The sequence below is a fragment of the Sphingomonas glacialis genome (assembly GCF_006439055.1).
GTDB classification, from domain to species: domain Bacteria; phylum Pseudomonadota; class Alphaproteobacteria; order Sphingomonadales; family Sphingomonadaceae; genus Sphingomonas; species Sphingomonas glacialis_A.
The window spans coordinates 285,270-376,619 of sequence record NZ_RCZC01000004.1 but is presented as its reverse complement, the minus strand read 5'-3'; the positions used below and the strand labels follow the sequence as shown (position 1 = coordinate 376,619).

96 protein-coding genes and 5 pseudogenes (1 of these 101 cut by a window edge) are annotated in these 91,350 nt (G+C 61.8%); 59 read left to right on the top strand and 42 right to left on the bottom strand.

Going from position 1 to position 91,350, the window contains the following annotated elements:
• Positions 1-459 precede the first annotated feature (459 nt).
• Complete coding sequence (locus tag EAH76_RS16295) at positions 460-1,356, top strand: HEPN domain-containing protein (RefSeq protein ID WP_140851312.1); 897 nt, start codon at positions 460-462, stop codon at positions 1,354-1,356.
• Positions 1,357-1,562: 206 nt separating this feature from the next.
• On the opposite strand, the gene EAH76_RS16290 is transcribed toward EAH76_RS16295, so the two are convergent.
• Together EAH76_RS16290 and EAH76_RS16285 are read right to left on the bottom strand one after the other, a co-directional pair.
• Positions 1,563-1,949, bottom strand: a complete 387-nt coding sequence (locus EAH76_RS16290; RefSeq protein WP_140851311.1) for a LysR family transcriptional regulator — start codon at positions 1,947-1,949, stop codon at positions 1,563-1,565.
• A 9-nt stretch (positions 1,950-1,958) separates the two neighbouring features.
• Entirely contained in the window at positions 1,959-2,723 is a 765-nt protein-coding gene (locus tag EAH76_RS16285) for a Fic family protein (protein WP_140851310.1), read from the bottom strand.
• Positions 2,724-3,081: 358 nt separating this feature from the next.
• Between EAH76_RS16285 and EAH76_RS23990 the strand changes: the two genes are divergently transcribed.
• The 4 genes from EAH76_RS23990 (at position 3,082) to EAH76_RS16265 (ending at position 9,739) form a co-directional block, all read left to right on the top strand.
• Complete coding sequence (locus EAH76_RS23990; protein ID WP_161989069.1) at positions 3,082-3,636, top strand: RNA polymerase sigma factor; 555 nt, start codon at positions 3,082-3,084, stop codon at positions 3,634-3,636.
• On the top strand, positions 3,636-4,631 hold the full coding sequence (locus tag EAH76_RS16275) for a FecR family protein (RefSeq protein ID WP_140851308.1): 996 nt from the start codon (positions 3,636-3,638) through the stop codon (positions 4,629-4,631). Before EAH76_RS23990 ends, EAH76_RS16275 begins: the two co-directional genes overlap by 1 nt.
• A gap of 99 nt (positions 4,632-4,730) precedes the next feature.
• Complete coding sequence (locus EAH76_RS16270; RefSeq protein WP_161989068.1) at positions 4,731-7,649, top strand: TonB-dependent receptor; 2,919 nt, start codon at positions 4,731-4,733, stop codon at positions 7,647-7,649.
• The gene (locus EAH76_RS16265; RefSeq protein ID WP_140851306.1) at positions 7,643-9,739 is read left to right on the top strand and encodes an Atxe2 family lasso peptide isopeptidase; all 2,097 of its coding nucleotides are present in this window, start codon (positions 7,643-7,645) and stop codon (positions 9,737-9,739) included. Before EAH76_RS16270 ends, EAH76_RS16265 begins: the two co-directional genes overlap by 7 nt.
• Here EAH76_RS16265 and EAH76_RS16260 read toward each other — a convergent pair.
• From EAH76_RS16260 to EAH76_RS24550, 8 genes are all read right to left on the bottom strand, one after another.
• Positions 9,708-11,465, bottom strand: a complete 1,758-nt coding sequence (locus EAH76_RS16260) for an asparagine synthase-related protein (RefSeq protein WP_140851305.1) — start codon at positions 11,463-11,465, stop codon at positions 9,708-9,710. The genes EAH76_RS16265 and EAH76_RS16260 overlap by 32 nt on opposite strands.
• Entirely contained in the window at positions 11,462-12,118 is a 657-nt protein-coding gene (locus EAH76_RS16255) for a lasso peptide biosynthesis B2 protein (RefSeq protein ID WP_140851304.1), read from the bottom strand. The genes EAH76_RS16260 and EAH76_RS16255 overlap by 4 nt, the downstream gene beginning before the upstream one ends.
• Positions 12,119-12,169: 51 nt before the next feature.
• Positions 12,170-12,307, bottom strand: coding sequence for a benenodin family lasso peptide (locus EAH76_RS16250; protein ID WP_140851303.1), 138 nt, complete (start codon positions 12,305-12,307; stop codon positions 12,170-12,172).
• Between the two features lie 89 nt (positions 12,308-12,396).
• Positions 12,397-12,984 carry a GntR family transcriptional regulator gene (locus EAH76_RS16245; protein ID WP_140851302.1) on the bottom strand — a complete coding sequence of 196 codons (588 nt, stop codon included), beginning with the start codon at positions 12,982-12,984 and terminating at the stop codon, positions 12,397-12,399.
• Positions 12,981-13,880 carry a phytanoyl-CoA dioxygenase family protein gene (locus tag EAH76_RS16240; RefSeq protein ID WP_140851301.1) on the bottom strand — a complete coding sequence of 300 codons (900 nt, stop codon included), beginning with the start codon at positions 13,878-13,880 and terminating at the stop codon, positions 12,981-12,983. Before EAH76_RS16240 ends, EAH76_RS16245 begins: the two co-directional genes overlap by 4 nt.
• Before the next feature lie 11 nt (positions 13,881-13,891).
• Positions 13,892-14,515, bottom strand: a complete 624-nt coding sequence (locus EAH76_RS16235; protein ID WP_140851300.1) for an acyl-homoserine-lactone synthase — start codon at positions 14,513-14,515, stop codon at positions 13,892-13,894.
• Positions 14,516-14,592: 77 nt separating this feature from the next.
• A complete protein-coding gene (locus tag EAH76_RS16230) occupies positions 14,593-15,342 on the bottom strand; it encodes a LuxR family transcriptional regulator (RefSeq protein ID WP_140851299.1) in 750 nt (249 codons plus the stop codon).
• A gap of 1,174 nt (positions 15,343-16,516) precedes the next feature.
• A complete protein-coding gene (locus EAH76_RS24550; protein ID WP_241659741.1) occupies positions 16,517-16,693 on the bottom strand; it encodes a hypothetical protein in 177 nt (58 codons plus the stop codon).
• Between the two features lie 204 nt (positions 16,694-16,897).
• Here EAH76_RS24550 and EAH76_RS16215 point away from each other — a divergent pair, with 204 nt between their 5' ends.
• The 5 genes from EAH76_RS16215 (at position 16,898) to EAH76_RS24540 (ending at position 21,266) form a co-directional block, all read left to right on the top strand.
• Entirely contained in the window at positions 16,898-17,368 is a 471-nt protein-coding gene (locus EAH76_RS16215; RefSeq protein ID WP_140851297.1) for a winged helix DNA-binding protein, read from the top strand.
• 683 nt (positions 17,369-18,051) lie between these two features.
• The gene (gene repC, locus EAH76_RS16210) at positions 18,052-19,386 is read left to right on the top strand and encodes a plasmid replication protein RepC (protein ID WP_140851296.1); all 1,335 of its coding nucleotides are present in this window, start codon (positions 18,052-18,054) and stop codon (positions 19,384-19,386) included.
• A 258-nt stretch (positions 19,387-19,644) separates the two neighbouring features.
• Positions 19,645-20,544, top strand: a complete 900-nt coding sequence (locus EAH76_RS16205; RefSeq protein ID WP_140851295.1) for a replication initiator protein A — start codon at positions 19,645-19,647, stop codon at positions 20,542-20,544.
• Between the two features lie 180 nt (positions 20,545-20,724).
• Positions 20,725-21,036, top strand: coding sequence for a hypothetical protein (locus EAH76_RS24545; RefSeq protein WP_241659740.1), 312 nt, complete (start codon positions 20,725-20,727; stop codon positions 21,034-21,036).
• Positions 21,037-21,107: 71 nt separating this feature from the next.
• Positions 21,108-21,266 (top strand): hypothetical protein, encoded by a 159-nt coding sequence (locus EAH76_RS24540; RefSeq protein WP_241659739.1) that lies wholly within the window; start codon positions 21,108-21,110, stop codon positions 21,264-21,266.
• Between the two features lie 345 nt (positions 21,267-21,611).
• Here the strand turns inward: EAH76_RS24540 and EAH76_RS16195 are convergent, their stop codons facing one another.
• Positions 21,612-22,094 (bottom strand): DUF4142 domain-containing protein, encoded by a 483-nt coding sequence (locus EAH76_RS16195; protein WP_140851294.1) that lies wholly within the window; start codon positions 22,092-22,094, stop codon positions 21,612-21,614.
• 202 nt (positions 22,095-22,296) lie between these two features.
• Between EAH76_RS16195 and EAH76_RS24535 the strand changes: the two are divergent.
• From EAH76_RS24535 to EAH76_RS16185, 3 genes and pseudogenes are all read left to right on the top strand, one after another.
• Positions 22,297-22,533: pseudogene (locus tag EAH76_RS24535) on the top strand (ParB/Srx family N-terminal domain-containing protein); the annotation flags it as partial.
• Positions 22,534-22,819: 286 nt separating this feature from the next.
• Entirely contained in the window at positions 22,820-23,038 is a 219-nt protein-coding gene (locus tag EAH76_RS24255) for a zincin-like metallopeptidase domain-containing protein (protein ID WP_241659738.1), read from the top strand.
• Between the two features lie 113 nt (positions 23,039-23,151).
• Positions 23,152-23,589, top strand: coding sequence for an HIRAN domain-containing protein (locus EAH76_RS16185; RefSeq protein WP_140851348.1), 438 nt, complete (start codon positions 23,152-23,154; stop codon positions 23,587-23,589).
• A gap of 412 nt (positions 23,590-24,001) precedes the next feature.
• Here the strand turns inward: EAH76_RS16185 and EAH76_RS16180 are convergent, their stop codons facing one another.
• On the bottom strand, positions 24,002-24,385 hold the full coding sequence (locus EAH76_RS16180) for a hypothetical protein (RefSeq protein ID WP_140851293.1): 384 nt from the start codon (positions 24,383-24,385) through the stop codon (positions 24,002-24,004).
• Positions 24,386-25,099: 714 nt separating this feature from the next.
• Between EAH76_RS16180 and EAH76_RS16175 the strand changes: the two genes are divergently transcribed.
• From EAH76_RS16175 to EAH76_RS24530, 4 genes are all read left to right on the top strand, one after another.
• Positions 25,100-25,510, top strand: coding sequence for a single-stranded DNA-binding protein (locus EAH76_RS16175; RefSeq protein ID WP_140851292.1), 411 nt, complete (start codon positions 25,100-25,102; stop codon positions 25,508-25,510).
• A gap of 132 nt (positions 25,511-25,642) precedes the next feature.
• Positions 25,643-25,816 carry a hypothetical protein gene (locus EAH76_RS23985; RefSeq protein WP_161989067.1) on the top strand — a complete coding sequence of 58 codons (174 nt, stop codon included), beginning with the start codon at positions 25,643-25,645 and terminating at the stop codon, positions 25,814-25,816.
• 410 nt (positions 25,817-26,226) lie between these two features.
• Complete coding sequence (locus tag EAH76_RS16170) at positions 26,227-26,718, top strand: DUF3768 domain-containing protein (protein ID WP_347233109.1); 492 nt, start codon at positions 26,227-26,229, stop codon at positions 26,716-26,718.
• 60 nt (positions 26,719-26,778) lie between these two features.
• A complete protein-coding gene (locus EAH76_RS24530) occupies positions 26,779-26,889 on the top strand; it encodes a hypothetical protein (RefSeq protein WP_347233110.1) in 111 nt (36 codons plus the stop codon).
• Between the two features lie 413 nt (positions 26,890-27,302).
• On the opposite strand, the gene EAH76_RS16160 is transcribed toward EAH76_RS24530, so the two are convergent.
• Positions 27,303-27,635 (bottom strand): hypothetical protein, encoded by a 333-nt coding sequence (locus EAH76_RS16160; protein WP_140851291.1) that lies wholly within the window; start codon positions 27,633-27,635, stop codon positions 27,303-27,305.
• 445 nt (positions 27,636-28,080) lie between these two features.
• Between EAH76_RS16160 and EAH76_RS16155 the strand changes: the two genes are divergently transcribed.
• From EAH76_RS16155 to EAH76_RS16130, 6 genes are all read left to right on the top strand, one after another.
• Entirely contained in the window at positions 28,081-28,767 is a 687-nt protein-coding gene (locus tag EAH76_RS16155) for a ParA family protein (RefSeq protein ID WP_140851290.1), read from the top strand.
• An 844-nt stretch (positions 28,768-29,611) separates the two neighbouring features.
• Complete coding sequence (locus EAH76_RS16150; RefSeq protein WP_140851289.1) at positions 29,612-29,902, top strand: PAS domain-containing protein; 291 nt, start codon at positions 29,612-29,614, stop codon at positions 29,900-29,902.
• A gap of 214 nt (positions 29,903-30,116) precedes the next feature.
• Positions 30,117-30,368 (top strand): hypothetical protein, encoded by a 252-nt coding sequence (locus EAH76_RS16145; protein WP_140851288.1) that lies wholly within the window; start codon positions 30,117-30,119, stop codon positions 30,366-30,368.
• A gap of 377 nt (positions 30,369-30,745) precedes the next feature.
• Complete coding sequence (locus tag EAH76_RS16140; protein ID WP_140851287.1) at positions 30,746-31,639, top strand: ArdC family protein; 894 nt, start codon at positions 30,746-30,748, stop codon at positions 31,637-31,639.
• Complete coding sequence (locus tag EAH76_RS16135) at positions 31,639-31,911, top strand: sigma factor-like helix-turn-helix DNA-binding protein (protein WP_140851286.1); 273 nt, start codon at positions 31,639-31,641, stop codon at positions 31,909-31,911. The genes EAH76_RS16140 and EAH76_RS16135 overlap by 1 nt, the downstream gene beginning before the upstream one ends.
• Positions 31,912-31,980: 69 nt before the next feature.
• Positions 31,981-32,904 (top strand): HEPN domain-containing protein, encoded by a 924-nt coding sequence (locus EAH76_RS16130; protein WP_140851285.1) that lies wholly within the window; start codon positions 31,981-31,983, stop codon positions 32,902-32,904.
• Positions 32,905-32,909: 5 nt separating this feature from the next.
• On the opposite strand, the gene EAH76_RS24185 is transcribed toward EAH76_RS16130, so the two are convergent.
• Genes EAH76_RS24185 through EAH76_RS16115 form a run of 4 tightly spaced genes read right to left on the bottom strand, consistent with a single transcriptional unit; the run spans position 32,910 to position 33,850 of the window.
• On the bottom strand, positions 32,910-33,071 hold the full coding sequence (locus EAH76_RS24185) for a DUF6771 family protein (protein ID WP_170208034.1): 162 nt from the start codon (positions 33,069-33,071) through the stop codon (positions 32,910-32,912).
• Positions 33,068-33,292, bottom strand: coding sequence for a hypothetical protein (locus EAH76_RS16125; protein WP_140851284.1), 225 nt, complete (start codon positions 33,290-33,292; stop codon positions 33,068-33,070). The genes EAH76_RS24185 and EAH76_RS16125 overlap by 4 nt, the downstream gene beginning before the upstream one ends.
• The gene (locus tag EAH76_RS16120; protein ID WP_140851283.1) at positions 33,289-33,507 is read right to left on the bottom strand and encodes a conjugal transfer protein TraD; all 219 of its coding nucleotides are present in this window, start codon (positions 33,505-33,507) and stop codon (positions 33,289-33,291) included. The genes EAH76_RS16125 and EAH76_RS16120 overlap by 4 nt, the downstream gene beginning before the upstream one ends.
• A 13-nt stretch (positions 33,508-33,520) precedes the next feature.
• A complete protein-coding gene (locus tag EAH76_RS16115) occupies positions 33,521-33,850 on the bottom strand; it encodes a conjugal transfer protein TraD (protein ID WP_140851282.1) in 330 nt (109 codons plus the stop codon).
• A 175-nt stretch (positions 33,851-34,025) separates the two neighbouring features.
• Here EAH76_RS16115 and traA point away from each other — a divergent pair, with 175 nt between their 5' ends.
• From traA to EAH76_RS16095, 4 genes are all read left to right on the top strand, one after another.
• Positions 34,026-36,917, top strand: a complete 2,892-nt coding sequence (gene traA / locus EAH76_RS16110; RefSeq protein ID WP_140851347.1) for a Ti-type conjugative transfer relaxase TraA — start codon at positions 34,026-34,028, stop codon at positions 36,915-36,917.
• 209 nt (positions 36,918-37,126) lie between these two features.
• Complete coding sequence (locus EAH76_RS16105; protein ID WP_140851281.1) at positions 37,127-37,804, top strand: DUF6118 family protein; 678 nt, start codon at positions 37,127-37,129, stop codon at positions 37,802-37,804.
• Position 37,805: 1 nt separating this feature from the next.
• Positions 37,806-38,144, top strand: coding sequence for a hypothetical protein (locus EAH76_RS16100; protein ID WP_161989066.1), 339 nt, complete (start codon positions 37,806-37,808; stop codon positions 38,142-38,144).
• Positions 38,145-38,148: 4 nt separating this feature from the next.
• Positions 38,149-39,750, top strand: a complete 1,602-nt coding sequence (locus tag EAH76_RS16095; RefSeq protein ID WP_140851279.1) for a type IV secretion system DNA-binding domain-containing protein — start codon at positions 38,149-38,151, stop codon at positions 39,748-39,750.
• 98 nt (positions 39,751-39,848) lie between these two features.
• On the opposite strand, the pseudogene EAH76_RS16090 reads toward EAH76_RS16095, so the two are convergent.
• The 3 genes and pseudogenes from EAH76_RS16090 to EAH76_RS16085 form a co-directional block, all read right to left on the bottom strand.
• Positions 39,849-40,748, bottom strand: a pseudogene (locus tag EAH76_RS16090) (nucleotidyl transferase AbiEii/AbiGii toxin family protein); the annotation flags it as partial.
• 15 nt (positions 40,749-40,763) lie between these two features.
• Positions 40,764-40,913, bottom strand: coding sequence for a hypothetical protein (locus EAH76_RS24525; RefSeq protein ID WP_241659737.1), 150 nt, complete (start codon positions 40,911-40,913; stop codon positions 40,764-40,766).
• Positions 40,906-41,505, bottom strand: coding sequence for a DUF6088 family protein (locus EAH76_RS16085; RefSeq protein ID WP_140851346.1), 600 nt, complete (start codon positions 41,503-41,505; stop codon positions 40,906-40,908). The genes EAH76_RS24525 and EAH76_RS16085 overlap by 8 nt, the downstream gene beginning before the upstream one ends.
• Before the next feature lie 243 nt (positions 41,506-41,748).
• Between EAH76_RS16085 and EAH76_RS16080 the strand changes: the two genes are divergently transcribed.
• From EAH76_RS16080 to EAH76_RS16070, 3 genes are all read left to right on the top strand, one after another.
• Entirely contained in the window at positions 41,749-42,510 is a 762-nt protein-coding gene (locus EAH76_RS16080; RefSeq protein WP_194151019.1) for an ImuA family protein, read from the top strand.
• 163 nt (positions 42,511-42,673) lie between these two features.
• Complete coding sequence (locus EAH76_RS16075; RefSeq protein ID WP_140851278.1) at positions 42,674-44,215, top strand: Y-family DNA polymerase; 1,542 nt, start codon at positions 42,674-42,676, stop codon at positions 44,213-44,215.
• Positions 44,212-47,475, top strand: a complete 3,264-nt coding sequence (locus tag EAH76_RS16070) for an error-prone DNA polymerase (RefSeq protein ID WP_140851277.1) — start codon at positions 44,212-44,214, stop codon at positions 47,473-47,475. The genes EAH76_RS16075 and EAH76_RS16070 overlap by 4 nt, the downstream gene beginning before the upstream one ends.
• Positions 47,476-48,493: 1,018 nt before the next feature.
• Here the strand turns inward: EAH76_RS16070 and EAH76_RS16060 are convergent.
• The gene (locus EAH76_RS16060; protein WP_140851275.1) at positions 48,494-49,999 is read right to left on the bottom strand and encodes an MFS transporter; all 1,506 of its coding nucleotides are present in this window, start codon (positions 49,997-49,999) and stop codon (positions 48,494-48,496) included.
• 99 nt (positions 50,000-50,098) lie between these two features.
• Here EAH76_RS16060 and EAH76_RS16055 point away from each other — a divergent pair, with 99 nt between their 5' ends.
• The 4 genes from EAH76_RS16055 (at position 50,099) to EAH76_RS16040 (ending at position 54,198) form a co-directional block, all read left to right on the top strand.
• Entirely contained in the window at positions 50,099-50,995 is an 897-nt protein-coding gene (locus EAH76_RS16055; RefSeq protein ID WP_140851274.1) for a LysR substrate-binding domain-containing protein, read from the top strand.
• Positions 50,996-51,994: 999 nt separating this feature from the next.
• Positions 51,995-52,444: an energy transducer TonB gene (locus EAH76_RS16050; RefSeq protein WP_140851273.1), complete on the top strand. Its 450-nt coding sequence runs from the start codon at positions 51,995-51,997 to the stop codon at positions 52,442-52,444.
• A gap of 286 nt (positions 52,445-52,730) precedes the next feature.
• The gene (locus EAH76_RS16045; protein WP_140851272.1) at positions 52,731-53,204 is read left to right on the top strand and encodes a hypothetical protein; all 474 of its coding nucleotides are present in this window, start codon (positions 52,731-52,733) and stop codon (positions 53,202-53,204) included.
• A 352-nt stretch (positions 53,205-53,556) separates the two neighbouring features.
• Entirely contained in the window at positions 53,557-54,198 is a 642-nt protein-coding gene (locus EAH76_RS16040; protein ID WP_140851271.1) for a hypothetical protein, read from the top strand.
• Positions 54,199-54,350: 152 nt separating this feature from the next.
• Here EAH76_RS16040 and EAH76_RS16035 read toward each other — a convergent pair whose 3' ends face one another.
• The 3 genes from EAH76_RS16035 to EAH76_RS16025 form a co-directional block, all read right to left on the bottom strand.
• The gene (locus tag EAH76_RS16035) at positions 54,351-54,905 is read right to left on the bottom strand and encodes a recombinase family protein (RefSeq protein WP_140851270.1); all 555 of its coding nucleotides are present in this window, start codon (positions 54,903-54,905) and stop codon (positions 54,351-54,353) included.
• Positions 54,906-55,007: 102 nt separating this feature from the next.
• Positions 55,008-55,457, bottom strand: a complete 450-nt coding sequence (locus EAH76_RS16030; protein ID WP_140851269.1) for an EF-hand domain-containing protein — start codon at positions 55,455-55,457, stop codon at positions 55,008-55,010.
• A gap of 122 nt (positions 55,458-55,579) precedes the next feature.
• Entirely contained in the window at positions 55,580-56,356 is a 777-nt protein-coding gene (locus tag EAH76_RS16025) for a hypothetical protein (RefSeq protein ID WP_140851268.1), read from the bottom strand.
• A 1,583-nt stretch (positions 56,357-57,939) separates the two neighbouring features.
• Between EAH76_RS16025 and EAH76_RS16020 the strand changes: the two genes are divergently transcribed.
• The 11 genes from EAH76_RS16020 to tnpB all read left to right on the top strand — a co-directional run bounded on the left by EAH76_RS16020 (position 57,940) and on the right by tnpB (position 67,331).
• Entirely contained in the window at positions 57,940-58,473 is a 534-nt protein-coding gene (locus EAH76_RS16020; RefSeq protein ID WP_140851267.1) for a hypothetical protein, read from the top strand.
• Positions 58,474-58,631: 158 nt separating this feature from the next.
• Entirely contained in the window at positions 58,632-59,072 is a 441-nt protein-coding gene (locus tag EAH76_RS16015; RefSeq protein ID WP_140851266.1) for an META domain-containing protein, read from the top strand.
• 160 nt (positions 59,073-59,232) lie between these two features.
• Positions 59,233-59,706: a hypothetical protein gene (locus EAH76_RS16010; protein WP_140851265.1), complete on the top strand. Its 474-nt coding sequence runs from the start codon at positions 59,233-59,235 to the stop codon at positions 59,704-59,706.
• A 233-nt stretch (positions 59,707-59,939) separates the two neighbouring features.
• Positions 59,940-60,545 carry a hypothetical protein gene (locus tag EAH76_RS16005; RefSeq protein ID WP_140851264.1) on the top strand — a complete coding sequence of 202 codons (606 nt, stop codon included), beginning with the start codon at positions 59,940-59,942 and terminating at the stop codon, positions 60,543-60,545.
• Positions 60,546-61,058: 513 nt separating this feature from the next.
• Positions 61,059-61,391, top strand: coding sequence for a hypothetical protein (locus EAH76_RS16000; RefSeq protein WP_140851263.1), 333 nt, complete (start codon positions 61,059-61,061; stop codon positions 61,389-61,391).
• A 123-nt stretch (positions 61,392-61,514) separates the two neighbouring features.
• Positions 61,515-62,099 carry a hypothetical protein gene (locus EAH76_RS24520; RefSeq protein WP_140851262.1) on the top strand — a complete coding sequence of 195 codons (585 nt, stop codon included), beginning with the start codon at positions 61,515-61,517 and terminating at the stop codon, positions 62,097-62,099.
• A gap of 12 nt (positions 62,100-62,111) precedes the next feature.
• Complete coding sequence (locus EAH76_RS15990) at positions 62,112-63,047, top strand: nucleotidyl transferase AbiEii/AbiGii toxin family protein (RefSeq protein WP_140851261.1); 936 nt, start codon at positions 62,112-62,114, stop codon at positions 63,045-63,047.
• A gap of 108 nt (positions 63,048-63,155) precedes the next feature.
• The gene (locus EAH76_RS15985; RefSeq protein ID WP_140851260.1) at positions 63,156-64,271 is read left to right on the top strand and encodes a metallophosphoesterase family protein; all 1,116 of its coding nucleotides are present in this window, start codon (positions 63,156-63,158) and stop codon (positions 64,269-64,271) included.
• Positions 64,268-65,239, top strand: a complete 972-nt coding sequence (locus tag EAH76_RS24515) for an AAA family ATPase (protein ID WP_241659735.1) — start codon at positions 64,268-64,270, stop codon at positions 65,237-65,239. The genes EAH76_RS15985 and EAH76_RS24515 overlap by 4 nt, the downstream gene beginning before the upstream one ends.
• A gap of 50 nt (positions 65,240-65,289) precedes the next feature.
• Positions 65,290-66,840 (top strand): ATP-binding protein, encoded by a 1,551-nt coding sequence (locus tag EAH76_RS24510; protein ID WP_241659734.1) that lies wholly within the window; start codon positions 65,290-65,292, stop codon positions 66,838-66,840.
• 35 nt (positions 66,841-66,875) lie between these two features.
• On the top strand, positions 66,876-67,331 hold the full coding sequence (gene tnpB / locus EAH76_RS15975) for an IS66 family insertion sequence element accessory protein TnpB (protein WP_140851259.1): 456 nt from the start codon (positions 66,876-66,878) through the stop codon (positions 67,329-67,331).
• 91 nt (positions 67,332-67,422) lie between these two features.
• On the opposite strand, the pseudogene EAH76_RS15970 reads toward tnpB, so the two are convergent.
• A pseudogene (locus tag EAH76_RS15970) lies at positions 67,423-67,704 on the bottom strand (transposase); the annotation flags it as partial.
• A 301-nt stretch (positions 67,705-68,005) separates the two neighbouring features.
• On the opposite strand from EAH76_RS15970, the gene EAH76_RS15965 reads away from it, so the two are divergent.
• The 6 genes from EAH76_RS15965 to EAH76_RS15940 all read left to right on the top strand — a co-directional run bounded on the left by EAH76_RS15965 (position 68,006) and on the right by EAH76_RS15940 (position 74,140).
• The gene (locus tag EAH76_RS15965) at positions 68,006-68,461 is read left to right on the top strand and encodes a hypothetical protein (protein WP_140851258.1); all 456 of its coding nucleotides are present in this window, start codon (positions 68,006-68,008) and stop codon (positions 68,459-68,461) included.
• A gap of 35 nt (positions 68,462-68,496) precedes the next feature.
• Positions 68,497-69,156 carry a hypothetical protein gene (locus EAH76_RS15960; protein WP_140851257.1) on the top strand — a complete coding sequence of 220 codons (660 nt, stop codon included), beginning with the start codon at positions 68,497-68,499 and terminating at the stop codon, positions 69,154-69,156.
• Between the two features lie 93 nt (positions 69,157-69,249).
• Positions 69,250-69,687 (top strand): TadE/TadG family type IV pilus assembly protein, encoded by a 438-nt coding sequence (locus EAH76_RS15955; protein WP_140851256.1) that lies wholly within the window; start codon positions 69,250-69,252, stop codon positions 69,685-69,687.
• 60 nt (positions 69,688-69,747) lie between these two features.
• Positions 69,748-71,337 carry a pilus assembly protein TadG-related protein gene (locus tag EAH76_RS15950; protein WP_161989065.1) on the top strand — a complete coding sequence of 530 codons (1,590 nt, stop codon included), beginning with the start codon at positions 69,748-69,750 and terminating at the stop codon, positions 71,335-71,337.
• Positions 71,338-71,850: 513 nt separating this feature from the next.
• Positions 71,851-72,657 carry a hypothetical protein gene (locus tag EAH76_RS15945; protein WP_140851254.1) on the top strand — a complete coding sequence of 269 codons (807 nt, stop codon included), beginning with the start codon at positions 71,851-71,853 and terminating at the stop codon, positions 72,655-72,657.
• Between the two features lie 553 nt (positions 72,658-73,210).
• Positions 73,211-74,140, top strand: coding sequence for a PAS domain-containing protein (locus EAH76_RS15940; RefSeq protein ID WP_161989064.1), 930 nt, complete (start codon positions 73,211-73,213; stop codon positions 74,138-74,140).
• A gap of 126 nt (positions 74,141-74,266) precedes the next feature.
• Here EAH76_RS15940 and EAH76_RS15935 read toward each other — a convergent pair.
• A pseudogene (locus tag EAH76_RS15935) lies at positions 74,267-74,557 on the bottom strand (integrase core domain-containing protein); the annotation flags it as partial.
• A 154-nt stretch (positions 74,558-74,711) separates the two neighbouring features.
• A complete protein-coding gene (locus EAH76_RS15930) occupies positions 74,712-74,945 on the bottom strand; it encodes a DUF6894 family protein (RefSeq protein WP_140851252.1) in 234 nt (77 codons plus the stop codon).
• Between the two features lie 217 nt (positions 74,946-75,162).
• Here EAH76_RS15930 and EAH76_RS15925 point away from each other — a divergent pair.
• Positions 75,163-75,409: pseudogene (locus EAH76_RS15925) on the top strand (IS3 family transposase); the annotation flags it as partial.
• Positions 75,410-75,462: 53 nt separating this feature from the next.
• On the opposite strand, the gene EAH76_RS15920 reads toward EAH76_RS15925, so the two are convergent.
• From EAH76_RS15920 to EAH76_RS15860, 13 genes are all read right to left on the bottom strand, one after another.
• Positions 75,463-76,179: a Crp/Fnr family transcriptional regulator gene (locus EAH76_RS15920; protein ID WP_140851251.1), complete on the bottom strand. Its 717-nt coding sequence runs from the start codon at positions 76,177-76,179 to the stop codon at positions 75,463-75,465.
• Between the two features lie 331 nt (positions 76,180-76,510).
• Entirely contained in the window at positions 76,511-76,999 is a 489-nt protein-coding gene (locus EAH76_RS15915; RefSeq protein ID WP_140851250.1) for a MucR family transcriptional regulator, read from the bottom strand.
• A gap of 128 nt (positions 77,000-77,127) precedes the next feature.
• The gene (locus EAH76_RS15910; protein ID WP_140851249.1) at positions 77,128-77,313 is read right to left on the bottom strand and encodes a hypothetical protein; all 186 of its coding nucleotides are present in this window, start codon (positions 77,311-77,313) and stop codon (positions 77,128-77,130) included.
• A 348-nt stretch (positions 77,314-77,661) separates the two neighbouring features.
• Positions 77,662-78,402, bottom strand: coding sequence for a DUF1223 domain-containing protein (locus tag EAH76_RS15905; RefSeq protein ID WP_241659733.1), 741 nt, complete (start codon positions 78,400-78,402; stop codon positions 77,662-77,664).
• A 77-nt stretch (positions 78,403-78,479) separates the two neighbouring features.
• A complete protein-coding gene (locus EAH76_RS15900) occupies positions 78,480-79,436 on the bottom strand; it encodes a hypothetical protein (RefSeq protein ID WP_140851248.1) in 957 nt (318 codons plus the stop codon).
• A gap of 11 nt (positions 79,437-79,447) precedes the next feature.
• On the bottom strand, positions 79,448-80,173 hold the full coding sequence (locus EAH76_RS15895; RefSeq protein ID WP_140851247.1) for a cytochrome c biogenesis CcdA family protein: 726 nt from the start codon (positions 80,171-80,173) through the stop codon (positions 79,448-79,450).
• Position 80,174: 1 nt separating this feature from the next.
• Positions 80,175-80,561, bottom strand: coding sequence for a thioredoxin family protein (locus EAH76_RS15890; protein ID WP_140851246.1), 387 nt, complete (start codon positions 80,559-80,561; stop codon positions 80,175-80,177).
• A 62-nt stretch (positions 80,562-80,623) separates the two neighbouring features.
• Positions 80,624-81,691: an ABC transporter permease gene (locus tag EAH76_RS15885; protein ID WP_277754294.1), complete on the bottom strand. Its 1,068-nt coding sequence runs from the start codon at positions 81,689-81,691 to the stop codon at positions 80,624-80,626.
• A gap of 32 nt (positions 81,692-81,723) precedes the next feature.
• Positions 81,724-82,431: an ABC transporter ATP-binding protein gene (locus EAH76_RS15880; protein ID WP_140851245.1), complete on the bottom strand. Its 708-nt coding sequence runs from the start codon at positions 82,429-82,431 to the stop codon at positions 81,724-81,726.
• On the bottom strand, positions 82,418-83,464 hold the full coding sequence (locus EAH76_RS15875) for a 3-oxoacyl-ACP synthase III family protein (RefSeq protein ID WP_241659731.1): 1,047 nt from the start codon (positions 83,462-83,464) through the stop codon (positions 82,418-82,420). Before EAH76_RS15875 ends, EAH76_RS15880 begins: the two co-directional genes overlap by 14 nt.
• Positions 83,461-84,132 (bottom strand): 3-oxoacyl-ACP synthase, encoded by a 672-nt coding sequence (locus EAH76_RS15870; RefSeq protein ID WP_140851244.1) that lies wholly within the window; start codon positions 84,130-84,132, stop codon positions 83,461-83,463. Before EAH76_RS15870 ends, EAH76_RS15875 begins: the two co-directional genes overlap by 4 nt.
• A 2-nt stretch (positions 84,133-84,134) precedes the next feature.
• A complete protein-coding gene (locus EAH76_RS15865; RefSeq protein WP_206667889.1) occupies positions 84,135-84,587 on the bottom strand; it encodes a DoxX family protein in 453 nt (150 codons plus the stop codon).
• Between the two features lie 60 nt (positions 84,588-84,647).
• Positions 84,648-84,926, bottom strand: a complete 279-nt coding sequence (locus tag EAH76_RS15860) for a BufA1 family periplasmic bufferin-type metallophore (protein ID WP_140851242.1) — start codon at positions 84,924-84,926, stop codon at positions 84,648-84,650.
• Positions 84,927-85,146: 220 nt separating this feature from the next.
• On the opposite strand from EAH76_RS15860, the gene EAH76_RS15855 reads away from it, so the two are divergent.
• From EAH76_RS15855 to EAH76_RS23980, 7 genes are all read left to right on the top strand, one after another.
• On the top strand, positions 85,147-85,680 hold the full coding sequence (locus EAH76_RS15855) for a sigma-70 family RNA polymerase sigma factor (protein WP_140851241.1): 534 nt from the start codon (positions 85,147-85,149) through the stop codon (positions 85,678-85,680).
• On the top strand, positions 85,677-86,318 hold the full coding sequence (locus EAH76_RS15850; protein WP_140851240.1) for a DUF1109 domain-containing protein: 642 nt from the start codon (positions 85,677-85,679) through the stop codon (positions 86,316-86,318). Before EAH76_RS15855 ends, EAH76_RS15850 begins: the two co-directional genes overlap by 4 nt.
• Positions 86,319-86,401: 83 nt before the next feature.
• Entirely contained in the window at positions 86,402-86,662 is a 261-nt protein-coding gene (gene bufA2 / locus EAH76_RS15845; protein WP_140851239.1) for a BufA2 family periplasmic bufferin-type metallophore, read from the top strand.
• A gap of 83 nt (positions 86,663-86,745) precedes the next feature.
• Positions 86,746-87,576 (top strand): MNIO family bufferin maturase, encoded by an 831-nt coding sequence (gene bufB, locus EAH76_RS15840; RefSeq protein WP_140851238.1) that lies wholly within the window; start codon positions 86,746-86,748, stop codon positions 87,574-87,576.
• Positions 87,573-88,319 carry an HvfC/BufC N-terminal domain-containing protein gene (locus tag EAH76_RS15835; RefSeq protein WP_140851237.1) on the top strand — a complete coding sequence of 249 codons (747 nt, stop codon included), beginning with the start codon at positions 87,573-87,575 and terminating at the stop codon, positions 88,317-88,319. The genes bufB and EAH76_RS15835 overlap by 4 nt, the downstream gene beginning before the upstream one ends.
• A gap of 13 nt (positions 88,320-88,332) precedes the next feature.
• Positions 88,333-88,935 carry a cytochrome P460 family protein gene (locus EAH76_RS15830; protein WP_206667888.1) on the top strand — a complete coding sequence of 201 codons (603 nt, stop codon included), beginning with the start codon at positions 88,333-88,335 and terminating at the stop codon, positions 88,933-88,935.
• Between the two features lie 112 nt (positions 88,936-89,047).
• Positions 89,048-89,194, top strand: coding sequence for a hypothetical protein (locus EAH76_RS23980; protein WP_161989063.1), 147 nt, complete (start codon positions 89,048-89,050; stop codon positions 89,192-89,194).
• 165 nt (positions 89,195-89,359) lie between these two features.
• Here the strand turns inward: EAH76_RS23980 and EAH76_RS15825 are convergent, their stop codons facing one another.
• Positions 89,360-90,154 carry a class I SAM-dependent methyltransferase gene (locus tag EAH76_RS15825; protein WP_140851236.1) on the bottom strand — a complete coding sequence of 265 codons (795 nt, stop codon included), beginning with the start codon at positions 90,152-90,154 and terminating at the stop codon, positions 89,360-89,362.
• A gap of 262 nt (positions 90,155-90,416) precedes the next feature.
• On the bottom strand, positions 90,417-91,350 hold the 3' portion of the coding sequence (locus EAH76_RS15820) for an aminotransferase class V-fold PLP-dependent enzyme (protein ID WP_140851235.1). The gene runs 323 nt beyond the window's last position; 934 of the gene's 1,257 nt are visible here — the last part of the coding sequence; its start codon lies off the right edge, out of view; its stop codon occupies positions 90,417-90,419.

Here is a 91,350-nt window from a genome sequence, read left to right as displayed (position 1 = left end):
ACATCCTCCGCCGTTGCGGTGTCGGGCGAGCGCCCCAGGAATGTGGCGAACCGCCCGACGTCGCGGATGTAGTTGCGCTGCGTCTCGCGACAGAACCGTCGCATCTCCATCTCGTCGATGAGGCGCTGGCGTAGCGGGCTGACAGCCACGGCGGGTGCGAGGATGTGCATGGTGAGGCTCCTTCTGGTGGAGCCCGATGCTCTGCCTGCGTCCTGCATCGCTCAACCGGCGCGCAACGCTCTTTCCTTCACCTCAACCATGCCGCACACGCCCTCCCGCGCAGCGGGTTCGTGCATCCACCCTTATTGCCGTTCAGCGGTCGGATCTGTGGGAAACCGCGCTCGACGATGCGCCTCGAAACATTGTGCTTCGTCGCAACGCTCGAAATCCGGCGGCGCGTAGCACAAAGGATGGATTAGGGGCTTGGCTTCAAGCTGCTTTACGACGATTCTGTTCCGTATGAAGACCGACCTCGACCATTTGCCGTCGTCCAAACAGCGCGAGCTGGCGCATGTTGTGCGCGTGCTGTTTGACGAGTTCGAGTCGGCGACAACCAGATCGAACGGGTTCGGCAAGGTCGCGCGAATCTTCAAGATCGTGCTCTATGGATCGTACGCCCGTGGTGACTGGGTCTCCGATCCGGTCGGTGGCTACGCGTCCGACTATGACATTCTGATCGTCGTCAGCCATGACAAACTAACCGACTTCGTCGATTACTGGAGCGCCGCCGACGACCGGTTGATGCGCGATGCGACGATCACGGGCGCGCTGTCCGCGCCGGTCAACTTCATCGTTCACACGCTGAAAGACGTGAACCGGCAGCTCGAGCATGGCCGCCCGTTCTTCGGCGACATCGTGCGGCAGGGGATCACGCTCTACGAGGCTGAGGGGCATCCGTTTGCGCAGCCGCGCAATCTACCGCCTGAGGAAGCGCACGCCGAGGCTCAGCGCTATTTCGACGAGTGGTATTCAACAGCAAGTGAGTTTGCAGCCGGTGCGGAATTTCACCGCGCGCGCAGCAGCTCCAAATTAGCCGCGTTCAACTTCCATCAGGCGACCGAGCGGTTCTATCACACCGTTCTGCTCGTGCTGACGCTCTACAGTCCCAAGTCGCACCGACTCAACTTCCTGCGCTCGCATTGCGAGGAGATCGCGCCCGAGCTGATCGCCGCCTGGCCGCGCGAGGACAAGTTCTCGCGGCGCTGTTTCGAGCTTGTGCGGCTGGCCTATGTCAACGCACGCTACTCCCACGAATACCGCCTGACCGACGAGGAGATCGGCTGGATCGCGGAGCGGGTCGCGGTGCTCGAGACGTTGGTACGCGAAGTCTGCGAGCGGCGTCTCGCGCAGCCCTGACCACCGAGCCCTTGCGTCAGGTCGCGTGAGGCAGGTGCATTAAACCATGGGCATGTATCATTTTGAACTTTGACTCTTTGCTATCGATAGCCGGTCGGTCGCCTCAAAACCGTCGCCTCAGCCCGTGATTTTGCGCCGCTGCGTGGTTTCGAGTTTCAGAAAGTCCAAACGATAGCCCATCGGGCCTGCTGACAGGTCTGGCGTCGCTAGTGCGCCACAAATCCCAAGCGCAGGATGCCGGCTTCGCCCGTTGCGAGGTAGAGTGACACACCGGCAAGCGTGTCGATGTCCTCGATGATCTGTCGTGCTATCACGAGAAAGCGCACCCCCGGCTCGGTCGGGACGACACCACGCGTCGATCGTCGGTACAATGGCAACGCGAGCCGCAGCTCCAGATAAAGCCCATGCTTGCTTAGGATCGACTGCTTGATCCTGGACTGGCTTGCCGCGCGAATAAAACGCCACGTATCCAAGAAAACGAGCCGCATTTCGCAGCGGATGCACTTCGATGTTCTTAGTGCCTCGCTTTGACGACCGGTCCGCCTGGACATCATTGCGCAGATCAGGCGATGCGATCGAGCGGCGGCGTTCATAGAGACGGGCTACGTGACCGAAGACGCCATCTTGGTCAGATTCACTGCGTCATCCACAATCTCGATCATGACCTGTGTCAGTCGCTGCCAATCTCCCCTTATCGAAAGCCACGCCATCGCATCATGGAGGCGCTCGCCATAACGGTAGAAGGAGGGCGCGAAGGCGATGCAGGGCAGAGGCAGGCCGAACTCCCGCGCAAGGATCGATGCGAACAATACTCTTGCAAACCGCCCATTTCCGTCAGTGAAGGGGTGCGCCATGATCGTTCGTGCGAACACATAGATTGGCTGGCCCCGCCGCTCGTGTCGGATTTCTTCTGAAATCACCGCCTGCCACCCGGTTGCAATTGCCAAAGGCTCGAAATGGACATCGCCTCGCCACGACCGGCCTACCGCCCGTACCTTGCGGTAACCGACGGACTGCCCAGCTAGCAAAGTGGCAAGGTGCAACGCACTTTCGCGGTCGAGCGCAAGGTTTCCGGGTCGTTTCCAGAAGGAGGTTACGATCGGCTCGACCGCCGGCCGTGCGAACAGGGTACGGCATTTGTTCGCCCAAAAGTCGTTGTCCGAAGGCGAAAGGTCCGTTTCGCGCAGCAAAGCGTAATATGCCGTTCGAAGCTCCAATCCGAACGATGACGGCTGCCGAGAATAGGCCAGCGATAGCGGGCCGATCGCGGCCGACCACCGTGTGATCGCCTGCAACCAATCCGCCGACGGTTCTGTTCGCGGTGGACAGATCCAGTGACGCTCATCGCCCTGCGCGACGTCGGACATTCCGCGCTCCTTCCGGCTCTGTCCCTAATTCGGCAAGCCTCGCGCGATCGCGCTCATCTTGTGCGCGAGCCTGCTAGCCAACGACAACAGGACCATTTCTCAGATAGTTGCTATCAAAAATGCGCTAAGATGGCTTGATTATAATCGCGGCGTCCGTATGCCTAGAAGTGCGTCACCTGGCAGGGGACGTCGAGGCGTGAGAACCTTGTTGAGCAGAAAATACCGTCGGACGTGTTCTGTCCGGGTGGCTGGCGCGTATGTCCAGGCTTCACCGCTAAAGGCGTCAGCGCAAGGTCTCAAACTTGTTCTCAACGCCCGGCTTCACGCCCGCCTGTCTCGCAAGACTTGGAGGCAGGCGGTGCGAAAAGACGTCCCCAGAGCTGAAGATCTCACGCCCGAGCGCGGGGCTCCGCCACGTGCCGTCGAACTTGAGATGCTTTACCGTGACCAGCGACTCACGCTCATGCGCTTCTTCGCGCGCTCTTGGGCCTCTGCCGACGAGGCGAGCGATCTGACCCAGGAAGCCTTTATGAAACTCTCGGCCAGCGATGCGATGCGCGCTGGTCAGATCTTGAATCCCAGGGCCTATCTGCTGGCCACTGCTCGCAACCTCCTGCGTAATCGCGCAAAGGCTGCTATGCGCCATCTTGATGCCGCTCATGTCGATATACACGATCACCCCGTCGCTGGACCGTCCGAGCTTTCACGGTTGGAGGCGCGTGATAGTCTCGCGCGGCTCGAAGTCGCAATGCGCAGCATGAAGCCGAAGACGCGGGAGATTTACATGGCGAGTCGGCTTGATGGCATGACCTATCCGGAGATTGCCGAGCATACCGGAATGTCGGTCAAAGGCGTCGAGAAGCAGATAAGCCGGGCGCTCGCACATTTGGACCGCGTGCTGGATCTGCGCTGATGGCAAAGACAGGCGGCCACGGGGAGGCCGAGGAAACTCTCCGTATCGCAGCGGCTGACTGGCGTGCCCGCATGACCGGGCCCGATGCAGCGCTATCGCGTCTGGAATTCGAGCGCTGGCGCGCACGCGATCCGCGACATCGCGAGGCCTATGCACGCATCGAACGCGCGGATACGCTTGCTTCGGCGATGCGCCATAGCGACACGGCGCGCCATCGTAGTCTCTCGCGTGCGCGATCCTTCGCGAGTCGCCCAAGACCCGTCTTTTACGGAATCGCCGCCGCAGCGCTCGTCGTGCTGAGCGTCACGAGCGCGATAATTGTAAGCAGCCGTCCGTTTTCCGACCCTGGTGCGATGGCGGCAAAAAACGGAAACTATTCAACGCGGATCGGCCAAATCCGGCAGCAGCGCCTCACCGACGGTTCGACGATGATCCTGGATACGAACAGCCGGGTCGATGTCGCGCTGTCCGATACAGCGCGTGCCGTCCGTCTGCTCAGTGGCAGGGCACGGTTCGATGTCGCCCATGATGCCGCTCGTCCTTTCATCGTCGAGGCGGCCGGGCACGCCGTCACGGCCAAGGGTACGGTTTTCGACGTCTTTATCGATCGCGGTTCGCTTCGTGTGGATTTGTTGCGAGGCAAGGTCGACGTCACGCAAGCCGCCGCCGGCGCTGCACACATGATCGCAGGTCAAACGCTGCGTACCACGACGCCGCGAACTCCAGCCACAATCGCACCGCTGCGAAAAGGCGAGGACCAATGGACGAGCGGCATGCTCGGTTTCGACAAGACTCCGCTTGCCGACCTCCTCGAACAGACCAACCGCTATTCGAAAACCAAGATCCGGCTCGCGGAACCAAACCTGGGTTCTTTGCTGGTAACAGGCGCTTTCCGTCCCCTCCCTATCAATCAGCTCGCCGCGGGCATCGCCGCGGCGTTTTCGCTTCGAGCGGATCATACGCCCAACGGCGACATCGTCCTGCGACGTGGCTAAACGCCATTCGTCCCCGCTCAAATAAAACGGGGGGTGATTTGATCCCGCGTTGTCTTCCCCTCCGCGCCGCAGTTGCGGCCCGGCAGCGGGGGAATGATAATGTTACTGCACAAGACGATTTGGATGCTCACCACCACGGCCGTGATCGCCTTGGCGACGCCCGCCGCCGCCCAGAGCGATCGCCCGCGCGACTTCGACATAGCCGCGCAAAGTCTTCAACTGGCGCTTCAGCAGGTCGCCCTGCAGTCTGGGCAGCAAGTCATCGTACCCTCGGTGCTGGCAGAAGGCCTGAAATCGAAGGCAATCAAGGGGCATTACACGGCTTTCGAGGCGATCTCGCTGTTGCTCCGGGGAACAGGCCTGCAGGCGGTCGCTGTCGGCAATACGCTCGTGATCCAACGGGAAACCGCAATCGAGGGCGACGGCGGTGGACCGGACCTATTGGTCACGGGAACGCGGATCCGGGGGCGCGGTCCTGTCGGGTCGTCGGTAATCTCGATCGATCGTAAGGCGATCGACGAGAGCGGCTTCGCGACGACCCAGCAGATCCTTCAATCTATCCCGCAGAATTTTGGGGGCGGTCCAAACGACAGCACCAGCGGCACATTCGACGACAACGCCAATCTCAACGCTACGCAAGGCGCGAGCATCAACCTGCGCGGGCTCGGGGCGTCCTCCACCCTGGTGCTGCTGAATGGCGATCGCGCGCCGCTCAGTGGCTATGGTGGCCTATTCTCCGACGTCTCGATGATCCCGGTGTCCGCGATCGAGCGTATGGAGGTCATCGCCGATGGGTCGTCCGCCATCTACGGCTCCGACGCCGTTGCCGGCGTCGTCAACATCATACCGCGCCTGAACTTCCAAGGTGCAGAAACCAGTTTGCGATACGGCTCGGCCGATGGCGCGGCGCAAGAGTTCCAGGCGAGCCAGATTGTCGGCACGCATTGGTCCGGCGGGCATCTCGTCCTGGCCTACGAATTCTATAAGCGGAACCGCCTGCGAGCTTCGGATCGCGATTTTGCGACGGATGATTTGCAGGCATTCGGCGGGGCCGATCATCGCACCAATTACGCCAGTCCAGGCACCATTTACGCTGGTGGTACGTCGTTCGCGATCCCAGCGGGACAGAACGGTGTCGGGCTGACAGCATCACAACTCAAGGCGGGCACGGTCAATCTGGCCGACTCCTGGGACGGTGCCGATATCCTTCCCGAGCAACAGCGGCATTCGGGTTTCGCGGCGCTCAGCCAAGAGCTCGGCGACGGCTTCCGCTTCTACGCAAACGGCCTTCTCACGCTCCGGCGATACGACGTCCGAGAGCGGCCCAGTTTCGACCGGCGGCGCACGGTACCGGTGACCAACCCCTTCTATGTCGATCCAGTCGGCACCCACCTGCCGGTCGGCGTCAATTACGCTTTCAACCGCGATCTCGGGAACGAGACCCGGGCCGGCCGGGCAGATGGCTATGGTGGTACGCTCGGCCTCCAGTCCAAGCGCGGCCCTTGGACGATCGACCTACGCGGCTCTTGGGGGAAAGCGTTTCAGACATCTGACATCCTCAACCGCGTCAATACCGCGCGGCTCGCACTGGCGTTGGCCGATACCAATCCGGCAACGGCCTATAATCTGTTCGGCGACGGCCCTTCCACGAACCCAGCGACGATCGATGCAATCCGTGGATCGACCCATAATGCCTTTGGGTCGGTCACCTGGTCGTCATCGCTTAGCGCTGATGGGCCGCTTTTTTCGCTTCCGGCGGGCGATGTTCGGTTGGCGGTCGGAGGGGAGTATCGTTTCGAGAAGTTCACCGATAACGGCACGATTTCGGATAGCTCGACGCTGACGCCCGTGACACTTGCGCCGGCCATTTTTCCAGGCGCGAGGCGGGTGAAAGCGGCCTATGGCGAATTGCTCGTGCCGGTCTTCGGCGGTGGTCTCACTCTTCCCGGCTTCCACCGAATCGATGTGTCGATGGCGCTGCGGACCGAGCGGTATAGCGACGTCGGCAATACGACGAACCCGAAGGTCGGGGTGTCCTGGGAGCCGACAAACGGCCTCACGCTCCGCGGCACCTATGGCACGTCGTTCCGGGCGCCCAGCTTCAGCGAGCTTCAACAGCTCCCGGGAAATACATTCAGCTTTTCGACCGCAATACCCGACCCGCGCGCACCGTCCGGAATGGCGAACGTCATCGTCCTGCGCGGAAATGACCCGAATTTGCGGCCCGAAAAGGCGACGACGTGGACGCTGGGCTGGGATCTACGCCCGGCAGCCCTTCCAGGTTTTCATGCCGGACTGACCTATTTCAATATCGTTTATCGCGACCGCATCGCATCTGCCGCTGCCCAATTGTACAGCTTCCTCACCAACCGGTCGGTCTATGCGGGGATCACGCAAGCCAATCCATCCCCGGCGCGTGTCGCAGCGCTTTACGCGGCGCCGGGCTTTGTCGATTACGATAATATCTCCCCGACCGAGCCCTTTGCCGCGGTAGTGGATGCTCGCCTGAAAAACCTTTCGGTCGTCAAGGAAACGGGACTGGATGCGACGCTCGAGTACGCGACAGATCTGTTCGGGGGTCGGGCCGAAGTCGGGGCGAATGCGACCTATATCTTATTCATTCGGCAGGGGCTCACCGCCAATGCCCCGTTTAACGATGTCGTCAACACGCTCGGCAATCCGGTGGATCTGCGAGGGCGCGGTCGACTCGCATGGACCTCGTCCACTTTTGGTGCCGTGCTGTTCTGTAACTATGTCGCCGGCTACACGAACACGTCTAACCCGTTGCCGCAGCACGTCTCACCCTGGACGACATTCGATCTACAACTCAGCTATCGCTTCGACGACGCGCACGGCCCGTTCAAAGGCCTCCGCCTTGCCCTGAACGGTACCAACCTGTTCGACCGCGATCCGCCCTACGCCGCTTACTATATCGGTAGCTACGGCAGCGCCTACGATCCGGAAAACGCCAATCCGATGAAGCGGGTGATCTCCTTTCAGGTCACCAAAGAATGGTAAGCCGGCTGATGCTCGTGGTGGCTGCGGCCGCAATTGGCTGGTGCACCCCTGCGCGTGCAGGTCCATTGGACTGCGCTGCACGATTGATGCCACCTCGGAGCGCCGCAAGGGTAGCGCTGAGCGCCCGCAGCCTCGTCGAGCTTCGCGATTTCGGAGGCCACGATAATCGCGCCAGCAGCGCTGCACCCTTCGCGCTTTCCCCCGATGGAAAGTGGCTCGCCTTGATCCTTCGGCGGGCGGACACCGAGACCGATGGTTACTGCCACGGCGTGATGCTGCTGTCGCGTGATGGCAAGCGCCCACCCCGCTTTCTCGACGTCGGCGGCGATTTCGTGTCGATGGCGGGCGACACGCACGGCATCCCCGACATGCCAAATGGGGCAGCTGCTGTCGTAACGCCCATATGGTCACCCGACAGTCGCCTGCTCCTATATCTGCGTCGCGATCACGGCGTTACACAAGCCTGGACTGTCGCGCTGGGCGGCGGCCCGGCGCATCCCCTGACGCATCTGATCTCGGATGTCCGTGAAGCGGCTTGGACGCGCGATGGATATCACGTTCTGGTGACAAGCCGGCCCGGTGTTGCCGAAGGCGAACGGGCCATCGAGCAAGAGGGGTTCAGAGGCTTTCATTATGACGCGCGCTTTTGGCCGCTAACCGAGACGGCGCCCAGGCCCGTCTTGCCCATCCCGATGCGTGTTCAGACATTCGATTTGCGATCGGGGACGGTCGTCGACAGCCCTTCGCCATCAGCGGTTCAGGATTTGGCGGGCAAGCCGATCGGCGCGTATGCGTTCGCCCTGTCCTCCGGCGGTGCTCGCGCGTGGACAATCAGAACTGACCCCGACCGTTATACAGGTCCAGCCGCGCTTCACGTTGTCGCCGAAGGTCGGGAATTGAAATGCCCCGAAGCGATTTGCGCCGAACGCGTCGCCGGCCTGTGGTGGGCGGGCCCCATGGACATCATCTTCCTTCGAGCCGGCAGCGCGGCGGAGGGCGGGCACCAGACGCTCTATCGCTGGAGGCTCGATAAGGAAAAGGCGCCACAAGCGGTTCTGGATACGGCCGACGCGCTCTTTGGATGCCAATGGAGTGCGGCGCGCCTGCTGTGCGCGGCCGAACAGGCAACCAGGCCGCGATCGATTGTCGAGATCGATGTCCGGACTGGCGCCCGGCGCACCGTGTTCGACCCCAACCCGGACTTTCCCGTTGCTGTGGGACAGGTCAGGCGCTTGCAATGGGCGGCAGGCGTCGGCACCGCGTCGTACGGCGATCTCGTTTTGCCCCCCCATCACAAAGCCGGTGAGCGCCACCCGCTGATCGTCGTTCAATACGAAAGCCGGGGTTTTCTCCGCGGAGGAACGGGCGACGAGATTCCAATCTTTTTGCTCGCCGCGCGAGGCTATGCTGTCCTTTCGGTCCAGCGAACCAACTGGCCCGCTACCGCGCTGCAAGGACGAAACTTTTCTGAGTTTCAGCGTGCTAACATCACGAACAACGCCGATCGGCGGTTGCTGGTGTCATCGCTCGAAGCCGGCGTCGACGCCGCGATCAAGCTGGGGGTCGTCGATCGCGAGCGGATCGGTCTCACCGGAATGAGCGACGGCGCTACCACGGTCGAATATATTCTGTCGCATCGCTCTCGCTTCCGAGCTGTCGCGCTCAGTACCTGTTGCGGTGATCCCAGCACGACGATGTTCGCAACTGGTATCGCCTTCCGCGACGAGCAAATCTCCTCGGGATTTCCTGCTCCAGGCAGGGCCTGCGACCCCTTCTGGTTGGAGATTTCCATTGCGTGCAATGTCGCGAAGATCGCCGCACCGATCCTCCTCCATGTGTCAGACCGCGAATACCGGGATTCTCTTGAGACGTTCAGCACGCTGCAGGTGGCCGGAAAGGCTATCGACATGTACGTTTTTCCGGACGAATATCATGTCAAATGGCATCCCGCGCACCGTCTCGCGGAGTATCAACGCGTCATCGCGTGGTTCGATTTCTGGCTGCGAGACATCAGCAGGAGCGACCTAAGTCGTTCCGATGAGGTTGCGCGCTGGGAAATCATGAAGCAGCGCCTTCCGACGCCGTCGTGACGTTCCAACTTCTCGCCCAGGCTTCGGCATCGACGAGTTGCGCGATCCGTACCCGGTGCGGCGCGCCGTCGTCCGACAGCGCATTTTCGATCGCCGGTTCATCGAGCAGCCCTTGTTTCGACAGAAGACCGCCAAACAAAAGATCTCGGATCGCCGGCCGGTTCGTCACAATGAGTTTAGCGGCAAAACTGTCGAACGCGCCCTTGCCTCTGCGTGCGAGGACAGATGGCGGAAGCGACGAGGCAAAGGCGCTGCGGGCAACGGCCCGATTTACGCCGCCCGTGCACCACAGCCATGTCGGGACGGCAAGACAGGCCTCCATCACCGGCTGAGAGAGGAGCGGCGAGATGATAGGCGCGACCTTCGTTTGTGGGAAACCTTCGAGGAAGTTCTGGATCATCATCACAGAATAGACATGCGCCGCCTTTCCTGGCGGGACGGTGTCAGGGACCCGCGCCCAGGGGGTCTCGCGCGGAAACGGAAGCGTCTTGACAGCATCTTGGTTGAGCAGGCGATGATCGACGCGCCATGGCGGTTTTCGAGCCTTCAAGCGTCGCCGGATCACGCGACGAGCAATATCCCAGGTGCTCGTATTCCCGAGCCAAGCGACGTCGTTCATCGAAGCAAGCACGCCCAGACCGAACCCCTCGGACGCCATACGGTCGAAAATCGGAGACAGAGATTGAAGGTGACAAAACACGCTGTCGCCGCCGCCGCCTGAGAAGAATGCGTCGGCGCCGATCGCCAGCGCCCGGTGTTGAGCAGCTTGATCGAACGCCTGCGAGAAACTTCGCGCATAGGGCCGAGGCAGTCCTGCGGCGCTCGATCTTTTCAAATCGACGAGATCGGGGCGCGCGTCGATGATCGCGAGCTCGAGTCCGAAATGGTCGGCGACTGCCTTGGCATAAGGCACTTCATTGGGATCACCCACTACCGGGCCATAGGTTATCGCCGCGCTTCCTGGCGCTTTGGCAGCGACGGCTGCAACAATGGCAGAATCGAGTCCGCCTGAGATTTCAAAGAGCGGGCGCTCAAAGCAACCGCTCCAGGCCGTACCGCAATCCGTGACAGCGCGCCGCACCTTGCGCACTGCTCCGGCAAAGGTGATCGTTTCTGCAGTGGGTTCGATGAACTGCCACGGCGACCATATGCACGCCGTTTCGAACCCCGTCGGATGGAGCTTCCCTGACATTCCGGGCAGGACTTCGGCGATATTCTGCAGGGCGGTGCGTGCTGGCTTGATGTCATGATACACCAAGGCCTGGGCCATCACCGACCAATCGACCTCGGGTTCGAGCAGTTTGAAATCGAAGAGCAAGTTCGGTACCGAGGTGACCACGTGAACCCCATCAATTTCAACGTGATAACAGGGCACGGCGCCCGATGGGTCACGGAAGACCTCGGGCGTCAGATGGGGTGAACGCAGCGCGACATAGCCCCCCCAATACGATCTGGAGAATTGCGCGGCTGGCGCAAGCATATCGGAGTGTGAGGTTACCGCTCGCGACGACGTCGCGCGGTCGAATACGTACCCGATGATGACACCGCCATCCGCCGATACCTCCACGCGCGGCGTTTCGGGCGGGGCCAGTACCAGCAGTGCGGTGCTCTTGTGCACGACGTCCATGCCAGGATGGCCCTGCAACGCCGCGATGAAAGCCGTGAGACGCCCGGATCGGCCCATATCCTGCGGCGCGAGAAAGGCCATATACGCAAACGCGCTCATACGACGAGGATCGGCGTGAAACGGGAAACCTGATCTAATTGGTCGTTCAGGACGGCGGTACCATTCTGGAGCCAGCAATGGGCCGAAAAGGGCACCTCCGTGATACCGAAAACCAACGAAGGGTATTGGCCCGCCTCTCTCATCCATCGTCTCAAAGCCAAAGAATCCAGCAGGCAACGACGTGGCACCGGCACGCTCGATCTTGCTGCATCGTAGATGTGAGCGATCCTCTTCTGAACGCGTGCATCCTCGATATCGGGAATGCCGCGATCGCAAGCCAGGAGCGACATCAGCGAGTACCGCCGCAGGGCGAGCGACGTGGACAATGTGAGATGCCATGTTCGCGCGATCGCCCCGATTGAAACCGAAGGCGACACATCTGAAGGCGCGAGTGCTTGAGGAATCATGACGGTCTGGCACTCCAAGTTGCTCGGTTCCGGGTCTCGTGCGCGGAGCGAACCGGCGCTTCGCAGGAGATCTGTCAGGCTGACCGGGGCCGTGACAGGACCTCCAAATGTCAGCCAATCTCTGACGGTGCCTTCGATCGATGGTGGCACCAGGAGATAGCGATCCTGCCGTACGTCCAGCAGGAACACCCGGTTACCGGTGATGCACGCAGATGCATGCGGGAGTATCTGCCAGAACGAGGCCATGGGATTGCGCCAAATGCGCCGGCGCGGACGATGCCGCGCCGGCAGCACGTGTCAGTCGTCGTCGCTGAGCATCGCGGTATTCAACTGGCCGACGCGGTCCTGGCCGCCGAATCCGATTCCCTGGGTTTCGACGCTGGCGATCCCGAGATCGATGAGGTTGAGGACGTCGTCGTTGGTATCACGGTCCATGTCATATCTCCTGAGCCGCATCATTGCGGCGAAGTCAGAGTGATCCGGGCCGTGCATTATAAGAATATTATAATAGGGCTATATTTGACTTATATTCTGGGACGCTCGCGTAGACGCAAAAGCTCTGCAGATACGCGGATGCGACGTACGTGAAACCGACGGATCGCATCGGCATTTTCCTTCCCGTGGATTAGAAGCGAAGCAAGTTCGTCATCCACGTCGGCAAATATCTCAGCTTCCACAACCCGAAACGGATGAAGCCGATCGCTCGCGTTGCAGAGTGCTATCCCGATCTCGCTATTCGATGTCGATGCGGCGATATGCGCGACAAAGGCAGCGAAGCGATCTGAGGCCGGAATGTCCGGGCTTTCAAAGGCTCGCAAGACTTCGATATCGATGCTCCGCGTGGCGGACGTCATCAGGGCTGCGTTCCACTCGTAAAGGTCTCGCAGAGCGCCTTCCGAGAGGCGCGGCACGTGAAATCCGTTGCCAATTCTGGCCTCGACCAATCGCTCCCCTGCAAGTTGATGGAGGACGTCGCGAACAGGGGTCATGCTGACGCCTAGTTCGTTCGCCAAGCGGTTCGCTTCCAGACGTGCGCCGGGCTTGAAAACGCCGCGACGAAGCATTTCCTTTATCGGGCTGTAACTGCGCTCCATCGCGTTGACGGGACTCATGGCCGCCCTTCAATCTTTTGGGAACGGCGGTGTGCCGCGACGATCTCGATATGCTCGGGCCGGAGCGCATCGATTGCCGCGATATGCTCTGGAACCTGATCCTGGAGCAAAATCGCGGGCGAAACGCCTTCGTAATTGCCGAGATTGGGGCGATGCTGCGTATACCCAACCAAGGCGGCGAGGTCGGGTGGGAATGACCGAGCGATGGCGGGCGGGTATGCCAGCCACTGATTCTCGTAAGGCTTCAGCCAGCCTAGGCAATAGCTCACCACGATCGCTCGCCGCGTCGTCTCTGTCCGGTTCGAACCGGCTCCGTGCAAGGTCGACCCGAGGAACACTATGGCGGACCCGGGGTCGCACGCTGCGACCAATGAACCCGCTGGGTCCTTTTCCACGAGAGCTGCCGAACCATGTGATTCAGGATAGATGATCGTGCCGCCGTTCGATCGCGTGAAGGGTGTGAGAGGCCACATCACGTTTACAAGATATTCGACCTCGCCTTTGGCGCCCTGCCACATGTCTTGATCCCGGTGGGGAAACTGAACTGGCGCGCTCGGATAGAGCTCGATCGCCTGAGCGAGGTTGAGCTGAATCGTGTCGCAATATGCGCCGAGCGCTTCCTGCACCAAAGCCAGGATCAGCGGGTGTTGGACGAAGGTCGCCGCATGCGCGGAACGTCGCAAGAGGCTTCCGAAGCGCTTCGTCTTGTTGCCGTAAAAGTCGCCCTGGCAAAACGGCGTGGCGTCGAAAATCGGGTTCAAGTCGTTCGCCAGGGCTTCAACATGCAAGTTCGGCATCAGACCGGGTAATAGGCACCAGCCTTCGCCGTGTAGCGCCGCCGAAGCGGCCTCAAAGCCTTGGAGCGAGGCGGCGGTCTTGGTATCGGTTGTGAACATTATGTATCCTTTCACGCGGCAACGCGTCTGGAGAGAGAGCCGATTGCTGGGACCGGCGACCACATGCCGGTCCGGGCCAGATGCGTCGGCGTAACGGCATCGATCCCGATCTCGAGCGCGCCGATCATTCCGGTCTTGTTGGCGACGGGCAGACCAAGTGGCCTGCATTCCCATCCGAAGCTCAGGACCTGCTGCAGGAAAGCCATGTCGGTGACGGCCGTGTAGCGCCGAATTCCATCCGAAAGGGCGTGCTCGACTATCGCGGTGACGAGCTGGTGACGCACCTTTCGCCGCTGCTCGGCCTGCAGCGAGCGATCGATACAGAAGCGCGTGATTTCGAAGCTCGCAGCATCGCTAGGAACGGCGCCTTCGCAAAGTTCGGGGAAAAGCGTGCTAAGGATGTGTGGGCGGTTGGTCGGCAGGAGGCGGGCAGAGGCGAGATGATTGCCCGCATCGCTCAGCAGTATCAAATACCGCGCGTGTTGGTCGTCGAACTGGTCGATCTCGAACTTGCCATCAGCAATCGGCAAATTCCATTTTAACAAATCCACGAACACGCTCTTTCGCGCGGCAAACATTGCACGCAGCGCCGCATCCTCGCCGGTAGCCAGCGTTGAAGTGAGCAGTGCGACCATGAGCGACCTCCGGGACTGTGGAGACACTCAAATTCATCATTGGCTCGTCCGCCGATATACCAAGTTCTGGGGATAGGTTAGAATTTAAGGATGTCCGAAAAGCTGATCAGGCCATCAAACAAAGCCCTGACCGCGAGCATCGCCCGCTTCTGCACGCCATAACGTTCGCGCGCCATTTTGAGGTGCTGGATCACGGTCTCATGACTGATCCCCAAGATAATGGAGATCTCGAGATCGGTCTTGCCCCGCGCCGCCCAGAGGACGCAGTCAATTTGGCGATCGGTCAGAGTCGGCCGGCCAACCGTCCACATACCCCGACGGTGGGAAATCCTCCTGGCCGCCTCGAAGGCGAAGCCGCCGATAAGCTGCGCAATGGGGTAGAGCGAGGTGGGGAATTCCTCGCCGACTGGGACCGCAAACGAACAGGAGCCGTTGATTTCGCCTGGGACGTGCACGGGTACGGTAAAGCCGTCGCCGATTCCGACGATTCTTGCCTGGGAAAGAACACTTTGATCAGCGGCGGTGAGCTTGATCATGCGAGGGACAGCGGACCACGGAAACCCTATACTCGCGGAATGGCTTGCGCGGAGAACGGGATCAGATGTTCCAAGTCTGTTTTCATCGAACCAACCCTGCCACGAAGCTGGATAATTGTGCAGGCGAACGACTTCAGCGCCAGCTCGAGCAAAATCCACATGATGGAGGAGGGCAAAATACCGTAGGTTCATATCGGCGCAGCATTGGATCAAGCTGCAGTGCAGTTGATCGAGGGTCTCAGCGCTCCGGGCGTGCTGCACAAACCCATCGGCTATCGCAAGTCTCGGCATCGAATGTGTAATCGCGAGCAGGGGCGGTCTCAACCTGCCGGGACTGCGCCGCGTCCATCTGTGCCGACTGCGGACCGATTCCTCACGATCGGCACAGCGGCTGAGTGTCAGGTCAGCTCTGCTATATCGGCATCGAACGATTCGACAACCATCTAAGAAATCATACTAAACAATGCATATCGGATAAACCTTTAAAGGGGATCAGGTTGCCATGAGTACTGGATTCTTACCTTCAGAGCGATGGCGTTGGCCCTTGGCCGTCGGAGCCATGATGGTTGAAGATGCGGTACTCGGTATCCCGTTTCTCGGCGCGGGTCCTTCAGCCCTTCCTCTCCCATCTTCCGTATTTCTGGTAAGGTAAGCGATGCCGACGTGAACGCCAGGCGCGATCGTGAAAGGCGTTGCGGGACCTTGAAGTGCTCGATTTCATCACCTGCATCGGGCCAAATGCGCGTATTCTGAAGGATCAAGAGACGGATTGCCGCCCTTGTACCATGGCGCGCAGGGACTTGCTCGAGGCTAGGCAGCTCTTAAGTGAAGTCATCGTTTGCGTCCCGCGCTGCCGTGCGGCCTTGCTCTACGGCACATTAGCGTCGCCGAGCCGCTTACGCGTCTCAGTTCGTTCTGATGGCAGCCACCGGACGCGAAGCGCGCATGTCCGCGTGAAGCGGAACGCGGGGATCAATTGAGCGCGCACTGGCGGACTTCTGCGAAGCCGCCAGGGGTCGCAGCGTCTTTGCTTCCGCGTGGCACACTCGATCCGGCCGGAGGGTCCGGCGGCGGCTGGCCCACAGGCCCGCGCGCACGCCGCCGGACCGGGCGACCGGATTCGAGAGTGCGTACTTGTGCAGCTCCGAGGGAGCTGAGCAGCGCCGCGCGCTGCGGTGTTGCGGACATCGCCCGAGCGATGACGCTGGCCTCCGGCTCTCGAAAAGGCGGAGCTGGGCGTCGCTGCCCTGCAGTCCCGCCGCGGCGGGTCGCACGCTGCGCAGCGCGCAGCTCCTCCTATCCGTTCCGGCCCTGCGGTGCAGGGTATTATTTTATGGCTCGATCAGCTTCTCGGATATCCTGAAATCCTGAGCCACCCCATTTCTTGGTATATCGCCGACCGAGCCAATGGTGAATTTGAGGGCCTCTACACTCTTGGAGGTCGTTTATGCTCGCACTGCATGCTTCAGCGCTGACTACCAGAGACGATAGGGCGTTGCGCGGAACGTTTGCCCCACGAAGCGGTGTATTCGGTGATCTGCTGAGATGGAATTTGCCAATTGCTGATGGCGAATTCGGGATCGATCGGTTCGACGACCAGCGTCCCCGTTGCTTGATTTTGCACGGCGATGCCGACAAACATTTCGCCTCTGCCCTACGCCTGCGGGCGTCGCAGTTTCCCACCCTTGCATGAGCATCTTCGGTGCCTGCTCCCGCAGGTATCGCTATTTCCCCATCACACGGGGCTCGGACTCTACGCCTAACTTGCGCTTGGCGCTCTTGCGCTTGAGACTTTCCGCCTGCCGCGGGACGCCGAGCCTTACATCCGAAATGGATTGAGACGATTATGGGTGCAGAAACTCAACGAGACGAGCTGATCGACTACGTCGTACGGCTCCCCCGCAAGGCGATCGAAGACACGTTGTTGTCGATGCCAAAATTGCCCGAAGACCTGTCACGGGATCGCCTGGCTGCCGCACGGGCAGTGTTGGCAGGACACCGTCGCCGAAAAGCGTGCTTCCGCGGCGTACGCTTCAGTGATCCAAGCTGGGATATGGTACTGGAATTATACGTTGCCGCCCGCGAACGGCGCCATATCGCAGTGTCCCGATTGTGCGATTTGAGCGGCGGCTCGACCACAACCGCCTTGCGGCATATCGAGGCGCTCGAGGCGCTCGGTTACCTGATTAGGAAAACCGATCCCGAGGATGGGCGTCGTTTGATTGTAAGCACCCTCCCTCCCCTCCTCGATGCCGCGGAGCAGTGGCTCGATCTACAGATCGCTGAGTTCCGCATCCAGGGGTATAGATCAGACTGATAATCGACTGGAGGGATCCAGATTTTTCGTTGCGCTCGTCTACAAGGATGCGCTCGACACGTGCCGCTATGAACACTTGGTCAGGTCGGAAGACCTGCACGGTCCCTCACGATCCTGAACCCGGCCGCTGCTCGGACGAACGTGTCGGAAAAAGGTCCGCAGCGCCATCGTCGTGACCGCCATCAACTGACTGGCAGCGTCATTGTCCGAGCGATGTCGTCGCAAGCTCGCGAATCGGCCGATTCACACGCCGTTATCGATAGCACGTGACGAAGGCGACGCCGTTACCGATAGCACGTGCCCCGCTCACCACGGCGTTACTGATAGCACGAGCGCGTCTCGACGCTTCGTTACCGATAGCACGTGATTATCTACCGCGCCGTTACCGATAGCACGATTCGCGGGCGACGACCCCATGGCCAGCGGTCCTTAACAATCGATCCTGCGGAGCGGCTCAATGCCGGATCGCCGCCGCCCAATCGGGCGGGTGTCACAACGATCAAAGGGGACGCCGTGCCGACATGAAAAACCGGCGCTAGGCCGGGCTTTTCGGGACGCCTGCTAGGGCGGATGTGAGAACCCTCACTTAGCTGGCGCCCCATCAAATTGCTACCCCAAAGCGCCGCACTCGGCGCCACGGTGTTGCTTTGTCTGCACGGGCTCCCCCCAGGGAGAACCGAACGATGGCTGCTGTCCATAGCCCCGGCAGGGGGTTACGACGCTTTGACGAGCATACGGCTAAGGCAACCAAGCTGATCGACGCCTTTCGTGGCCTCGAGACCGGCCTGGCCCCTTCGCATGCGCTGGCGGCACTCAAGCGTGCTGCTCCCTACATGGACGTTCCGCTGCGCGTAGTCTCGGTTATCGACCTTTTGTTCGCCTGGACGAAGCCGCAGGATTGGCAAGGTGGCAGGATCCCGGTAGTTTGGCCGTCAAATGACCTGCTCGCACAAAAGCTGGGTGTGACAGTTCGGCAGGTCCAAAAACTTCTCAAACAGGCTCAGGCGTTCGGCCTGATTGGATTCATCGATAGTCCGAACGGCCATCGTGGTGGGCGCCGCGGCGCGGATGGCTTCATTACTTGGGCCTACGGCATCGTTCTCGCTCCGGTCGGCACCAGATTCCGGGAATTCATCGCTCGCGCCGCGAGGGGCGCAGCCGAGGACGCGGCATTGACGGTTCTACGGAAACGCCTCGCGGCCGCCCGCCGGAAGATTCGGGCGCTCGCCCAGACGGCCTTCGACGCGGACCTACACCATCTGAGGGCCGACGATGACGTGGCGCTGGCGCTGATGGCGACCGACCAGATGCGAAGTGTGCGAGACGAGGCCCTTCTGTCGGCGTGTGTGGACCAGCTTGAAGAGCGAGCTCGGCGTCTCGCCGAGGCCGTCACAGCTGAGATCGTCGATAGCGACACGTGCCCTGTTTATGAAGATAGTTCATGCTGGCATGACGCTGAGGACACTCACTCTACAACTACAAACCACCTCCGATCTGCTAAAGCAGATAGCAGTAGAAGCTTGGCGGAATTGAGTAGTGAAAAGGAGGACGCCGACCGCAGTCCTTCTCAAACTCCGATCGAGGAGGATCTGGCGAAGCACGGTGTCGATCCCGCATTCATCAGGGCCATCGCGCCGGAACTCTGTTCGAATCTCCCCTACCGAGATGGGTCCTGGGGCGAGATGGTCGCCACGGCGGAACGCCTTGCGGGCCAGTCGGGGATCAGCAACCACGCGTTCAAAGAGGCCTGCCGCGTGATGGGGCCGCGGGGCGCGGCAGCCTCGGTGATCGCGACGATTCAGAAATATCGTCGAGGGGAAGTTCAGCGACCTGGGGCGTATCTCCGAGGTATGAGCAGCAAGGCTGAAAAGGGCGAATTGAACCTGGGGAGGACGCTCCATGGCTTGAAGGACGCCAGCTATGTTATCGCGATGCGTGGCTTGTCCGATGGCACGGAAGCGACGCCGATCGGAAGCATGATTGCGCGTCTGGTGACCCGCGGAACGGCACCCCTGTGACTATTATTAATTTATTACAGCATCTTGAGAGCCGAACTGAAGAGTGGGTATTCAGTCTGCCCGCACGGCGTTACCGATAGCACGAGTCGGAAGGAACGGTCCGGAGATGGTGCGGGGGCCAAGTGGGAATGCACTCCGACTTGCGGGTGAAATCGCTCCAAATCCTCGTGCTATCGGTAACGCGGTCGCTAATCCGACTGCGGAATAGAACTGGATCCGCTATATACCTGCTGCCTGAACACGCTGGTGGGAGCTCATATGGATTCGCGAGACGTCGCCCTCACCCAGGGAAAGCTGTTCGATTATCTGGACAGCCCGCTGCACGGCAAAGTTCGGGGCGAACAAAGCATCATGGACTTCCCGCTGTTCTCGCTGGCGAAGCGGCCTCAAATGGAGGCGATGACCTACGAGATGGACGGCGTCAAAATCGAGATCAAGCCGAGTTCGAGCGGCATTGCGACGATGTGGGATAAAGAAATCCTCATCTACGTGCTGTCTCTCATGGTGCAACATCTCGGCAGAACGGGAGATGTTCAGAACGTCTTTACGTTCAATGCCCATGACTTTTTTCGTGCGACCGGCGTCGCTCGGCCGTCGTCGCGCGATTACGAGCGTTTCATCGAAGCGCTCGGGCGGCTGCAGGGCACGCAAATTCGAACCAACATCAAAACTGGTACGATCGGTACGAGAGGCTTTTTCTCCTGGTTCGCTGAAGCGCAGGCGTCTACCCGCGAGACGGCCAGCGGGATCGAGCAACTCATGCCAGTGCGCGTTCAACTCTGCGACTGGCTCGTCCGCGCCGTCTCGCGCGACCGCCGGATTTATGATTACCATAACGATTACTTCCGGCTGGGTTCCATTGAGCGTCGCTTATACGAACTGGCGCACTGCTACTGCCGCGAAGAAGAATATGAGATGCCCTTGGAGATTTTGGGAGCCAAAATCGGTTCGACCTCGCCGCTGCGAACTCTGAAGTCTCAGCTCAAGAAGATCGCTCTCGAGGATAAGATGCCGGCTTATTCGATCGAGGTGCGCGAGGTCGTACCCAAGACCCCTGCCCGGGACAAATTGGGCCGTAAGGTCGGCAAGCCCGAGACGGTCGTGGTGATGCGACCGAAAGACCGCGCTGCAAACCCCCGGGTCATGTTGGTCGCTTGACTTCGGAGATCTGACACACGCGTTTGTCCTACGGCTCCCTCGGGGGCGACCTTGTGGTAAACGTCTGACCTAATGACACCTTTTGCTGCTTTCGATCGGTCGTATCGAATTTAGAGGAGAGGGAGCCTTCGGCTTGTTGATCCGGTGATGAGTACCGGGCGATAAAACCGGAAGCCCTCGATGCGCACTTCAGCCGCAACTCTCGAACTAGACTTCACCGAACCCTCGATCACGGCCGCCAAAGCCGTCGTCGACATCATTGCTGGACAAGGATCGCTCCAGCGCGACACGCTGCTGTGGGTCATGGAGCAAGCCTATGGCGCTCCCCTGGGCGACGGCCGCTGGTCGCTTCGCGACGCTTACGACATGCTTGAACTCGCCAAGGTCATGTATCTGGCGTGGGCCGCCCTCCCCTCTGCGTCGAGCGATTGCCTTGCCGCGCTGACCGGGTTGGTCACCAGCCTGCCGACCCACACGGTGCGCAGCCAATAGCAAATCGAGCTGCAGCAATTCTCGACCCCTGCCCCACTGCCTATCTGGCTACGCTCGCTGGCAGGATCGCGGTGACGGATCTGGTTCTCGAGCCGTCCGCCGGCACGGACCCGCTCGCGGCGTTCTCGCCTCGCGCCGGTGCGCGGCTGGTCCTCAACGAGATCGATCCGATCTGCTCCTCCAGGGCTGGGACCGCCTATCCGACGATCACGATCAGGTCTGGCGCTTGAACACCGATGACGGTCAGTCCTTCGTTGGCCGAAGGGCCCCTGCCCCGCTCGTCACCGCACTCGCAGACGCCTTCGATATTGCTGCGACCATCGCGGTATCGGGTGCCGAGACCGCAAAGCATGTCATCGGCAGTGACAAGACCACGGCGTTCGGCGCGTACCGGCTGCAGCGCTGCCTAGTTGGGAGCGTTTCGAGCGGCCGGGTGCTTCACCGATATCATCCAGCACAAGACGCGGATGTTTATTCCCGTGGCGACCGCCGCGGCTATGATCGACCACATCTCTGGTTAACGATACCGACGGAACGTGCCGGGCTGTCCCGTCGGGATCGCCCGGCACTTGTCTTTACATCTTGTCGATCATGTCCTTGTGCATCTGCACGACAGGGACGATCTCTTCGGCAGTTTTCGTCAAGTTCGTCGCCGTTCCGTTCGATGCGTAAGTCTGCATCAGGGTTAGTGCTTCAGCATGCGCTACCTTTTGTTGCGATATATAAAGCGTATCGCGTGACGTACCACTGACGGCACGCAAAGCGACGAGATCTTTCGTCTGCTTCGCAGAAAGCATTGGCGGCTTTGGTATCAGCTTATCTGCAATCGCGGCTTGCTTTACCATCTGCGTGCTCTTCGTATGATCGGTGATCATCTGCTTCGCGAAATTCGCGACACCGGGATTGGAGGAGGTAGTTTCGAGTTTTGCTGCCTCGATTTCGAACTTGTCGCTCGCACCTGCCTTGGCAACGAACTGAGCGGATGAAACGGACTGCGCGTTAGCCGCGGCTGACAACCCCAGCGTGAGCGCGATACTTCCAAGAACAACGATTTTCATAAAGCTCTCCCTGTCACGAACACCCTAGAACGCTTCATTGTCGGATTTGTTCTGCTCGTTTCTCAGTTTAAATCAGCATCGGAAGGGATTTTGTAGATCGCCCATAACGGGAGGAGAGGGAGCCTTAGGCTTTGTGAGCTCGAGGAGCAGGCTTGCGTGACCGCGGGACAGCGGCGCGCTTATCCCAGGCGGATCATAATCAATGATTCGGCCCGTGAAGGTCAAAAGCCTGTCGCTGTTGAAGGACAATGTCCGCAAATCCAACCGTGACGCAGAGATCGACACGCTTGCCGCGAGTATTGCAGCCCAGGGGCTGTTGCAGACCCTGATTTTCGACCCGCTCAAGAAGGCGGGTACGTCCACCGTGAAGGCAGGCGGTCGTTACTTTCGCGCGCTCCAACTCCTGATCGAGCAGGGCACCCTCCCCGCTGACCACACGATCCCGGTCCTCGTGCTCAGCGACGACAAAAACGCGATCGAGGCGACCCTCGCCGAAAACTTCCAGCGCGTGCCGATGAATCCGGCCGACGAGTGCACCGCGTTCAACGTCCTGATTCAGAAGGGCATGACCGCCGAAAAGGTTGCCAAGCGCCAGGGCGGCACCACCCGTTTTGTCGAGCAGCGTGTGCGCCTCGCCAAGCTGGCCCTCTCCTGTCTTCGATGCGCTCGCGGCCGGCAAGCGGTTCGGCGACGACGCCTATGCGTTCGAGGAGCTTTGCGTCGAGATGACCTCAGCGCTGCTCGGTGCGGATCTCAGTCTTCCCACGTCCTATATGCACAACCACGCGGCCTATATCGGTTCGTGGTTGATGGTGCTTCGCATGGACAGCTGCGCGATCATGACCGCCGCGGCGAAGGCAGAAGCCGCGGCAGGCTATCTGCTCCGCGCGACCGGACTCGCCGCCTCGGACGAACCGGAGCAACAGATTTGTGAAGCAGCATGACCGGTCCGGCCGCCCTCCCCGACCTCGGCGCCTGACCGTGCAGGTGGCACCGACCCCCCTGGTGACACCCACCGCCCTTCCCTAAGTCCCAGCAGAACCCTAGATTGCCGTTCATGGAGGAGCTGACTCTCGCGATTGTTGGGATCGATTATCCCAATGACGACAAGACGAAGAGCAATCGTCGCATGGAGCTATTGCTGACGCCGCCGGGAGAGCCGGTCGAACTACGTTTCGAGCCCAACAACACGCATGATGAAGACGCGATCGCGGTGTTCACGATGCGCGGCATCCAGGTCGGCCATCTCAGTGGCGAGCGAGCGCCGTGGATCGGCAAGCGGATGCAGGTCGAGGAGCATGTAGCGGTCTTCCAGGCGCTGCACGGCAATACCGCCTATCTGCGCGTCCGGTTCGGCGGCGGCGCGCCAACCCTGCCCCCGCCGGTTCCCGCGCCGCCGATTGCCGTCGCGCCACGACCGCTCCGCGCCACGCGTTCAGTGATTGATCCGGACGCCTTCTTTCCCGATCCGGAGGGGCCGGATTGGGGCGCATAAGCCAACGATCAGACCGCTGCGGCCTTGAATCAAGACCGCGCCCGATCAGCCGCGCGAGGTACCCGAGCGCGTGAGCTGCGCCGCCCAACCATCGGCTCCCAGCTGGGGCGGCATCGCATCGAGCAACTGATTGAGCGTATCATTTCTGGCGTACCGGCAACCCCTATCCTGATTAAGAGTAGTGACCGTTCCATCCGGTGACGTCCAGGTTACTGTAAAATGCTGCTGATCAGAGATTCGCGTTTCGCAGGCGGTCTCCTGTGTCTTTCCCGCGGCCGGGCCAAAGGGCGCAAGATCTCGGGCAACCCTAGTATACCCCTCTTGCCCCGGTTTCGCGCGTGTGCGAACCGAAAATGGCGGTATGGCGTGTACCGTCGAACGTCGCCGCGCCTGCGGGTGTGACGCTAGGTGTCTAGACGGGGCAAAGTCGAAGCGCGAGCCGCGCGACACCGCGATCGTGTTTGTGCTCGCGGACTGGGTCGGCCGCTCGGTCAGCGTGACAGCGCAGCCGGCAAGCGCGCGGCTGCCCGCGGCGATCAAAGTAATCCTTCTGGCGCCTCTCATCGCACGGCCTTCGCAGGTCCGTCGGCAGCTCATAGATCGGGCAATAGCGATATCCGGTCTTCGCGCGGCCGTTCTGTTGATCGAAGGTCAAAGCATCGCGAATGCGGATGATCTGCCGCTCGGTGAAGCGTTTCGCGGGTCCGGTGCCGGCGTCGAGACAAGATTGGCTTACGGAGAAGGCACCGCCCTTGCGCGACAGGATCTTGGCCTGACAATCCCGGGTATGCGCCATGCTGATGCCATGTCCATCATATTGCCGGATCGCCGTGTTGAAGGGCTGTGCGCAGCTCGACCTGTCAGCGACATAGATGCCGAGCTTGAGTTTACAGATGCCGCCCGGAGTCGCTGAGCGATCGACGTTGGCACTCGCTCGGCAAGGCGATGATCGCGCTGGCAGCCAGCGAGGTGAGGTATATACGCTATCTCATAACGCTCTCCCGGTCGTCGAGCTTCGGCTTAGCCGCGCAGACCGCGCACCTTGGGTGCAATGCGCGGGGGCAATATCGCCAGGGGGCACGGCGCGCGCGTTTATAGAGGGAAGGCTGAGCCAAGGTCCACGCCACGACCATACCGGTGAGGTTGCCCGCACGCGGCCGCCGCAAGGCGACGGCAGCCGGGGTATCACGCCGCCCGTGGTGAAGGGTCGAAACACCGACATCGCCGGCAAATCGATGCGACAAGCTGGTCCTGCATACGGTTCTCTGTCGGTTGCCCGCCAATGGGGTCACATCCCCTCTCTTTCCTGAACGACCTAATCCGGCCGTCCGCCCCCTCCAACCCGCGATTATTCGGGCCGAGTTGCCGCTTACGCGGCTGCCCGCACCATCCCTCTGATCGGGGTTCCCCTCCGCATCTTCGCGCTCCGGTGGAGAGGGCGCCCTGGCCGTCTTTTTTGGTGTTCAGTCGAGGGGACGGACCCCCGGCGAACAAAAGAAGGAACCTCGAAATGCAGAACCTCGTCATCCTCGCCGGCAATGTCGGCGCAGCGCCCGAAGTCCGCACCACCCAGGGCGGCACCAAGATCACCCAGTTCAGCCTCGCCACCTCGCGCCCCAAGCGCGACAGCGAAGGCAAGATCCTCAGGAACGATAGCGGTCGCCGGGTCGAGGACACCGAATGGCACCGCATCACCTGCTTCAACGGCGTCGGCAAGACCGTCGCCCAGTGCGTCGACAAGGGCCAGAAGGTCATGGTCCGGGGCCGCATCCACTACACCCGCTGGACGGACACCGAAAACACCGAGCGCTACGGCGTCGAAATCATTGCCGATGAAGTGACCTTCCTCAGCCGGGGTCGCCAGCAGCAGAGCGACACGCAGGAGCACGGAGGTCTCGATGACGACGACGTACCCTTCTAAATCGAGGCATGGACGGCCCGGAGCTACAGCTCCGGGCCTCTTCGCACGTGTTCACCCTTGGCGGGCCCCCTCCCCGCGCCGCGCAAGGCTATTTAGCCCGTCTGTTCCCGCAAGCTGCATAGGGAGACGAGCATGAAGCGACCATGGCTGGTTCTGTCAGGCGCCTTCGCGCTCGCTGCTTGGGAGAAGTCCGTGAAGGGGAATTACAACATGCCCATCGGACAATCGCCGGGGATCGTCGCCACACTCGGCGACAAGACGTTCTCACTCGACCATCCGGCATCGTTCCGGCTTGTCGACGAGTGAATAAGCGGAGCCATGCCGTGCAACGATGTCGTCCAGATCGGCCCGCATCAACGTCCCACAGCCGCAGAAATGCGTCCGCACCAAAGCGTTGATGCGCAGCATCTCGCCGGCGTTCTCCATCCAGCGGGACCACGAACTGACAATGTTGGCAGCGGTTCGGATAGGGGAACGATACGCCTCAATCGCCGTGGCCGTCCAGCGTGAGCCTCGGTAAGACAGTTCTCCCGCTGTGGCCAATTCGTGAGTGTTCAGGCTCTTGAGGCCTCGCCGGGGCGTCCGCCCGCCCAATCCCGCAAGCGGGCTTCTCCACTTCGTTTCGACCCTAGGGTGGGCTTACGCGAACTATGCCCCGGCCGTCCTTTCCGCTGTCGAACGACCCCGATTGGGGGGGGCAGGACGAGGACATCATCATGCCCGAGCAAACGCGGCATTCAGACCGCTCCAAGCGTGGCGTAAGGGAGACCACGCGGCTCAACGACTGGTTACGCGAACACATCACCGCTCCCGGCAACAACCGGGTTGTTATGACCCGTGGGATCGCCGAACTGCTGGGCGACGTCAGCCTGTTCCGGGGATGGCGCAACCGCGCGCAGATGCTCCGGGAAGTGCGCGACTTCGTCGCCTTCGATTATGCGATCAATCCGCATGGCGAGCGTGACATGGGCAAGTTCGAGTTCGCAGACATCCCCTGCTATTGGAAAATCGAACACTATAACCAAGACTTAGCATCGGCTCCGAGGACTCCTCCGATCCGTTTTAGACCATCCGCGTCCTCGCCATTACGCTCGTCGACGAACGATGACCTGCCCTGCCCCTACGCACTGGCGTCGGAGCCTTTAATCACCTGCCCAAAGGATCGGCTTATGACCGTCGAAACAATGAACCGGATCAGCGCAAGCTAGCGAGCACGCCGTTGTGGTGAGGTCGAGTTCGCTCGTGGCAACGTCCGCTACGAAGGCGGTATTCTCGCCCACGAGATCGAGCGGTTTAACGAGCGCTACATCGCTGGAGAGATCGACAGTGACGAACTGACAGACGCCATTCTTGCATCGCGGACCGTCAAATTGCCTTGATGATGCGCGGGCACAAGGTTTTGCGCTGTGTGGTGGTGTCCCCTGCCCTACCACCGACGGAAAGGCTCCGCCGTTAAAGACCTCATAATGAAGACCGGGCGGTGCTGGCGTCAAGGATGCCCGGTGCCCCCAATTATGCGGTGAAGTTGGCTGCGCTGCTCTACGCCGCGCTTGAGCCCCGGCAAAATCGGCACCCCCCTGCCCCGCTTCGTGGCTGCCCGACGGTCTCTGTCTCCGACGCCGCGCGAACTTCGACCGGTATCCGTCTCAGCGAACAGACGGAGGTTCATATTTCACTCACAAGGCACGTACCCAGGCATGGGACGCTGAACTCGCAAATACCCGGGCTGTGATCACGCCACACGGTTTGCCGGTGCCAGCACCTCGGAAGGCCCGGAAGCAGGCTCGCAAGTTTAAGCTTTGCTGGAAGGAATGATATTCGAGAAGGCGGTTTTGCCGTCCCGTTCTTTTTTAGAGCTCATGTGATCGTTGGCCGCGCTGGCTTTCGCCCGTACGGACAAGCTCCGATTGACGAGATCGACCTTTAAACCGAGGGCGTCAGAAACCTTGTCACTAAGCGTTTCATAAGGAACGTGTCTTAATCGTACGAGCGGTTGCAACGCGATAGCAACCATGTTGCAACCCGGGAGCAATCCGGACGCAATTGAATCGTAGCTCGACAGCAACTTTGTAGCGAGCTGATAGCGACCCACGGATGCGGAAGACTGCTTCGGATGTTTGTCCAATGTTTTAGTTATTTCGGGCGGGTTTCGGCATGATTGGACGTGCTGCGACGGCCGACAAGAATGAGCTGAGGACAATCAATAGCAACCTGCTACCAACCGCGTAGCAATCCGCTCGCCACCACATCGCGAACGCATAGCGAGCAAGCAGCGACTATGAAGCGACAAAAAAGCGATAAGGCAGGACGTAGGTTGCGAGTAAATGGCGATAAAATAGCGATCTTCAAGCGACGCAATCGCGATCTATTAGCTCGCACAGAGCGAGGCACTAGCGACGCGTACGCAACCAGCCAGCGGCTGAAGAGCGACCAAGTGGCAACCTACTCGCTATCGAAAAGCAAAATGGTCGCAACAATCTAGCTAGCCACTCGCTCAAATGTTGTGATATGCACGCCGTCTGGCCGTACGTTGCTACGTGGTAGAAATCCGGTCGCGAGCGGGGAGCAATATGCCAGTTATCAGCTTCGTGTCGCCGAAAGGTGGGGTGGGGAAGACCACCGCGACGTTGTTGCTCGCGGGAGAGCTTGCCGACGCGGGGGGCACCGTTCGTCTTATTGATGCCGACCCAAACCTGCCTTTGGTTGAATGGGCTTTGCTGCCGGGACGGCCTGAGGCCATCACCGTCGTTGGGTGCCGTGATGAAAACGCGATCATCGACGAGATCGAGAGGGGTGCGTCCGAGGCACGCTTTACGCTCGTCGACCTTGAGGGTGCTGCAACCGCGACAGTCACGTTCGCAATCGCACAGAGCGATCTCGTGATAATCCCCTGCAAGGGGTCACATCTGGATGCCACCCAAGCTGCTCGCGCTATCAAACTCGTCAAACAAACGGCGCGGGGAACGAGAACCGAGATTGATTACGCTATCCTGTTCAGCCAAATTCCACCCGCGCTGCGCTCGAACAATCAGAAGGATATCGCGGAGCAATTCAACGATGCCGAAATTCCCGTCCTTCCTGTCATGATCTACAATCGCGAAGCCTATCGTGCGATGTTCGCTGCGGGGGGCACGCTGCGGACGATCAACGACAAGGGTGTCGGGAATATGAAAGCAGCGCTTGAGAACGCCGAGACTTTTGCGGCAGCGGTGATTGCCAGGCTACGTAAGGCTCGCGCCATGAGGGAAGCCGCATGACCAGGACTAGGCTCGATCTATCCGAGTTCGATGAGACGCCGCCGAGCAAGGATCCGGCCAGGCTGCGGGAAATCAGCGACGGAGCGGGCTTTCCATCCCGTCCGAGCGTCCCCGCGGCAGCGGCACCGATCCCATTGGAAGCGCCGCAGCCTGGGGCATTCCAGCGTCCTCCGCGGGCGTCAGGTAATCGCAACATCGCTATCAATGTGCGGGTAGATCCAGAGACCGCTGCGCGGCTCTACGCGCTTCGTGACGCCGATCCGACGCGCAAACGCGTGCTTGCAGACGTCGTGGCGGATGCGACCCTACTGCTCTACGAGCGAGAGTTGGCTGGCAAAACCCGGTAGTCGGGGCGGGGGAGGGGCCGCTCTTCTGCCCTCGTCTGCGCCAGTTTAACGCACATTAGGCAATTTTGACCGCGGACGGCGCGCCGTGCTCATCGAAAGCTGGCGCGACGACACATTCCAGTTGATCCACGTGAATGACCGTCCCTTTCGAGGTCCCGGATGTGCGTTGGCGACCAATGCCCATCATCGCTGGATCAAAGACTACGCGACTGACTTTGCGATCATCGCGACCGACGGGCAGGGCAGGGTGATCGCCTGTAACGAGGGGGCACGGCTGATCCTCGAGTGGATGAGGACGAGATGCCCGCCAGCCCGTCGCCCGCATCTTCACGGACGAAGACACGGCGATCGCTTGGCCTGAAATCGAAATGCGCGCGGCACTGTCGACTGGCGTGGGCAACGACGAGGGCTAGCATGTCCGCAACAACGGAGAGCGCTCCTTGGCCCACTGACAGTTGACAGTGCTCCGCGATGATGGAGGGGAAGCCATCGGCTTTGTGAACGTGCTTCGCGATCGCTCCGAGCAGAAGTTGGCGACAGCGGCGCTGCGCGGCAGCCAGCGGAATATCCGTCTCGACCGCGATTCCATGATCGAGGGCTTTTATGCGGTCGACACCGACGGCGTCTCGACACTGTGCAACGCCGCGTTCGTGCGCATGATGGGCTTCGCGCGGGAAGACGACGCAATCGGTCGCAAGCTGCGCGACATCGTCCACCATCATCACCCCGATGGATCGCCTTACGGCGTCGCCGACTTCCCGATTTCCATACACTCGCTCGATTACTGAACTGTCAGCGTCGCCCTCTGCTGCCGAGCAGCTTGTTGCGAGGAGTCTGGAAAGGTTTGTCGCGACGATGCCGTCGCCCGAGCCAAACTCAGTTAGAGCGATGCGCGTCGCCAAAGAGAAAGACGGGGAGCCGGTCGTGTCCGGGCCCGTCCAAACACCCGTTCGTCTCCCTGACATCTCGGCATCGCGCGCTGATACTGGCATCTACCGGCTTATGGCGCTGCGCGAAAAACTCAGCGCTGCCGAGGCACAGTCGAAGGTCTTACTTGATAAAAAGGCGGGCACGAACGCCCCGTCCGCCGATGTTGAGACCCGGATCCGCGAGCTGATCGAGAAGAGCCGGGGCCGACCTGAACAGGGCGACGATCCAGATCGCGCCGATACGCTTAGCGACCGTCTCCGCACGCGTACTGAGAAGATCGGCGAGCCAATGATGATATCTCAAGGCATAGTGGGGCACCGATAAGGCAACAGAGTCCCGCCAGTTGTGCGTCCCCGCGCCAACGGCGCGGTCGGGCTCTATGGCGCTGACGCGCCACCGAGCCGCCTACGGCGTCTCGTCGGCAAAGCCGTAACGATCCCTGGCCGGGCATGCCGCGCAGGCGCGGCATAAGGTCATCGCGCTTTACGCGATGGCGTTGCGCCTCCGGCGTCAGACTGGCGGGGGAGCGTCGCTGCCCTTTAGGCCCGTCGCGGCAGGCCGCAACCTGATCTGCGCTCAGGTCCTCGACTGCCGTTTCGGCCCTTCGGGTGCTGCCTGCCTCTGCCGACGGGCCTGTCGGTCCGCTCCTGCCGCTCCCCCGCCATTCCGGCGCCGGCTGCGGTGTTGAAGGAGTGAAGATCATGAAGAAGGTCGAGACCAACCGTACCAGCCTCTACGGCGAGGTGACGGCGCGGGTGATTGCGGAGCTGGAGGCGGGGCGGCTGCCGTGGGTACAGCCGTGGGACAGCGCGGCGTGTGGGTGCATGATGCCGCATAATGCCGGGACCGGGCGGCGTTACTCCGGGATCAACGTGCTGATTCTGTGGGCGGCGGTGGTGGCGGGCGGCTACGCCTCGCAACGCTGGCTGACCTACGCCCAGGCGCAGGCGGCTGGGGGCAACGTCCGGCGTGGTGAGAAAGGGACGGTCGTCTGTTACGCCGATCGCTTCACGCCCAAGCGCGAGAAAGCACGAGCGGTCGATGAGGATCGCGATGCGCGGCAGATTACATTTCTCAAGCGCTTCACCGTGTTCAATGTCGATCAGTGGGAGGGGCTGCCTGAGGCACTGACCGCTGCGCCCGTGCAGCCCGCCGAGATCGAGATCCTGCCGCAGATGGAAGCGCTGATCGACGCGAGCGGTGCGGACATCCGCATCGGTGGCGACAAGGCCTATTATGCGCCGAGCGGTGACTTCATCGTGGTGCCGCCGCCGTCAGCCTTTGCAGAGCCGATCAACTGGCACCGCACCGCGCTCCACGAGCTCGGTCACTGGAGTGGCCATGGCAGCCGTCTGGGCCGTAACCAGCGCGGGGCGTTCGGCAGCCCGGATTACGCGCGCGAAGAGCTGATCGCCGAAATGACCAGTGCGTTTGCGTGTGCGTCGCTTAGCATTCAACCGACCGTGCGTCACGCCGACTATATCGGCAGCTGGCTGGCGGTACTGCGCGAGGACGAGAAGGCGATCTTCCGCGCAGCGAGTGCTGCTAGCAAGGCCGCTGATTATCTGCTCGCCTTTGGGCCGGAGGCGGTGTGATGTCGGGCACGCCCAGCGAAGCCGAACAGCTCCGGCGACTGGAACGAAGCCTGCGGCGGATGCCGGTCGTACGGCGCGAGATCTTTTTGGCAGTGCGGCTAGACGCGATGTCCTATCCCGACATCGCCGAGGTCACAGGGATCAGCGTCGAGCGTATCGAGCGCGAGTTCGCAGCAGCCCTTCATGCGATAGACGACGCATTGGAAGCACGCAGACCGCCGCCATGGTGGCGGCGGTCTGCGCGACGTATCGCAAGAGTGCTGGGCCGTTGAATTTTTAGCCTCGCCGGCGAGCCGGCGAGGCTGTCCCAACGCCCCCGGTGGCGCTAGTATCGGGGCATCATGAAGACCAGCCTCGACCATCTGCCGGCGGCCAAGCAGCGCGAGCTCGAACGCGTCGTGCGAATTCTGTTCGAGCAGTTTGGCGACGCAACCGCGATCGCGACGTCAGACTGGAAGAAGCAGGCGCGTATCCTCAAGGTGATCCTCTATGGGAGCTACGCGCGGGGCGGCTGGGTCGATGAGCCTCACACCGGCAAGGGCTATCAATCCGACTTCGATCTGCTGGTGATCGTAAACCACGAAAAGCTCACCGACCGCGTCGAGTTCTGGGCGACCGCCGAAGACACACTCAACCGCGAACTGGCGATCACGGGCACGCTGCGCACGCCGGTTAATTTCATCGTCCACACGCTGCAGGAGGTGACCGCCGGTCTCTCCGACGGGCGCTATTTCTTCATCGACATCGCGCGTGACGGTATCGCTCTCTATCAGAGCGACGACACGGACCTGCCTGAGCCCAAGCCAAAGACGCCGGCCCAAGCGCTGGCGATGGCGCGCGAGTATTTTGAAGAGTGGTTGCCGGCCGGGCAGGGAATGTTTGAAACGGCGAAGTTCAGTTTGACACAGGAGCGGCTAAAGGATGCCGCGTTTCTCATGCACCAAGCAACCGAACGTTTCTATCACTGCGTCTTGCTGGTCTGCACCTTCTACACGCCACACGTGCACAATCTCGGCTTCTTGCGCACGCAGGCCGAGCGCATCGACCCGCGCCTGATCGAGGTCTGGCCGCGTGAGGCGAAGGTGGATCGCGCGCGGTTCGAAAAGCTTAAAGAGGCCTATGTGAAAGCGCGCTACTCGAAACATTACCAGATCAGCGAAGGCGAACTGGCGTGGCTCGGCGAGCGCGTCGAAGCGCTCGGCCACGTCGTTGAGGTAATTTGCGCCGAGCATATCGCGGCGCTCGAGCGCCGCGCGGCGGCGTAGCTTGGTTACATGTTGCTCGTCGTGGCCAGTGCGCTCGCGATCATCGCGGCGAGCGTTTCTTCAGCGCGTTTGCGCGCGGCTGGTTCTTTCGAAACGAGATCGTGGCGAATCCATTCGGGCGCATGGGTGACGACCGCAGTGATCGTCGCTTGAATCGTGTCGTTCATTGCTGAGGCCATGCTGACAAAGGGTTCGCCTCGGCAATAGCGAAACCGTACCCTTTGCGTCGTCGCCACAGCGGCATCACTTGGTCGCGATCATCATTTGTGCAGCGTTCCCCAGCCCGGACTTGACGCTGAATCCGCGCTGCATCGTTCATCACCGGCGTCACGCTGGCATGCGGCCCGGTTGGGCGGGCAAGCTGATTGGATGCCACGACGTAGGTCATGTCTCGATCAGCGCGTCAGCCTCTGCCTCAAACGCGCGTTTGCCACGCCGCTTCCACAAGGTGAGAACATCGCTGTCCTGCTGCGCCCGTGCCGCCAGGTCGAGCATAGCGCCGTAGAGGGTGGCGCGATCATCCTCGGTGAGATCAACCAAGCCAGACTTCTGCACAAGTCCACCAAGCTCGATCAGGTGACGGGTGCGTTCGCGACGTGCCACGACCCAGCTCCGGTTATCCGTCCGCCTGGCTGTTGCTTCCGCCCGCAGCGTCGTTATCCGTAGCCGTCGCTGCAGCGATGATGTCGCCCGGAGCCGTTTTCCCAGACTTGCGCCCGCGTCGCTGAAAGAAGTCGATGCCCTTCACGCGCCACGCCTCCTTTGTATCCGTATCGCTGGCAGCCACTGCATCAAGTAGTACGCCTGCAAGCATCTCAACATCGAGCGCATCGGCGCCGGTCATGGCAACAAGTTGGCCGTGCTGCTCGACCTTTCGTGCCTTCAGGGCTTTTGCCTTGTCGCCAAGCGCTTTCAGCTCAGCATCATAGTCCCGGACCTTGCGCATCAACCGAACTCCTCGTTTGATCAAACATGTCGTCGGTAGGTGAGGGTCTCATAAGTCGACTTCAGAAAAAACACTGAATATGGAGTGAAGTCACAAGCAAGCGCGAAGCAGATTGTGAGTGCGCGCTTATACATCGTTGCCGATGTGCGCAGAAAATGGTAGTTTGCGTTTCGCGATGGCGATCTACCACTTCTCCGCGAAGGTCATCAGCCGTGCCAACGGCTCCAGCGCCGTTGCCTCTGCTGCCTATCGCGCCGCGCTCGAACTGTACGACGAGCGGCTCGGGCGACACCACGACTTCTCGAACAAGACCGGTGTGGTGCACTCGGAGATCATGCTGCCGGAAAACGCGCCAGAGCGCCTGGCCGACCGCACAACCTTGTGGAATGAGGTTGAGGCTGGCGAGAAACGCAAGGACGCGCAGCTCGCCCGCGAAGTCGAGTTCGCGATCCCGCGTGAGATGACTCGCGAACAGGGCGTTTTGCTGGCTCGCGATTTCGTAAAGCAGCAATTTGTCTATCGCGGGATGGTCGCTGATCTCAATGTGCATTGGGATCATGCCGAGGATGGCAGTCCCAAGCCACACGCGCACGTCATGCTGGCAATGCGCGAGGTGGGCCCGGACGGGTTTGGCAAGAAGGACCGCGACTGGAATCGCCCGGAGCTGTTGCAGCATTGGCGCGAAGCCTGGGGCGCACACGTCAACGAGCGGCTGGCGGAACTCGGCATCAATGCGCGGATCGACCATCGCAGCTTCGCGGAGCAGGGCATTGCGCTCGAACCACAGCACAAGATCGGCCCAGCCGCATCGCGGCGGCCAGCGCAGGGGCTGGAGACCGAACGGCTCGAGGATCACGTGCGCATCGCGCGCGAGAACGGCGAGAAGATCATCGCTGACCCGAGCGTCGCGCTCGACGCGATCACACGGACGCAGGCGACGTTTACCAAGCGCGATCTCGCGGTGTTTGCGTTCCGGCATTCCGACGGCAAGGCGCAGTATGACGCGGTGATTGCCGCGACCAAGGCGTCGCCGAGATTGGTTGCGCTCGGCAGGGATGGACGCGGTGACGAGCGGTTCACCAGCCGCGAGATGATTGCGACGGAGGCGCGACTGGAGCAGGCCGCGAACCGGCTTGCCGGAACGAAAGATCACTTCGTCGCCGGCAGCCATGTCCAGCGTGCGCTGGGTACAGCGGAGGGCAGGGGGCTTAGCCTTTCGGATGAGCAGCGCGGCGCGCTAGGACGGATCACCGAACGCGGTGGTCTGGCGTCCGTCATTGGCTACGCGGGCACAGGCAAGTCGGCGATGCTGGGGGTCGCACGCGAGGCGTGGGAAGATGCTGGCTACACGGTGCGGGGTGCAGCGCTATCCGGCATAGCGGCCGAGAACCTTGAGGCTGGATCGGGTATCGGATCTCGTACGATCGCCAGTCTCGAATATGCGTGGGCGCGTGACCGTGAGCAGCTGGGTCCGCGCGATGTGCTGGTGGTGGATGAGGCCGGCATGATCGGCACGCGACAGATGGAGCGGTTGCTGTCGGCCGCGGAGCACGCCTGCGCCAAGGTGGTGCTGGTCGGCGACCCCGAGCAGCTGCAGGCGATCGAAGCGGGAGCGGCCTTTCGTGCGCTTTCGCAAGCGCACGGCGCAGCCGAGATCACCGAGATCCGCCGCCAGCGGACGGACTGGCAGCGCGACGCGACCCGCTGGCTTGCTACGGGCAAGACGCGGGAGGCGCTTCAGGCGTACCGCGACCATGACATGGTGCGCAGTGGCGACACACGCAGCCAGGCGCGGGCGGTACTGGTCGGGAAGTGGGACCGGCAGCGCCAGGCGGAGCCCGATAAGAGCCGGATCATCCTGACGCATACCAACGCCGAGGTGCAGTCCCTCAACGAGGAGGCGCGTGAGCGGCTGCGGGCATCGGGTGATCTCGGAGACGACGTAACCGTGCAGGCGGAGCGCGGCGAGCGGCAGTTCGCGAGCGGCGACCGGATCATGTTCCTGCGCAATGAGCGCGAAATGGGGGTAAAGAACGGTACGCTCGGTACGGTCACTGAGGCATCACCGGTAGCGCTTGGCGTGCGCCTGGACGACGGACGGGAGGTGACGTTCGACGTGGCGGACTATGCGGCGGTCGATCACGGCTATGCCACCACCATCCACAAGTCGCAGGGCGTGACGGTGGATCGCAGCCACGTGCTCGCCACGCCAGGCATGGACCGGCACGCCGCCTATGTCGCACTATCGCGGCACCGTGACGGGGTGCAACTCCACTACGGTCGCGACGATTTCGCGAGCGACGCCAAGCTCGCGGCACTGCTATCGCGCGACCGGGCGAAGGACATGGCAGGCGACTATGCAGCCGAGCCCGACGAAGCGGTTCGGGCTTTCGCGGACCGACGCGACATCAAATTCCCTGAGCGGGTGCGTGAGCTCGTCGAGACAGTGGAGGGGAAGGCGCGTTCCATGTTCGCCGGATTCAGGCCAAAGCCGCAGGAGGCGGTGCCTGCCGAGCCTGTGCCCGAAAGCACCAGTCTCTTAAACGAAACAAAGGCGATCCAGCGCTACGCGCGTGCCTCTGTCGATATTTCGAGCATGCGGGATAAAGGGCTGCCGGTACTACCGCATCAGACAACCGCACTCGCGCGTGCCGGCGACGCGCTCGACAAGGCGCGCTCTATGGGAGCGCAAGACCTCACCTCCGCAATCGAGCGCAATCCGAAGATTGCGCGTGACGCGGCAGCTGGCGACACGCGCAGCGCGGCACGGGCGATGAACGAGGAAGCCCGCGTACGCGCCGATCCGGCGCTCAGGGCAGGGCGGTTCATGGAACGCTGGCAGGCGTTGTCAGCCGAGCGCGGGGAGGCTCAGAACGGCCCTGTGGCGCAGCGCATGGGGATCATGATCAATGATCTGCGATATGATCCGGCATTGCGGATGGAGCTGGAGCGCAGCGCGCCAGAACTTGGGCTTGGCCGCGACCGACAGCCATCGGTCGAGCAGGTGCTTGAGCGTCAGATGCAGCGCGATCTTGAACGCGATTTGCTCCAAAATCGAGAGCTTTAGCAGCTGGAAGGCCGTGGCACGCGCTGATAAAAGAAAGGCCGCCCTGAGGGGCGGCCTGAAAGTTTTAGGAGAGGATGCCTGAAAGGCTTGCTGATTGTGCAGTGCAGCACATCCAGTTGCAAGAGCGGATCCAGCAGGTCGGTGCGCGCGCCGCAAATACTTCGAGACGACCATCCAAGCGCGTAGTGACCTCAGGTCGGAGCTAAGCCATGGCGGACGAGGCGGCACAGGCGTTCGAAGATCTTCGTGGCGAGGTGTCACTGATCCGCCGTGCTGCGGAACGGCTGACCGCTCAGCGGGCGGAGCCCTCCGACGCGCCGGACTATTCAGAGACACTTGGGGTGATCTCGCAGAACGTCCTCGCAGCCGCGCAGCGGATCGATGCGGTGGTGAACAGTCCGGCGCTGCTGCTGACACCAGAGGAACTGAACCATCAGATCATCGAAGCCGCGTACAATGCGCCCCGTGAGGATCATCGCCTGTTTCTCGCGGCGCAACACGGGTTCGAGACAGTGGCGAGGCAGCTGACCCTTCAACTGCATTCGCATACTGAAGCTGACGAGCAGCGCCGCCGGTTGCGGCATGTCGGTATGGCGGCTCTGGCAGCGGGCATCTTGCTGTGGGCCATCCTCCCCGGTCCGATCGTGCGTGCCCTGCCAGCGAGTTGGCTATGGCCCGAATGGATGGCGGCACACACGTTGCGCATGCCGATGTGGCAAAGCGGGCAGCGCCTGATGCGCGCGGCGTCGCCCACTGCGTTCGCCGGCATACTGTCGGGCAACCGGCTGATCATCGCCAATCGTGACACTCTGGACGCCTGCCGCAAGAAGGCCGCCAGGGCGAAGAAAGCAGTGCGCTGCGAAATCCAGGTCATGGCAGAGGAGTGACATGATGGACATATCTCAGCACGATCGTGCTGCGGTGCTGGCGCTGGTCACCGAGACCTTGCGCGATGCGGGGCGAACCACGCCGCCTCCGGAGACCGAGCAGGGCGACTGGCTGCGCGGGAACGCCGAATGGAGCGACCCTGACGCGAATGGCTGGGTGACGCTCACCCCCGTCGAAATCGCGGTGTGGGTGCCTAAAGCGCTGGTCGGCTGGCAGGTCGCCCTTGAGTCGCGTGATCCGCTCGCCCCGGAGTGGCTCGAATATCCCCATCTGTCCCTCACACGCTGGCCGGCGGTCGAGGCGGCGGTGCGCGGCCTATACGCAGCTGGGGAGATCTAAGGTCATGGTCACCGCCCTTGCCGGGGTCGCGATCGCGCTCAGTGCTGCGGCATCCGTCGGCGCCTTCATCCGAAGTGCTGTCGGCAAACACAAGCGGCCGACCATCGCCTCGATCCTCGTCGCGCTATTCGGAGTGCCGTTTGCCGCGGCGTCGCTGTCCGGCCTCGCCACGGGGCCGCTCGAGGTGCTCGGCCGTGTCCCTGGCGTGTCAATGTTCGCCTATGGGGTGGCGACCGCGGTGCTGGTGGTACTGTGCGCAATTGGTGGGCACTTCCTCGCCTTCGTGATGGGTGCGCCAAAGGGACCGCAGGCCGGCGACGTCTTGCGCGGTGCGCAACTTTCCACCGCTGATCGCTGGAACAAGCGCACGCCGCGGATGCAGAAGGACACAGCTGTCGTCTCGCTCGCGGGACTGCCGATCGACCGCGCCGACGAGCCTAAGCACTTCCTGCTGATGGGCACGACCGGCACAGGCAAGTCGGTCGCGATCCGCGAGCTGCTGCGGGGCGCGGAAGACCGCGGCGACCGGGCGATCATCGCCGATCCCGATGGCGGCTTCTTGTCGCGGTTCTACGATGCCGCGCGCGGTGACGTGATCCTCAACCCGTTCGATGCGCGCTCGGGCGTTTGGGACATGATGGGCGAAGTGCCCAATGATTTTGCCGCCGAGCAGCTCGCCGCGTCGCTGGTGCCAAGCCCGGGCGGGTCAGCTGATGCAAGCTGGGCGGCGCGCGCGCGGACGTTGCTCACCGCGATCCTGCGCCGTGGCCGGGCCGCCGGCATCGACACCGCAGAGGTCTACCGTCTGTTCGCCATCGCTGACCGCGCCGAACTCCGCGCCATGCTTGCCGGCACCGCCGCCGAGCCTTTCCTTGCCGAGGGCGCGACCCGGCTGTTCGACAGCGTGCGCTCATCCAGCGGTGACGCGATGAGCGCGCTTGAATATGCCGCCAGTGCGACCGGCGGCATGCCGTTCTCGCTGACCCGCTGGGCATCCGACCCGAACGATAGGCGTTGGGTATTCCTGCCGTACCGGGCCGACCAGATCGCCGCCCTGAAAGCGCTGATCGGGCCGTGGATGCGGCTCGCGATCTTCGCCACGATGAGCCGCCCCGAAGGCGATACGGCACCGACCTGGTTTGTCGCTGACGAGCTCGACGCGATTGGCAAAATCGAGGGTCTCGATGACGCGCTCCAGCGTATCCGCAAGTTCGGCGGGCGCTGCGTGCTCGGGTTCCAGACGATCGGCAAGGTGCGTGCCCTCTACGGCGACGGCGCTGCTGCCGCGCTGGTGGAGAATTGCAGCACCCGGCTGATCCTGCGCTGCGCGGGCGGCGACACCAACAGCACCGCCCGGTTTGCGTCGTCGCTGATAGGCCAGCAGAGTTACATGCAGCAGAGCTACAGCGACGGGGCAGGGCCGGGCGGAAAGACTTGGGGCAACTCGCTGTCGGCACATACCGAGGATGCCGTCATGCCGTCTGAGATCGAGCGGCTGCCCGACCTCAGCGGTTATCTCAAGGTGCCATCGCGCCCGGAGTGGTTCCTGGCGAAAGTCGCCTGGAGCGAGATGCCGCAGCGGACCGCAACCTTCGTGAGCGTATAGAAGAAAGTCGGCTGCACATGAGCGACTGCTGTACCTGCCGCTTCGCGAACCGCGCGGTCCTCGAGGCAAACGGCTGCACTAGATGCAGGCGGCAGCAATCAGTTTGCCGGGCCGGCTTCGTTGATGTGCGCCTCGAGGCCGGCCAACCCTTCCAGCAGTTCGGTAAGGGAAGGGGGCTCAACCATGAACATGTCTGCCATGGCCGCGTAATCGCTGGCGAGCGCCTGCCGGATCCGATCGGAGGGCGTGAGGCGCATCGTGCCGAGGATAGCCGTTGCATAGGACGCCGACGCATCGGCGAACATCACGCTCTTGTTGCGCACGACCTGCTCCAAGAGCGCCGGGTCGGCGAGGGCCGGGGCGGTGATGCCTGCCCGGTCGAGCATCAGCATGTCGTAATAATGACGCGACAAGCCATCGCGCATCTTGCCGTTGTGATGGAGCGCATGAAGGATGGTCGCCTTCTCCCAAAACGTACGCTCGACGCTGAGCGTCTCGACCGACGTCGATGAGTCCGGGAGTGCATCCGGAAACTGCTCGGCGAGGTAGGGTCGAATTTCGCGATTCTCGAACGGGTCGGGATCGCCTCGTGCGCCGAATTCGAGCTTGATGCGCGGCTTGATATAGTCGGTCTCGTCATCGGCAGCATAGTCACGCGCAGAATAGTCGCTAGCCGCATATCCGCCGGTGCGTGGATAATTGAACAGGATCGTTTGTCCATCCCGGTCATCAGGATCGAGGGCGATGCTCCATCCCTCACGGCCAAGCTGAGCCTCGACCGCCGCAGCGAGCGCCGGCATCGCGATCGTGGCGACATAGGCTTGCGCTGCAGCTTTCAGCGCCTTGGTCCGGCGCTGGCGTTCGTTGGAGCCGATGCCGGCCTCCATCGGTGAGGCAGCCTGATCGAGCAGTGGCGCTGTGCGCCGGATGGTCAGGTCGATATCCTCGGAGAAACGCTGGATGATGCCGTAAGCCTTCGAAAGCGACGTGCCGCCTTTGAAGGTGACATGGCCTTACAGATCACGCGCGGTGCCGAGGCGCCTCAGCGTCCAGCAAACCCAGAAATCCTTCTCGATGACGATCGGCGTCAGGTCGCGCTGCGCTGCGGCTTCCTCAATAAAGGCGCGGCGGTCGCTGGCGCTGCGGCGCGCAAATTCATCCATGGTGCGCGGTATCGATCTTGAGGATCACATCACCCATCCATCCCGGCATCGAAGGCCGTGCCTGGAGCAACTGTTTCAATGCTCGAGTGTCGACCTGTGTCGCGAGCCGCCGAATGACGTCCGCATCGACATGGGCTTTGCCAAGCTGTGCAAGCGTCTGAAGCACCGCGTTGGCGGTATCGGAGCCGGAATCGAGAACCGGTGCGCGACTGTGTCGGAGCGTCACCGTTCTGCCTGCGGCCTTGGCCACGCGTGTACGGCCGCTGGTCGCATAGCTCGTTCGCGCCGGTACCTGGGTCGATAGCCCAAGGCTATTGGCAGCCGCGGCACCGGTGGGCGCCAGCTTGTCACCGCTTTGGGTCGCTATCGCATCGGCTATGGTCGCAGTGTCCGGACTGAGGATGCCTAGTGTGTCATGGTGGCGAGGATAATCGTACAGTCCCCGGCCAAGCCGACGAATCGATCCAGATTGTGCCAGACGGGAAATCGCGACATCGACCGCGCCACGCGAGCCGAAGTCGATGAAGTGTTTAGGTGTGAACACCCAGCCGCGCCCCTTGCCGCGAATGCGTTTCATGATTCTGTCGGCCATTGCGGTCACAGGACTGCTCCTTTCGTGTTAGATAATAGCCCGCATATTTCTAACAAGGCACCCTCTGTCTGATCCGATGTGAGCAGCCGCAGTTTGCTGGGTTAGTTCGTCCAAGCCGCATCGTTGTGCCCTTTCGAAACTTGGGCGAACACGTCCGTCGCCCGACCAAAACGGGACGCCAAAAGCCTTGCATTGTTGAGAATGAAAGAGGAACATAAGCGGAACACACCGAGTCTATGCGTTATGTCCGCCGTCCATTCTTCGTTGCCCTCCACGCTCGCCCAACTCAAGGCAATTGCATCGCATGTCAGCGAGTACCGAGTCATGCCGTTCTGCCTTTCGGAGCTAGACGCACGGCTGGGCGGGGGAGGGCTGCGAGGCGGGGCGTTGCATGAAGCTGCTGCGCAGACCTGCTCGCTCGCCGATGATGCCGCGACAACGCTGTTCCTCGCAGGGATGGCAGGACGCGAGGCAGTTCGCGTCGGCGGGCCAGTGCTGTGGGCGAGTTGTCGGAACGACCTGTATGCGCCGGGGCTGGCACAGGCAGGCCTTGCCTCCGCCAACGTGATCCACGCGCAGCCACGGGACAACGACGCACTGTTGGCGGTGGTCGAAGACGCGGTGCGCGATGGCACGCCCTCCGCAGTGGTCGCCGAAGTTGGCAGGATGTCGATGGTGGCGAGCCGGCGACTTCAACTCGTGGCGGCCGATGCGGATATCCCGATCCTGGTTCTGCGGCGGAGGCGGGGTCGCGAGCAGGATCCGCTTGCCGAACCATCGGCTGCCTGGACCCGCTGGAGGATTGGCAGTGCTCCGTCGGCCCGGCTCGCAGTCGCGGGTGTTGGGCGGCCGCGCTGGTTGGTCGAGCTTGCCCGACAGCGCGGTGGCGCTTCATTTTCTATGATCGTGGAGGGATGCGATGAGACGGGTCGTCTCGCTGTTCCTGCCGCACTTGGCCATCGAGCGGCTGAGACGGTTGGACCGGTACGCTATGCCGCGGCCTAGCCCCGCAGCGCTACAGCTTCCCGTCGACGACAATCCCGGCGCCTGCTCCGTTCCGCGTAGTGGCGGGTGGCGACCCGGTGCGCGCTGGGCCCGTGCCGACCCGCTGGAGAGCACCGATGTCGACAGTCAGATTGCGGCGCTCCCCGCACATGCGAAACCGCCGATGCGCGAACTCGGGCGGCGCTCGGAAGCGGCGGTCCACCCGTACCGCCGCGCTGTGTCGTCAGATCGGGCCTCGTCGGTAGAAGCAACGGTCGCCGCCTTCCATGCAACGCCGCTCGCGTTGATTGGGAAGGTCGGTCGGCGGGAAGAGGTCGTGGCAGCCTGCGCTTCGGCTGCAAACCTCGGGATCGTCGTCGGCATGGCCGCAACGCATGCCCGCGCCTTGGTGTCGGACCTCGATTTCCGACCGGCTGAGCCGGAAGCGGATTCGGCATTGCTTGACCAGCTGGCACTGCGCGCCGTGCGTCGTTGGACACCGATCGCCGCGGCGACACCACCCGATGGGCTGTGGCTCGATCTGACCGGCTGCGATCATCTTCATGGCGGCGAGGAGCGCTTCTGCCAGCGGCTGCGCGCCTTCTGCCAGCGCGCTGGCTTCACGGCCCGGGTCGCGGTTGCCGACACGCCAGGCGCCGCGCACGCGGTCGCTCGCTTTGGGCGCGCCGATCTCACGATCGTGCCGAAGGGGCGTACCGTCGAAGCGCTCGGACCTTTGCCGATCGCAGCGCTGCGTTTGAACGGCGTAGCGCTGACTGCGGGCCGCAAGTTCGGGTTCGAGACGGTCGCGGATCTCCTGCCCGTTGCCCGGGGCCCGCTGGCGCGCCGGCTCGGCCTACCCGCGATCACGCGGCTCGATCAGGCGCTGGGTGGCGTGGCCGAGCCGATCACGCCACGCGAGAATGCGGAGGTGCCTATGGTCGAGCGGCGCCTGCTGGAGCCCATCTGCACTGCCGAGGCGATCGAGCGCGTCATGGGAGACTTGCTCACCGATCTCGCCGAGGTGTTGCAGGCAAGGGGGCTCGGAGCTCGCGCCTTGCGGCTGACGGGGCTGCGGATCGATGGAGGGGAGCAAGTGGTCGCTGTCGGCACGTCGCGGCCGACGCGGGAGGTGTCGCATCTTCTACGCCTTCTGAAGCTTCGCATCGAGCGGATCGATCCCGGGCTCGGCATTGAGCAGTTCACGCTGGTCGCACCGCATACCGAACCGCTCGATGCTGTCGACCTGGGAGCTGTGCTGGCAGGCGAGACACGGTCCCGCGATCCTGCCCGCTTGGTCGACGTCGTCGCCGGCAGGATTGGCCCCCGCGCGGTATACCGCCTCGCGCCCGTTGAAAGCCATGTGCCCGAGCGCGCAGTGATCCGCTCGGATCCTGTCGACGCACCCGGCGGCTGGCCGGTATGGGTTCGCCCCGTTCGGTTGTTTGCGAGGCCAGAGCCGCTCGCGCGGGTGATAGCTCTGCTGCCGGACCAGCCGCCCCGGCGCTTCGAGTGGCGCGGCACGACCTACAGGATCGTCGCCGGCGACGGACCCGAGCGGATTCACGGTGAATGGTGGCGCCGCGACGCTGAAGTCTGGGCGGTGCGCGATTACTACCGCGTCGAGGACGACAAGGGCGGCCGCTATTGGGTTTTCCGGTGTGGCGATGGCTTCGAGAGCGAAACCGGCGATCTCAGCTGGTGGATGCACGGCGTGTTCGCATGACCGATTATGTCGAACTGCAGGTGCTCACGCATTTCTCACTGCTGCGCGGCGCGTCGAGCCCCGACGAGCTGTTCGCGGCCGGGAATTTGCTCGGCCTGGAAGCGTTGGGCATTTCGGACATTGGCTCGGTCGCCGGGGTCGTGCGGGGCTGGGAGGCGCAGAAGGCGACCGGCGTGCGGATGATCGCCGGTGCCCGAGTCGATCTGGCCTGTGGACGCCGGCTGCTGCTCTATCCGACCGATCGGCCGGCCTGGTCCCGGCTGACCCGGCTGCTGACGGTCGGAAAGAAGCGAGCGGGCAAGGGCAAGTGCGACCTGCATTGGCACGATCTCGGGCCTTGGTCCGAAGGGATGGTCGCCATCCTGCTCGCCGAGGAAGCCAGCGACCATAATGCGGTCGCGCTGGCTGAGCTGAAAATGGTGTACGGCAAGCGTGGCTATATGGCGCTGTACCAGCGGCGCCGGCCGAACGATGCGGTCCGCATCGATGCACTCGCCCGCCAGGCCGCGGCCGCAGGCGTACGCGCGGTCGTCACCGGCGACATCCTCTATCACGCGCCCGAGGCACGGCTGATGCAGGACGTCGTCACCGCGGTCAGAGAGAAATGCACTGTCGACGAGCTCGGCTATCGTCGCGAAGTGAACGCCGACCGCGCGCTCAAGTCGCCGGCCGAGATGGTCCGGCGCTTCAAGGCCTATCCCGACGCGCTACGCGCCAGCGTTGACATCGCCCGCGCCTGTACCTTCGATCTCGGCGAGCTGGCGTACCAATACCCGCATGAGCGGCTGTTGGAGGGGCTGAGCGCACAAGAAGCGCTCGAGCGCTTGGCGCTGGAGGCCGTCGACCGGATGTTCGATGGGGCGGTGCCCCAGGCGTACACCGATCAGATCGGCCACGAGCTTAAGCTGATCGCGGAGCTGGCATACGCCCCTTATTTCCTGACCGTCTACGCGATCGTGCGCGAGGCGCGGCGTCGTGGGATCCTGTGCCAGGGGCGGGGGTCTGCCGCGAACTCCTGCGTATGCTTCGTCCTTGCAATCACCTCGATAGACCCGATCAAGCACGAGCTGCTGTTCGAGCGGTTCGTCTCGGGCGAACGCCGCGAGCCACCCGATATCGATGTCGATTTCGAACATGAGCGGCGCGAAGAGATCATCCAGTGGATTTTCGAAACCTACGGCCGCAACCACGCCGCGCTGACGGCCGTGGTGCAGCGCTACCGCGCGCGCGGCGCGGTACGCGACGTCGGCAAGGCGCTTGGGTTGCCCGAGGACTTGACGTCGTCGCTGGCTGGCTTGGTCTGGGGTTGGTCGGCCGAGGGCGTCGGTGAGAAGCAGGTCAACGAGCTCAACCTCGACATGGGCGATCGCCGGCTGCGGCTTACGCTCGAACTCGCGCGCAAGCTGATCGGCGTGCCGCGCCATATGTCGCAACATCCCGGCGGGTTCGTGCTAACCCAAGACCGGCTCGACGACCTCGTCCCGATCGAGCCTGCCGCGATGGTCGATCGCCAGATCATCGAGTGGGACAAGGACGATATCGACTCCTTGAAGTTCATGAAGGTCGACGTGCTCGGCCTCGGCATGCTCGGCTGCATGAATCGCGCGTTCGACATGCTCGAGGAAACCAAGGGCGTGCGGATCGGGCTTGCCGACCTGCAGGACGACGATCCGGACGTGTATGCGATGATCCAGAAGGCCGACACGCTCGGCACCTTCCAGATCGAAAGCCGCGCGCAGATGTCGATGCTGCCACGCATGAAGCCGCGCCGATTTTACGATCTTGTCATTCAGGTCGCGATCGTACGGCCGGGCCCGATCCAGGGCGACATGGTCCACCCGTATCTGCGCCGACGCGAGGGGCTGGAGAAACCCGAATACCCGCGGCCGGAGCTGCGCGCGGTGCTCGAGAAGACGCTCGGCGTGCCGCTGTTCCAGGAGCAGGCGATGAAGGTCGCGATCGTCGGCGCCGGCTTTACCCCGGCCGAGGCGGACCAATTGCGCCGCGCGATGGCGACCTTCAAGATGACCGGCGGCGTCTCGCATTTTTCGGAGAAGCTGATCGAAGGGATGGTCGCGCGCGGCTACCCGCGCGATTTCGCCGAGCGCACCTTCCGCCAGCTCGAAGGTTTCGGCTCCTACGGCTTCCCGGAGAGCCACGCCGCCAGCTTCGCCAAGATCTCCTATGCGTCGAGCTGGATGAAGCACCATCATCCCGACGTCTTCTGCGCCGCGCTGATGAACGCGCAGCCGATGGGCTTCTACGCTCCAGCCCAGATCGTACGGGATGCGCGCGACCACGGCGTCCAGGTTCTTCCCCCGTGCATCAATGCAAGCCGCTGGGATTGTACGCTCGAGCCGACTGGAGGCCGCTATCTCGCGGTGCGGCTTGGTTTGCACCAGGTGCGCGGGCTCTCCAACGCCGATGGCGCGGCGATCGTCGGTGCCCGTAGCACGACGCTGTTCGATAGCGTTGAGGATGTCTGGCGCCGGTCCAGTGTCCAGCGCGCCGCGATCGAGAGGCTGGCCGATGCCGACGCGTTTCACGCCTTTGGTGCGGATCGCCGGCAAGGCCTGTGGAAGGTGAGGGGGCTCGGCGAGGCGCCGCTGCCGCTATTCGCGGCCGCAGACCGTGCAGCCGAAACGATCAGTGCGGAGGGTATTGAGCCCGCGGTTTTGCTTCGCCCACTGACCGACGGTCGTGAAGTGATCGAGGATTACCGATCGCTGCAGCTGTCGCTGCGCGCGCATCCGCTGACTTTTGTCCGGGGGGATCTCACCCGCCGCGGCGTGACCAAATGCGCCGATCTGGCGACCATTCGCGATGGCCGCCACGTCGAGGTCGCCGGGATCATCCTCGTTCGGCAGAAGCCAGGCAGTGCGAAAGGCGTCCTGTTCATCACGATCGAGGACGAGACCGGTATCGCAAACGGCATCCTCTGGCCGGACCGTTTCGAACGCCAGCGACGCACCGTCATGTCGGCGTCGATGATCGGCATGAAGGGGAGGGTGCAGAAGGAAGGCGAGGTGATCCACGTCATCTGCGACCGGATCATCGACCATGGTGACCTGCTGCACCGCGTGGGCGAGATGTCGTTCCCCTATCGGACCGGCCGCGGCGATGGGGCCAAGCATGCCGGATCGCCGGACCGGGGGGACGAGGGTTGGAAGCCGGAGCTGCGCAACGCCTACTGGCCGCCGCACGCCGAGGGCATGGATCCCGAGGACGCGGTGCGCTTCAAATCGCACGACTTTCGTTGAGCAGTGGCAAAGCTCGCCCGCCATCAGCGCGTCGTGATCGCGCTATCGGTCCATATCTTGCGCAGCGGTGTCGCGCGCTGCTCGGACGCGCGTGTCGACGGCGTTGAGGTACGTCTGGCGCTTCGGTGCCTCCTACCGCATTGCCCGGAACGTTGGCCGCTCGAGCTGTATTGGGATGCGGCGCGACAGGAGAACGAGATCGGGCGAGCACAGGGCGTCACGGCTGCGTTCAATGGCATTGTTCGGCAGTTACGGCGGGCAGGTAGGTACCAAGAGGTGTTGGAACCGTAAAATGTGAGCGGCCCTATTGTCGCCTGAGGCCGATCAGGGATTGGGCTTGTCGGATATGATGGATCGATCCTGGTGACGCTGCCCTAGCGGCGCAGCTTCAACCCCTCTCCGAGGCGGACCGGAAGATTTTAGGGATCGTACGCTAAGCGACCCGATGGTTTCGAGCGGGAAGAGATGGCGGCCGAGCGACCTCCCGAGTGGCATCACGTGGGACGAAGCAGTCGTTCAGCCAATCGGCTGGGAATGTCGGGTTTCGATGAACCGGCCATTCGCGGGGCTATCGAGATCTGCTCGGCAACGAGCCAGCCCGCACGGTAGCGACTGCGCGGGGCTTGGATCTCACGCCAAAATAGCAGCCGAGGCTCCCCTGACGAAAAACCCCGCATCCGAGGTTGTCGCACACTTTCTCAATCCGACAGGGTATCTCGCACAGTAGTGCGAACATGGAGCGCGTGCGGCGCCGCCCACGCCGCAATTCCCCAGAATTTGCGGTGTGCTGCGTCGCCTATCATGTGTTTTGCGTCGTTTTAAGGGCGTACCTGTCATTCCCATAACTCCGTCGAGATGACGCTTTTTCGGGAAAACGTTTTGGGAACGGTTTTTGGGAAAGCGGCTTGCAGCGGGGGCAGTTCGCCCGTCGCTGTTGCCCGCCGTTCCCGTGCCGGGTTCCTTCGCGGGAAAGTCGGACTACCGCCTAAACTGCCCCTATACGCTACCTGTGCGGGCATCAGCTCGCCGCCACGTTGTGTGCGTCGACGCGTCTTAAGGCCACGAACACCAGCACCGCTGACAAGCAGGTCACTCCGGCGAGGATCGACAGGAGAACCGAGAAGGCGCTCGCATAGCTATCTCTCAACGCATCGGCCGATGCAACGAGCCGGGTCGCCCCGGCAAGGTCGCCGATAGCCAAATGCTCCGCCAGAAGTGGGCGAACTCGCCCGGAACCAATCGCCAGCGTATCGAGGTGCCAGCGCACCAGGGCCGCCAGTCCCGCCGTCACGCTCGCCAGTGCGATGCCTTCTCCTGCGACCCTGGTCGTGCCAAAGATGCCCGTAGCCATGCCGGCGCGCTCGGGCGGCACCACCGCGACCGAGAGTCCATCCATTAAACCCCACGGCAATCCGGCGCCCATACCGATCAAAAGCATGGCCGGTACGGGCGTCAAGTCGGATCCGGAACCGCAGTGTGAAAGCCAAAGCAGACCGACGCTGGCTGCGAGCAGCCCAGCGGCCGATACGGTGCCGGCGGAGTACCGATGCGCCAGCCGCACCGCCAGCGTAGGCGCTAAAAGCATTGGCGCTGATAATCCGAGCATGGTGAGTCCCGCGTCCATCTCGCTTTTGCCATCTACGCCGATGAACCGAAGCGGCAGCAGAACCAACAACACGACGAAGCAGTAGCAGGTGGCGATCGGTAGCAGCTGGACGCCCAGGAACTGAGGGTAGCGCAGCAGGGTCAGATCAAGCAGGGGCGAGGTACTGCGCCGCTCGATGCGCGCGAAGAGCGCGAACCCCGCAACGGCGCCAACAAGCAGCCCTGCCGTCGGCGCACTGGTCCAGCCCCAGCTTGCCCCCTGGAGGATGCAAAGGGTGAGGCAAGCGAGCGCGAGGGAGAAGGTCGCGGCTCCTGCCCAGTCCATCGCGCCCGATCCGACAGCACGAGTTTCGCGCAGCGATTGCGAGCCCAGCAGAAGCGCGACCGCCGCCACCCCCGCCGGTGCGGCGAAGACCGCACGCCACCCCGCCGTATCCATCAGCACACCCGCTACGAGCGGCCCAAATGCCAAGCCGACACCGAAGGTGGTGCCGAGCAGGCTGAAGGCGCGTGCGCGCGCGGACCCTGTAACCTCTTGCGCCAGGGCAGCGGTGCCACCGGCCAAGGCCCCGGCTGCTCCGACGCCTTGAACGCCTCGCAGCAGATCGATCCAGCCTAGCGTCTGCGCTAGCGTGAGTAGCATCGAGGCAACTGCGAACAAACCGACGCCTGCCATGAAAACCCGTTTGCGGCCCCAGCGATCTGCCAGCGCGCCCGCCGTCATGAGCAGGCCGCCGAACGTCAGCATGAAGGCGTTTGTGATCCAGGCGAGCCCCGCCAGATCGCCGCCCAGCACACGCCCGATCGTAGGTGTGGCTACCGCCCCGCCGGAGAAGCTCATTGGCAGGATGAGGGCAGCCGCGCACACCGCAGCCAAGGCGGAATGGGTGCGGGTCGAGCTATGAGGTGATGTGGTCATACGCGGATACCTCCGCTCACCTTCTTAGCGTCGCCGCCTTCGGCGATAATCGGGCCGTGCGGCATTTGACTGTATCCTCAGCCGCTCTAATAACGTGGGGTGGATAACCTGCTCGGCATCACCAGCTTTGTCCGAACAGCCGAGCTGCAAAGCTTCGTTGGCGCAGCGCGCGTGCTCGGGCTGTCGCCGTCCGCAGTCGGAAAAAACGTCGCCAAACTGGAGACCGCGCTGAATGTGCGTCTCCTGCATCGCACTACACGTCGGGTGGGCCTGACCGACGAAGGGGCGCTATTCCTATATCGCTGCCGACGAATTCTCGACGACCTGCGCGAGGCGGAGATTGCGGTTTCGGACGCGGGCGCGGTGCCGCGTGGCACGCTGCGGGTTAGTCTGCCGACGATCGGCTATCGGTTTCTGGTGCCGCACTTGCCAGCGTTCCGCGCCGTCTATCCTAACGTCGAACTAGACCTTCACTGCAATGACCGTCTGGTCGACCTTATCGAGGAGGGGATGGACGTGGCGATCCGCGGCGGTGAACTGGCCGATTCCTCGTTGGTGGCACGCACCCTTGGCACGTTCGCGTTCGTGCTATGTGCGTCGCCCGCCTATATCGAAGTGCACGGCCACCCGCACTCGGTCGACGGCTTGGCGAGCCATGACGCCGTGCGGTTCCGCTATCCCGGCTCCGGGCAGTTGCAGCCTTGGCCGATCAGGATCGACCAGCATCCGCGGACGATCTTGGCGTGCAGCAACATGGAGGGCGTGCGTGCCGCGGCGCTGAATGGCTTGGGTATCGCGTACATGCCCGACTTCCTGGCGGAGGATGCCGTGCGGAATGGTGGCCTATGCCGCCTTCTGGATGCGGAGGTGCGCTCCGAAGGGCAGTTCTCACTCGTTTGGCCGTCCGCCCGCTTGGTGTCATCGCGGCTGCGGGCCTTCATCGACTTTGCGACCGCTAAGTTGTTCCATGACAGCGCCGCAGCTCAACGGGACTGATGGGGCCCTCAAGGCTAATGGTGCCAAATCGCTCCCTGCGAGCCCGCTCATTCTCGAAATAGCATCCTTTTGGGAACGCTCGGGGCTTCTCGATCACCCTTCCCTTTTGAGAAAGGCCGCGCCGCGCATATCGGCTATCGCGGCGTGCCTTTCTAAAAGCTGCCCTTCCGCTGTCGACCATGTGTGGACGCTCAGGTATAAATCCTCGATTCCGAAAACAGCCACTCGTTTAGCAAGTTCTTTCCGGTCTTTCGGTCGCTGAGCCGCCATTTCCGGGAAAGCAAAGCCAGCAGCGGCCGTTTGTAATACGCGCGGCGGTTTCGCTTAGTTTGCTTCCCCCAATCGGGAAGGTAGCTTGGCACCTTCCGCCTATGGCTGTTATGGTAGAGACTGGGAGATGCATAATGCGAATATTTCTTCTCGTCGGATTGATCGCCGCGTCACCTGCGACCGCATCAACCCCCGATCGTTCGCTTACATCCCTCATTGATCGGTCTGAATGGCACCCAGCGACGAAACTGACCCTCAATATCAACACTGGAGAGTACCAGACAGCTCCACCGTCAGGTACGTGGCCCGAACTTTCCCCTAGGCCAAAAGCGCGAAGCGGCGTCGTGCCAAAGGCGTCGCGCCGTAGATTGCGCTATGCCTTTGATGCTGCTGCAGTCGATCTAGCCGACCCTCAATGCGCGGTCTCGCCACATAGGGGCATTATGATCAGTAACGGCGGACCGATGGGACTAGTGCTGCAAATTTCAGGAAAGTCCTTGCAACCTGGCCAGTCAGTTGACTGCTGGACGCCAACGGTCGTGGCGTTGCAGCATTTGTTAGAAAAGATTTTTGCACCACCGCAAGCCGAATAGCCAAGAACAATTCGTTATGAACCTGTAAAATTTAAAAAAGGTCCTTCCTTTTAGGGAGGGGTATCACGTTGCTCCAGTCAGATATTGCCATGCGGACTCTCGGAAGCAGGCGTGCTGCTTCCTACCAGGTCCGGCCATGCCTGATGCAAAAATCAAAAGTTTTGCATCAACGCGGGTTCGTAAAGCAGCCAGTTGGCTGACGACCATTAGCGGTCATCTAATCGTCATGTGCCCCGCCGTAGAGTCAAGTACGCTCACCAGCTTGGGTGGGCAGGGAGGCGGCAGAATGAAGACGCATTTATGGATTGTAATGGCGTCGCTTCTGATGGCGGGCGGAGCCGAAGCAGAAGCGCAACACGACGATTACCCTGCTCTGGCCTTGCGAATGCGGCATGAGGGTCAAGTTCGCTATCATGCGGAATATGGCCCCGACGGTCGCTTAACGGAATGCACAATCACGAAGTCTAGCGGGTATCCCGAACTCGACGCTCAAACCTGCATGTTGGCTAAACGATCAGCCGAGGCTCATCCGCAGATTTCGGGATCGAAAGATGGCACTGTCAAATGGACGCTGCCAAAGACCTAGATGTGTGAAATTTGGCCAGTAAGGTGGCTTTCGATATTCTGCGGCGAAGCAGACGTTCCGTTTTCCCACCAGTTTTCCAAGTTCGTGATGCGAAACTCACTGATTTTGCATCGGGCTGGGATCGGTGAAGATCCGATGGTTTTGTGATGTAGAAATCTGATGCGTATCGTTGGTCGCGAATGGCTGAGTTTGGTGGGCCGTGGAAGGGAAGCGCGCGGTGACGCGATTGTCATTAGCAGACATCGCAGCCGACACTTACGACATACCTAAGCGAGCAGGAGTGGTTATGCGCAGACAAGCTATGATGACGGTACGTGGGCTCGCGGTCAGCATGATGCTCACCAGTGGTGCGATCGCCTCGGCTCCGCCGGCGCCTCCGGTTTTCATCGATGAGCTCGCAACGCGAATCGTTCCCACGCAGAGCGCAGCCAGCTTCGACGCGTATTGCGCCACGTTTGCAAACGACCTCACGGTCACGGTGGATGGTAAGCGAATTGCCGGAAACAAGGCGGCGTGGGTTGCTGCTGAGCACCATAGGCTCGGTAAGGTCGATCGCTTCGTGGTGGGCTTCGCGGAGGGTTACGACGCTCTCCTAGTGATTGAACGATACGATGACCGATCCGATCTGCCTGTATCGCCGTCGGTGCTGTTTGATCCACGGTACAAGGCTCGAGCGGTGCGCTACGCGGTCGGCCCCGACCATCTCATCCACACCATTCAAATCGCTGAGACGGATGGCGTGTTTCAGGTCCCCAAATAAACGCGATCGTCTCGACCTTAGCGCCAAGCTACCGCAATGATCCTGGTCGCTTTCTGCCGTCCCGATTGTTGCGAAAGGATTCCCTTTGCGACAGCAGCTTTCGGGAAACAGACGGTCGCAAACCGACCAGTTGTTGCCAGTCGGGGGCCAATTCTTGACGCCTGAAAGCGGTCGTCGCCAATGTTGCAATAGAGGTCTTTTTGCAATGTCGGGAAACACGTTCTGAGTGACGTAATTGTCATTGGCTGGCGGCCTCATGCCGAAGTAGAACTTGCACGCTGTTCGGTAACCCTGCGCGCCAACTTAGTAGGTCGAAACATCAAGGGGCGCAAAGCGCTCGAAGGCGGTCAGTATGCCCGGTCAGATTAAGTGGAAAACGCCCGATGGCCGAAGGCCGAGCGTCTATTTTCTGCTCACCGTTAAGTGGCGAGATGGGCCAGTTTGGATGCCGTTCCTATTTGCGGCGTTTTTTGTTTTCACGCTCTGGTCTTCGCCGCTCCTGCCGCAAATTTTTGGCCCTAATCCAGATTATAGCAAGGTGACCTTTGCTGACGGTCATTTTGGCAAGCGGTACTCAAACAAAAGCTTTTATCAGTTCATGGATATTAGCGGCCGGATAGTCTATTTGTCATGCTGGCCACGGATGCGCATAAATTCATGCATCAACGGGATGTTTGGGCCACAAGAAGCAGTCCGAATAGCATATGCTCCAATGCCCCGGAGTATCTTCCGGTCAGAATCAGGCGTTATATTGGGTCTATGGCGAAACGGCTATAAACTACTGGACCCGGCAGCTACAGAAAAGCACTTAACACGACATATCGATCGTTTTTCTCCTCTATTGATATTATTTGATATTTTAGAGGGATTTGCTATTTTGATTCTAGTTATACTCTTCATGTCAATTATTTGCGGAATGGTTGAAGGGATCAAGCGGATGGCTCATTCCTGGACGCAATCGCGCTCGCCTACCGACCCGACACTGACGCCTTAATTTTAGCCCCCAGGTTGCGTTTCACGTTTACCATCTAAATTGGAAGCCGAGTGAAAGTCGACCGGCAGCTTCCGGGCGGCGGAGGGGACGGTCCGGAAACGCCAACCTCCATCGCGAAAGCGGACGGACCGTTTCCCATCAACTCTAAACGTTCAGTCCTGCTTTCGAGACAATCTCGATATTGTCGCCTGGTCGACACCCAGCAAGGCAGCGACAGTGCGCTGCGTATCGCCAGCTGCGAGCCGTCGCAGGGCCTCAGCCTGCTGGTGAGGGGTAAGGGCAGCACGTCGGCCGAACTTCACGCCACGGGCCTTCGCTTGGACCCTACCAGCAGCGGTGCGTTCGGTGATCCGATGGCGCTCGTAGCTCGCCGCAACACCCAGCACGGCAATGATGACATCGGCGAACTGTGAGGTGGTATCCACCATCGGCTCCGCGATCGAGCGAAAGCCGGCTCCAGCCTCCTTCACCGCGTGGAGGATGTTCAACAGGTCGCGCGTGTTGCGGGCGAGACGATCGGTGGATGTCACCATCAGCACGTCGCCCGCATCGAGCGCGCTGATCGCGCGCTTAAGCTGAGGCCGCTCGGCGGTCCCGCCACTGATCTTCTCGCGATAGAGCTTCGTGCAGCCTGCGGCGTCGAGCTGGGCGAGCTGCTGCGCTAGGTCCTGCCCGTTGGATGAGACACGCGCATAGCCGTAAATCATGCGCCGATTGTGCATTGGATTTATGCATCATGGAAGTGTCGGGTTTTGGGCGTTTTTCCATTTGATGCAAAACTTGTGATTTTCGCATCAGTGATGCACGATCTAACGATGCGAAAGCGACACCCCCTCAGGCGTTTGCCCGTCACTCATAACCGCTTGCGCGAACGCCATCCGTTCCTTCGGCGTCACCACTCCATCGTGGTTCGTATCCGCGAGCGCGAAATCCCGTTTTGCCCACGCGATCGCCTCGGCGAGGGATAACCGACCGTCCTTGTCAGTGTCGCTTGCCTCAAAAAGTGCTGCTGACAACGGGGGTAACGGATGAGTTGCGTTGGTTCCTGGTATCGCCAAACCGTTCATCGTTTTTGTGATGAAGCCGGCCATTTCTACTCGGGTGATGTAGCCATTACCATCAGCATCCATCTTCCTGTGGAGCGCCGTAGCGCTGGCCACGGTCGTCGCCTCGGTTTCACAACCTACCGGATCGGGCGCAGATATCACGCCAGAAGCGGCCGCCTGCGCAGCGAGGATCAAAAGGACAAATACCGCCATAGCTCGTACTATGCCGTCGCGACATTACGTGTTGCTGAAGGGAAGATGGAAATCGACTCAACGCGGACGATTTGTACTCCATCGAATGATGCAAAACTTTTGAGTTTTGCATCATTTCCAGGTCACTTAACTCGTCGAAGGAGGTAGGTTTTTTCAACTCCGTCAGCCTCGCGATGAACACTGACCTTGATGGTGTGACGGTCCGGCTGAAGGCGTAGCGTCTGCAACGCGGTCTTCTTGCCGTCGAGGGACATGCTCACGATCACGGTGTCGTTCGCCTGGGTCGTCACGCTGACCCGACCCGTCTCAGCGTCACCACGAATTGAGACGGGCGGGCCGCCAATAACGGCAGTGTAGCCGTAGCCGTCATGCCCTAGGAGGCTGTAGCGACCGTCACGAAGCCTGATCGTGTCGATCAAGCGCGCTTGGCTGGTCTTGATCGATACAGCACGCCAATCGCCCGACACCAGATGCTCGCCGGGGCTGTGTCGCCCGTCGCGAGCGGAATCGATCACGGTCGAAACTGCGCGGCCATTCGGTTTGCCGAAATCGGTGATCGTCCTTCGCATCGATTGCCCGTCGACGGAAGCGGTGTAGGTTATTGAGTAGATCAGCTTGCCTCTAAAGCGATCGAGTTCTCGTACGCGACGTCGATCCAGGATTGTGACGGCTACCGCGTCTACATAGGGGGCGTCGCCAAGGGAGTGGAACGTCCCATCGGCCGGTACACTGACCGCTCCCTTGCTCCTCGAAAACCGCTTACCCTTCACCACAATCCGTTCCGGCTCTGGCTCCTTGCTCAATGTGCTGAGGTCTGTGGTCCAGTCGCCATTGAAGTCATTCAGGGAGGAAGCAGGCTGATCGGCGAACAGCACGAGCGAAAGTAGGATTGGAAGCATCTGCGGATAGTAAGCGCTCTCCTATTCGATGCAAACTTTCGAAGGTAGCAGAGGCGCTAACGGCGGCTACTGGGTCGTATCTACCGTCTCAAAAGGGACCCCTTTCGCGACCGAATCGCGGCACAGAAGACACCCCGTCACCTCCGCAGATTGGCCTCGATAATGGTGAGATGCTGCGAGCTTATCGGCTTCTCGGCAACTGGATCAGTGATCGCACCCGTCGCGCGATTCACATGTACCCAGCCAACGAGGCAAGATGGTGAAGTACAATTCCGGGCGAACAGACGGAACGTCCACCCGTCATGATCCCAATCGCCCTTTCGAGCGGCTACGTCAGCGCCCCTGCGTTTGGCGTCGAGTGCATAGGGGGTCTGAAATGCCAGCTCGCGGGCTTGATGATAGGTAAAGGGCGCCGAGATCGAAACCAAATTCGCCAATAGGAAAAGCATTGCCGGGCCCTCCAAACTTCTACCTTCTTACCCGATTTTTCGAGAAAGGCAGGGAGCGAAAACGGCAGGATTGGCCATTCCCGAAATGTCATCGTTTTTGGCAAAGCAGCCATTCCGTTGTCGCTCACGTCTCGCCGTTCATAGCTCAAATCGAGCCGCTCCGAAGCGGCCGTTCAGCGCGTACTCAATAATTGCATGTGTAAGTCGCTGAATAAGCGTCAGTGCCGCCAGTCAACCCGTTGATCATAACAGTCACGTTTCGTGGGAGGCCTGTGGCCAACGATTTATCCTGCCTTGGATCGACTGCAACCCAAACATCCAGGGCAGAGGAGGACGGAAGGAATCTTCCGCCATTTCGAATTGGGTTCCGGCCTTCATATCGCAGGGTCCTGATTGATCCGCCGATAACCGCGATTGCCTGCCGTCCAGCCTCGCTTGCGACCAAGCGAAGTTCATTCCCGACCTTCAATTCGCAATGTCGGGGAGTGGCGAGTGCCGCCTTTGCGTCGTTCGGAGCAAGGCTGGAGAGTTTGGGAGCCATAGCGTTCATAGGTGGTGGGCTGGCAGCCCGCATCGGAACTTGCCCTACCCCCGCCGTAGCTCCCAAAACGGCTACTGCGATTACCACCGTGTTCTTCGTCCGCCTCATTTCCGATTCTCCTCTCGCCTCACGATATTGGCGGTAGGCTTAAGGATACATAAGGCGGAATGACCGCTCCTCGGTGCCCTTCCACCTGAAAGCAGTGGGACGGCTAACCACCAGAGATTGCTACTCGTGATCGGCGCAAATCCCTTCTCATATCCGCGCGCATGACGAGTTTTGGGAAACCGCTGGCGCTCTCACTCAACCATCCTTGTGGGCAAGCCCGCCCCTCTCGATCGCGGTTCGTTTACGGGACGAACGGGAAGGCATTAGCTGCTTGCCACCGGGCGTTAACTTCTCCGCGCTAGCTCAAAGCCGATCGGAGTGAGTTCGACATGATAACTGGTAAGTCCGTTTTTGCTGCGTGCTTCGCCGGCCTCTTTGCCTCGCCGCCTGCGATGGCCGGGACAGTCAGCCACGGATACGCCTGCTCAGCGACAGCCTTCACCACTATTGGGGGCCTCGACGGAGTGGGCGAAGGTAGCGTTTCCATGTCCCTCGATGAAAACTATAGCCCCCTCTCTACTACAATTTCGTACAACGTCCGTGATCGGGTGACAGGGCTCGGGCAGTTCGAGGCAAGCTGGCCAATAACAGGCCGCGTCCAATTCGAGGTGCCGTCCGGCCCGGGTTATGTTCGCATATTATTCCGCGCTAGCGTTCCGGATGATTTTGTCTTGTCTGTATCGCTGGATGGTGCGCCTGTCGGAACGCATAGAATTCGCCGATCAGGACAATATGTTTCTGATCGCGACGCGATCGGCTTTGCATCCAGAAAGCGTTTGACCCAAGCTGCGGTGAGCGAGCGCGACCATCCCTGGATACCTGATCTCCGTGGCCATAACACCGTGAGCTATGACATTCGATTCCCCGGCGCCCCCGCTATTGGTCAAACCTATCTTCTGCCGGACTGGCATGCGGTCCGGAAACAAGTCGCAAGTGCGCTCGCGACGGCCGAAAAGCTACGACGAAAACATCGCTGCGATCCCACCGTCTCTATTCGGCAAGCTGATCTGTCTGGCTGATGCAATTCAGCGCTCATTGACCGCGTTTGCTTCCGCCACCCCCAAAATTCCCGAAACTCGATCGTTTTTGGCAAAGTCGCCATTCCGCTAGCGACCATACCTGGTCGTCACAATGTGCTATGCCCTCGCGCTGATAGTGGAAAGTCGGAGGCAAAACAGTGACGAAGCGGGCCATATTGGTCGTTGGAATGTTCGCCGCGTTTTCCCCTGACGCGGGGGTTTCCCACCCTGCCGAGCGCGGGCCGTCGGATCACGTCTGGGTTTTAGAAAAATTTCAGAGCGAAAGGGTGATCGAGCGCGGAATGGAGGTCGCAACGTTGAGGTTCAATTCTGATCACACGGTCACCGGCACCTGGGCATGCAACAGTATAGGCCCCGGCAAGCTGAAGTGGGAGAATATTTCTGGCCAGATGCACGGGAAGCTCGCGACGGACGGAGCAAGTGCTAGGATTATCACTGTCGTCGGGTGTGATAATGCGCGTGTTGTGGCCATAGCGAACCGCTTCTGGCTGCGGGTGGAGACCGCGCGTAAGTGGTCCATTGATCAGAAGGGACTGTCGGTCCGTTTCGCGGACGGGTCGTCCGCTCGCTTCGTATGAGCAGAGGTCGAAAGGCAGTTAGCGATCAGACTCGATATGTTCTGACGCAAAAATCAACCCTATCGCGACAACCGGGTCGGCAAAAGCGCCTATTTGCGGTGATAGACTTAGGTGCGCATACGAGGCCGCATTGCCTTGCGGCCATCTACTTGGAGCCCTCATGTTAATCGCTTTGCTCATCTCTGCGGCTTTATCCTCCGAGCCGAACGACGTGCCGGGTTTTGCTCAGTTCCAAATGAGTCGGTCGCTAATATACATTACGGAAACGGTAGATATTGCCGCGTACCGGGATGAGCGGCTCAATCGGCTTGAGTACAAAATCCGCTATAACTGGAGTCAGCAGTTTTCTCCCAGAAAGATCGACGCGGTAATAAACAGCACTGATTGCCCTGCCATTCATCAGATCGTGACTAGGATGGGTAAGCTTCAAATGCCGCAACCTTTGCCAATTGTTGACAGTGAGCTGCCGCCTCCGCCGATTATGGACGGAAATTACTATGAACTGACGGCGCCATCGTCGTTCGGGAATGGACACCTCACCATCACTTCTAACGGGGGTACTCCCCTTGCCATATGGGTCGAACATGCTTTGGCTGCCTTGCTGCCTTGCCTTCCTTCGACGCCGCTCCCTTAAACATCTGCTTCCCACCACAGATCGCCGTTCGCGATCAACGCAGACCCGTTCTCATATCCACATGCGCGACAAGTTTTGGGAAGCCGCTGGCGTTCTCACTGGAGGATCCGTTTCGAGGATGCAGTCGGCTTCTCTATCGTTGTTCGTTTGTGGGAAAGCCGCATCGGTCGCCTCCGCAATAGCGGCCATGTTTTCGATCCGGTATACCCGCGTCAGCGATGGAGAAATGACCGATGCTGATGGCGTTTTTTCTGGCGGGACTGCTATCTGCACCCGAAGACGGCGCACCTGCTGGTCAGGTAAGGTGGCATCCAAGCAACGATAGAAATGAAGTGAAGGTGTACGGTGCGCCGTGCCCGCCACCAGCCAAAGATGAAGTTGCATCTTGTCATTGGAGCATACCGGAAGTACCTCATGGAGTAAGCGCTTTCATTAAGGACCATCATCTTAGACGATACGGCGTAGTATTCGCTGATTTGAATGGAGACAACCAGCCCGAAGCGTTGATATATGCTGTTGCAACGGTCGGTGGGGGGAATGCTGATCTTTGCGGAACCGGAGGTTGCGATCTTTATATCCTCACGTCGATCCGTTCCGGTTATCGTCAAGTGGGCCGGGTCTCAGTCAGTCGTTTACCCGTTCGTATATTGTCTAGTACGACCCACGGCTGGCACGACTTGAGCGTCCGGGTCGCCGGAGGCGGCGTCACGACAGGCTACGATGCGCGATTGCGGTTTGAAGGACAAAGCTATCCATCTAATCCTAGTGTATTACCTGCGATGCAAACTGTTGATGCTAAAGCCGTGACCGCCATCGGCAATATTCCTCCGCTACCATAGCTTACAGATACCGGCACGGTGGGGATCAAAGGGGTCGCCCTTTGGCCCGAATCTCGGAAATTCCCAAAATGCGATCCCTTTTGAGAAGCCTGACCCCGCCGCGCCCGTCCGCTGAGACTCACTGTGAACGCCGACGATCTCAATCGCCGGCATAATATCCGAAAAAGGGGTGTTTTCCGACATGGCAGGTCACTCCCCTCTCACTCAATAGGGGGATCGCTGGAATGGGTCACGAAGCCGCGCATCGTGTTCGCGTAGTGTGAGTGGCAGGTTTGGGAGAAGCCGCCGTTCACACCTTTGTTGAAGAACGGCGTGAGTTGGTCGAATTCGGCCTGCAGCGAGACCCATTATCTTCCGTTCAACTGTCTTCAGCCGCTTCCGACACGCGCAGCGACCCAGGGCCGCCTGGGCTGGGTTCTGGTGTCGTCCGTCGATATCGGTTATAACAACAGTCGGTTAAGGTCGTGTATAAGACACCTTATCGCCGAGATGGGCGTTTATATGAGACACTAGATGCGATCGACCGTCGTTGATACGCTTCCGCTTCCGGTAAGACGCAGCTTGAAAAAGCTTGGCGCCGATATCGCGCTGGCGCGCAAGAAGCGCAGCCTCACTGTGGTCATGATGGCCGAACGGATTGTTGTCGCCAAGAGTACGTATCTCAAGCTGGAAAAGGGCGATCCAACCGTTGCGCTTGGCACATACGCCATGTCCTTTTTCGTTCTAGGCTTTGGCGAAAGCCTCGGAGAGATCCTTGATGCCAGGAAGGACGAGCAGGGTCTATTCCTCGACATTGAGCGAATGCCGCAGCGGGTCCGCAGACCCAAGCCGCCTGTGTCTCTGTGAAGCGAACAATCGGCAACCCGGGTGCATCCACCAAGCGTAACCGAGCAGCTGCTGCATGATTTTTTAATGAGAAGTTGAACAAGCCGAGTGTACGGTCTATCTCCCCGGGACGAGGAAAAAACGATGACCGCCCTGACAGAACTCACCAAGCACCTGCGTCCCGGACAGGTTTACCGCCGCAAGGATCTGGCGCGCTGGTCCACGTCCGTGGATCGCCACCTTAAGCAGCTGCTCATCGAAGGGCGTCTCGAGAAAGTCGCTGGCGGCCTCTACATGGCTCCGCGCAAGACCCGCTTCGGTAACGCTCCGGCAACGCCCGAGAAGCTGGTGAGGAGCTTCCTTGGTGAGGATCGTTTTTTGATGGTCTCGCCGAGCGCCTTCAATGGTCTGGGCGTGGGCACGACACAGCTTCACAACGAGCCGGTGGTTTACAACCGTAAGCGCCACGGTCGCTACAAGCTCGACGGGCGGACCTACGATTTCCGGATGCGCGCGACTGTGCCGGCCCAGCTTTCGCAGGAGGTGCTCCTGGTCGATCTGCTCCACAATCTCGATCGCTTGCCCGAGGACAGGGCGGAGGTGCTGCCGCGCGCACTCGAGCGGGCAAAGACGATGGACAAGAAGCGTCTTGCACGAGCGGTTAAGGACTTCGGCTCGGCACGCGCCGAGCGCCTCCTGGCGCCGACACTTCATGCTGTGCCCGCCTGAGCGCAGCCATCCATGCTTCTTCATGAGAGTTGGGACTTCCGTGACCTGATCGGCGTCGCCGCTCGCGATCTCGCGATCGATCCAGGCCTGGTCGAGAAGGACTATTGGATCATGCACGCCCTCTGGGGCCTGCAACAGCTCGGGCTACGCTTCGAGCTCAAAGGCGGAACGTCTCTGTCAAAGGGCTTCCAACTGATCCACCGCTTCTCTGAGGACATCGACATCCTCATCCATCCGGATCGCGATCTTCCTCGCGGGCCCAACCAGAACAAGCCGGCCCATGTGGAGGCGCGCCGCGGGTTCTATGACGGGCTCCCGGCCCGCTTGGCGATCCCGGGCTTCGACGGGGCCTCGCGTGACCATGCCTTTGACGACGCGCGAATGCGCAGTGCCGGTATCCGGTTGCACTATCCCGCGCTCAATCCGCTTCCCAAAGGCTTGAAGACCGGTATCCTGCTGGAGGCCGGCTTCGATCAAGTGGCGCCCAACCGGCCGTGCCTGATTTCGTCCTGGGCCTACGATCGCGCGGTTCAGGCCGGTTCGGCGGAGTTCACCGACAATCGTGCGCGCGACGTTCATTGCTACGAGCCAGGCTACACGCTCGTCGAGAAGCTTCAGACCATCTCTACCAAATTCCGTCGTCAGCAGGAGACGGGCTCGCTGCCCCAAAACTTCCTACGTCATTATTACGACGTTTATTGTCTGCTCGACGATTTAGGCGTGCAGGCCTTCGTGGGTACGGAGGCGTATTTTGCTCACAAAGCGGCGCGTTTTCCGAAAGCCGATGATCCTGACATCTCTCGAAACCCGGCTTTCCGACTTGACGATGGTGCTACGCGGACCGCCTTCGGGCGGGCCTATCGACAGACCGCCGCGCTATACTATCGTGAGCAACCGCCATTTGAAGACCTGCTAGTGCGGATCGCTGCCCATGCCGGCCAGCTTTAGCCGCGCGAGGAGCCGTGCACATCCCTACAGGCTAAGAAGCGACGTTTAGCCTAGGGCGGGGGAAGCAGGTCAGCCGCAACAGCTATCCTTCCACATCAGAAAGATCCGATGCTACGCCTGATCCACACAGCCGATTGGCAACTCGGCAAGCCCTATGGCCGCTTCGACAGCGATGTCCGTGCCGCGCTCAACGAGGCGCGCTTCGACGCGATCGATACGATCGGTAAAGCAGCCGTCGAGCACGGGGCCGAGCATGTCCTGGTCGCCGGCGATGTGTTCGATACCGAGGGGCCCGAAGATCGCGTGATCGTGCAGGCGGTGTCCCGGATGCAGCGATACGCCTGCACGTGGTGGCTGCTGCCCGGCAACCACGACTTCGCCCGCAACAGCGGCCTTTGGGACCGCGTCCGCGCCAAGGGAGCGGCGAACATCCGCATCGTTACCGAACCGATGCCGTGCGAGCTCGAACCTGGACATTGGCTTCTGCCAGCGCCGCTGACGCACCGGCACAATCTGGACGACCCGACGGGTTTGTTCGACATGATGGAGACGCCGGGCGCGACGCTCCGCATTGGTGTGGCCCATGGTTCGATCCGTGACTTCTCGTCGCGCGGCGAAGCGCAAAACCAGATTGCTCCCGATCGCGCTCACCGCTCGAACCTGGACTATCTTGCTCTTGGTGACTGGCACGGAGCGCTGCGAGTCGATGCACGGACCTGGTACTCGGGCACCCCGGAAACAGATCGGTTTCAGCGCGACGAACCAGGATATGCGTTGCTGGTGACGCTTGAGCCGGGCGTAGAGCCGATTGTGTCGCCGATCCGGACGGGCAGGTTTCAGTGGTTAATGCGGGATTGGACAATCCCGGACGCAGGCGCCTTTGCCGCCGAGTGTGACCGGCTGCTCAGCCCGATTGAACCGTCGGCAACGCTCCTGCAGCTGTCGCTTGCCGGAATCGTCAGCCTGTCCGACCGGATCGAGATCTTGGGCAGACTCGACAATGACCTACGCCATCGCCTGCGCCATTTGGCGGTAACGGCGGACGATTTGGTCGGTCGGCCTAGCGAGCAGGATCTGGCAGATCTCCAAGTGGAGGGGATGATCGGAACGGCTGCCGCCAAGCTGATGACCATGATCGAAACCGGAGGCAGCGATGGCGTGACCGCCAAACGGGCGCTCGAGCGCCTGTTTGTAGAATATCAGCGCGGACAGGGCGCAGCATGAGCCTCAAGATCCGGCGCATCGCGCTGACCAACTTCCGCAAGTTTCGCGATCCGTTCGTCCTTGATGGGCTGACCGACGGACTGAACGTCATCATCGAGCCGAATGAAACCGGGAAGTCCACGCTGCTCGAAGCCATGCGGGCGGCCTTCTTCATCCGGCACAACACAGCAAACCGTCTGGCGCGCAGCTATGCGCCGCATAATGAAGCGGTTGCTCCGCAGATCGAGATTGGGTTCGAAGCTAAAGGCGAGCAGTGGAAGGTCAACAAGCGCTTCCTGAAAGGGGCTTCGGTCGAGGTCCACGGGCCAAACGGCCGTGCACAAGGCGAAGATGCCGAAACCCAGTTGCAGGCATTGCTCGGCGCGCGTCGCGACACGAGCCAGGCCGGCGATGCGGCCGCGCACGGCGCGCTGGGACTGCTTTGGGTAGGGCAGGCGCAGGCGCTTGAGGTCACGCCACCTGGCGAGATCGTCCGCGACAGCGTGCGCGCGACGCTGGAGGCCGAGGTCGGCACCATCATGGGTGGCGCAGCCTACCAGCGTGTCCGGCCTCGGATCGACAGCCAATTCGCGGACTATTGGACGAACACCGGCAGGCCAAGCGGTCGGCAGTTGGCAGCGCGTACCGAGCTTGATGTTGCAGAATGGGCTGCGAATGAAGCGGTGACCCGGCTCGCCGTTCTCGAACAAGGTTTCTCCGATCTTGAGGCCGCTCGGGCCAAGCTCAAGGTGTTGGACCGTGATCTCGCCGATACGACGGACGCAGAGCGGCGTAAGACGCTAGTTGGTCAGATCGAGGTGGCGCGGTCAGCGGCACAGTTGCGCGATACCAGGCGGGCGGAGCAAGGCCGCCTTGGCGATCAGGTCAAGACACTGGAGATCTCACCGCGCGCCTCGCCGATGCTCGGAAGGCTGTCAGCGACACGGCCGCCGCGCTTGGCAAGGCCCGTGAGAAACGATCCGGCCTAGAAGACGAATTGACGAGCACGCGAGAGCGAGCGGGCACGGCGCGTGATAGTTTGTCGACGGCCCGCGACAACCGGCGCAAGGCGCATGCGGCGCTTGAGGCTGCTACCAAACGGGTTGCGGCGCGAGCACGCCACGTTGAGATCGCCCGGGTACGCCAGCGTCATACCGAATTGCTGCCCCTCGAAGCCGAGCTCGATGCGGCGCGCAAGCTTGGTTCGACCGTGATCCCCGCTAGCGCCATCAAGACTCTGGAGGAACGCGAACGTGCGGTCGACAAGGCGCGGGCGGCAGTTGAGGCCGGTGCGACCCGGATTGAGTTTGCGGGCGATGTCAGCGGCGTTCAGATCGACGGGATGTCGGCCGAGCGCGGTGCCCGGACGCTATCACGGGAGACGCTCATCCAGCTTGGCGGCGCCGAGCTGATCATCCGACCGCCAGCGGGGCTACAAAGCGCCCAAACGGCGCTCGCCAACGCCCGCGACGATCTGGCCGCGGCTCTGGCTGACCACGGGGTAACTAGCGTCGCCCACGCCCGGACTCGTAACGAGGTCGCACGTGATGCTGTTGCCAACGGCCGCACGCTCCAGGCTCAGATCGTCGGAATTACGCCCGCCGTGCCGTGGCTCGGTATCGACGCCGGTGCTGCGGCCCTGAAAACCTTCATGGCAGGATTGCCGGAAAGCGCGAAAGGGGAGCGAAGTGAGGAGGCACCGGACGTCGATGAGGCGGCGTCGGCGCACCTGCGCGAGCTGGAAGCGCGCAATGCACCCCTGGTGGTCCAGGCGGCCGGTGCCGAGCGTGATGCCGCCAACGCCGTAGCGCAGCTTGCTGTCCTGGAAGGTAAGCCTGAGGTTGCTCGCTTAGACGAGGCTCTGTCTGAAGCGCGTCAGCTGGAAGCGGCAGCGCTGGTCAGCCTGCAGGACGCCGAACGTGCTGCAACGGCGCATGATGTCGCGGTAATTGAGCGGCAGATCGGGGTGTTGGACAAACGGGTCGAGGTCGCCCGAACGCAACGCATTGATCTGGAAAAGGCAATCGCCGGCCTTGAGGCGCGGATCGAAGCCGAAGGGGGCAAGGGGCTTGCAGACCGCGCCGCGGCTGCGCGGGAAGAAGCGGAAGCTGCGGCCGCTAGCCTCGAGCGTATGACGGTAGAGGCGGACACGCTGAAGCTTCTTCGCGACACGTTGGAAGGCGCGCGTGCAGAAACGTCACGGACGTTTGTCGGGCCTGTCGCGCGCCGCGCGCGCCGGCACATCGAGCGGCTCCTGCCTGGCTGCGACCCGAGCTTTGGTGATGATCTTGGCCTGACCTCAATCGTGCGTGGGGGGCTCGGAGAGAATTGCGGCGACCTTTCCCGAGGCACACAGGAGCAACTCGCGGTCCTCACTCGGCTTGCCTTCGCGGACATGCTGCTGGAGCAAGGAGTGCCGGTGTCGTTGATCCTGGACGATCCGCTCGTCTATTCGGACGATGCTCGCCTTGATCTTATGACCGAGATACTGACAGAGGCCGCAACGCGAATGCAGGTCATTTTGCTGACTTGTCGCGACCGTGCTTTTCGGCACCTCGGCAACCGGATCAATCTTTTGAAAGGTGAGTAGCGACGCAGAGCGGAACTTCCGTTTGGCAGAAGGGGGTGGAAAGCGGCACGGCTGCTTCGGAGCAACAAATTTTAGATAAGCGGACTTTCGTTCACCTCGGCCAGGCGATGATCCCGGTCCGAAGCGACGTTCGGATCTGGCTCGCGACCGGCTGCACGGACATGCGGCCTGTGATGTTCGGCCCGGCGCTGCAGGTGCAGGTGCAGCAGGGGCTGAAGCGCGATCCGCACGCCGGTGATCTGTATATCTTCGGCGAGCGGCGAGGTGATCTGATCAAGGTGCTCTGGCACGACGGTGTGGGTACGTCGCTCTATGCCAAGCGGTTCGACCGCGGTCGGTTCATCTGGCCTGTGGATAGGCGTCCAAGCAGAACTCTATCTCTTCGCGGTACAAAACGTTTGAAAAGCCAAACGAATATGACTTTTCAGGGGGACCCGATCGGCACCGATTGCCCCCTAATCTCAAATCTATTCGCTTTTACAAATGTTTAGCCAGTTTTGGGCGGACTTCCGCTTCGACGCTTATCCACAACAAATGTTCTACCTTGCCGTTGTTTAGCGTAGAAACAGCGCTCTGCCCTCTTGTATAATCCGGCACCAGCCAATCCAGTCCTTCCATTTTGATCAGGCTCGCAACCAACCCCGTCACTTGCCGCAAAGGCAGGTTGAACAGCGTCATCAGCGTCAGGCGCAGCTCGATCGCGCTGTCTGAAAACCGCATCGGGCGGCCGGGACGACCACAAGGCACCGATAGCCAATGCACCTCTGGATCAAACCCTACTTCCAGCGACCCACGCCGCTTCAGCGCCGCATCATACTCAGGCCAGTTCGTCGTGCGATACACAGGTGCGGCAGGTTTGGGCATCACGCCCATCTATCCCGCTCGATTCCCTAAGTGAATCCCCAACGTCAGTTTGCAATAAAGCCCCGCCGATCCATACACAACGCCACACGAGGATCGCACAAACATCGATTTTTTACACAATATACGCAATTTAGAAGTCGCAGGTTGCAATTAGACGGCAAACATAGCCTCTTATACTTTACCCAATCGACCAAGCGGCCGCACGACGGATACCGCAGTGTGCGCCAGGACACCCACGCTTCTCCAGAAGCACGACTTCATCTCACGTTGTTCACGATTGTTATCAAGAGGCCGGCCGATCATGCGGAAAGTACAGGTTTGTTCCGACGACACCCGCCAAAGCCCAACCCGCTTTGCCGAAGCCTCGCCAGCCCCGTCACTCGCCAGCACACGTATCGCCATCCGTTTCAAGCGCGACAAATCTCGAGAGTTTGCGGGAAACATCCTCGCCCTTTCGACGCAATCCTGCACACTCGAAACCCCCTTCGAGCTCGAACCCAACACCAGAATATTCATCAGGATCCCTGGGCAAGATACGATCGTCGGTCACACGATCCGCATCGACAAACTCCAGGCCGATGTCGTTTTCCAAAGGGCGATCCACCCCTCCGTGCTCGAGCACATCCTTCGCCGCTATTCCGATCCCGCCGTGCGACTTCAGACATTTGCGTCCGGCATTTCGCTTGAATTCGCGGTGTACAAACTCAGGGCCGAGGCAATGCAAAATCTCGATCGGCCACAGCAAACGATCGATTGATGCTGCGCGCATAGGTGCATCATGGAGCGACTTGCTTGACATTTCTCAACAAGAACACCGCGGCGTCGGCGATATGTCTGATGGGCCTCGGCTTCATCGCTGCAGCGCTTTGCTTCGTATTATTCGGGCGGACTTTAAGCACGACGCAGATGTTCATAGTGTCGGTACTGGCTTTTGGCTTGGTCGTGATCGTCCTGCTCTCGCCATTACCTTCGCCGGTGAGAGCCATTCTGAGCATCGCCATCTGCTGCGCTGCGGTTTTGCTGTTCGCCCAACAGGACATATTCGGCCTGCGCAACGTCACGCATTCCGTCGCAGATGCAAGCTCCGGCCAAAGCAGTGCGGAAGAACCGGCGGTGGTCGAGGCCGCGAAGGCAGCTACCGAGGGACCGCCAGTGCATATCGCCTCGCCTGACGAGTCGGTGTCGCGCGAGTTCGTCGATTCGTTGAACGACACCATCACGCGCGATCGCACCCGTCTCGCCAGCGGGATCGCGCTGGACGGCGAAGTTCGGGCCTTGCCGGCAAGTGGAGACTATCGCTTCACCTGGGCGATCGCGCGAAATGGAGACAAGCTCTGGTGCGGAGTGATGACCAGCCCTTCGAAATCGGTCGCTAGCGCCGGTCATGAATTCGTGCGCGCGGTAGAGGGCGCGATCAAACGATCGACCCCTGACCGACTCGTTTGCCTGTGAAGCCCAAAGATCAAAGACCCATGCGTATTTTGCGTATTTTTGAGCTGAGTCGCTTTTATGGGTTGGTGATCTACCTAATGCAAACATCGCGTCATGCAGCGAACATCATTCTCCTGGGCTCGACGCCCGCTCGATATCGGGAGTGACGAGCGCGGCACCGCTGCGATTGAAATGGCGATTGTCCTGCCGGTCCTTTTATTGCTCATCTTCGGCATCGTTACTTATGGCAGCTGGCTCGCAATCTCGCATTCGGTGCAACAGGCGGCGAACGAAGGTGGGCGCGCAGCGCTTGGCGGGCTGACGATCGCCGAGCGCGCATCGCTTGCTCGAACCACCGCGAACGACGTCCTGGTGCGCACGCTCGACATCAACACCTCCAAGGTCGCGGTGAGCGTGCAAGACGATGGCGCGACGCTGATCGTCGATGTCGTCTACGACGCAGCTGGCAGTCCGCTGCTCATGCTGCCGATCGTCCCGGCACCCAGCACGCGTATCGAGCGCAAGACCGTAATGAAGCTGACGGGACTTTAACCTATGGCACTCCCTCCTCGGCGACGGCGCCTGTTTCGCGAAAGATCGGGCAATGTAACGGTGCTTTTCTCCGGCGCCTTGACGATGCTGCTGGCGGGCGCGGCACTGGGCATCGACACGGCGACGCTGTTTCTCGAAAAGCGGCGGTTGCAAGGTGTAGCGGATGCCGCCGCCCTGTCGGCCGCGGGCAATCCCGCCACTGCCGATGCGACCGCAAGATCGGTGGTCGGCGCAAATAGCAGTTATTCTGCCATGCTGACAGGAGCCACGCCCGGGCAATACACCGCCGAACAATCGATCGCCCCCGAACAGCGGTTTCAGCCCACCGAGACTGACAGCAATGCCGTGAAGGTCCGCGTGGAAAGTCATCTTCCGACATTTTTCGCCCGTGCGTTCTCCAGTCAAAAGAGCACGTCGATCACCGCGCAGGCGACCGCGGCGCGCATCGATCTTGCGGCCTTCTCGATCGGTTCGCGGCTCGCCGGGGTACAGGGCGGTCTGCCGAACGCGTTGCTGTCGGGTCTGGCAGGAACGCAGCTCAATCTGTCTGCGATGGACTATAACGCCCTCGTCTCGGGAAATGTCGAGATCCTGCAGTTTTCCGACGCGTTGCGGACGCAGGCCGGCGTCGGTGTCGCAACCTTTGGCGAGGCGCTGGCCACATCGGTGACGCTTCCGCAGGTGGTCCAAGCGCTCGCCGCTTCAGCCGATTCCGCGTCGAGCGCAGCGGTGCTGCAAGCGATGGCCGCGCGCCTTCCGGCGACCAAGATCCGGCTTAGCGACCTCATCGACCTCGGACCGCTCAAGGATAGCGTCCATGTCGATCCCAATCGCCCCGTCACAGTCGACGCCTTTTCGCTGGTCCGCGCCATTCTCGAGATGGGTGGTACGCGCCAGGTCGCCAGCAGTCTCGACCTCGGCATACCTGGCATCGCGAGTTCGCGGCTGCTGATCGCCATCGGGCAGCGCCCCGCAAACTCGCCGTGGTTGGCGGTCAACGCCGCGCACAAGATTGTCGTGCGCACCGCACAGACCCGCGTTCTGATCGATTCACGCCTGTCCGCGCTCGCCCCTCTCGGGCTCGGATCGATCCGCTTGCCGATCTTCGTCGAACTGGCGCAGGCGCAAGCTGAGCTGTCGAAAGTCTCGTGCAGCGCCGGCCGCGCCATGCCGACCGCAGCGCTGGATGTGACTCCGTCCGCCGGCGAGATCGCAATCGCCGATTTCGACGAGACCGCTTTTCCCGATTTCGGGCGCGCTGTCGCGCTGAAACCGGCCATGATCATCACGACCCCGCTCGCCACGGTATCAGCCTTTTCGGACACGAAGCTGGGCGGCGTCAGCGCGCAGACGGTGTGGTTCACCCCGAACGATATCGCGACGCACACGGTAAAGTCGGTATCGACCGGCGACGTGGCACGGGGCGTGGCAAGCGCGCTCCTCTCGCACACCGACCTGCGTGCTTCGATCGTCGGATTCGGCATCAATGCGTCGCTGTTGACCGCCGCGGTCGGCACCATACTGGGCCAGGCCGCCACGCCGCTCGACAGCGTCGTCGATCAGGTCACCGCGCTGGCGGGCGTCCGCGTCGGGCAGGCAGACGTCTGGATCAACGGCGTGCGGTGCGGAACACCCATTCTTGTTGGCTGACCGATCGATCGGATATCCACGGCAGCATCGCAAAGATGGCAAATGGGTCGAATGCCCGCATGCGTGTAACACAATGCGATGCGCTGAAGTGGCCGGTAGAGATCCCGGCTACGATACGGGAAGGACGCGGGTGTGCGATTGACATCACTATCGTCAATCTGTCGCTTACCGGGTGTCGGTTTGGGCAGGCTATACGCTTTTTACGGGTCGATCGGGAAAACTCGTCATCGCACAATTTTCGCCGATCACGCTCGACATCGTCGAAAGCGAGACTTGGTTCGCGACATGCCGGTTCGATTAGCCGATCCATTATTCAGTGCGCGACCATTTGCGCATGCTCTATCCGGCAGGAGAGCACCCGATTCCGCAGCGCAAAGGATATGGCGGTCTTTGAAGTTGCCCTGACCCAGGTCTTTATCGTGGGGGCTCGGATACTGTGCGTCCGCAGCTAAAATTGACCGAAAGACGGTGCGAACCCGAGAAAAGCGTTCGATTCACCGTACACACTCAACTTTGGAGATGACCGAAAACCCTGGTCTGCTCAATCGCGCGCCGTGGATCGCGACTGGCTCCGTAGAATCCTATATGCTAACCGATATGGACAAGTGCCTGAAGATTATTGTCTTTTCGATGAAACCCGTTCTCGTGGGCCATTCGGTAGCGAATCCTTCCGGGGCTATTCTCGATCGACGCCGCGATTGGCGAGCTGTTGTATCGTCGTATTTGCGATATCGTGGGCAGGTATTACACCAACATTACGTACATAACGATATTTCAAGAAATATCTGGGAAATGCAGTATGTTACTGCCACCAACTGTACCCGCATGATCCGCAAACGCTACGCGCGCGCGGATGGCACCTTGATTCATGCCGAGGTTCAGGTGTCGATCATGTCGTCGGCAAACTTCGAGGAACTCACGCTCGGAACGATTTTCCTGGTCGACGATCCGAAGCGCCGGTTCGGTGTCGAGCCGCTCTGGCGAGAGGCAAAGCGTCTCCGGTCCGTCGGCATCGTCAAGGCCGACCAGATGGGCGAAGACCTCTTTGCCGACCAGGGATGGCTCACAATTCTAGAACTCTACATCGCCGAATGCGAAGGCCAGGCACCGTTTGCCGACCAGTCGACGGGCTTCCCGCGCGACGAACAGTTCCCGCGCCGGCTTGTTGTGCTTCGCGATGCGGGCCAGATCGATCTCGAAAATGAAAATCCGGCCTCCGCGCAACTCACGTCGCGCGGTACGGCTCAAGTCGAAACGGTCCTGCGCGCTGAGCTCACATCACGGGCGACTGGTGCGTCGCGCGCGGCATTGCCGAGTTGAGGAGCAGAAGCCGCGCCTGCTCGAGCCGGAGCGCGACGGCGGACAGCTGCAAGTCGTCCGAAAGCGCAATCGCTTCGACAAGCAGATCGGCGAGCTTGTTCCGTCGGGGGTCGGATACGTTGCTATCAGGCACGGACTGAACTCGTGCGCTTTTTGCATATGGGCGTGGCGACGATCGGTTCCCCCAAACCAGCACGGCACCATCATCCGCGGCGAGCTCCCCCCATGCTGTAAAAATACGGAATTCGCCAGCGCTCGGTGAAGGGGATACTCCGGCGCGGCACGTCGATCACATACCTGTCGCACCCAAGCGCTTAAGGCGACACTGCAGTATCTTCGGCGAGGGATTGTGGTGCGCGGGTCGGGTGTGCTGCACGCGACAGGACGATATTTTCGAAAAATATGCTGAACGCTCCGATCGCCGCTCTGCAGGCATAGTAAAACTACCGATATCGATAAAATTCTATTATCCTTTTGACAATAGACCCAAAAAGTATCATCCAGTTGAAAATTAATTTAGGTTTTAATATCTTCCGTTTCAATGGAACCCCGGATGGACCGACAGAATCGAGCCCCGCACGAAATCGGCTTGGGTCAGCAGCAGTCAAAGGTGCAGGTAACCTCCGCCGAGCTGGTGCGGCAGTTCGGAAATCTTCGGCACACGATGGGTGATACCACCGTTTTTGTAACGAATCATGGCCGGACCACTCACGCGTTAGTGTCTGCCGCACAGTATGAGAAACTGATCGCAAATACCCAAAGCGGCGCTGGTCCCGATGACAACGCGCTGCTGCCCACCTTGCGCGAGTTTATGGATTGGGTTCCGCACGGCATGGTCTCGCTCGACACGGAGATGGGCGTCGTCATGGCCAATCGCGTTGCGCACGCCATTTTCGACAAGCGCGATGGCGAGCTTGTCGGCCGGAACCTCTACGACGCGGTTCCCGCCCTCAAGGGCTCGCTGGCCCAAACCTACATCAAGCGCGCTGCGGCGGGCAAAGAAGTGTGCGTTGCCGACCTGCCCTCGATTTTCAGGCCGGAAAGCTGGGTCCGCCTGGAAGTCTATCCCCTAGCACGCAGCACCACACTGATGTTCCGCGACATCACCGAGGACATGCAGAACCACCGGCTGGCAGACGCCAAGCGCGCGATCGTCGATGCGATCACGCTGCACGGCGGGATCGGCTATATGCGGCTCAACGTGCGCGGGCAGATCGAGCGGGTGGACGCATCGATGTGCGACATGTTGCGGCTACCCGAGGATCGTTTGCTGCAGATCGGGATCGCCGATCTGGTGCCGGTCGCGAACCGCGTTGCCTTTCGCGAACGGCTCGAAAAGGTCTTGCGCGGGAACGGTCCGCAGCGCGTTCAAACGGTGCTACTGTCCAATGACGGCACGCCGCTGACGGTGACCGCGGCGATGACCGACTTGCCCGGAATCTACGGAAATGAAGGCGCCGTCGTGATCGTCACCCGCAGCTAAGCGGCGTCCGGCTTTACCCGCAGCGCTGTAGTCCGCTCACGCCAACGTCGCGCGATTGCCGCCGAAACACTGCCCCCTTCTCGAGACCAGAAGCTACCAGCCAAGCGGTGACGTGACCCCCGTTTTTCATCCAGCAGCAATCAGAGACCGACCGTTGTTGTCGTGCAGGAGCGCGGGTGAAGCAACGGGCGGGTTTAAACCCGCCCGTTGCTTTTCGAGTTCAGCGGCGAACGCCGCCGGTGTGGCGTAGCCGAGCGAGGAGTGCGGCCGCTCGGTGTTATAGTCGTCGACCCAGCGCGCGAGGATCGAGCGCGCCTGGCGGACCGTGAAGAACAGCGTCTCGTTGAGCAGTTCGTCGCGCATGCGACCGTTGAAGCTCTCGACGAACCCGTTCTGCGTCGGCTTGCCGGGCGCGATGACGAGACACTCTGCAAGGTCGGCGGGCGGCAGTAGGGCTATAGCGTCCCCAACACTGTCTCCAACGCTTCCGCGAGATCGCCGAACAAGGCGATGTAGTCGAGCAGGAGGGAGGACGCCGTGGCCGCGATCCAATCCTGCCTGCACTGAACGGTCAGTGTAGGGTGACGGTATCCCCGAAAGGCATCGTCCCGACGACTTCGCCGGTTTCGTCGATGATATCGATATGCCAACCGATCGGAATGGTTCCGTTTTTTGCTTCTACCGCGATAGTATCTCGCGCGATCCTAACCGCGCGGAAACAGGCGGTTTCAAGATCGGGAAGCTCGACGCCCTCCAGATCGTGGAGGGTGTTACCGTGGGTGATGATGTTAAATCGGTAAAGCATTCGTACGAGGTACGGCCCTACCGGAAGATAGATGCGACGATCTCGGCGATTACGACAAAGGGTGTCGACAAGCAGATCACCGCTGCGAGCGCGAAGCCCGGTCTGTTATGATAGTTGAAAGACTGAACCACTGCGACGATGGCTTGCCATCTATTCATTGGACGAACACCACCTTAAAAAACCCGATAGGTTTTTTCGGTGGGGCCATCCCTTCGGGATGGCCGACAACGGCGTCACTTGCTCGATGAGCCGGTCGGGCAACGTCTGGGACAACGCGGCGATGGAGAGCTTCTTCTCGTCGCTCAAGACCGAACGGATCGCGCGGAAAACATACCGTTCCCGCAATTACGCACGCGCGGATGTGTTCGATTATATCGAGCGCTTCTAGAATCCCACGCGTAGGCACTCGACCTTAGGCTATCTCAGCCCCCATGGACTTCGAGAAGCAGGCTAATGTAGCCTAACCTGGTGTCCGCGGAACCGGATGCAGCTCAACCGCGAAACCTCCTTGAAAACTTCAGCAGGCGGCGGCTTGTCGCCCAAGGTGAAGATAACTTTCGCTAAAATCCGCCACCCGAACGAGTTCCTCCCAATTCGGGCAGCGGATCGCCCGCCTATAACGTTCGATCGAACCCTCGACTTCAAGCGCCTTTAGCGATCGGTTAACATGGACCGCGGTAAGCCCTGTTACGTCGCCGACCTGTTTCTGCGTCATCGGCAATTCAACTTCATAGTGCCCGAGCAAATCCCGGTCTTTCAGACGCGTTGCGATCTCGCAGAGGAGGTGCGCGATACGAGTTTGCGCATTTCGCTGTCCGACGTTCATGAGCCATTCGCGCAGAATCGAAGCTTCGATCAGATTGCTGATTTCGAATGCCGTCGCGATGTTGGGTCGGTCGAGTGCCAACTGGCGCATCGCGCTTCGCGGAATCATTGCGACCTTGGCATGCGTGAGCGCCTGAACACCGTGGTCAGTGCGATCAAGTAATAGGCTTTGCAGGTTCAAAGGGTCACCGGGAATATGAAGTGAGACGATCTGCCTTTCACCGTCTCGGTTCAGCTTCTGCCGGAAAGCGAAACCTTCCAACAAGACGGCGCACTCACCCGGCGTCGCACGCTCACGAAATATGTAGGAGTTTTCGGACATTTCACGCACCCGATGCGGCAGCGCCGCAAGTGCATCCTTATCGTCGCTGTCGAGCGCGACGTGACTGTCAAACTTACGGACTAGCATGTCGAGGGTCGATGCTATGACGGGCCGCCTTTTCTAAATTGAATACAAATCGCTGCTTTAACGACCGTAATGCCCCCCGCGATCAGCAGAAAGCATTCTCAGGTCGAAGCCCGCCTGCCCCGGTGGTCGAGTGATCACCCTCGCCGAGCATTGGGCCGAGCTTCTTGTAAAGGCTTCCAAATCGAGATAGCTTCAATCGTCAGAGCCACTTTGCGGTTGAGTGCGGGTTAAGGGGTACCGTCTGACACAATCCCGATCGTCGAGCGTGTGCAATTGCGCTCCGGCTACCTTGGGGGAGGATTGAGTGTATTCTTCTCCCCCACCCTTACCTCTACTCTGCCGCGACTTTTGGAGCGCGACCACGCTTGTTGGCAGGCGCAGGAGCCGCAGCAGCAGCCTTGTGACCGGACTTCCGCCCGAGACCAATCTTAAACGCCATCGCTCGACGTGCTTCCGAGTAGCTCGGAGCGGTCATCGGGTAATCGTGCTTGAGACCATAGCGCTCGCGATACTCGGCAGGCGTCAACCCATTGGTTGAGAGATGCCGCGTCAATGTCTTGTAAGGCTTGCCGTCGATCATCGAAATGATGACATCGGGGTTTGCCAATGACTTACGGGCAGTCACCGCGCCGGTATACTCGGGAGCAGGTTCCTCGGGCGAAGTCTCGACAGGCGCAGCCGAAAGGCCAGACACCGCGTCAAACATAGACTTGAGAAATGCCGGAACATCCTCGGCGGTCGTGCGAGTGTTCGGGTTCGATAGCCAAGCGATGGTCAATTCGGTGGCGAGTTCGACAACGTTGGTATTTTCGTCAGTCAATTTCGATTCCTTCCGCTCACAACATATCCACGCTGCTCTGCGGGATCAACTTACAACCATTATGAATGTTTATCGATGAGACAAAACAGCGCAGGCTACGGTTAGCGAAACTCCCGACGCTCGTTTGATCAGGCAACCGGCCACACGCCATCGCGCAGCAATTTCATCAACACTGACACCGGCCCACTGACTTCCTTGGTGCCATCTTCCCACCGCTGTAGCGATCGAAGGTCAGAGACGCGCAAAAGCTCCCCCAACTCACGAAGGGAGAGCCCCGCGTTGGTGCGGACGGTCTTGAATTCTTCGCCTGTCATCCCGGCCCTTTGATCCGAAGCCAGACCCTAGACCAAAATTAACGAACGGCAGGAGTTGAGAAGCATAAACGCGCCGCGAATGACGGATCCTGGGTCGTGACCGCCACAGCAGGTATCGACCAACTCGAGCCGTTCCGCTTATCGCGCCAGAGCGGCTACTCTTGCCGAAACCCGCCATTCCCTTTTCGTTGAGCGTCCGGCAGCAGTGCGCACAGATCCGGTCATCCGACTTGGGCTGTCGAGTGCCCCGAGAGTGGACGTGAAGCTGTCATCGCAGAAGCGACAGGCTTGACATATTCGTTCCGATTTCTAAGGCGAACCGGTGATCGCAAATGCTGGAAAGCGCGCTCATAAGCGCGCGGCGGCGATGATCGCTCCGCCTTTACCGGACTGCACCAGCACCGCCGTTTGCAGGTTCGGATCGGTGGACGGCGCGGGAATGGTGATCGCCGAGCCGCGCCAGCTTCCGACTGCCGCCAGCGAAAGGACGACGTTGCGGTGGACGAGCGTACGGCCGCCATTCTCTCCCGCCCGAATTGGCACGCTCAACGGGCGGGGATCGTAGCGGATCAGCCAGATCGTCGCCGGCTGCGTCGCCTTGGCGGCGCCGATCGTGATCTTGCCGGCGGCAGACGCAATCGCCGGACCCGAAACGCCGCGATCGGCGGTGCGGATGGTTTCGAGCAACTGCCTGCCGTTGCCACCATTGGTCGTGGCGCGGCCGTTCACGATCGTCTGCGGCGTCGCCACCTGCCCGAGGCGCGCGACCTGGTCATAGTCGCGCTGGCGCTCGGTGAATTCGGGCTTGGCGAACGTATCCTTCCAGCCGAGTTGATCCCAATAAGTGACCGCGAAGGTCAGTGCGAGGATTTCGGGCCGCTGCGAGATCACATTGAGATTCTGGATCGCCGGCGGACAGGAGGAGCATCCCTGGCTCTGGTAGAGTTCCACCACGGTCGGATGCGCGGCGTCGCTGGCGACGGCAGGCGTGACGAACGCCATCGCCAATAGCGGAAGCAACGCTGCTGCGGCCATCTTGATGCGTGTGGTCCGGTCGCCGGGGATTACTGAATGCTGCTCGATCTGCATGGTTGGGGCCTTTTGGATGTATCCGCCTGACACCAGCGATACGCAGCAGCGGATGGATTTGTTACACGCAGACCAACTCATGCGCGCCCGACGATCCGACGCCGGACCCCGGCCAGCGGCGCGTTCTCGTCGAAACGGATGCGGCCGCCCGGCGCCGACACGCCGAGCCGTGCGAACAGGGCCGGCAGATCCGTCGTGGCCCGGCCGCTGGCAAAATGCCGGTAGAGTTTCGACAGGGCCTCCGACCCGACCGCGGCATCGCCTGCTGCCATTAGTTGCTCGGGCGTCCAGTCGGTCGCATTGCCGCCGCTCTGGCGATTGACCGTACGCATCGCGTCGCGCAGGCCGTGCTTGCCGTGGCTCGCCGCATCAATGGCGATTTCGACGAGTAGCCAGAAGGTGGCGCCGCCCCAATAGAGCCGGTCATGGTCGCGGGTGCCGTCCATGCCGCCATCGCGGGCGCCGGGTTCGCCGCGCGGCATGCCGATCAGCGCCTGCCGCCACAACTCGGCTTCGGGGAGGTATCCGGCACGGACGCGCGCGACCGGCTCCAGCCAGGTCGCATTGCCTTCTTGCAGCCAGAGCGCGCGGCGGGGCAGATCGGGAAGGGCGGCGTGGAACATCTCGTGCACTAAGACCCAGTCACGCTCGAACGCAGCCGCACCCGCCGCCGTGCCGACGTGAATGCGCGTCGCGGAACCGCCATAGCCGAAGGTGGTCGCGTGACCGACACCCTCGCCGGGCTGAGCGATCACCAGCAGGCCATACTGCGCGACCGGGAACCAGCCGAAATAGCGCGTCACCGCGTCGGCGCTTTCGCGAACCCAGGCGCGAATGGCGGCACGGTCGATGCCTCGCGCGCCATCTGCGAAGACGAGGTCGATCGCTCCGTCCGGAAACAGAATCCGCTCGCCCGGTTGTTCGCGCAAAGCCGCGTAGAGTTCGTCGGGTTCATCGTAGGGCGCCGCTGTCAGGGTCGACGCGCCCGCCAGTCCAAACCCCAGCGCGATGATGGCCGTGCGGCGGTTCAGCATCGTGCCTCGCCTCAGATCGACGTGGTCAGATCGGTCAGCCAGTCGGGCGAAAGGCTGACGACCAGCCCCTCGAACAGCCGGTCGCCGCCGGTCAGGATCAGCAGCGCGACCAGCACCAGCAACGCGCCGAGCACGCGCTTGCCGCCCTGGCCGGTGCGCATCATCGTGCCGCGCCAGCGCGAGAGGAAGCCGCGCGTCGCGGTCGCGATCACCAGCAGCACGGCGGCAATGCCCGCTCCGAACGCCGCCATCACCAGCGCAACCTCGCCGAGATCCTTGCCTTGCGCGGCAAGTACCGTCGCCGCACCGAGGGTTGGCCCGACACAAGGGCTCCACACCAGCCCGAGCAGCACGCCAATCGCCGCCTGACCGGCGAGCCCGAAGCGTTCGAGTCCTGCCTGCCGCTGGCTCGCCCAGGCGGCGAGCGGCGTCGCGGCGCGGGTCAGCAGATCCGTCGCCTTGGGAATCAGCAACGCCAATCCGGCGAGCAACAGGATCACCGCGCCGAACTGCCGGACGATCTCCCCATCAAAGCCCGACGCCGCGCCCAGCACCGCGACCGCGAAGCCGACTATCGTGAACGAAAGCACCAGCCCGGCGGCGAGCGCCAGCGGCCCCCATTTGTTGCGTTGCCCCGCGCTGCCGATCACGATCGGCACGAGCGGCAGCACGCAGGGCGAGAGGATCGTCAGCGCCCCCGCGGCGAAGGCGAGCGCCGGGTTCAGACCGCTCGCCACGTCAGTGATTGGTCGAGGCGATGAGCGCGGCGATCTTTTCCTTATCGGTCATGAAGGCGATCCGCCCGGTCTCGCGCTTGCCGTGGAACGCGATCAGTGTCGCCTGCTTCTGCACGTTGAAGCTGCGCCAGACATCCTTCTGCGTGTCGTAATTGATGCGGAAGACGATCAGCTTTGGATAGGCTTCGGGCGTCACGACGCGCTTGATCGTGCGCGCCTGCGATCCGCAGACCGGGCACCACCAGGCGTGGACGTCGATCAGGATCGGGCGACCCTGCGCCTGCGCCGCATCGAAGGCGGCGCGGTCGAACTTGGCGAAATCGGCGGCTTGCGCGGGGATGGCGGCGAGGGCCGCGATGGCGATCGCGGCGGTCTTGAACGGTGACATGGTGGCTCCCTGACGATGGTCGAAAGGTATTCGGCAGCGTCGACGGTCCGGTTACAGCCAGGTCAGTCGATCGACCGCGACCTTGCCAGCAACGCGACCGCGCTCGCCGCGATCAGGAAGGCGAGGATCGGCCAGCCATGCGCCAGCACCGCAGCGGCGCCGTCGCCGTGCAGCAGCGCACCCCGCGCGGCGCGGATGAAGTGGGTGAGCGGGAAGAGCGTGCCAATCCAGCGTGCCCAGTTCGGCAATGTCTCAAACGGATAGAGAAAGCCCGACAACAGCATCGCCGGCAAATAGAACGCGACTGCGCCCTGCAACGCGGCGACCTGCGTCCGCGCGCGCATCGAGATCGCATAGCCAAGCGCGAAATTGGCAGCCGCGAACAACGGCAGCAAAGCGACCAGCGCCACGACGCTGCCCCGCATGGGCAGGGCGAACAGCGCGATCCCAACGCCGAGCACCAGCAGTCCCTGCATTGTGCCGATCAGCACATAGGGCAGCAGCTTGCCGAGCAGCATCTCGACCGGCCAGACCGGGAGCGCCTGCAATCCCTCCCACGTCCCGCTCTCGCGTTCGCGGGCGAGGCTGAGCGCGCCGAGCATGATCATCGCGATCATCACGGTCACGCCGATCAGCGCGGGCAGGAAGGTCCAGTCGGCACGTGCCTCCGGATTGTAGAGCCGCTCGATCTTCAGACCCGGCCCGCTATCGACGGCATCGGCCTGCTCGGCGAGGCTGCGCCAATACGCCGCCTCGATGCCCGAGACCGCGGCGCCGGTCAGCCCGGCATTGGTGGCATCGACGACGATGCGCAGCGGCACGCGCGCCTGTGTCGGATTGGCAAAGGATCGCAGCGACGGCACCTCGATGCCGATCAGTGCGCGGCCTTCGCGCACCGCGCTCGCCGCGCCGCCGGGCTTCAGCGGTGCGCCGGTCATGGTGACGCCGGGCATGCGCTCGATCGCGCGGGCGACACGTCCGGCGCCGGCAGCGGTCGGCGCGGCGATGGCGACCCCGATGCGCGGCGGCACCGGGCGGATCGCATAGCCGAACAGCAGCACCTGCATCGCCGGCACGAAGATCAGCAGCGTAAAGGTTGTGCGCGATCGCAGCATCCGCAGCGTCTCCACGCGCGCCAGCGCCAATATGCGCCGCAGCGGCCTCACCGTGCGAGCACCGCGACTGCGGCCTCCAGCGTGGCCGCGCCGGAACGGGCAATCAGGTCGGCGGGCGTAGTCGGCGGCTCGGCGACGCCATCGGCATAATGCAGGATCCTCGGACAGCGCTCGGCCTCGGTCAGATCGTGAGTGCTGATGACGATGCCGTGCCCCGCGGCGGCGAGATCGGCCAGCCAGCGCCACAGATCGTTGCGCGTGACGATATCGAGCCCGGCGGTCGGCTCGTCGAGCAGCAGCAACGCGGGCGCGGGCAGCATCGTCGCAGCGAATTGCACTCGTCTCGCCCAGCCTCCCGAAAGCCGTTCGAAGCGTGTATCGAGCATCGGGCCTATACCCAGCCGCTCGACCATCTCGTCGACCCGCGGCCCGGTTACATCATGGATTTCGGCGCGAAAGCGCAGATTCTCATGCACCGTGAGCTCGGGATAGAGCGAGAGGCGTTGCGGCATATAGCCGATGCCAGCGCTCCCGCCCTTGCGGATATCGCGGCCCAGCACGGTGCCGCGCCCGTCATCGGCGCGGATCAGCCCGGCGAGCATGCGCAGCGTCGTCGTCTTGCCGCCGCCGTTCGCGCCGACCAGCCCGACGATCTCGCCGCGCGCGAGGCTGAGCGTCACGCCCTGCAAGACGCGGCGCCCGCCATACCGCTTGCCGAGGCCCACCACAGCGATCAGCGGCTCAGCCATGTTCATAGACGAAGCCCCCGTGCATGAACTTGGTGGCTTCCGCTCCGAGCACGAGTGTGCGGTGTCCTGTCGTCGGCGCACTTCGCCGCAGCTCTGCCAGCGCCAGCCAGATCGCCGCCGATCCAGTATTGCCGAGGCGGTCGGCGTTAACGAAGAAGCGCTCCGCCGGGAGCCCAAAATGCGCCGCTGCCTGCCGCCCGATCCGACCGCTCACCTGATGCGGGATGATCGTGTCAACGCTGTCGAGCGTCAAGCCGTGCCGCGCCGCCGCGTCGCGGCCAGCGTCGAACAATTGCGATCCCGATGCGAGGATCGTCGCAAAATCATGCTCGAACGCGCGTGGTGTATCGGCTCGAACCTGCAATCCGGGCGCGCGGCCCAGCCCGATCGCGCCGAACCACGCTGCCGTTATGCTCGCCCCGCCCCTGGCGTGTCCGAGGATGATCGCACCCGCGCCGTCGCCCATCTGCACGAGGTTGACGAGTTGACCGGGATCGCGGTCGGCGTGCATCGGCTCGAAGAACAGCGATCCGGTCTCCGATCCAACGATCGCCACCGGCCGCGCGCCGGGCGCCGCCAGCAGTCCGAAGGCGATCATCAGCGCATTGGCGAAGCCCGTGCATGCCTGCCGCAGTTCGAGATGCGGGCCGCCATAGCCGAGCCGGTCGGCGACGAAGGCGATATTGCTGGGGAGCGGTTGCAGCGGCGTCGTGGTATGGCCGATCAGATAGCCTAGATCGCCGACCGCCAACCCCGCCTCGCCCAACGCCGACACGACTGCCGCCGCTGCCAATTCGGGATTGGCTTCGCCCGGCCGTGCTGCCTCATGCGCAGTCTCAAAAGATCGACAGAGATGTCGTGCCTCGATCTCCAGCCTCCTTCCGATCACTGTCGCTTCGCGATGCCGCGACAGCGCAAAACGCGTCGCCACACGGTCGATCAGCGCGCCGGTCGCGACTGGCGCGCCGGGCAGAGCGGTGCCCATACCAAGCACCGAGACGCGACCGTGCGACAGCCACGCCGGATGCGGCGTGTTCACCACTTCAGCAATCCATCCGGCAGCCGTCGGATACGGCGATCGAGCGCCATCGGATCAACCGCCAGCACCTCCAGCGCGTCGCCCATCGGCGTCATGATCTGTGCAAGCGTCTCGCGAGTCGTCGCAGCCGCATCGCGCAGGCCTGCATCCGCGCCGCGTCGCGCGACCATGGCGCGCGCGATCCGGACATGGCCGACTTCGTCGCGCCGGATTTGTTGCAGGACCGGCGCGGCATGACGGAGCGTCGAGAGCGGTCCGCCCGCGCACAGCAAGGCGCCGAGGATCGTGCAGACCGCCGCATCCAGCGCAGCGATGCGTGCTAGATGCAGCGTTGCCCCGTCGCCACCGAGGCTCATATGGAAATGGCGGGAGGTCGCCAGCAGGCCGAGCGGCGGGGCGGCCTCGGGCAGTCGGCGGGAGATACCCTCGATCAGAGCGTCGTGAAGGCGTTCTTCAGCCGCAATCGTTCTGAGCGCAGCAGCTTCATCGGCGCATTCGCGACGCGCCAGGTCATCGAACGCGATCGCGGCCGCCTCCTCGCCGCAGCCCAGCACAGGTAACAGCTTTGCCAGCGCTTCGGCGACAGGCCCATCATAGCGCGGCCCGGTATGCTGCTCGCCGTCCGGGACGGCGATCCGTCCCGGGACGATGAAGCAGCGGCGTCGCACTGCTATCGCGCCACGCCGATTGCGCGCCGCACGACGGCATCGAGCGACCAAGCACCGCCGCCGCGCACGATCAGCGGCAGCAGGATCGCCGCCCAGCTCAGGTGCGTCGGCCAGGCATCCGGATAAACGAAGATCTCGATCGTCAGCGTCATGCCGAGCAAGGCGAGCGCCGAGATGCGTGTCGCGAGGCCGAGCACGAGCAGGATCGAGAACAGATGTTCGGAGTATGTCGCCGCTACCGCGGCGATCTCGGGCGGCACCAGCGGCAGCGCATATTCGGTGCGGAACAGCTCATAAGTGCCGTCGGTGATGTGGAGGATGCCATCGACCTTGGTGCGGCCCGACATGAAGAACACGGCGGCGATGCCCAGCCGGCCGATCAGCAGGATTAGGGCGTCCGGGACGCGGGCAAGGCCCCGGACCGTGCCATCATAGCGCGCGACGAGCGAGTTCATCCGACTTCTCCGCATGAAAGGGGTCCGGGGCGGCAGGGGGACAGCCGCCCCGGCAGGACGTCAGGCCTTGGGGGTCAGCGAACCGGTGCCCTTGGGGGTCTTGGTCTTCACGCATGTGCCGACCTTGACCAACTTCCAGGCGTTGCCCTGATAATTGGCCTTCGACGTGCCGGCGCAGCTCGTGCCCGCACCGGCCTTGCAGTCGTTCTTGCCGGCGAGGCTGACACCGTAGCATTTTTCCATGGCGGGCTTGGTCTGGGCGGCGGCGGGCGCCGCGATGGCGGCACCGGCGACGGCGATCGCGAGGGTCGCGGCGAGAGAGGCGTGGGTCGTGCGCATGATTGGGCTCCTTGAGTTCAGCCTCCTTCGCGCGGCCCGAGCACGGGGTCGGTCGGGCCGCGCGGGATCCGGCAAGGAGGCTGGAAGCCGGATCACATCGGCTATTCGGGGACATGATCGCGCTGGTTACACGTTCCGGCCCGCCGGTATTTTTTCGCGCTACTCGCTACAATGTTGTAACTATCGTGGCAGACAGGCCGAATGCCTCGTGGGAGCGCAAATGCGAGCGAGCGAGGACACATTGCGGGCATTGATGATCAGTGGGCTCGACGGCCATGCCGGCGACCACTCTGCCCTGTTGCGCGCGCTCGTGCCGCTCCTGCGGGGCTTTTACCGACGACGGATGGGCGACGGCGATATTGACGATCTCGTCCAGGAGACTTTGATCGCAGTGCATACGCGGCGCGGGACGTACGATCGCGCGCGTCCGTTCACCGCGTGGCTGTTCTCGATCGCGCGCTACAAGATGATCGATCATTTTCGGCGCGGACGGCGTCTGGTGCCGATCGAAGGTCTTGAGGAAATCCTGATCACCGAAGGTTTCGAGGATGCCGCCTGCGCGCGAATGGACGTCGAGCAGCTACTCGAAATCCTGCCTCCGAAACAGGCGCGCATGATCCGCGCCACGCGCATCGAAGGCCTGAGCACAGCTGAGGCGGCCGAGCGTGAAGATATCGGCGAGTCCGACGTGAAAGTGTCGGTTCATCGCGGCTTGAAATCGCTGATCGTACGCATTCAGGGAGGGGGACGATGAATACCGACGACCTCATCTTCCGCCTGTCCGCCGATCTCGCGCCCGTGCGCCGCCATGCCGTCGCAAGGCGGCTCGCGATCGGCCTCGCCATGGGCGCGCTCGTATCGATCTTCTACGTCGTCGTGATGATGGGGGTGCGCCCCGACATCGGCGTTGCGATGCACGGTTTCCCGTTCTGGATGAAATGGGGCTACACGGTCTCGCTTTCCGCAGTCGCGATCGTCATGACCGCGCAGCTGGCGCGACCGGATAGCGGCAGGTTGCGTTGGCTCTGGTTGATGGCGATCCCGGTGCTGCTGCTCGCCAGTGTCGGCATCATGGAGCTGATCCGCACGCCACCCGGTGACTGGCTGGCGATGTGGCTCGGCGACAGCTGGATGGTTTGCCCGTGGCGCGTGCTTGCGCTCGCCATGCCGATCTTCGTCGGACTGCTCTGGTCATTCCGCAAGCTCGCGCCGACCCGGTTGCGTGCGGCCGGCGCGGCGGCTGGCCTCGCGGCGGGCGCCTTCGCTGCGACCGTATATTGCGTGCATTGTCCCGAAGTGTCGGCGATCTTCGTTCTCACCTGGTATTCGCTCGGCATCCTGCTGGCGGCGTCGCTCGGCGCGCTGCTCGGTCCGCGCTTGCTGCGCTGGTAATTTTCAAAGGCGTGTAACCACGACCGGCGGCACTGCGAACTGGAGGGGCCAATCAGGCCGATCTTCTCTCTGGAGACTTCCACATGACCATCCTTCGTAATAGCGTAAGCTTCGCCGCAGCAGCAGCCGTCGTCGCCGTCACGGCCGCCGTGCCCACGGTCGCGATCGCCAAGGGCGCCGCCAAGGTCCATTGCTACGGCGTCAATTCGTGCAAGGGCACGTCGGACTGCAAGTCGGGCACGCATGACTGCAAGGGCATGAACGACTGCAAAGGCCAGGGCTTCAAGGAAGTCTCGGCGAAGGCCTGCAAGTCGCAGCACGGCAGCACGACCGCACCGAACTGATCGGGACGGCACGCCCGCAAATCTAACCCGCGGCCCGGGCGCCTTCGGGCGCCCGGGCCGACCTTCGCCTAGAGAAGTTTGCGATGATCACACCATTTCCCGGTTACGGCCTTGGCCTGCGCAAGCCGCATTACGCCGATTTCCTCGATGGTCGGGTGGACGTTGATTTCGTCGAGGTCATTTCCGAGAATTTCATGGTGCCCGGCGGCCGTCCTCGCCAGATCCTGCGCGATGTCCGCGCGCGCCATCCGGTCGCGCTGCACGGCGTATCGATGTCGATCGGCTCGGCCGACGGCCTCGACGGTGCGTATCTGACGCGATTGCGCGCGCTGGTCGACGAGATCGAGCCGCTGTTCGTCTCCGATCATCTCAGCTGGTCGCGGATCGAGGGGTTCAATTCGCACGATCTGCTGCCGCTGCCTTATACGAACGAGGCGCTCGATCTGGTCTGCGCTAATATCCACCGCGCGCAGGACGCGCTGGGCCGGGCGATGCTGATCGAGAATCCATCCAGCTATGTCGATTTCGCGCCCGCCGACATGACCGAATGGCAATTCCTTGGCGCAATGTGCGCGCGAACAGGTTGCGGGCTGTTGCTCGACGTCAACAACGTCTTCGTCAGCGCCACCAATCACGGCTTCGATCCGATCGCCTATCTGGACGGGGTGCCGCACGACCGCGTCCGCCAGATCCATCTCGCCGGGCACAGCCGGGGCAAGGAATTGCTGATCGACACGCATGACCAGCCCGTTCCCGCCTCGGTCTGGGATCTCTATGCGCACGTGATACCGCGCCTCGGCCCTGTGGCGACGATGATCGAGCGCGACGACGACATTCCGCCACTTTCCGAACTGCTCGCCGAACTCGCTAAGGCTCGGCGGATCGGCGGACAGACGCTGGCGCACGCGGCGTGAGCCTGCTCGCTCTCCAGCGCGATTTTCGTGCGTGGCTCGTCCATGACGACGAAGTCGCCGCGCGGCACCTCGGCGAGGCGGCGGGGCCGGGCCTGCGCGTCTACCAGAACAATTACCGCGCAGCGCTGATCGCTTGCCTGGAGGAGAGCTTCGCCCGTACCCGCGACTGGATCGGCGGCGAGGCCTTCCACGACGCCGTCGTCGCCCATATCGAGCGCGTGCCGCCGAGCAGCTGGACGCTCGACGCCTATCCGCGCGATTTTCCCGCGACGCTGGCGATGCTCTATCCGGGGGATGCGGAGGTCACGGAGCTGGCCTGGATCGATCTTGCGCTGGGGGAGGCGTTTGTCGGTCCCGACGTCACGGCGCTGACGATGGAGGACTTGTCGGGCATCGACTGGGACGAGGCGATACTGCACTTCACCCCGACGCTCGATCTCGCCGATCTCACCACCAACGCGACCGCGATCTGGTCCGCGCTTGCCGACGACGAAGTGCCGCCTTCGGTAGAGATGCTTCCCGAAACCGGCGCGATCCTGGTGTGGCGGCAGGGAATTTCGGCCCAGTTCCGCGCGATCGACCAATATGAGCGGCAGGCGTTGCTCTCGGCCCGCGCCTGCTTGTCGTTCGCCGAATTGTGTGACGTGATGGTGATCGCCTGGGGTGAGGCGGACGGCATCGCGCGCGCCGGCGCCCTGCTGGGGCAATGGGTCACCGATGGACTGATAATCGCGACGCACTGACTGGGGAATCGAAATGCGCGGATTGATGGTATTGGCTGCCGGCGCGGCGGCGTTGATGGCGACGATTGCGATCCGCGGCAGCGAAAGCGTGGCGCACGGCCGGGCGACTGCCGAAGGCGCTCCGGCTTATACTGCCGACGGTCGACTAATCATGCCGGCCGAGTACCGCGAATGGGTGTTCCTCTCGTCCGGTGTCGACATGAGCTACAGCGAGCGACCGGTGCACCAATTCGACAATGTCTTCGCGCCGCGCGCCGCCTATCGCGCTTTCCTCAAGACCGGCGTCTGGCCCGACAAGACGGTGTTGATCGTCGAAAATCGCGCCACCGAGACCAAGGGCTCGATCACCCGTTCGGGCCAGTTCCAGAACGGCGGCGTTATCGGGCTGGAGGCGCATGTGAAGGACAAGGCGCGGTTCAAGGGCGGCTGGGGGTTCTTCGGCGCAAAGGGGGAGTTTTTTCCCTACACCGCGAATTGCTACGCTTGCCATCAGCAGCACGCCGCTGCCGACACGACCTTCGTGCAATTCTACCCGACGCTCCTGCCGACGGCGACAAGGCTGAAAACGCTTAGTCCGGCTTATTTGGTGGATCCTGCAGGTCTCTCCAAAGAGTGACGGGGCGTTAGCGAAAACAATGCCGGGCCGCGCGCGGCATCAGATACTCGCTACGGACACGCCGTCGAAACGGAGGTTGGCGCTTCGGATGATCCCGGACCCTATCGGTACAATGACGGCGGCGGCGATCTCGGCGGGTTCGCCGGGCGCCTCAGTTAAATATGCGGCTACTTTCGTCGAGAAAGGTCTAATTGGCCCGCTCAAAACCCGTTCTAACGACCGCTCGTGCGGTAAGCTGACGTTCGCTATCAACCTGTGACCGTCGGCTTCGTCCCACTCTAAGCCGTTCGATCGCTTGGCTGGGTGGGCCGGAGCGGTGGTCTGCTCACATGAACGGATCGCAGGTTTCGGATGCTGCATCGGGTGCGCTGAACGGCTGGAAGTGGGTCCTCTCCGCCGGAACACTAGGCGACCGATTGGGTGATCACTTCGGCTTTACGAACTTCAGGGTCATCCTATCGCTCTCGCCAATGGCGGCGTAACGCGCCTGATCGTGATCACCGTCCGCAAAGCCCGGTGGCAGTGTCCAAACCCCCTTGGGGTAATCGTGCGTGTCCCTCGAATTAGCGTTGATCGGGCTCTCGCCGGCAAGCCTGAAGCCGGCTTTGGTTGCATAGGCAATCACTGACGACCGCTTCATGTAACCGCTGCGCGCTTCCTCGATTGTCCCGGACGCCTCGGGCAAATGGTGCTCGACAACGCCCAGGGTGCCGCCGCGTTTGAGCATGGCGAACATCTGGTCGAAAGCCGTCTGCGTCTGGTCGGTCGCACCGAAGCGCCAGTTATGGACATTGCGAAAGGTCAGGACGACGTCGGCGGTGCCGGCTGGCACCGCAGTCGCGCCCGGTCCGGCTGGAAAGGTCGCAAACCGTACGGAGCGGTACGCAGCCGGCGAGGCAGACTGCTTACCCTTTACGGCCGCAAGCCCTTTGTCGTCCGGCCCGGCCGCGTACAGCGTCCCGTGCGCGGCCAGATAGGGGCCGAGGATTTCGGTGTACCACCCGCCGCTTGGCCAGATCTCGACTACAGTATCAGTCGGCTTAACGCCGAAGAAGCTCAACGTTTCGACGGGGTGGCGATAGCGATCGCGCGCGATGTTGGCAGGAGAGCGCGTCGACGCCTTCACCGCTGCTTTCAGGGCTGGCATCGATGCCGGTTGAGCGGCAGCAACGGAGCCGGCGACGAGCACCAAGGCGAGCAGGGCGGGGTTAGGACGCATTAGGTGCCTTTCGCGAAGAAGGGGTAGTGCTACTCGGTCACAGCTCGGAACAGAAGTCTGCTATCTGGGTGACCTTCAGGTCGCCCTTTAAAATTTCGCATTCGGTCGGCCAAAGTCATGGTCGTCATGGCGCGGCAATATTGGGTCGCCCCTGATCGACATTAATGAATGGCAGGATTTGGGAAGTCCAAAAGGTGCCGCGAACGGCCAACTCTGGGTCTTGTAGGCGTTTTCATAAATCGAGTGTTTTAGGTGTTTGCCCTCAAGCCAAGCCTCGGATCGCCATTATGAGGGCATCAATTTGCTGGGGCGTCGTGAACAGCGCCGGCGTCACGCGTACGCAGGATCCGGCCGCCACGCCAGTGCGGTGAACGGTGAAGATCCGAAAGTCGTCGAGCAGCCGCTTAGCGATCGCACTGTTGTCCGCCGGGGACACCTTTCCCGTGAAGCGGAATGAGGTGATGCCGCCGTGCAGACGCGGATCGGCCGGCGTCAGGATCTGAACGCTCTTAACTGCGCGAAGCGGCTCCGCCCACCGATCGCGCAGTAGCCGCAGGCGCGCGTCACGTGGCGCTGCGCCGATCGCCTCTTGAAAGGCGAGCGCGTCGGGTACGGTCAATTGCGCCGCATAATCTCCGGTGCCGGTATGGACACGCGCCTGCACGTCGTCCGGATCGCCGATGCCGTTTGCTGGATCGGGATCGATGTCGCGCACCCGCGTCTTGCGCAGGTACATGACGCCGACACCGAGCGGTGCGCCCATCCATTTGTGCAGGTTGAACCCGGCAAAATCGACGCCGAGCTCCGGAAACTCGAAATCGAGCTGCCCCCAACTGTGCGCAGCATCGACGATCGCATCAATTCCGCGTGCCCGCGCCATCGCGACGATCTCACGCACCGGCACAACCAGCCCGGTGCGATGGCTGAGATGCGTGAGCAGCACCAGCCGCACCTTAGGATTGGCGTCGAACGCCTGCGCATAGGCGTCGATCAGTCCCTGCCATGTCGCCGGCTCGGGCAGGGCGATTTTGACGACGTCGACGCCGCGGCGCGCGCGCAGTCCGGCGAAACAGCCCTGCATGCTATCGTAATCGAGATCGGCGTATAGAACGGCATCGCCCGGTCGCAAACGATTGTAGCCGTCGATCAGCGCCTGCAACGCCTCTGTCGCGTTGCGGGTCAGCGCGATCTCGTCC

What these genes read in the sequence shown, in the direction of transcription:
- EAH76_RS16295 (WP_140851312.1), top strand. Translation starts at nt 460, where the DNA reads ATGAAGACCGACCTCGACCATTTGCCGTCGTCCAAACAGCGCGAGCTG.
- EAH76_RS16290 (WP_140851311.1), bottom strand. Translation starts at nt 1,949, where the DNA reads ATGAACGCCGCCGCTCGATCGCATCGCCTGATCTGCGCAATGATGTCC.
- EAH76_RS16285 (WP_140851310.1), bottom strand. Translation starts at nt 2,723, where the DNA reads ATGTCCGACGTCGCGCAGGGCGATGAGCGTCACTGGATCTGTCCACCG.
- EAH76_RS16275 (WP_140851308.1), top strand. Translation starts at nt 3,636, where the DNA reads ATGGCAAAGACAGGCGGCCACGGGGAGGCCGAGGAAACTCTCCGTATC.
- EAH76_RS16270 (WP_161989068.1), top strand. Translation starts at nt 4,731, where the DNA reads ATGTTACTGCACAAGACGATTTGGATGCTCACCACCACGGCCGTGATC.
- EAH76_RS16265 (WP_140851306.1), top strand. Translation starts at nt 7,643, where the DNA reads ATGGTAAGCCGGCTGATGCTCGTGGTGGCTGCGGCCGCAATTGGCTGG.
- EAH76_RS16260 (WP_140851305.1), bottom strand. Translation starts at nt 11,465, where the DNA reads ATGAGCGCGTTTGCGTATATGGCCTTTCTCGCGCCGCAGGATATGGGC.
- EAH76_RS16255 (WP_140851304.1), bottom strand. Translation starts at nt 12,118, where the DNA reads ATGGCCTCGTTCTGGCAGATACTCCCGCATGCATCTGCGTGCATCACC.
- EAH76_RS16250 (WP_140851303.1), bottom strand. Translation starts at nt 12,307, where the DNA reads ATGGACCGTGATACCAACGACGACGTCCTCAACCTCATCGATCTCGGG.
- EAH76_RS16245 (WP_140851302.1), bottom strand. Translation starts at nt 12,984, where the DNA reads ATGAGTCCCGTCAACGCGATGGAGCGCAGTTACAGCCCGATAAAGGAA.
- EAH76_RS16240 (WP_140851301.1), bottom strand. Translation starts at nt 13,880, where the DNA reads ATGTTCACAACCGATACCAAGACCGCCGCCTCGCTCCAAGGCTTTGAG.
- EAH76_RS16235 (WP_140851300.1), bottom strand. Translation starts at nt 14,515, where the DNA reads ATGGTCGCACTGCTCACTTCAACGCTGGCTACCGGCGAGGATGCGGCG.
- EAH76_RS16230 (WP_140851299.1), bottom strand. Translation starts at nt 15,342, where the DNA reads ATGCCGAGACTTGCGATAGCCGATGGGTTTGTGCAGCACGCCCGGAGC.
- EAH76_RS24550 (WP_241659741.1), bottom strand. Translation starts at nt 16,693, where the DNA reads ATGTTTGTCGGCATCGCCGTGCAAAATCAAGCAACGGGGACGCTGGTC.
- EAH76_RS16215 (WP_140851297.1), top strand. Translation starts at nt 16,898, where the DNA reads ATGGGTGCAGAAACTCAACGAGACGAGCTGATCGACTACGTCGTACGG.
- repC (WP_140851296.1), top strand. Translation starts at nt 18,052, where the DNA reads ATGGCTGCTGTCCATAGCCCCGGCAGGGGGTTACGACGCTTTGACGAG.
- EAH76_RS16205 (WP_140851295.1), top strand. Translation starts at nt 19,645, where the DNA reads ATGGATTCGCGAGACGTCGCCCTCACCCAGGGAAAGCTGTTCGATTAT.
- EAH76_RS24545 (WP_241659740.1), top strand. Translation starts at nt 20,725, where the DNA reads ATGCGCACTTCAGCCGCAACTCTCGAACTAGACTTCACCGAACCCTCG.
- EAH76_RS16195 (WP_140851294.1), bottom strand. Translation starts at nt 22,094, where the DNA reads ATGAAAATCGTTGTTCTTGGAAGTATCGCGCTCACGCTGGGGTTGTCA.
- EAH76_RS24255 (WP_241659738.1), top strand. Translation starts at nt 22,820, where the DNA reads ATGACCTCAGCGCTGCTCGGTGCGGATCTCAGTCTTCCCACGTCCTAT.
- EAH76_RS16185 (WP_140851348.1), top strand. Translation starts at nt 23,152, where the DNA reads ATGGAGGAGCTGACTCTCGCGATTGTTGGGATCGATTATCCCAATGAC.
- EAH76_RS16180 (WP_140851293.1), bottom strand. Translation starts at nt 24,385, where the DNA reads ATGGCGCATACCCGGGATTGTCAGGCCAAGATCCTGTCGCGCAAGGGC.
- EAH76_RS16175 (WP_140851292.1), top strand. Translation starts at nt 25,100, where the DNA reads ATGCAGAACCTCGTCATCCTCGCCGGCAATGTCGGCGCAGCGCCCGAA.
- EAH76_RS23985 (WP_161989067.1), top strand. Translation starts at nt 25,643, where the DNA reads ATGAAGCGACCATGGCTGGTTCTGTCAGGCGCCTTCGCGCTCGCTGCT.
- EAH76_RS16170 (WP_347233109.1), top strand. Translation starts at nt 26,227, where the DNA reads ATGCCCGAGCAAACGCGGCATTCAGACCGCTCCAAGCGTGGCGTAAGG.
- EAH76_RS16155 (WP_140851290.1), top strand. Translation starts at nt 28,081, where the DNA reads ATGCCAGTTATCAGCTTCGTGTCGCCGAAAGGTGGGGTGGGGAAGACC.
- EAH76_RS16145 (WP_140851288.1), top strand. Translation starts at nt 30,117, where the DNA reads ATGGCGCTGCGCGAAAAACTCAGCGCTGCCGAGGCACAGTCGAAGGTC.
- EAH76_RS16140 (WP_140851287.1), top strand. Translation starts at nt 30,746, where the DNA reads ATGAAGAAGGTCGAGACCAACCGTACCAGCCTCTACGGCGAGGTGACG.
- EAH76_RS16135 (WP_140851286.1), top strand. Translation starts at nt 31,639, where the DNA reads ATGTCGGGCACGCCCAGCGAAGCCGAACAGCTCCGGCGACTGGAACGA.
- EAH76_RS16130 (WP_140851285.1), top strand. Translation starts at nt 31,981, where the DNA reads ATGAAGACCAGCCTCGACCATCTGCCGGCGGCCAAGCAGCGCGAGCTC.
- EAH76_RS24185 (WP_170208034.1), bottom strand. Translation starts at nt 33,071, where the DNA reads ATGAACGACACGATTCAAGCGACGATCACTGCGGTCGTCACCCATGCG.
- EAH76_RS16125 (WP_140851284.1), bottom strand. Translation starts at nt 33,292, where the DNA reads ATGACCTACGTCGTGGCATCCAATCAGCTTGCCCGCCCAACCGGGCCG.
- EAH76_RS16115 (WP_140851282.1), bottom strand. Translation starts at nt 33,850, where the DNA reads ATGCGCAAGGTCCGGGACTATGATGCTGAGCTGAAAGCGCTTGGCGAC.
- traA (WP_140851347.1), top strand. Translation starts at nt 34,026, where the DNA reads ATGGCGATCTACCACTTCTCCGCGAAGGTCATCAGCCGTGCCAACGGC.
- EAH76_RS16105 (WP_140851281.1), top strand. Translation starts at nt 37,127, where the DNA reads ATGGCGGACGAGGCGGCACAGGCGTTCGAAGATCTTCGTGGCGAGGTG.
- EAH76_RS16100 (WP_161989066.1), top strand. Translation starts at nt 37,806, where the DNA reads ATGATGGACATATCTCAGCACGATCGTGCTGCGGTGCTGGCGCTGGTC.
- EAH76_RS16095 (WP_140851279.1), top strand. Translation starts at nt 38,149, where the DNA reads ATGGTCACCGCCCTTGCCGGGGTCGCGATCGCGCTCAGTGCTGCGGCA.
- EAH76_RS24525 (WP_241659737.1), bottom strand. Translation starts at nt 40,913, where the DNA reads ATGGATGAATTTGCGCGCCGCAGCGCCAGCGACCGCCGCGCCTTTATT.
- EAH76_RS16085 (WP_140851346.1), bottom strand. Translation starts at nt 41,505, where the DNA reads ATGGCCGACAGAATCATGAAACGCATTCGCGGCAAGGGGCGCGGCTGG.
- EAH76_RS16080 (WP_194151019.1), top strand. Translation starts at nt 41,749, where the DNA reads ATGTCCGCCGTCCATTCTTCGTTGCCCTCCACGCTCGCCCAACTCAAG.
- EAH76_RS16075 (WP_140851278.1), top strand. Translation starts at nt 42,674, where the DNA reads ATGCGCGAACTCGGGCGGCGCTCGGAAGCGGCGGTCCACCCGTACCGC.
- EAH76_RS16070 (WP_140851277.1), top strand. Translation starts at nt 44,212, where the DNA reads ATGACCGATTATGTCGAACTGCAGGTGCTCACGCATTTCTCACTGCTG.
- EAH76_RS16060 (WP_140851275.1), bottom strand. Translation starts at nt 49,999, where the DNA reads ATGACCACATCACCTCATAGCTCGACCCGCACCCATTCCGCCTTGGCT.
- EAH76_RS16050 (WP_140851273.1), top strand. Translation starts at nt 51,995, where the DNA reads ATGCCTGATGCAAAAATCAAAAGTTTTGCATCAACGCGGGTTCGTAAA.
- EAH76_RS16045 (WP_140851272.1), top strand. Translation starts at nt 52,731, where the DNA reads ATGCGCAGACAAGCTATGATGACGGTACGTGGGCTCGCGGTCAGCATG.
- EAH76_RS16040 (WP_140851271.1), top strand. Translation starts at nt 53,557, where the DNA reads ATGCCCGGTCAGATTAAGTGGAAAACGCCCGATGGCCGAAGGCCGAGC.
- EAH76_RS16035 (WP_140851270.1), bottom strand. Translation starts at nt 54,905, where the DNA reads ATGATTTACGGCTATGCGCGTGTCTCATCCAACGGGCAGGACCTAGCG.
- EAH76_RS16030 (WP_140851269.1), bottom strand. Translation starts at nt 55,457, where the DNA reads ATGGCGGTATTTGTCCTTTTGATCCTCGCTGCGCAGGCGGCCGCTTCT.
- EAH76_RS16025 (WP_140851268.1), bottom strand. Translation starts at nt 56,356, where the DNA reads ATGCTTCCAATCCTACTTTCGCTCGTGCTGTTCGCCGATCAGCCTGCT.
- EAH76_RS16020 (WP_140851267.1), top strand. Translation starts at nt 57,940, where the DNA reads ATGTCCCTCGATGAAAACTATAGCCCCCTCTCTACTACAATTTCGTAC.
- EAH76_RS16010 (WP_140851265.1), top strand. Translation starts at nt 59,233, where the DNA reads ATGTTAATCGCTTTGCTCATCTCTGCGGCTTTATCCTCCGAGCCGAAC.
- EAH76_RS16005 (WP_140851264.1), top strand. Translation starts at nt 59,940, where the DNA reads ATGCTGATGGCGTTTTTTCTGGCGGGACTGCTATCTGCACCCGAAGAC.
- EAH76_RS16000 (WP_140851263.1), top strand. Translation starts at nt 61,059, where the DNA reads ATGCGATCGACCGTCGTTGATACGCTTCCGCTTCCGGTAAGACGCAGC.
- EAH76_RS24520 (WP_140851262.1), top strand. Translation starts at nt 61,515, where the DNA reads ATGACCGCCCTGACAGAACTCACCAAGCACCTGCGTCCCGGACAGGTT.
- EAH76_RS15990 (WP_140851261.1), top strand. Translation starts at nt 62,112, where the DNA reads ATGCTTCTTCATGAGAGTTGGGACTTCCGTGACCTGATCGGCGTCGCC.
- EAH76_RS15985 (WP_140851260.1), top strand. Translation starts at nt 63,156, where the DNA reads ATGCTACGCCTGATCCACACAGCCGATTGGCAACTCGGCAAGCCCTAT.
- EAH76_RS24515 (WP_241659735.1), top strand. Translation starts at nt 64,268, where the DNA reads ATGAGCCTCAAGATCCGGCGCATCGCGCTGACCAACTTCCGCAAGTTT.
- EAH76_RS15965 (WP_140851258.1), top strand. Translation starts at nt 68,006, where the DNA reads ATGCGGAAAGTACAGGTTTGTTCCGACGACACCCGCCAAAGCCCAACC.
- EAH76_RS15955 (WP_140851256.1), top strand. Translation starts at nt 69,250, where the DNA reads ATGCAGCGAACATCATTCTCCTGGGCTCGACGCCCGCTCGATATCGGG.
- EAH76_RS15940 (WP_161989064.1), top strand. Translation starts at nt 73,211, where the DNA reads ATGGACCGACAGAATCGAGCCCCGCACGAAATCGGCTTGGGTCAGCAG.
- EAH76_RS15930 (WP_140851252.1), bottom strand. Translation starts at nt 74,945, where the DNA reads ATGCTTTACCGATTTAACATCATCACCCACGGTAACACCCTCCACGAT.
- EAH76_RS15920 (WP_140851251.1), bottom strand. Translation starts at nt 76,179, where the DNA reads ATGCTAGTCCGTAAGTTTGACAGTCACGTCGCGCTCGACAGCGACGAT.
- EAH76_RS15910 (WP_140851249.1), bottom strand. Translation starts at nt 77,313, where the DNA reads ATGACAGGCGAAGAATTCAAGACCGTCCGCACCAACGCGGGGCTCTCC.
- EAH76_RS15905 (WP_241659733.1), bottom strand. Translation starts at nt 78,402, where the DNA reads ATGCAGATCGAGCAGCATTCAGTAATCCCCGGCGACCGGACCACACGC.
- EAH76_RS15900 (WP_140851248.1), bottom strand. Translation starts at nt 79,436, where the DNA reads ATGCTGAACCGCCGCACGGCCATCATCGCGCTGGGGTTTGGACTGGCG.
- EAH76_RS15890 (WP_140851246.1), bottom strand. Translation starts at nt 80,561, where the DNA reads ATGTCACCGTTCAAGACCGCCGCGATCGCCATCGCGGCCCTCGCCGCC.
- EAH76_RS15880 (WP_140851245.1), bottom strand. Translation starts at nt 82,431, where the DNA reads ATGAACATGGCTGAGCCGCTGATCGCTGTGGTGGGCCTCGGCAAGCGG.
- EAH76_RS15865 (WP_206667889.1), bottom strand. Translation starts at nt 84,587, where the DNA reads ATGAACTCGCTCGTCGCGCGCTATGATGGCACGGTCCGGGGCCTTGCC.
- EAH76_RS15860 (WP_140851242.1), bottom strand. Translation starts at nt 84,926, where the DNA reads ATGCGCACGACCCACGCCTCTCTCGCCGCGACCCTCGCGATCGCCGTC.
- EAH76_RS15855 (WP_140851241.1), top strand. Translation starts at nt 85,147, where the DNA reads ATGCGAGCGAGCGAGGACACATTGCGGGCATTGATGATCAGTGGGCTC.
- EAH76_RS15850 (WP_140851240.1), top strand. Translation starts at nt 85,677, where the DNA reads ATGAATACCGACGACCTCATCTTCCGCCTGTCCGCCGATCTCGCGCCC.
- bufA2 (WP_140851239.1), top strand. Translation starts at nt 86,402, where the DNA reads ATGACCATCCTTCGTAATAGCGTAAGCTTCGCCGCAGCAGCAGCCGTC.
- bufB (WP_140851238.1), top strand. Translation starts at nt 86,746, where the DNA reads ATGATCACACCATTTCCCGGTTACGGCCTTGGCCTGCGCAAGCCGCAT.
- EAH76_RS15830 (WP_206667888.1), top strand. Translation starts at nt 88,333, where the DNA reads ATGCGCGGATTGATGGTATTGGCTGCCGGCGCGGCGGCGTTGATGGCG.
- EAH76_RS23980 (WP_161989063.1), top strand. Translation starts at nt 89,048, where the DNA reads ATGACGGCGGCGGCGATCTCGGCGGGTTCGCCGGGCGCCTCAGTTAAA.
- EAH76_RS15825 (WP_140851236.1), bottom strand. Translation starts at nt 90,154, where the DNA reads ATGCGTCCTAACCCCGCCCTGCTCGCCTTGGTGCTCGTCGCCGGCTCC.